This window comes from Woodsholea maritima DSM 17123 (genome assembly GCF_000382325.1).
Taxonomy (GTDB): Bacteria; Pseudomonadota; Alphaproteobacteria; order Caulobacterales; family Maricaulaceae; genus Woodsholea; species Woodsholea maritima.
Map to the genome: position 1 here is coordinate 406,436 of NZ_KB908057.1, position 112,206 is coordinate 518,641.

Genomic DNA, 112,206 nt, shown 5'->3' on the forward strand with positions numbered 1-112,206 from the left:
AGGGCTGGGTCTTATCGCGATAGGCCGCTTCACCGGCGCGCTGGGTTTCAAGGGAAATCGGACCGATCTGGGCGGCGTTGAAATAGGCGATATCGGCGGGGATATCGAACCTCTCACGATAAGATTGCGTCATGACGGATCGTCCTGGGCTGGCGGGGTTTGGGGCTGGCGGTTCGGCTCTAAAACATCTCCGGCGTTGAGTTTGGCATAGATCTCAGCGCGTGTGGCGTCCATCAGCACTAATCGACGCGGGGATGTGGGATGCGTGGCCCCTTTTAACAGGGTCTCAGGCATTTGCGCGCCCAGGCGTCGCCAGAAATCGCGCGCCGTATCCAGATTAAATCCCGCGCGGGCGGCATAATACAAGCCGACATAATCGGCTTCTTCTTCGAACTCTTGGGAATAGGCTTCGGCCCCTGTGGCATAGCCGGTTTCGGTAAATAGCCCTCCGGTGTTTAAGCCGCTGGCCAATAAAGCCCCATCCAGGGCAAAGCCCGCCAAAGTGCCTGCCCAGCGGTTTAATCGTTTGGCATCAATATGGCCTTCACTACCATGAGCCATTTCATGGCCCAGGACGAAGGCCAGGTCTTCATCGTTGCGCGCAAACATCATCATGCCTTGGGTGATATGAAGGGTTTGGCCATCGGTGAAGGCCCCGATTTCCATGCTGGGGTGAATTCTAAAGTCTTGATCGCAAACTGCATCTAGGGGGATGGAGCGCGCTATGCTTTCCCCATCGCGTTCCATGAGGAGATCGAGGCGCCCTGCACGCGATGCGCGCGCCAGGGCTAGATGGATCTGGCGATCAAGACGAATACGCCCGGTGTCGACATAATGGCCATTGATGGCGACGAAACGATCGCCAGGGCGCAGATCTGCGTGCGCTGCGGGGCTATCTGCAAAGACCGCCAGAATGCGCGGATTTTGATCGACATTGAATAAGGTATAGGCCGAACCGCGCAACGCGCTGGGCCAGTCTGTACGTGTGGAGACCATCCAACCGGCTTCAAACCGGGTATGCGCACACAGCGGCGCGTTGGCCAGGCTCAGCTGCCACCCCAGATACTGTAAGCGATATTGGGTCTCAAACAGGTGTTGCGTGGCCAGTTCAGCTTGAAACTCAGCTTCATTATTTTCCGCATCTAAGTCGTATGAAGGACGATGGGTATTGGGACTGGCGCACGCGCCTAGCCCGAGCGCGCAGGCCAAAAAGCCGATCTGAATGCTTTCGCGAAATCCCCTCATGGGTGAATGCATAGCGCTAAAGCGCGAATTTAGCGAGAGAAAAGGGGGGTGTTAGACAAAGGTAGAAATTGTCTAGACACAGACAAAGGTTTAAGCCCAAGATGAGCGTCACTTCGCACCTGCACACAAAAAATGAGGGGAACAACCATGAGCTTGAAACCTGTTATGCGTCCGGCCGATGGGCGTTTTTCTTGTGGTCCGACCAAAAAACGCCCGGGCTGGAGTTGGGAGGCGTTGGCCGGTGCCCCTTTAGGGCGCACCCATCGCGGGGGTATCCCCAAAATTCGCTTGGCCCAAGCGATCGAGCAAACCGGCGCTTTGTTGGAAATTCCTGATGATTATAAGGTTTTCATCACCCCGGCTTCTGATACCGGGGCCATGGAAGGTGCGATGTGGTCGATGCTGGGCGGGCGCCCAGTCGATGTGTTCGCGACCGATGAATTTGGTCGGCGCTGGCTGATTGATGCGGTTGAGGAATTAAAGCCCCAGGGGCTGCGCACGTTTGATGCGCCCTATGGTTCGGCACCCGATTATAGTCAGGTTAATTTTGATCATGATGTCATCTTCACCTGGAATGCGACCGCGTCGGGGGTCAAAATCGCCAATGGGGATTGGATCGCGGATGATCGTGAAGGCTTAACCTTCTGCGACGCCACCTCAGCGGCCTTCGCGATGGATTTGCCGTGGTCAAAGCTCGATATCACCACCTTCTCTTGGCAGAAATGCATGGGCGGCGAAGCCCAGCACGGCATTGCCATACTTTCGCCGCGCGCGCGCCAACGTCTACGTGAGTTTCGCCCCAGCTGGCCTGTGCCGCGCATTCTACAATGGTTTGAAGCTGGCGATGAGACGGCGAAAATCTATGAAGGTTCCACCATCAATACCCCGTCCTTGATGTGTACCGAGGATTATATTGATGCGCTCAATTGGGGCGCGCGCGAGGGCGGGGTTTCGGCCCTGATTGCGCGGACAAAGGCCAATGCTGCTGCGCTGGATGCCTGGGTGCAAAAAACCGATTGGATCGAGTATCTGGCGCATGATCCGGCAACGCGTTCTGAAACCTCAGTCACTTTGAAATATGCCGCTCATGCGGTTGAGGGTTTGGATCAAGCCGCGCAATGGGAGTTGTCGCGTAAAATCGCGCACGTGTTAGAACGTGAAGAGGCCGCTTATGATATCATCCCTCACCCTAAAGCGCCCGCCGGGTTTCGCATCTGGTGCGGTCCGACGGTTGATGCCGATGATTTGACCGCCCTGGGGCCGTGGCTCGATTGGGCGTTTGAGGAGATGAAGGCCAACGCGGTGTAAATTAATATTGCAGATAATACTGGTTAAACGAACAAATCTTCGTACATTGGATTTCGTGTTAACCTTAGGGGCGTGCAATGAAAGTGTTTTGGGGTGTTAGCCTGCTGGCCATCAGCTTGGGCGCGAGCTCGGCGTGGGCTGAGAGCGGCTTGGAAGAGTTTCGTGTTGGCGTTGCAGCTCATGATCTCAGCGATCATAGTGAAGATGGACCCCAGATCACTTTAGAGGGTTTGTTCGCCAGTCCTGATGTCTTGAAATGGGCTTATAGCCCGCGTCCATATCTACAGGCTTCGATCTCAACCCAGGGCAATACCAATTGGTTGGCGTCTGGTTTGGCGTGGAATTGGGGCGTCAGTGAGCGTCTGGATCTGGAGGCCAGCTTTGGCTTGTCCATCCATGATGGGTATTTGAATATTCCTGATGATGATCCCCAGCGTGCGATTTATCTGAAGGAGAACCGAGCCTTGTTGGGCTCACGCGTTCTGTTCCGCACCAGTCTGGGCGCGGATTATGCTTTGAATGATCAATGGCGGGTGGGTGTGTTCTGGGAACACCATTCCCATGGTCAAATCCTCGCCTCTGGCCGAAATCAAGGCTTTGATGAGCTGGGCTTACGGCTCGGCTATCGGTTCGGTCGTTAAGTCCGCCGGTTTCACTGGATAAGGTAGCAAATGTGGCAAGGCGGTGATCACTAGATCGCCGCCTTTGTCATTGAGGTGATAGGCATCATAGAAAAGCGGCTGGCCTTGATTTGCGCCTAGGCAATGCGTATCAGGACAAAAAGTGTCCAAGGGATCATCAACCGCAATCAAGCCTTCTTGGGCCAGATTTTCAAACAGCGGCACATATTGGCTACGCTTTAGGATTTGGTCATCGCGGCTGATCCAGGCGGGCGCAGGCAGCCAAGGCCAAATGGCTTGGAATGAGACGGCCTCAGGCACCGAAAAATCATGGGTCGGGACATCCAGTAAGACATGAATTTGGGTAGAGGCAGATACGGTGCGGATGGCGCTTTCCATCGTGCGGCCAAAATCATCGGTCGCGATCTGCGCAGGGATTGCGCTGGTCAGTTGGCTAGGGCTTTTGCGGAATTTGCCCGGTTTCATATCGGGACGACGGGCATAAACATCCCAATGGCCGACCATCAAAGTTGTTCGCGGTTGCCACAACGTGATCAGACGCGCGGCGTTATCATTATGGCGCGCGCAGGCGTGCAGGCTTTGGGGCGATAATCCGGACCAGCCTCCGCCCAGAACCGGCGGGCAGGCCCCCAGGGTGAGGGAAGCCCCGAAGATCGCTCGCCGATGCGCTTCGGCCAGGATCGCTCCTTCTAAGGCCCCAGCATGGCTATCACCCCATAGGATGAAATCCAGTGCTTGGTCATGATCGCGCCCCAGGGCGCAGACCTCCATCTGGGCGAGATCACCTTGAGGGCGAGGAAGGTTGTGACGGATAGAAAAGTCACCGGCGCTGAGGCAGATTTTGTCCGCGCCGCGTGGGTCCGGCCCGGTGGCAAGCGCGTCTCTGGCCTCAACCGGGATGCGCTGAGGAAGGCCTTGGCCTTCAATTACCATCAAGCTTAAGCCCAGAAAAAGAGATGTTGTTACGGCCGCGCTGACCAGAAGGTGGACTTGATCGGCAAGAATGCGGCGTAGGCGAATGGGCTGCTCCACACCGTGGAAGGCCGCGCAGGCCAGGGCAAAGGATAGGATTACCGCGATCAGGATTTCGGTGTCTGTCGGATCATAAATCAGACTGCCCAGCATCACCAAAATCGGCCAATGCCACAGATACCAGCTATAGGAGACCCGTCCGATATAACGCGCCGGGGAAGGTAAACAGGTTAGGTTTAGAACGAGGCTTTTAGTGTTCCAGAGGTGGAAAAGCTCACCCGCGATCAAAACCAGTCCACATCCCAGAACCGGCAGCACCGCGCCATAACCGGGAAAGCGCATCTGTTCATTATAGGCAAAGCTGGAGACCACAATGAGCATGAGCCCGACCCCGGCCAAGCTGTTGAGGATCAAGCCTTGAAACAGGGGATGGTCTTTGAAATTGGCAAAAGCGCGCGCGATTAAGCCGCGATGGGCTGCAAGGCCCAGTAGTGCGCCGCTTAACAGCTCCCACGCGCGTAAATGCGTGGCAAAGAACGAGCCTTCGAAATGGCCCGCCAGCGCATCATAAAGGCTCAAACTCAGTGAGAGGAGCCACACCGCCGCTAAGCTTAGCCCTAAAGGCCATTTCAGGCGCGCCACCCCCACAATCACCAGGGGGTAAAACAGATAGAACTGCTCCTCCACCCCCAATGACCAGGTGTGCAGCAGTAAATGATTATGCAGCTGAGGATTAAAGTAATCGCTGGTGGCGAAGAAATACCAGTTCGAGGAGAGGCCAAAGGCGCTGACCAGGGCCAAAATCTGATCCATCAGGCGCGCCGGCGAATAGGCAATCCAGGCAAAGGCCGTAGTGACAAAGGCAATCAGCGCAAAGCTGGCCCACAAACGGCGTACCCGCTTGGTCAGAAAAGACCAATAGGAAAGCCTTCCTTGATCGGCTTGTTTTAACAGGATCTGAGTAATCAGAAAGCCTGAAATAACAAAGAAGACATCAACGCCAATAAAACCGCCGGATACATAATCAGGAAAGGCGTGAAATAACACCACAGGGACAATCGCCCACGCGCGCAGGCCATCTAAATACGCGCGATGGTCCAGTGTAGGCAGATTAGGATTGGGCGTTGGGTGCGTCATATTCGGCCTGAAGCGCTAAAAAACAAGCCTGTGCCAAGATTGCAAAGGGCTGTCTAGTCCTAGTAGGTTTTTGAATCGGTTCAAAAATCAACTGCTTTCCATGGTTTTACTGACACACAATTTTCATGAAGGCTGTGGATGGCTGGCGCATTATCTTGCCCCAACGCCCAAGGAGCGCTAATCCAGTCGCAGATTTCTAAGGCGATACGGAGCAATACCATGGCCAATGTGGTGGTTGTCGGGGCCCAGTGGGGCGATGAAGGCAAAGGTAAGATTGTGGACTGGCTGTCCAATCGCGCCGATGTCGTTGCGCGCTTTCAAGGCGGTCATAATGCGGGCCATACCCTGGTCGTGGATGGGGTGACGTATAAGCTTTCCTTGATGCCATCCGGCGTCGTGCAGGGTAAGCTGTCGGTTATCGGTAATGGCGTGGTGGTTGATCCCTGGGCCTTCATCGAAGAGATCGAGAAAGTCCGCGCTCAGGGCGTGAACATTACCTCCGATCTGGTCAAGGTTGCCGAAAGCGCGACCTTGATCCTGCCGGTGCACCGTGATCTGGATGCGCTGCGCGAAAACCGTGATGACGGCATGAAGATCGGCACCACGCGGCGCGGTATTGGCCCAGCTTATGAAGATAAGGTCGGGCGGCGTGCGGTGCGCGTGATTGATCTGGCGGACGAAGCGGCACTGCGCGCGCGGGTTCAAGATCTGCTCCATCACCATAATGCGCTGCGTCGTGGCTATGGTCAGGACGAATATCAGGCCGAAGACTTGGTTCAGGCCTTGTTAGAGATCGCGCCGAAAATTCTGCCCTATGCCGATCCGGTTTGGCGCACCCTTGATCGCGCCATGAAGGCGGGCAAGCATATCCTGTTTGAAGGGGCCCAGGGCACTATGCTGGATGTCGATCATGGCACCTATCCCTTCGTCACCTCCTCCAACACCGTCGCGGGCCAAGCCTCTGCCGGTACGGGCGTTGGTCCGGGCAAGGTCGGCTATTCGCTGGGCATCGTAAAGGCCTATACTACACGCGTGGGGGAAGGGCCTTTCCCGACCGAGCTGCATGATGCGATGGGTCAGCGCCTGGGTGAGCGCGGCCATGAATTTGGCGTCGTCACAGGACGTAAGCGCCGGTGTGGCTGGTTTGATGCGGTTCTGGTGCGCCAATCTGTACGCGTCAACGGCTTGGACGGCATCGCACTGACCAAGCTCGACGTGCTTGACGGTTTTCCTGAGCTGAAAGTCTGTGTGGGCTATAAGCTGGATGGGGAGCGTTTACAGCGCCTTCCCGCCGGTAAAGAGGCGCAAGCCAAGATCGAGCCGATCTATGAAATCATGGAAGGCTGGGAGGCTTCAACCCAGGGCGCACGCTCTTGGGCCGATCTGCCTGCCGCGGCCGTCAAATATGTGCGCCGGATCGAGGAATTGATCGAAGCGCCCGTCGCCATGCTCTCCACCTCGCCTGAGCGTGATGACGTGATCTTGATGCAAGATCCCTTCCGTCCGTAAGGGGCTTTGCCCTCCCCTGCGAAGCGGGGGAGGTGGTCCGTCAGGACCGGAGGGGGCGTTTGTGAGAAAGTGTAGCGCTTGCCCCCTCAGTCAGCTGCGCTGACAGCTCCCCCGCACGCAGGGGAGCACAGGTCCTCAATAGGCGATAGGACATTCGGCCCAACGGGCCGCAAGCGCAAATGCGCGCCCGCAGCGTGAGCGAGGAAGCTTCAATTTAAAAGCTGTCATCCCGGACAAGCGTGAGCGCGATCCGGGATCTATGACCCTTGCCATTTGCCTCAACAGATCCCGGCTTAGCGCCGGGATGACAGGGTGAGTAAAACTCCGGCTTTTTTATTGCTCGGGAAAGTGCTTCCCAATTTCCAGCTCACCCTTGGGGGTGACATCAAGGATGCGGCTATCGCGGCGCTGGCGCAGCCAGGCGTGATCCTTCATATGGGTTAGCAGGCCCGCACCCAGGCCACCGGCCAGGTGAAAGCGGCGCTCACTCCAATCCAGACACGATCGGCACAGCGCGCGGCGCTGAGTGCTCAGCTGGGTGATATTCAGGCCCAGCGCGGTGAAAAAGTCCGCCCCCTCTGGGGTTAGGCTCAGCTCACCATCGCGTGCAAGGCTGAGAAAGCCGCGCTGTACACAGCTTTCCATCACACACACCCCGCGCGCGCCCGCCAGATGATCATAGCAAATGCGCGCATGGCGCAAATGGGGATCTTTAGGTCCAGGCCGGGTGCGGGTATGGCCCAGCGTATAGGCGAGGGCGAGCAGGCGCTCCAACGTTTCGCCCACCTCATCATGGGCCAGCCGGGCATAGCGATGGCGGCCCTGTTTAACGATGGTGATGAGATGGGCCGCTTCGAGCTGTTTTAAATGACTGGTTGCGGTCTGGCGGGTAATCCCGGCCTCTTCGGCCAATTCACTGGCGCTTAAAGCCATACCGCTCATCAAGGCGCTGAGCATATTGGCGCGGGCGGGATCCCCGATCAGGCTGGCGATCCGGGCGATATCAGGGCCAAGGCGCATAATACGATCCCTATCGAAGCATAAGGGCCGGTGAGGGCCTAAACGTGGGTTCACTCAAAATTTGGAGAGACCATAGTGACGATTATATGCCGTATAGACTACCAGATTGATCCGTTCCAGATCGAAGCGTTTCGGGCCTATGCCCAGCATTGGCTGAAGATTATTCCGGTCTGCGGGGGGGATTTGCTGGGCTATTTCCTGCCTCATGAGGGGAGCAATGATGGTGCGATGGGGCTGATCAGGTTTGAGAGCCTGGCCGCGTATGAAGCCTATCGCGCGCGCTTGAAGCGCGATGCGGCGGGCGCGGAGAATTTTGCCTTTGCCCAGGATAAGCGCTTTATCCTGCGCGAGACGCGTACATTCTTAAGCGAGGTGGAGGCGTAAATGTTGGCGGTGATTTTTGAGTTGGAACCGCGTGAGGGTAAAGTCGAGGACTATTTGGCCATCGCGCAGAGCCTGAAGGCCGAGCTGGAAACGATAGAGGGCTTTATCTCGATCGAGCGCTTTGAAAGCTTGGCCCGGCCGGGGCGTTATCTGTCGCTATCGTTTTGGCGCGATGAAGCGTCGGTAGAGCGCTGGCGCAATCTATCGCCTCACCGCGCGGCGCAGAACCGGGGCCGCGCTGAGATCTTTACCGATTATCGCCTGCGAGTGGCTCAGGTCGTGCGCGATTATGGCATGAGTGCGCGCGAGGAAGCCCCGCGCGACAGCCAAGCCCATCACGGTTGAGCGGAATAAACCGGCGCGCGGGTCGGGGCGTTGGGCTGTAACGTTTCACCCTGGCGCGCACGCTTGGGTGTCACCCAGGCCATCAGGCCCATGGCGGGTTTTTCGATCGTAACGCGCAGGATCCAGCCGGTGATCAGGGCGCTGGCCCACATTTGCGCGAATAGAACCGGCCAGCTGAGATCGGGCTGCAGGCTCAATAGTACATGGCCCAGCGGGAAGTGCAGGATATAAAGCCCGTAGGAGACATCCTCGACCTCGCGCAGCTGATGGCCGAAGGTGCCCGGCAGGCGCACATAACCGGCGATTAACAGGACGAAGGCGATGGCGATCTGGCTGGTGATCATACCGGCCTGGGTGGGGGCCAGGATAAAGGCGATACACAGCGCGATCAGCGCCCATAAGGGGCTGAGGCGGATATGATCTTTGAACGCATAAAAGGCTGCGCCCACCATGAAGGCTCCGCCAAAGCGGGTGGCGGCGAAAATCGTGCCTGCGCCGGGGCCTTGATACCCTTCATGAGAATTGAGGAGCGAGAGCGCGACCGCGCCCAGTGCCATCACACCCACGCCCCATTTGGCCCGGAACAGCCCCAGGCTCGCCGCAATACCGGCGATCAAATAGCATAAAAGCTCATAGCGGATGGTCCAAAGTGAACCATTGGCGGCGGGCACAGTACTGTCTTGGAAGACACCGGGCAGGGCGGCCAGCGGATCAATCTGGCCCAGGATCACGGCCGGAAAGGTCCAAAATCCGTCCTCAGACATCAGACCCAACAGTCCTTGCGGGTGGAAAACCGGGGCGATGACCAGCCACATGAGGATGATTGCGGCGATCAGGCCGGGGAAGATCCGTAAAATCCGCGCCCCCGCATAGCGCTTCATATCGGTGGAGCGCATCAAGCTGGCACAGAGCATATAGCCTGACAGAATGAAAAAGCCATCGAGCGCCCATTGCACAATCGTGTCAATCGCAACCGGGATTGTGCCGCGATAGGGATAGCCCATGACCAGCAAGACCGCGTGGGCAAGCACGACCCAACTGGCCAATCCAATCCGGATCGCAGTAAAATTATTGCTGCGATCAAACAGAGTTCCGCGAACTGGAGTGAACCAAAATGACATGGCCATGCGCCCCTTCTAAGGTGATTGCGCGCGGCGTTGCAGGATTTGGGCCGCTCTGCGCTTCCCCCTTTGGTGAAGCGCAGAGCATCAGCCTTTAGCGGCCATAGATCATGTATTCGTCGATTTGAGCGCCGTCTTCGGTCACGGTGAAGCTGTTGTGCGCAAAACTTGGCGCAGAGCGCAGGCCCGCCCCGCCAATCATCGCCCAACCATCCAGCGGCATGCCATAATCGCCGCGATCAAAGACGCCGTTTTCATTGTCATCATGCCAGACCGACAGGGCATAGCGGCCCGGGGCCAGATCAAAATCGAAATGGGCCACATCGCCTTCAACCTGTTCATGGCACGCCCCGGCGATAGCATCGCGGGTCATGAATTGTTCTTCAGTTTGAATTTGCACGCATAATTGCCCTGGGCGATCTTTCACGCCGTAAAGATCCAAGCTGACATTGGCCGGGCTATTGATCATCGCACCCAGACCCAAAACCGCGCTTGCCGCCATTGCCAAATGTAAACCAACCATGTCTCTCTCCTTTTTGCAAGGTAATTGCTTCCGACAAGAACTTTATAATTTAAAGTAACTGAGAAAAGCAAGTTGAAAATTGCAGATCCACAAAGCTTTTTGCGATGTGAATGGCTTGTGCATTGAAAAACCTGAAGAATTATACGTGCTTGCCAAGGTGTGTAGGCTCCTTACACTGCGTAACCCTATAACACGGGAGGGAGGCCCCATGTCTATTTTACTGATGACGGCCAGTGCGGCGCTCATGATGATCAGCGCGCAGACTGCGGCTCTGGATGGGGCGATCAGCCCTGAAGTGCGCGCCCTGCATGAGCGGGTTTTGACCCTGGATACCCATGTCGATATTGGGCGCAATTATGCGACCTATGTGCTCGATCCCGGCCAGATGACCTCGGCCCAGGTTGATTTACCGAAAATGCGCGCCGGTGGCTTGGATGCGGCGTTTTTCATTATTTATACCGGGCAAGGTCCGCTGGATGCGGACGGTCTTGCCCAAGCGCGCGCCCATGCGGAGGCGAGCTATCAGGCGATTGATCGCATGATCCGATCCTATCCCGATCAAATCGCCCTGGCACGCACGGCTGATGAGATTGAGGCGATCCATGCCACGGGCCGTAAAGTGGCGCTGATCGGGATTGAAAACCCTTATCCGCTGGGCTTAAGCGTTGATGATGTGCCGATGTGGGCGGCGCGCGGCGTGCGCTATATCTCCATGACGCATTTCGGCAATAACCAGTTTGGCGGCAGCTCTAACCCCAATCTCGCCGCCGGGGATGAGCCCGAAGATCCAGGCCTTACCGATCTGGGCCGCGAACTGGTCCGTGCGCTGAATGATTATGGCATTATGGTTGATGTTTCCCACGGCGGCCCCTTGACCATGCGCCAGGCCGCTGAGCTGTCGCGTGCGCCGATTATCGCGTCGCATTCTGGCGTCAAAGCGGTCCTCGATCATCCGCGTAATCTTTCCGATGAACAATTAGAGATTATTCGCGATGTCAATGGCGTCGCGCAAATGGTGGCGCTGCGCAGCTATGTGAAGGCCAACCATCCCGAACTGGCCAGTGCGCAAGAGGCGGTTTTGGCGGAGATGGGTCTGGAAACGCGCGAGGCGCGCGCCGCAATCACTGATCAGCAACGCTTTGCCTTGACGACCCGTATGGAGGCGCTGCACGCGCAATATGGCTCGGCTACGATTTCAGACTTTGTCGACCATATCGACCATGCCGTGCAAGTCGCCGGGATCGACCATGTCGGCATCGCCTCGGACTTTGATGGCGGCGGCGGGATCGGCGGCTGGATGAATGCGGCCGAAACCCCTGCGGTGACGGCCGAGTTGGTCCGCCGGGGTTATTCCGAAGTCGATATTGCCAAAATCTGGGGCGGTAATCTGATGCGCGTCTTGCGCGAGGTTGAAGTCGCCGCGCGGGATTAAAGGTGACATGGTGAGCGTTATCCTCCCCTGCGAAGCGGGGGAGGTGGCCGGTACGGCCGGAGGGGGCGGTTTTGAATAGAATGGCCGCTGTCATCCCGGGCAAACGAAGTGCGACCCGGGATCTATAAGCCTTGCCAGATAACACAACAGATCCCGGCTCAGGGCCGGGATGACAATATACGCTTTGTTATCTCCGACGCGGCACGCGTCTGAGGATTTAAACCTTAATTCATGGATGCCCAGATGAGCTGTGCTCATCGGGCATGACGAGTATGGAGGGCGATCGCATCCCCTTTCGTCATTGCCGATGCGGCACGCATCTGGCAATCCACGATTTGTCATCCCTGACGCTTAAGGCATCTGACGACAAGAAAAGCTTTTCTCTGTTCACGTCCTGACCTATCCTCGCCCCATGACCCAAGATGAGTATAACGCCTTCTGTCAAAGCTTGCCTCACGCCACACATGTGGTGCAATGGGGCGATGCGGATGTTTGGAAGATCGGCGGTAAACTGTTCGCCATTGGCGGTTGGGATCGTGATGTTGCCCCCGGCCGCATGGCGGTGACATTTAAAGTCTCCGATATGGGCTATGAGATCTTGCGCGACGCTCCGGGCTGTCGGCCTGCGCCCTATCTCGCCTCGCGCGGGATGAAGTGGATTCAATGTTTTAGCGATGAGACTTTGTCCGATGAGGACTTAAAGTCCTACATCCGCGATAGCTATCATCTGGTCGCGGCGGGTTTGACGAAAAAGCTACAACGCGAGCTGGGCTTTTAGACGCCTGAAGCGCGCGCATCTTGCCCGATTGACGGCGCACACAAATCCACTAAGGTCGCCCTATCCGAGGGGCGCGTTTCGCAAGCGCTGAGATTGGATTGTCGCGATTCAAGCACCCTTTGAACCTGATCCGGTTTGCGCCGGCGTAGGGACGGACGAGCTTGCGGGTGCTTTCGCTCTATCTCCCCCTATGGCTGGCGTGAACCTTGACCTGACCTGGTAAGGGGCTGTGCGCTATGAATAAACCTGCTGATCAATCCGCCTTTGAAACCCCAAAAGTGACCACGGGGTCCTTGCCGGGCTCCACCAAGATTTATACCCATCCCGCATCGGCCCCCGATCTGGCTGTGCCGCATCGCGAGATTGAGCTGCACCCGAGCGCCATGGAACCCCCGGTGCGGGTTTATGATTGCTCTGGTCCTTATTCTGATCCTCAGGCCAGCATTGATGTTGAGCAAGGCTTGGCGCGCCCGCGTACGGCCTGGGTTATGGAACGCGGCGGGGTGGAAGAGTATGAGGGCCGGCCGTTAAGTCCTCTCGATAATGGCGGGGCGACGGGTAAATATCTGGCGCGTGAATTTGGCAATACGCCCAAGCCGATGCGCGGTGTGGGTTCGGCGCCCGTGACCCAATATGAATTTGCCAAGGCTGGCATCATCACCAAGGAAATGATCTATGTCGCCGAGCGCGAAAATCTGGGCCGCGCCCAGGCTTTGCGCGGGGCGAAAGAGCGCCATGCCGATGGCGAGCGCTTTGGCGCTGAAGTACCCGAATTCGTCACGCCTGAATTTGTCCGCGATGAAATCGCGCGCGGGCGCGCCATCATTCCGGCCAATATCAACCATGGCGAATTGGAGCCGATGATTATCGGGCGCAATTTCCTGGTTAAAATCAATGCCAATATCGGCAATTCCGCCGTGGCCTCATCCGTGGAGGAAGAGGTCGATAAAATGGTCTGGGCGATCCGCTGGGGGGCGGATACGGTGATGGACCTCTCCACGGGGAAGAATATTCACAACACCCGCGAATGGATTTTACGCAACAGCCCCGTGCCGATCGGGACGGTACCGATTTACCAAGCGCTGGAAAAAGTGGGCGGTATTGCCGAAGACCTGAATTGGGACGTGTTCCGCGACACCCTGATTGAACAGGCCGAGCAGGGTGTGGATTATTTCACGATCCATGCCGGTGTGCGCCTGGCCTATGTGCCGCTGAGTGCGAACCGCGTGACCGGCATTGTCTCGCGCGGTGGCTCCATCATGGCGAAATGGTGCTTGGCGCACCATAAAGAGAGCTTCCTTTATGAGCATTTCGAAGAAATTTGCGACATTATGCGCGCCTATGATGTTTCTTTCTCGTTGGGCGATGGCCTGCGTCCAGGCTCCATCGCGGATGCCAATGACCGCGCGCAATTTGCGGAGCTGGAAACCCTGGGTGAGCTGACGCAAGTCGCCTGGAAGAAGGGCTGTCAGGTCATGATCGAAGGGCCCGGCCATGTGCCGATGCACAAGATCAAAGAAAATATGGATAAGCAGCTACGCGAATGTGGTGAGGCGCCCTTCTATACGCTGGGGCCGCTGACCACGGATATCGCGCCGGGCTATGACCATATCACCTCTGGGATTGGTGCGGCGATGATCGGCTGGTTTGGCTGTGCCATGCTGTGCTATGTCACCCCGAAAGAGCATTTGGGCCTTCCAGACCGTGATGATGTGAAGACCGGCGTTATCACCTATAAAATCGCGGCCCATGCGGCCGATCTCGCCAAGGGGCACCCGGCGGCCAAGCTGCGTGATGATGCGCTCAGCCGGGCGCGCTTTGAATTCCGCTGGGAAGACCAGTTCAATCTGGGCCTTGATCCAGAAACGGCGCGCGATTTCCACGACCAGACCTTGCCGAAAGACGCCCATAAGGTGGCGCATTTCTGCTCGATGTGTGGACCGAAATTCTGCTCGATGAAAATCACTCAGGATATTCGCGATGAATTTGGCTCGGCGCGCGCGCCGAACCAGGTCGCTCTGGATGAAGGCCTGTCTGAGGCCGATGCTCAAGCGGGGATGGCGGAAAAAGCGGCCGAGTTTAAGGCCCTGGGCTCAGAGATTTATCTCTCTGAAAGCGGTGAAAAACGCGACCCGATTGATTAGGGCAAAGGCATGAGGTGGATAGGTTGTCTTATCCACCTTCGTCATCCCCGACGCTGAAGGCGTCTGGGGATCTATTGACGAGAGCGATATGGAAGAGCGCGTCATTGCCGTTTATATGCTGGCGAGTAAGCCCTTTGGCACGCTCTATATTGGTGTGACGAGCCATCTTCTTCAAAGAATATGGCAGCATAAAAACAATGTTTATCCGGGGTTTGCGCAACGCTATGATTGTAAAACCTTGGTCTGGTATGAAACCCATTGCGAGATCACACATGCGATTGCGCGTGAGAAATCTCTGAAAAGTTATCGCCGTCAAAACAAAATCAATTTGATTGAAACTATGAATCCGCGCTGGTGCGATTTATCCGAAGACTTTATGCGCTAAATCATTGGATCCCCGATGACCAAAGGGCATCTGGGGATCTATGCGCCATAAAAGGCAATCGCAACAGATCCCGGGTCGCATATTTTAGTGCGCTATCGCCTATCGGCGACTTGAGCGCGACGCTTGCCCGGGATGACAGCCCTCGTGTTATCCTCCCCTGCTTGCGGGGGAGGTGGCCGGTACGGCCGGAGGGGGCGGTTTTGGACCCCGGATCAAGTCCGGGGCCGCGCATTGTGAGTGTTCCTCGCTTCGCTGCGGGTGCGCCTTCGCGCTTGCGGGCCAGAGGCCCGATTAAACACTCTTCGCGGTCCCGGCCAAGCGAAGCGCAGAGCCGGGATCCATGCCGGTTTTCTTTGCGTTACCGGCTATGGCCTGTTTGAGCGCGAAACGCTGGCGAGCTCGCCCCCTCAGTTAGCTATGCGGACAGCTCCCCCGCAAGCAGGCGGCACAGGTGGATTTGTCATCCCCGACGCCGTAGGTGTTTGAGGCTATATACAGTGTCATCCCCGACATGATCGGGGATCTATGGGCCTTGACGGCAAGCTCAATAGATCCCGGTTCAGCGCTATACAGTGCGCTACCGCCTATCGGCTATTTGAGCGCTAACGCTTGGCCGGGATGATACATCGTTCAGGGGTTCTCCGCCATGCCCCCAAATCCAGTGTGGGTGACAGCTTGAGTATGACATTGCGGCTCGCCCAAGACAACAGGGGCCAGCGAACATTTAAGACACCGCACCCTTGCCTGCGCTTTGCGCGGCCCTATATCTGATATCAACATCAACAATCGAAAGGAGGTGGTCCGATGATCAGTGGTTTTAAAGCTTTGGTTCTGGGGTCAAAGGCGGGTTTAGGTGCGAAGGCAGCCCTGAACGCTTAACCTGTTTTGAAGCCTCCTTGGTGGGTTTTGGGCTCTTACGCTCTAATCTCAGGCCAAGTTAAAAATCGCGAAAAGCCGTCAGGATCGCCTGGCGGCTTTTTACTTGGCACAGTGTTTCTTTTCATCTTAGAGTGGCGCTTAAAGAAGGGGAGAGCGTAAATGCATATCTATAAATCATTAATTTCATTGTGTATTGCGGCAGGGATGACGCTGTGTGGCGTGGCCGGTTGGGCGCAAAGTCCAGCGCTGGTCACCAAAGGCCCGATTGTGATCGGTGATCAGTTTGAGATCGCCTCAACCCACATGAATGAGGCCCGCGCGGTCAATGTCTATCTACCCGCCGGTTATGGTGAGGGCGATGCGCGCTATCCTGTGATCTATCTGCTGGATGGCGGGGTCAACATGCAGGACTTCCATCAGATCACCGGGATTGCTGAGTTGGGTGCGCTGTCTGCCCAGATCCAGCAAGCCATTGTGGTTGGGGTGGAAAGCAAGACCCGGATTTATGAACTGACCGGTCCGGTAACAGAGAATATTGAGTTTTATAATGGTCGTTTTCCGGGCAATGGCGGTTCGGCGGTCTTTCGCGCCTATTTGACCGAAGAGGTGATCCCGGCGATCGAAGCAAACTATCGCACGAATGGCCAGCGGATCTTGATGGGTGAGAGCCTGGCTGGGCTCTTCACTGTGGAAACGGCGCTTCTCCAACCCGAAGCCTTCACCGATTATCTGGCGGTCAGCCCGTCTTTGTGGTGGAGCGATATGGCGCTGGCCAAACGCGCCGATGAGATCTTGGGTGATAACTATCCTGAAGGGCGCTCGATCTATCTCACCATCGCGGATGAGGGCGGTAATATGCGCATTGGGATGGCGTATCTGGTTTCAGCGCTGCAAGACCATGAAGACGCGGTAACCTATTGGTTTGAGCCGCGCCTGGATGAGACCCATGCCACGATTTATCACCCGGCGGCCTTAACGGGCTTACGTAAGCTTATCCCGCCGGCCCCGGCTGAGGAATAAAGCAAGGCCTGGGCGGTGAAGGCTTGTGATAAGGATCACGCCATTTTGGCAGATTCTTTACGATCCTTGGTTAAGGGTGCAAGATATGAAATATCTTGCCCTGTGCCTTTCGATTATATCTGCTTTTTTCCTCAACGCCTGTAATGAGGATGATGTCTCACGTCGGGTGGTTAATAGCCATTTCGTGACTGAGGCTTCCGCGAGCGATATTATTGATCTGCAACTCAATAATGCCCGCGAACGTGGGGTAAATGCGGTGTTGGTGTTTGGCGCGGCCTGGTGTCATGACAGCCGTGGGCTGGAAAATATGATGCATAATGATGCCCGCATCAGCACGCTTTTGACCGATGATTTCACGGTGGCCTATATTGATGTGGGTCAGCATGATACGAATTTGGATCAATTGGCGCGCTTTGGCGTGCATAGTCTATATGGTACGCCCACGGTCGTGATTGTTGACCCCGTAACGATGCAGGTGGTGAACCCAAACAGCGTGCATGACTGGCGTATGGCGTTTAAGGCGGCCCCCAGTGATGTCTATGCGTATTTTGCGCGCTATAAGCATGATCGCACGCGCGCTGTGGACATCGCGCCGGAGGTTTTCGGTCGGCCTCTGGCTCATATCACAATCGAGCCCTTATTGGCGCAATGGCCAGCCTATAATCAGGCCCTCTTGACGGTGGAGCATGACCCCTCTTTGACCGAGGACCAACGCCAAGCCGCCTTGGCCTTTATTCGCGCCAGTGGGCGGGCCTTTGCCCGCGCGGCGATGGGCGATTATTGGCAAGCCAGCGGTGAGCCGATTACCGATGCGTCTTTGATCCATAACCATACGGCGGACCTTGATCGCAATGGCCGGGTTCTGACCTATTTGAAGGCCTATGACGCTAATCTGCAGCCGCCGACGCATATTTATGAAGTTGGTCATAGCTTTTAGCGCTTCGCGCTCTTAACTCTGGTCCTCATCACAAGGAGTAGAGCTATGGATGCGTTGTCTCACCTGATCGATGAGCGTATTGAGGCGCTTGAAGCCCCCTATCAAGGCGATGTCCATACTCTAGATCATTGGCAGCGCGCGCGCCAAGCCAGTGCTTTATCGGGTCGGCCCACCTTGGTGATTTGCGGGGCCAATTGGTGCCCGGATGCGCGGATGTTGGCCAGCATGGTGGCTGATCCACGCTTGAGCGATGCACTGGCGGCGCGTTTTGAAGTGGCTTTGGTCGATGTTGGTGATTATGAGCGCGCCCAAGGCGTTCACGCCCATTATGGCCATGAGGTTTTAGAAGGCTTGCCGGCCGTCTTCGTTGTCTCGCCTGACGGGGCGGTGATCAATACCGACACGATTTATAGCTGGCGTAATGCGCGCACCCGTCATTTGGGGGAGCTGGTTGAGTGGCTGTTTCCTCTTGCGGAGCCTAGCGCGGCGCAGGTCTTTGAATATTTCGAAGTTCACGCCTTCTGTGATGGGGATCGCCCTTTCACAGGTAATCCCGCAGGTGTCTGCCTGTTGGAGCGCGATCTCCCTGATGGGCTCTTATTGGGGATCGCCAAGAATAATAACCTCTCTGAAACGGCTTATCTGAAGGCTATCGAAGGGCGTGACGATACGTGGGCGCTGCGTTGGTTTACCCCGGGCTGTGAGGTGGATTTGTGCGGTCACGCCACCTTGGGCGCGGCGGCGACACTCTTCCATACACGCCAGGTCAGGGGCGATGTGGCCCATTTTGAGACCCGCTCGGGTCTTTTAAAAGTGCGCCAAACTGCGCCCGGTCACTATCAAATGGACTTCCCTGTGGTGGGCTTTGCACCGGCACCCGCGCGCAAGGGCGTCGTGGCCGCCATGGGTGCGGGTGAACCGCACGCGGTGTTTGAGATCGAGCCGATCCACGGCGCACCTTATCAAATGCTGGTCTATGGCAATGAAAGCGTGATCGCCAATCTCGCGATAGATCACTCAGCCCTCGCAAAGACCGGGGTCAATGTGGTCGCGACGGCCAAGGGTGATAAAGTGGATTTCGTCTCGCGCTTCTTTGCGCCCGCAGTGGGCTTGGTGGAGGAAGATCCGGTGACGGGCTCGGCCCATTGTACGCTCGCGCCCTATTGGGCCGAGCAATTGGGCAAAACCGATATGAGCGCGCGTCAGATCGGCCCGCGCCCCGGCGCTGTTGATGTCAGCACCGAGGCGAAAGGCCGGGTTCATTTATCCGGGGCCGCGAAGGTCTATCTTCAAGGCCTGATCCGGATTTAATCGCGTTTACCAGCGATAATGGCCATGACGGTCGCGTCCGCGGTCGTGGCCGCGATGATGACCCCTCCCGTGGCCACGGCTGCGTTCGATTTGAACGGGAACATCGCCCCAACGGGTTTCAGTATAATAACGCCCCGTGCGACGGTCGAGATAGGCGATTGTCGGGCGTAGGCGGTCACCATCACGGCCCATGCGGCGCTCATTCCGGCTGGGAACATAATCCCAAGCATTGGCTGGGCAATCAATCACGCGCCGGTCGCGGCGATCCTCGCGCCGGTCACGGCGGCCATGATCATGGCGCGCATCACGGCGATCTTCGCGCAGATCCGGGCAGGCGCGTTCATAAACCACGAAATAGCCTTCAGGGCCATTCCAGCCCCGACCCCGGCCCCGCCCGCGATCATGATGACCGCGATCATCGTGGTGGCGTTCGGCATGGTGACCACGCGGTTGGCCATCGGCTAGGGCGACAGGAGCCGCAATGGCGGTCCCGATCAAGGCTACAGCAGCGAGTGCAGAGAACTTTAACATCTTGGGCTCCTTAATTGGGGTGATGGGCAAGCCATCGATGAAACCCACCCTAGAGGGGCCTATCTGAACGTGTTCTGGAACGAAGGTTCAGACTGCGTTCACCATTAAGGCAGAGCAAGACTTCACTGCGCCCTGGCCAGCGCGCGAAAAGCTTTGTTATAATTCATCATCAAAACCATGGGGACGCATATGGGTATCAAGGCGGGTTTAGGCGCGATTGCTGTGATGATGACCATCGTTGGCGTGATGCCAGCACTGGCGCAAGATGACCGCCTGAGCGTGCGCGAGATTGAGCGCTATCTGCAAAGCTATACCCACGCGCAAAAACCCAAACCCGCTGGCAAGCCCGGCGCGGATCAACGCGGTGATGATAGCTGCCAATACGCCAATGATATGGAGTGCGATGAACATGGTCTGGGCACGGGTGCGTGTGCGGCAGGAACGGATTATTCAGATTGCTGGCGCTTGATTGAGGGCGTTGAGGACGATAGCTGCGAATGGGCCAATGATGGTGAATGCGATGAAATTCACTATGGCACCGGGGCTTGTACTCAGGCCACGGATCGCACCGATTGCGGGATCGTCGCCGCCCTGCGTGGACGCACCGATAGCTGTGATCTCGCCTTTAATGGCGTGTGTGATGAGGGTGAAGGCGGGGCGTGTGCGCCGCGCACCGACCGGGCCGATTGTGTCACCCGTGAACGCCCCATGACGATCCAAGAACATTATTTTGGTCATGATGACCGTGAATTGCTGCCCACTGATCAATTTCCCTGGTCGGTGATTGGTCAAATTCATATGGGCGACGGCGAATGCACGGCGACCTTGATTGCGCGTGATATCCTGATCACGGCTGCCCATTGTATCATGGATGATGAGGGGCATGCCCGTGCGGTGGGCGAGTTTGTGACGGGCATGGCGCTACGCAAAGGCGGGTATCGCGCCGAAATTACCGATTATCTGCTGGCCGAGCGCTGGGACAATGATCGCTTTGAGAACTCTCAGCGCATTGATGGGCTTGATTGGGCCTTGTTGAAAATTGATCAGCCCCTGGGCGATGAGCTGGGCTTTGTGACGCCTTTGGCCTTGGTGGAAGATCGCGGTCGGCGCCGCGCGCGCCAGGTCACCTTGTATCAGGCGGGCTATTCCTGGGATACAGAGCCCAATTTATCCGGGCATCAGGGATGTTCAATCGCCCGGATCAACCGCGACAATACCATGGCCCATGAATGCGATACCACGCGCGGGGATTCGGGTTCACCCTTCTTGATCCAGGACAATGATCAATGGTTCGTGGTGGCCACCGATTCAAATTTCCGTCCCCATTCGGGCCGCGCGGCGGAATATATCGCCGCCTTGGCGGATGATTGGATTGATCAGGTGGGGCCGTTTGCGCGCGGTGAACGGCGCGGCGGCGGGCAATTACCCGCCCCGGTTAAACCTGGAAAGCCTGGTGTGAAGCCTTAAAACTCCCGCACCAGGGCGAAGTCAGCGCGCGAATCGCCTTCTTTATAGCCGGGCTTGGGCTCAAACTCGTGGCGATAGCGATATTTGATCTCTAGCGCCCATAGCGCACCCAGATCCGTGGTCAGGGTAAAGGTTTGATCGGCGCGGGATTTATCCGCGACCAAAAGCGTACTTTCAGACGTGACATCCACGCGTTCAGATAAACGCCAGCGCGCATCAGAGCCCAGATCGAGTGCCACTTGGCGCGCGGTTGTGCCGTCTTGTCCATTCAAGACCCGCATACCCGGTGCGCCGCGCACGGTCCATTGTACCGCCTCGCCGGTCAAAATACGATAACCCGCACCCACGCCTAAGAAGGCCGTCCAGTCATAGCTGGTCCGGCTGTCGCGTTCATAATCGGTGGCGGTAAAGAAGGTCCATTTCTCACCGGCCTCACGCTCACCGCGCAATTGCACGCGAAATTCATCGCGGCCTATGACATTATTGATTTCAGAATGGGTGTAGTTGATCTTGCCATCAAAGCCCCAATCCATCAGTTCGCGTTGAATTTCCAGAGCGATGGTGGAATCCTGGCGGGTATTATTGCCATTATCAAAGCGGAAGCCGAATTTGATCCGACCATTCCAATTCTCTGATTGGCCATTCATGATGGTATTGCCCAGCCAATAGGCTTGGTTCAGCAAGGGGCCATGATCGAGCGGCGGCGCGCTGGGCTCTTGAGGTGTTTGCGCCGGTCCATCCAAACAGGGCAGACGTTGGGGCTCAACAGGGGTTGCCGGGGTCGGCGTCGTTGGTGCTTCAGCCAGGGTCACGCGCGGTGTGGGCGCATCGGTGTCGCGGATATTGACTTCGGTACGATGGGGAAGGCCTGGTCCGGGCTGGGTGAGGCTCGGCACGCCCAAACCCTGTTCAATCTCATCGCGCCGCTCGGGCGCAAAGTTTAGGGCCGCGCGCTCGACATCGCGGGCATTATAGCTCAAAGATAAGAGGCGAACCGCATCAATCAGGTCTTCATCATCGCCGGAATAGGCGGCGGTGCGTAACAGGTCTAAAATGGGTTCGGGCAGGGGAGCGGCTTCGGTTTGAACGGTCAGCGCGGTTGAAACGGCCATGGCCCAGAACAAACTCATAAATCACTCCCATGCTGCGAAAGAGGCGTATACTTGAGAACAAGGCTTAACGTAATCTTGACAGAGCTGGCAATGTGGAGGGGTGAATGACACAAACAACAACGCGTTTAAGTGTGCCAAGCTGGGCCCCCAAGGCCTATTTGGTGTCTTCAATTGTTGCCGCCAGCCTTTATCTCCTCATTGATCAAATGTTCGTACCAACTCCGGGCGGCGCACTCCTGAAAGCATCGGGCATTCTCTTTCTGGCGCTTTATGCGCTTTTGAAAGGTCATGCTCGCTTAAGCGTCGCGCTGGGCTTATCCGCCTGCGGGGATTATGCCTTAGCGTTGGGGCCCAGTGGGATGACCGCGGGGATTGCCTTTTTTGCCTGTGCGCATCTGTTTTATCTCTCGATCTTTGTCGGTCAGATTTTGGGCAAAGGTTGGGCAAAGGATGGATTAGTTTTAGCCTTCGTCTTATTTGCCTATGGCGCGGCGATGTTATGGTGGCTGCGCCCGGATATGGGATCGCTGGCACTGCCCGCCACGATATATAATGGCATCATTTTATTGATGGCGATGTGTGCGGCCGTCTCTGGAACCACCCGCTTGGCCCTCATCGGCGCATTGTGTTTTGTGGTCTCCGATTCCATCCTGGCCGCGCGCATGTTTAAAGGTGTTGCGATCTGGGATTATGGCTGGGATTGGGGCGGCATGGCCGTTTGGATCACCTATTTTATGGCGCAGATCTATTTGACTTTAGGTCTGACGGATGAGGCGCATAAGTCATAAAAAAAGGCCCCTTGCGGGGCCTTTTAAATCAAGAGGCTTCAGGTCTAACCCGTGATGTCTTCCGGGGTTAGGCCGCGTTCGACTGCCAGGCGCTTCATGGCCTTTTGCAGCTTGTCAAAGGCGCGCACTTCGATCTGACGGATGCGTTCGCGGCTGACGCCATATTCGCTGGCCAGATCTTCCAAGGTCTTGGGCTCATCGGTCAGGCGACGTTCCTGGATGATATTGCGCTCACGCTCATTCAGGTCAGCCATCGCCTCTTGCAGAAGTGTCATGCGTGCGCCGAATTCCTGGTCATTGGCCAATTGATCTTCGGTATTGGCGTGCTCGTCATCGGTCAGCCAGTCCTGCCATTCTGATTCAGAATCAGAGCGTAAAGGCGCGTTCAAGCTGGCATCCGGACCCGACAGGCGCCGGTTCATGTTGATCACTTCGTCTTCAGAAACGCCCAGCTTGGTGGCAATATGATCCACTTGCTCTGGGCGCAGATCACCCTCTTCCAGGGCTTGCATCTGGCTTTTCATGCGGCGCAGATTGAAGAAGAGCTTCTTCTGCGCGGCGGTTGTGCCCATCTTCACCAGCGACCAAGAGCGTAGGATATATTCCTGGATCGAGGCGCGGATCCACCACATCGCATAGGTGGCCAGGCGGAAGCCCTTATCGGGATCGAATTTCTTAACTGCTTGCATCAGGCCGACATTGCCTTCAGAAATCACTTCGGCAATCGGCAGGCCATAGCCGCGATAGCCCATCGCGATCTTGGCCACCAGGCGCAGGTGAGAGGTGACCAGCTTGTGCGCGGCCTGGGTATCCCCATGCTCGCTCCAGCTTTTGGCCAGCATAAATTCCTCATCCTTTTCCAACATTGGAAATTTTCGGATTTCGGACAAATACCGCGAGAGGCTTGCCTCGGGGGTAATGCTGAGTGTCGGCGCTTGAGCCATGATCGTCCCCTTACACTTTCACCTTAGGGTCTGAAGTCCAGCCTGTGTGGAAATGTCCTAAGGCCTTATAACGTCTGCTTCCCCATTTAGGTTGCAAAATGCAAATATGCGAGGGGTCGGCCTGAGAAATATCTTTTTCCCAGGGGTCACAAATGAGTGAGCTGGAAAAAAGGGACATCACCATAAAGGCATTATTCCCTTTTATCACAGGCGATCATGCGGGGGGAAGATCCCCGTAGATTACAGTAAATTTAAAACAGATTTGATGCGCACGATAGACCCGCACTTAACGAGAAGCCCGCGATTTCGCGTTCTTGCTCTTGGGTCATGTTTCCAGCGGCTTTTTCCTGCTCTCGCCGGCTCGTGTCAGGGTCCATGCTCATGGCAATAATGCGGCGTGCCTCGCGCGATAAATTTTGTTCGTCGGCATGGTTGTCCATACATGTGCAGAAGGCTTCATTGCCAGACCCGCTGTCCATACAGGCCTGTTTGATCGATTTGGTGGGTCCGCCACACGCACTTACAGTCAACGCACATAAGATGAGACCAGACAGTACCAGGAGTTGTTTCATTTTTGCCCCCAAAGGAATTCAACTTAAAACGAGTGGGCAGGCAAAGCGTTCCCGCAATCTTTGCAAAAATTTGGAATGCCGGTAAGCTGCACGATAAGTGCTGTTGTCGAACTTAATGAAAGGCCTGCCCCATGACGCTTTCGATCCGTTTGTGTGAAGCCGGTGATGAACACGCCCTGAACGCGGTGGGGATTGCGACCTTTTTAGAGACGTTTTCGGGTGTCATTGATGGCGCGGCTTTGATCAATCATTGCCGCGAGAAACACGCCGCAGAGGTCTACGCCAGCGCGCTTGCCAACCCCGATCATCGTTTATGGCTGGTGGGGATGGAGCCCAATGGCGCACCTGTGGGCTATTTGCATATGACCTTACCGGATCTGCCGGTGGCCTATGATCATCGTCATGTGGAGATCAAGCGCATTTATCTATTGGGTAAAACCCAAGGCACGGGCATTGGTCGGCGCTTGATGGAAACCGCCTTTAGGGATGCGCACGCACGCGGTTTTGAAGAAGTTCTGCTGGGCGTTTACAGCAAAAATCCCTCGATCGGCTTTTATGAAAAGCTGGGCTTTCGCCAGGTCGGCACGCGCCAGTTTGATGTCGGCGGCACGCTTTATGATGACTATATTCTCGGGCGGTCCCTGGTGGCTGAAACGGCTTAAAGCTTTTCCAGAAAGCCTTGCAGGCGCTGCATATCCGCTGGCAGAGGCGTGGAAAAATGTAAGTGCTCCTCGCGGGTCGGGTGGATGAAGCCCAGCTCATAGGCGTGCAGAGCTTGGCGATTGAACGCGCGAAAGTCCTGCTCCTCATCCAGGCGCGCCAACAAGGTGGAGCGCCCGCGACCATAGACCGGATCGCCCAGCAAGGGACAGCCAATATGGCTCATATGCACACGGATTTGATGGGTGCGTCCGGTCTCTAAACGGCATTCAACCAGGGCGGCCATGGACTTACCCAGGCGCGCCTTGGGGTCGCGGCCATAGGTGGCCAAGGTTTCGTAATTGGTGATGGCGTGCTTTCCCGCTTCGCTGCTCTGCGCCAGGACCGCCATCTTCTTGCGATCTTGGGGTGAACGCCCAAGGCGCGTCTCAATCCGGCCCGCCCGCGGATCGGGTGAGGAGCGCACAAAGGCGCGATAGGCGCGCAGCACGCTGTGGGCGGCAAATTGCGCACTTAAATGCTGGTGCGCCGCGTCGGTCTTGGCCACGACCATGACGCCGGAAGTGTCTTTATCTAGGCGATGGACAATGCCGGGACGTTCAACCCCGCCAATGCCCGATAGGCTGCCTTTGCAATGATAAAGCAGGCCATGCACCAAAGTCCCGCTCCAATTGCCCGCTGCCGGGTGAACCGCCATGCCCGCGGCTTTATTCACCACGATCAACTGATCGTCTTCATAAAGAATATCGAGCGGCAGATCCTCGCCCACAGGGATCGCGCTTTCAGGGGCGGGCACCCACACTTCATAAAGGCTGTGGGCTTTGATTTTCGCCGACGGATTGGTCAGCACTTCCCCATCGCAGCGCACAAAACCCTCCTCGATCAAGCTCTTGCACCGCGCCCGCGACAACGCACTCCAGGTTTGGCTCATCCAGCGGTCCAGGCGCTCGCCCTTGGCCGTGTCAAGGGCGGTTTCGCTCAAAGTGTCTTGGATGGGGCGTTCGGTCATCATGTGGCTTTTTGTGAGGGTGTGTGTCTTTGTGGTTATTTTGCAACGTTTGTCAAAGCGCTGCGGTGCGTTAAAAATCTGTTACGCGCTTGTAGTCGACTTGTCACGGCTTAGCTGTACCAGCGCCCTAACGATGCCGTCATTATGGCCGATGGCATTCAAGGGGGAAATACCACGATGATCAAAGCTCAGTTATTCGCCGGTGTTGCTGTTTTGGCTCTGGGTGCGGCTAGTGCTGCACAGGCTCAACAACAGCCGAGCGAGGTTAATGGTGCCGTCGTTGATGCCTATGTTGGCGAACAGATCACGGATGTGATCACGGTGACCACGCAGAAGCGCGAACAGTCTTTGGCTGATGTTCCGATCAATCTGACCGCTTATGATGCGCGCCGGATGGAGATTTTGGACATTTCTCAGTTTGACGAGTTGTCTGATTTCGTGCCTGGCTTGGAAATTCAAGAGCAATCGCCCAACAACCCTGGCTTTGTGATCCGCGGCATCACCTCTGATGATGGCGGCGCAGCGGTTGAACCACGCGTTGCGGTCTTCCAAGACGGTGTTTCAATTTCTAAATCGCGCGGCTCTTATGTTGAGTTGTTCGATATGGAACGTGTTGAGATCGCCAAAGGCCCTCAGCCGACCCTGTTTGGTCGCGGTGCCTTGATCGGGGGTATCAACCTCATCCAGAATAAAGCCGATATGGATGGTTTCGCCGCAAATATCGAAGCCGGTATCGGCGATTATGATCGCTATGAAATCCAAGGCATGGTCAATTATGCCCTCAGCGATACGATGGCTTTCCGTCTGGCTGGCATCCATAAAGAGCGTGATGGCTATATCGACAACACGCTGGGCGGGACGCTGAATTCTGAAGACGTGTCTGCGGTTCGCGCGGTCTTCAGCTGGGAGCCTATGGCCGCCCTGCACATCGACGTCATCGGCAATTATCAAGAAGATAAGCCGGAAGGCACCTCCTTCAAATCAGGCACTTTCGCGCCTTTGGGGGGCCAGATTGAACCTTGGGAGCCTGCCGCCCTCAACACCTTTGGTGGGTTCGAAGGCGGCCGCGATCTGGGTCTGGACCGTAAAGTCTATGGCATCACGGTTCTGGCTGATTATGACTTGAATGACGCCTGGTCGGTCAGCTCGATCACCGGTTGGCGCGCCTTTGAATCGCTCGAAGTGTTCGATCCAGACGGGTTCGATGCTGAATTGTTGGTCGCCGGTGAAGATGCGACGGGCGATCAGTGGAGCCAGGAAGTGCGCTTCAACTATGACGCCGGTGGGCCTTTGAAAGCCTTCTTGGGCGGCAGCTATTTCTATGAAAGCGGTAATCAGCGTATTCCGCTGGCGACCAATCCGCGCGTAGCCCAGGCGATCAATGCCGGTCGTATTGCCGGTCTGGCCAGCCAGGCTCTGGGTCAAACCATCACCGTTGATCAGATCGAGCAATTGATGATGGTCGCGCAAATTCCAGGCGCGCAAAATTTTGACAACCCTTACAATCCTCTTGGCATCTTCGTGCCGTCAATCTTGCCACAACTGGGCCAAGTTTATGGCGCGATCCAGCTGGGCCGTCCTGACCTGATCCCGGGCATTGTGGGCACGATGAACCCGGTCATGCTGGACGAGTTCTATCTGGAAGAGACCGCAAACTTCGCCGATACGACCGCTTGGGATATCTTTGGCGAGGTGAGCTATTCTGTCACTGACCGTCTGGAGCTGACCGCGGGTCTGCGCTGGACCAAGGAAGAGAAAAACGCCTCTGTCTATGGCCGTCCGGTCAGCCCTGTATCTCCCTTGGCCGCTCTGACCCCAGGTACGCCCACCGTCTTTATTCCAGCCACCCCAGGCGGTGCGCAGATCGAAAGCGGCGAGAAATCATTCGATGATTTCACCTGGCGTTTGGCTGCCAATTACGCGCTGAGCGATACGGCGAATATCTGGGCCTCTTATGCGCGCGGTCGTCGCCCTGACGTGATCTCTTACTCTGCCGGTAAATTCGTGATCGTGGATGCGGAAATCGTCGACTCGTATGAAGTGGGTATGTTCCGCACCTGGGACAACACCACCTTCCAAGGCTCGATCTTTTATTCTCAGTATGAGAACTTCCAGTCTTCAAGCTTCATTCCAGGCCAGGCGACTTACGTCACCACCAATGCCGGGAATGCGACCCAGTACGGCCTTGAAGGCCAGTTCGACCATCAGTTCAATGAAATCCTGACCTTGTTTGCGACCTATGCGTATAACTTCGCTGAGTTCGATGACAAAGACAGCGATGGCAATAAGCAGCAATATGCGGGCAATATGTTCCGCCTGTCGCCCGAACACGCCTTCTCATTGGGCCTTAACGCTGAATTCCCATTGGGCAATGGCGGCACGTTGAGCCTGATCCCAACCTATAGCTGGCAGTCGAAAGTCTTCTTCGATAACGCCAACGATCTGGACGATGCCAAGCAGGACGAAGTTCAAGGCGATTACGGCATCTGGAATGCCCGTATGCGCTATGAAGCGCCTGAGCAGCGTTACTATGCTGAAGTTTACGTCAAAAACCTGGCCGATGAAAAATATATCATCGACGCGGGCAATACCGGCGACAATTTCGGCATTCCAACTTTCATCGCGGGCGCACCGCGCATGATCGGTCTGCGGGTGGGGGCAAACTTCTAAGTTTGTGATCATCTGACATAGGTACCGTCCGGGGGGACGGCGCTGAGGGCGGCCGAAATGTTCAATGAGGGGGGCATTTCGGCCGTTCGCGTTTTTGACTGGACGGGGAAGAGGGCGGCCCTTAACAAGGGTCGCAATCGGGCACACTTATCGGGCGAGGGACGATTATGAGCTTGGCAGATATTACACGGCGCGGCGCATTGATGGGCGCAGCAGGGTTAAGCTTGGCGGCCTGTGGTCAGCGCCATTATGATCCCATTCCTGAAGCCGAAGGCCCCTTCAAACATGGTGTCGCCAGTGGCGATCCAGATCAGACGAGCTTTGTGGTCTGGACGGCGGTCACCGCGCCTGCGCAAAGTGTCATCCTGGAAGTTGCCGAAGATCTGAACTTTAACGAGATCATCTTGACCGAACCGGTTGAGGGCTTGGGCCGCGGCGTTGATAATGCCTTTCCGCATAAGACGTTGGTGACGGGCTTACAGCCGGGTCTGACCTATTTTTATCGCTTCAAAATGGGCGATGCGATCTCGCCTATCGGTCAGGCCAAAACCTTGCCCCAGGGCCGGGTGGATCAATTCCAGATCCATGCTTTCTCGTGCGCGAATTATCCTGCAGGCTTCTTTAATGCCTACCGCGCGTCGGCCGATGCCGGGGACGCCGATCTGGTGCTGCATCTGGGCGATTACCTGTATGAGTATGGCATGGGCAGCTATGCCACGGATAATGCCGAGCGCTATCACCGCGTGCCAGATCCGACCCATGAATTGCTGGTCTATGAAGACTATGCGCGCCGTCATGCGCAATATTCCAAGGATCCCGATCTGCAAGCGGCCAAGGCGGCCACGTCTTGGATTTTGATCTGGGATGATCATGAAACCGCGAATAACGCCTTCGCTCATGGGGCTGAAAACCATAATGAGGGGGAAGGTGAGTGGGAGGTCCGCCGCGACCAAGCCTTGCGTGCGTATCAAGACTGGCTGCCCGTACGCGAAGCCGATCCAGCGTATGCGCGCTATGGCGCGGTGCAGATCGGGGATCTGGCGACCTTGATCTATCTGGAAACGCGCCTGGCCGCGCGCTCAGAAGAAATCCGCATGGAAGATATCCCGGTTAGCCCCGATACCGATCCCAATGATCCAGAGGCGCGCGCGCTGGTGGATAATTGGTTGACGCAGGTGGTTGGCGATCCTAGCCGGGAAATCCTGGGTCAGGCACAGCTTGATTATGTCGGTCAGGCCTTGCGCACTTCGGTTGAGGCCGGACAGCCTTGGCGGATCTTTGCCAATCAGGTGCTCATGGGCTCTATCACCTGTCCGAACTACATCACCCAGACACCCGCTTGGTTGAAATTCGTATTATCGCGTAAAGGCGGCATGGTCTGGGACTTTGCGCGTCTGACCCAGTTTGATGTGCCAATGATGCTCGATGCCTGGGATGGCTTTCCGGCGGAGCGGGCGCGCTTGTTTGCGATGGCCAAAGAGGCCGGGGCTGATTTCATCACCCTTACTGGGGATACCCATAATTTCTGGGCCTTGGACCTGAAAGATCAAGACGGCTGGCGGGTCGGCAGTGAATTTGGTGTCACCTCCGTGACCAGCCCTTCCGATTTTGAATTCGTCACCGCGCCGGGTGTTGATTTCGCGCAAATGGCCATTGATGCCAATGAAGGCCGCGTGGTGCATAACAATGTCTATGCCAAGGGCTTTATTCGCCTGACCCTGACGCCAGAGGCCGCCGATGTCGAAATGGTCGAGGTCAGCCGCATTGATCAGCGTGACTTCACCGTGAAGACGGAATCGCGCTGGCGGGTTAATCGCGCCATTGACGGCGTCGCCCAACCTGCTGTGCGCATGGGGTAGGTGAGGATCTAACATCCAACACTGTCATGCCAGACTTGATCTGGCATCCATGCCGTGAGCTTGCATCACATTCTGGTCAATCAGAACCAAGCTCAGCCCGTCCGGCATGGCCCCCAAATCAAGTTTGGGGTGACAGGTGTGAGATATATCTTCCCCCGCGATAGCGGGGGAGGTGGTCCGTAGGACCGGAGGGGGCGGTTTTGTGAGGTATCCTCGCTTTACGGCGGGCGGACGTTTCTTCTTTGTCCTACCGCCTCTCGGCTATTTGAGGACCTTCGCCCTAGCGAATCCTATGGCTTCGATCTTGGACCCCGGATCAAGTCCGGGGCCGCGTTGAGGTAAATCTCTCTACCGGGTTCCCGGCCCAGCGAAGCGCAGAGCCGGGATCCATTGAACTTGCTATCTAGATTTATAGATCCCGGATCTCACTTAGGTTCGTCCGGGATGACAGGTCTTTATAATTCCTCGCTGCGCTGCGGGCGGACATTCGTCTTTGCGACCCTTCGGGTCGAACGTGTCATGCCAGACTTGATCTGGCATCCAGGGTGCAAGCTTGCGTCCTATTCTGCTCGTGCAGAACCGAGCTCATCACGTCCGGCATGGCCCCCAAAACAAGTTTGGGGTGACAGGGGGAATGAACTCTGCGGTCATCTCCAATGGCTAAGCCCTAAAACAAAAAACCCCGATCCATTGGACCGGGGTTTTATTGCTCAGCGCAGTTAAGATTAGCGTTTATTCTGTTCGCACAGGCGCATAAAGCGTTCGCGCAGCTCTGAATTGGCGCGGAATTCACCGGTAAAGCGCGTGGTGATGGTCGACACATTGGGGTGATGGACCCCGCGTGTGGTCATGCATTGGTGCTTGGCATCGACGAAGACCGCAACGCCGCGCGGCTGCATGGCGTTTTCAATGGCGTCAGCGATTTGCGCCGTCATGGTTTCTTGGGTTTGCAAGCGTTTGGAGAAGATTTCCACGACCTTGGCGATTTTGGAAATCCCCACGACGGCCTTATCCGGCATGTAAGCAACACAGGCCGTGCCCAAAATGGGGGCGAGATGGTGTTCGCAATGGCTTTCAACGTCGATATTGGTGAGCATCACCATATCGTCATAGCCTTCGACCTCTTCAAAGACGCGGCCTAGCTCAGCGGCCGGGTCCAGCTCATAGCCTTTGAACCATTCGCGGAAGGCTTTGGCCACGCGCTTGGGGGTGTCGATCAGGCCTTCGCGTTGCGGGTTATCCCCCGCCCAGGCGATTAAGGTGCGTACGGCCGCTTCGGCCTCTTCGCGGGACGGACGAGCAATCTGGGTCAAGGCGCGCTCTTGGCTTTCTGTCAGAAGATTAGTTTTATCGACGATGGCATCCATCGTGAGATCCTTTCGTTGTCGGGTCACGCGGGGCTGTTAAGGCCTATACGTGTAGTGCCGGTTTCCGGATCAAGCGCGATGGACAAAAAAGGCAGTGCCGTTAAGCCCGAAGCGCCGGATAAGGTGAAAATTCCGGGTGCGTTTGTGATGCACTCCAGTCTACATAGGATGTGCGTAAGCAAAGTCCACTTAACGCGTCGTTTCGCATGCAGACTGATCCTTATATTCGAGATTGAAGGGGGCTTGTCAAAGCCCCATCATCAGTCAGCGATGAGGTTTCGGCAGTGCGGCTTTGATATGTTGTTTTAATCGCTCGATGTTCGTCGCCTCAAAAATTCAAAGATTGATCCCATGACCTCGCTCCACCTTTACGATACCGCCTCACGTCAAAAGCGCGTGTTTGAACCGCAAAATCCAAAGCGTGTGACGATGTATGTCTGTGGCCCGACGGTCTATGGCCCCGCCCATATTGGCAATATGCGCCCGCCGGTGGTCTTTGATGTTTTGTTTCGGGTTCTGCGTGGTCTTTATGGCGAAGATCATGTGCTCTATGCGCGCAATTTCACCGATGTCGATGACAAGATTAACGCCGCCGCGATCAAGGAAGGCGTTGATATATCCGTTATCACTGATCGCTTCACCAAGGTGTATATGGACGATACCGGCGCGCTTAATGTCTTGGTTCCGACCCATCAGCCGACCGCAACCGGGCATATGGACGATATGATCGCCATGATCGAGACCCTGATCGCCAAGAAGGTGGCGTATGCGGCTGAAGGTCATGTCCTCTTCAGTGTGTCCGCCTATGAGGCCTATGGTGCGTTTTCCAATCGCAGCCTGGATGACATGATCGCCGGGGCCCGTGTTGAGGTCGCCCCCTATAAGAAAGATCCTGCGGATTTTGTGCTGTGGAAGCCCTCCAAACCCGGTGAGCCGGAATGGAAAGCGCCTTTCGGGGCGGGGCGTCCAGGCTGGCATATCGAATGCTCGGCCATGATCAAGACAACTTTGGGTGAGACGATTGATATTCATGGCGGCGGGATTGATCTGGTCTTTCCTCACCATGAAAATGAAATCGCGCAATCGGTGTGTGCCCATGATGGCAAGCCCTTGGCCAATTATTGGATGCATAATGGCTTTTTGAGCCTGAATGCAGAGAAGATGTCGAAATCTCTGGGCAATGTCATTCGCCCGAATGAGCTGCTGGCTAAGGGCTTCTCCGGTGAAGTGCTGCGCTATGCCTTGATGACGGCGCATTACCGCGCGCCGCTTGATTGGACGGATGATCTGGTGGATCGGGCGCGGAAATCACTCGACCGGCTCTATGGAGTGCTGCGTCGTCTGACCCCGATTGATGTGGCGCCAGGCATGGGTGCCCCCGAGGCCGTGTGGACGGCGTTGAAAGACGATCTTAATACGCCCAAAGCCTTGGCGGCGTTGTTTGAAATTGCCGGGCGGGCCAATAAGGCCGAAACCGAAGATGAGCAGAGCCAGGCCAAGGGTGAATTATTGGCCAGCGCCAAGCTGTTAGGCCTGTTGGAGCAGGATCCCGAAGCCTGGTTCGGTCTAAGCGATCTTGACCCGGGCGAGAAAGCCCGCATTGATAGTCTGATTAGTGAGCGTGCCCAGGCCCGTGCGAATAAGGATTGGGCCAAGGCCGATGAATTGCGCGATACGCTGGGCGCTTTAAATGTCCTTGTGGAGGACAGCCCCGAAGGGGCCAATTGGCGATTGAAAGGATAATCCTATGACCCTCCATGGTTATTTGGTCACTCTGGTGGCCGAGGATGGCGTGGGCGAATGCCTGATTGCCTTTGGTGTCGCCGCTGAAGATAAGCGCCAGGCCAGCCAATTGGCGCTGGGCGCGGCCCAGGCTGCGGGCTTCTGGTCGCTCGAAGTCGATGAGATTGACGCGCCTGATGATGTTGATGAAAGTGCGCTGGGCTCCACCCCCCATGTCATCGCCCAGGGTGAGCCGATCTATCTCGATGAAGAGAGTGCAGGTTTTGGCGATGATGACGATGAGTATGATGATGAAGATGAGGACTATGACGAGGATGAAGACGCCTATGTCGAAGATGACAAGGCGTGGGATTAAGCGCGCTTAGGTTCTTGCCGGTTAGGGGCGAAAGGCCCATCTCTTGCTCATGAGTGCTGATCCCTATACCTCCGAGGTCTTAAAGCTCGCCGCGACGATTGAGCATCTCGAGCCTCTCAGCGATCCTGACGGCGTGGCGCGCAAAACCTCGCGCCTGTGCGGGTCTATGATTGAGGCCCAGGTCAAGCTCGACGGTGAGATCGTTTCTGATCTGGGCTTGGTTGTAGAGGCGTGCGCGCTGGGCCAGGCCGCCGCCAGTATCTTGTCCCATCATGCCATTGGGGCCAGCGTAGCGGAGATTAAAGCCGCGCGCGATGTGCTGCACGCTATGTTGAAACAGGATGGCCCCGATCCCGACGGGCGCTTTGGTGATCTTAAACTGCTGCGTGCAGCGAAGGATTATCCCATGCGCCATGGCTCGCTTATGCTGGCGTTTGAGGCGGCCTTGGAAGCCTCTGAGGCGGCTCTGGCGCGCGCGGCATCATGATGTGTACCGATTGCCCGTCCGATCCTGGCGTGAAGGGGCGTGTTGGCCTGGTTGAGCGCGCGGCCCTTCTTCTTTTATGGCTCTATAAGTATTCCCTCTCACCTTTATTCTATGCGCTGGGGGTGCGCTGCCGTCACGAGCCGTCTTGTTCGGCCTACAGCATGGATGCGATCCGCGCTCAGGGCTTTTGGCGCGGTGGCTGGCTGACCTTGGGGCGCTTATTGCGTTGTCGTCCGGGCGGCACGCAGGGCTATGATCCTGCCCCTAAAATGCCGACCCCCGTGGCCTGGTGGAAGGTTTGGGCCTTTCGCGCGAACCCCAAATAAGGCTTCGCCTTATAACTGCATGTGTGCAGGCTCTTGCCCTTGCAAAATCCGGGCGTTCACGACAAGAAGAGGCAAGGGGCATTGAGGCGACATGATCAAAACTTCCATCAGTGTGGTGATGGTCAGTTGGCACACTGGCCCGGTCTTGTTTCGAGCGATAGACGCATGCCGTGTGGCCGAAGATGTCGATGAGATCATTCTTGTCGATCATGAAAACCCGGATATAACGCGGGCCAAATTAGATCAATTAGCCCGCGAAGGCGTGATCCAACTGGTACGGACCGATAAAAATCTGGGCTTCGCCAAGGGGTGTAATATCGGGGCCAAGGCCGCGAGCCGTGATGTCTTATTGTTTTTGAACCCGGATACGGTGATTGCGCCCGATGCGCCGCGTCGCATGGCGCTAAGTTTATTGAATGCTGAAACGGCCGCTTCACCCGGCACGCCGATCCTGATCGGGGGGCGGATCCTACATATGAACGGCCAGGAACAACGCGGCGGGCGGCGGGGCGAATTAACGCCGTGGAGTGCCACGGTTGGCTTCTTTGGCTTGCACAGATTGGCCTTTATCCACCCCATCTTTAAAGACATCCATAAAGAGTTTGAGCCCTTGCCCTCTGGACCGGCCGACATTCCTGTCGTGTCTGGTGCAGTGATGATGATGTCCAAGGGGGGCTATCGCGCTGTTCAGGGCTTTGATGAGCGCTATTTCCTGCATGTCGAAGACATCGATATTTGTCGGCGGGTGCGCGAAGCCGGGGGCCGCGTGATTTTTGAGCCGCGCGCTTTGGTGCCCCATCATGGCTCGACCAGTGATGTCGGGCGTTATGTGGTGGAACACCATAAAGCCAAAGGCCTGGTCAAATACTTCTGGCGCTTTTACCCGGCGCTCTGGCAGCGTGCGCTGACGCTATTGGCGGCACCGGGTATTTATACCGCGATGATGGTGCGTCTTACCGTCTTGAAAATGATCGTAGCTTTTCGCGGCGATTAGGTATTAGACCCAGGAAAGCCACCGGCCTTGGCCAGCATGGACTGAATGGGATGCTTAAGCGCCGTCTCTTCAAGCCAGAGCGCTGTCTTGATCATCGCATCGAGATCAATCCCCGTCGCGTATCCCGCCCGCTCCAGCATATAAACAACGTCTTCCGTGGCGACATTGCCTGTGGCCTTGGGCGCAAAGGGGCAGCCGCCAATCCCACCGGCAGAGGCATCGATCACATCGACGCCCGCTTCAATCGCGGCATAAACATTGGCAAGAGCGGTGTTGCGAGTATTGTGAAAATGCATGCGTAGGCGCGCTTTGGGTGCGGCGTCGCGTACGGCGGCGATGCGCGCGGTAACATCCCAGGGATTGGCCACGCCGATTGTGTCACCCAGGGCGATTTCACACGCGCCAGCCGCTTGCGCGCGCGCCGCCAGCATGGTCAGATTCTCAACCGGGACTTCACCCTCAAAGGGATCGCCAAAGGCCACGGAAATCGTTGCAGATAAAGGAATGCCCGCATCATGGGCCAAGATGGCAATACGCTCGAGTAAGTCAGCGGTGTCCTCTGGCGTCGCGTTCTGGTTCTTCAAGCCGAAGCCTGCCGAGGCGACCATAACGAAATTGATCTCATCGCATTGTTCATCAATGGCCCGGCGCAGCCCGCGTTCATTCAAGGCCAGGCCGATATATGTCACGCCCTTATTGCGCGGTACGCTTTGCATCACCGCATCACTATCGGCCATGGCCGGGACTAGCTTGGGATGAACAAAGCTGGCTGCTTCCATACGCTTGACCCCGGCTGCGATCAGGCGCTCGATAAACTCAACCTTCACGCTGGTTTCCAGCAAAGTTGGATCATTCTGCAAACCATCGCGCGGACCAACTTCGACGATTTCGATAGGGCGGGGCATGATGTAGTCCTTGTTTAGCGCTGGGGGTAGGGGTGCAGGGTTAGCCGGGTGATGTCACCGCGTGAATAATTAAACCCGACGCCTTCCCCACAGGAAGGGCCGAGCTGCATTTCTATGGCATCCCCGCCATCGCGGCTATGATCGACGACGAACACCACAGTTTCATCCGGCGCGGCGCTTAAGAGGTTGGCGTTATCGGCAAAAATCACCTGACCATGGCGCAGAAAGGCAAAGCTGGGCTCGCTATAGCTCGACACAATGGTGCGTCCTTCAGCGTTACACATATCATTGAGCGCCTGATCGGCTTGGCGCGATAAATCAAGATCATGCAAATGCGGTACGGCAAGGGTGCGAAAGGCGATATGCCAGCTTAAGCCCGTCACCAAAGCCGCCAGGACAATAAACCTTGCTTTGGGGTGGAGGGCGCTGAACAGACATACAAGGCTGGTGAGGGTCAGCAGGGCGAAGGCCAGGCCTGTCCAAACCCAATCGCCACTAAATTGGTTCTGCCCCACGATCAGAGCTGTCAGGAAAAGCCCGGCCCCAAGGATGAAGAGCACCGTCCCGATAGCTTTGACCCATATGGGCGTTTCGCGCCAATGGGCAAGTCCCCATCCGGCAATTAGCGCCAATCCGGGATAGGCGGGCAGGGCATAGTGAGCAAGCTTGGTCGGAAGAAATTCAAACACGACAAGACCCGGCACGCTGACACTGATCAAGATCAGGGCGGCTTTGAAGGCCTCGTTTTGGTCTTTGATGGCGCGCCATAGCCTGTAAAAGCCTGCTGGCAGCGCTAGAGTGGCCGGGAAAAACAAAAGGATGAGCAACAGGCTATGGGTGCCGGGCCATCCGCCATGGCCTTCATGACCAGAGACGACTTTAGGGCCGAGATCCTGGCCCAAGGCTTCGCGCAAAAAACCACCCTGCGTGGCGATCTGGATCGAAATCAGCCAGGGGAGAATAATCGCCAAGCCTAAAACCGGCCCCGGCCAATAGAAAAAGGGGATCAACCAGCGCCATTGGCGGGTTGATCCAAGCAGAGCCAGTCCTGAGAGGATCACGATCAGGGGCGTGACAGGGCCTTTGATCAATGCCCCAGCGCCCAATGCGCCCCAGGTCACGATGGCCCAGATTCTGGCCTTTTGGGGGGCGTCTGCATGGAGATAAACCCGTGTCAGGCCCAGTAAAGCCAGGGTGGTAAAGCCCACCATCAAGGCATCGGTTTTGGCGATCCCGCCTTCAGCGCCGGCCAGAACACTCACCGCCAACAGGCTGGCCCCGATGGCGCTGGCATGGCGGCCCAACCAAGGTGCCCCGAGATAAAAGGCGCTTAAAACCATTAAGATCAGTCCCGCGACAGAGGGCAAACGATAGGCCCAGATCTGACGCGCTTCAGGTGAAGACAGGGCCTTCACACTCAAAACTTGCGCCCAATGAATGCCCACGGGTTTTTTATGGCGTGCCGTATCAAGAAAAGAGATGCGGATAAAATCCCCGCTTTCCATCATTTGTGCGCTGGCTTGGGCGAAGCGGGCCTCATCGCGGTCTAGAACAGGCAGGGTGAATACCCCTAAAAGGGCAATCAGGCTGGCCAAGGCGGCAAGAACCCAAGGTAAATGACGTGAGGCAATATGTTGAAAAACAGCCATGAGGCGTTTTGACCTTAATTTGGCGCGATTTCTGCAAAAAATACGGACGTTCTACGGTGAACCAGCTATGTAGCGCGTGCAAGCCAACTCGCAATGAAATCTTTTAAGTACTATTGAGCGTGATCATGTCCTTGATGTCTCCTGCCATTTCTGTCGTTGTCCCGGTTTATAACGAAGCGGGCAATGCCGCAGCTTTGGCCCGCGAAATTGGTGAAGCATTATCTGGGCGCGATTTCGAAGTGATCTTTGTCAACGATTGTTCAACGGATGCTACACTGGACGAGCTGATGGCTTTGAAAACGCGCATGCCGCAATTGCGGGTCTTGTCGCATAACCACAATGCCGGTCAGTCCCGCTCGGTGCGCACCGGGGCGTTGGCCGCGAAGGCCCCCGTGGTGTGCGTTTTAGATGGTGATGGTCAAAATCCGCCCCAAGATTTGCCCAAGCTGGTGGATCAATTGATGCGCGCCGATGCGCCAGCCGATCTCATGATGGTTGGGGGGCGCCGGGTGGGCCGCCAAGATTCTGATTGGAAGAAATTGGCCTCTCGCATTGGCAATGGCGTGCGCAAGAGCCTTCTTAATGACAATGCCGATGATACGGGCTGTGGGTTAAAAGCCTTTAAAAAAGAAGCCTATGTCCTGCTGCCTTACTTCGATCACCAGCACCGCTTCATGCCTGCCTTGATGCTGCGTGAGGGCTTTAAGGTTGAGTTCTGTGATGTGGGGCATCGGCCACGCACAGTGGGAAAATCGAAATATACTAACTTTGGACGTCTTTTCGCCTCGTTAACTGATATGCTAGGTGTAATGTGGCTCAACACCCGCGCGCGTCAAACTGGCGGGTTCGTTGAACACGACTAGAGGGGCGGGGGGCAGCGCTTTCCCGCAATTTTGAACCTAAGGCCTTTGAGCGCGTTTCAAAGGAGAGTGGGTGCGGGAGAAAATCTATGGCTGACATACCACCCAGCACTGACATGGCGTCCGCGGTCCATGCCCGGCGCGGCTTATCGCAATCTGAGCGCACGACGGGGGGCGCAAACATGTTCAATCTATTTCCTAAAATGATCATTCCTGTGATCATCTATGCCATTGTCGCCTTCATGTTCGGCTTTGGCGATAGTCATGACAATTTCACCGGCAATCTTCACACTCTGTCTGAGGGGGCTTGCGTCAGCGTGATCGATGGCGCTGAAACGGTTGTCGATTGTAAGCAAGGCGTTCTCAATTCTGGCCTGTTCTCGGTCAACATGGCCGGTGGCTCACAATGGGTCATTTCCAGCTCTGATATCTTGATCGTGCTGGGCCTGCTCTTCTTGTTTATTGAAATGCTCAAAGCGCCCAGCACCGGCAATTCCACCCTGGTCAACAATCTGTTGTCGACCATGGTATTTGTCGTTGCGCTGTTGGCCTTCGTGCTGCACCCGCTGTTTGCAACATCGACCTTCTTCATCCTGATGCTGATGACTTTGGTGGATACGATGGCCGGTTGGTTCATCACCGCTATCTCAGCACGTCGCGACTGGGGCACTGGCGCGTAAGCGCACCGACCCTTTAAGGCGACATAGATTAAAGGCCGCATCCATAAAGGGTGCGGCCTTGTTTTTAGATCAAAAAGAAAAAGACGCTGAGGGCCAGCGCGCCATCAAGCATGATCATCCAGCTGCGCTTGCCCATCAGGCCACCTTTGAGATTAAGGGGGGATGGGGGCGGGCGGGCTTGGCCGCGTCTTGATAGGTGCGCACATAGCGCTGGCGCTCATCACGGTCCGCGCGCAGACCGCGCCCTGCGCCCTGGCGGGTTAGCTGGAGATGAACGGGATGCACCCGGCCTTGAGGCAGAGCTTGACGCTGTTGTGAGGGTTCAGACGATGAAGCCAGCCCCGCAGGCTCTGGCGCGGGTAAGGCGCGGGCCTGCGGGCTGGATTGACGCTCACGCGCGACCGGCGCCACAGGGGTTACGCGCTTAGACCGCGAAGAGGCCCTGTGGGTGGTCGGGACAAGATATGTGCCGGTGCGTGTGATCATAGCTGGTTTATCGCAAGAGCGATGCCAGCTTTAACCTCTCATTAACCCTCTATTTTAGGGTCTTATTAAGACATGATGGCTGTGTTTATCGTTGTTTTTGGGCGCGATGCGCCATTTTGACACAAAATTCTAAGTTTAGGCCTTGGTGAGCTTGTCGAGCTTGGCTTGCATCGCGTCCAGCTGTGCACGCATCGCCGCCACATCTTCACCGCCCTGGGCACTGGCATCGGGCGCACCACTTTGGCCGGTGCCCTCATGACCTTTGAAGGGGGAGAACATGCTCATGGCTTGCTCAAACATCGCCATATTGCGCTTGGTCTGTTCTTCCATCAAGGCCATGGCCGTACGCGGAGACCCCATGGCGTCTTGCATTTTGGCGCGGATGGCTTCTTGTTGCTTCATAAAGCCTTCCATGGACAACCGCAGGTAATCAGGCACAAAGGCTTGCATGGAATCGCCATAGATGCCGATCAACTGGCGCAAGAATTCCACAGGCAGTAAATTGGCCCCCTTGGATTCTTCTTCAAAGATGATCTGGGCCAGTACGCCGCGGGTTAGATCATCACCGGATTTGGCGTCCACAACCTTGAAATCAGTGTTGGATTTGACCAGTTCGCGCAAATGGTCCAGCGTGACATACCGGCTAGCCGATGTGTCATACAGGCGCCGGTTGGCATACTTCTTTATAATGATGGGTGCGTTTGGATCTGTCTGGCTCATACATTACTCCTCCCAGCCTATTTACTTTATTCGGCTTTGAAATTTTTTTCGCCTGTGGCGAAAGAACGGGTCGACATTGGCGCTTAACCCGTTCATTAAGTTATCGTGCAACGCGGACATTTGCTGCACCTTTTTTGGGTCAAACGCAGTGCAGCATAAACGGTCTTTTACAAACTGGACAGGGGAGAATGAAAAATGGCGCGCACGGCATTAGTAACGGGGGGGACACGGGGCATTGGACGCGCGATTTGCGAGGCGCTCAAAGCCGAGGGCTATACGGTTGCGGCCAATTATGCCGGCAATGTTGAGGTTGCGACTCAATTTACAGACGAAACTGGCATTCCCTCTTATAAGTGGAGTGTGGCCGATTATGAGGCGTGTAAAGACGGGATTGGCGAGGTCGAAGCCGCTCATGGCCCGGTTGAAATTCTGGTCAATAATGCCGGGATTACCCGCGATGCGCCCTTCCATAAGATGACCCAAATCCAGTGGCGCGAAGTGGTGGAGACCAATCTGTCGGGTCTGTTCAACATGACGCATCCTTTATGGCCGGCGATGCGTGATCGCGGCTTTGGCCGGGTCATCAATATTTCTTCGATTAATGGCCTGAAAGGCCAATTTGGCCAGGCCAATTATTCTGCCGCTAAGGCTGGGGATTTGGGCTTTACCCGCTCACTGGCCATGGAAGGTGCGCGTAAGGGTATTACGGTCAATGCGATCTGCCCGGGCTATATCGCCACGGATATGGTGATGGCCGTGCCTGAAGAGATCCGCAATCAGATCATTGCCGGTATTCCGGTGGGGCGTCTGGGTGAGACGATGGATGTCGCGCGTTGCGTAACGTTCCTGGCCAGCGATCAGGCCAGTTTTATTACCGGTGCGACCTTGTCTGTAAACGGTGGTCAATATATGTCGGGTTAAGCAGGCTTGCTGAGGTGTGATAAAAAGGGCACGTTAAACGCTGAGTTTGAATATGCCCTTTTCGTGCCTCAAATCTGCCGCTTTGATTGGACATATTGCTACGTATGAAAATTACACCTGTCCTCCTCTTTGTTGGTTTGATCAGCGCGAGCTATGGTTTTTCTGCACCGTCCCAGGCGCAGTTCAACCCCTTCTCGCGTCTGGTTAGTGAGCATGGCGATATGCGTGAGCCTGACGCCAGTGCGCTATGGTTTGAACGCGCCGACGGTGAGGGGCGTTTTGTCTTCGATCAATCCTACATGCCGGGCCTGATCTGGGATGAACGCGCGCAGGAAATCTGGATCGTTACCCCGCGTCGCGCCTCGGGCGGCGGGATGGTGTGGGTAACCGATACCGGCGAAGTTCGCCTGCAATTTACCCATATTGGCGGGGCGACCTATTTCCCGGAAGATACCCCAGATGGGATTATGGTTGAAGAGGTTGGCCGGGCCCATACCCTGGCCGCTGATCCCATGGACAATGACGATTTGGGTGAAGTTGCTCAAGCGCTGGCCAATGGCTTAAGTGCTCATGTGGGCGAGGCCTTGACCCTTCGCGTTGAACCGCGCGGCAGTCTGGATAATGGTTATGTCGCCGAATGTCTGCACGTCATTGATCATGCAGCCCATCAATTAAGCGCGGCTGATCTGGCTGATCTTGAAGCCATTGAAGTGCTTTATGATCTTGAACCCGGCGTGGTGTTTGAAGAGGGCGTTTTGCGCGTCACCATGGTGCCGGAAATGGGCTATGGCGGGCGTCCTTCGTCTGAGAAGATTGTGCGCGCCTTGCAGCGCCGCCCGATCTAAGTCGCCCTAACATCGCAAGTGTTTATGCGCCGGGCTGCCAGTCCTTGGCGGCCAGTTTAAAGCCAGAAAACTCAAACCCCGGTGCCACCACACAACTGACCAGTGTCCAGTCGCCCTGACTGATGGCGCTTTGCCAAACGCCTTTGGGCACAAGGCCTTGCAGGGTATGGCCCGCCGTGAGCTTGTCGCTTAGCGTTTGACGCTCCACATTTTGACCCTCGCGATAGGTCTCAAGGCTTAAAGGTGCGCCCGCATGCCAGAGCCAAATTTCATGGGCATCGACCGTATGCCAGGTGGAGCGTTGGCCGCCCTCTAACAGGAAATAAATCATCGTGACATCGGCGCGCTGGCCCGCTTCGCCCTCGCGGCAGGTTTCGCGATACCAGCCCCCTTCGGGGTGTGCGCTAAGATCAAGCTGGGCGATCATGTCTTGAGCCGTGGTCTGAGCGGGGGTCATTGCGCGTTCCTTCCATATTCGCCTTTTGTCTTAAAAGATGGACTACATGCGTTCAAGTTGAATGTGCGGGTGCAAAAGACCTTATTGAGGTAGAGCTAAGTTTTACAGTTTTGCGAAATGCCTCAATTTTATAAGGTATTGTTGGTGCAAACCAAGCGCATTTATTGATTAACCAAGATCAGAAACAGATTCACTTGGTTTCAATCTTTATAGCCTTTAATTGTCTTCGTGTAATTGGGTGGCGGAGTGAATGAAACACGAAGGTGGACGTCTCGCCCTCCTCAAAAAAGGGGGGTCTACGGCGCGGGTCATTGACCTGTGTAGCCTGGTGGAGAGCCATGGCCATCTGCCGGAATATATGATGCGGCCTATGTTCTTTGATCGCCGTCTCAACACCTCATTTCTGGTCAAACATACCTTGCGACCTTGGGAGAGGGATGAGTTTGGCGGCGCGCGACGCACCGTCACCAAGGTGATTTTTCCGATGTGCGCCCAGGATCTGGATCTGGGCGGGATGAGCGTCTTTATCGAATCGCGTACGATGGAAAATGCGTTGATGGATTTTCTGGGTGGCAGTCCAGAATCAGAGCGCTTTCAAAGCGATCTGGAGCGCTTACGCTCGCTCTCAAAGTTGCCTTCGTTTGATCCCTATCTGCTGTATGAGCATTTCCGCCGGCGCGGGGATAAAATCGCACGGTGCTACTTTCAGGTCAGCCCAGATGTCGTCACTCAGATGTCGGAATATGTCGCCGAACAGATCGACATACTTGTGAAGGCCGCCTTCGGCGGTGCGGCGGTAAATTCGCGTGCGAAATCGCGCCGCCTGGCGGAGATTATGTTTGAAAATCAAAATTCAGAAGAATTGTCAGCTTTACGCCAAGCGCTACGTATGACCGAAGACGAATATAATGGCGGTATTTATGGCTGGAAAGGCATTCTTTATTATGCTTGGTCCGTACAGGATGCCTATACGCTTTTGTTGAATTTTCTTAAAGATGTTCGGCATATAGATATTATTGGCACCACGACGGCCGAACAAGCGTATCTCAATAAAGTCACAGGCCGGATCATGCAGTTGTCTGGTGAACGCTGGGCGCGCCTGAAATCTGTTATTGAGAATTATAATGATCAGTTCCAGACCTTCGTGGAACAAGGCGATCCCCTAGCTCTTAAAAACTTCCTGTTACGCGCGCCGGGTCTGTTTTTTGAGATGGGCCAGGACTTGGGCAGCCTTCAGCATGTCGCCTCTTATTGGCGGTTCTGGAAGGGTGGGCGCGGTGCGGGCCCCTTGCCAGCCTCTGAAGCGCTGGAATTAATGCCTGGTTTTGCCGCGGAGTTGGCCGTCACCCATAGTGATATGGAAGGCATCCATGATCCGGTCATCGTTAAACCGGAAACGATTGATGGCATGAAGAGTGAGAAGTCCAAGAAAACGACGGGCACGTGGTGATCAGTCTTTAAACGTATCCTTGCCCTTGCGCAGATGGCCGAAGACATCTCCATCGCTGAGATCGCGCGACAGATCAAGCTGGGCGCGTAAACGCTCATCATCCCAGCGTAGAAATGGATTGGTGCGTTTTTCCCAGCCCAGGGGGAAGGGCACTGTGGGCTGGTTGAGTGCCCGCTTGGATATAATCTCACTTTGATAGGCTTTCAGCGCCTCATTGTCGGGATCGACATGGCGGGCATAGCGCGCATTCGCGGCGCTATATTCATGGGCGCAATAGATCAGGGTCTCATCAGGCAGGGCGCGTAGGCGCGCCAGACCGGCCTGCATCTGATCGGGTGTGCCTTCAAACATCCGCCCACAGCCCAGGGCAAACAAGCTATCACCGACAAAGGCCACGCCTTCATCTTTGAAATAAAAGGCGATATGGCCCTTTGTGTGCCCGCCGACATCGATAATCGCGGCCCTATGCTGGCCCAGGCTTAGCACCTGGCCGGGCGTGATCACCTGATCAACCCCGCCGACGACGCGTACCACTTCCTCGGGCGCAAAGACTTTGGCCCCCGTCGCGCCGACCACGCCGGGATTGTCATGGGCATGATCCCAGTGATGATGGGTGTTCCAAATCGCATCGAGATGCCAGCCGATGCGCGCCAATTCATCCAAAACCTGGCGGTCATTGGGCACGTCCAGGGCCACGGTATAGCCGGTTTCACCACAGCGTAGAAAATAGCCGTAATTGTCCTCAAGGGCTGGGAATTGGTGGATGATTAAGGCCATACTGATACCTTGCGACGAGGGTGAATGCCCATACATAAGCGATTTCGGATAAAAAGACAGATTTGAGGATGTGATGCGAACGGATGCCGTGGAATTGGCGCGATTTTATCGGCGCAAGGCGGGTCAAAGTGCCCGGGCCATGATTGCGCGCCGGTTACAGGCGCTGTGGCCGCATACCCATCAGCTCGATCTGTTGGGCTTTGGCTTTGCTGGACCGTATCTGGATCTGTATCGGGGCGAGGCGCGCCGGGCCTTGGCCTTTATGCCTGGATCGCAAGGGGCGGTGCATTGGCCTGATGACGCTTTGAACGCGAGCTGTTTGGGTGATGAGCTGCACCTGCCATTTAAAGAGGCGCAATTCGATCGCATTATTGTCGCCCATGGCCTGGAAGAGGCCCACGCCCCGCGCCGGTTATTGCGCGAGCTGTGGCGGGTTCTGGCCCCCGAAGGACGCATGGTGGTGATCACCGCGCACCGTGCCGGGCTATGGTCGCAAACCGATGGCACGCCTTTGGGCGCGGGCAGGCCCTATTCCAAAGGTCAGTTGTCGGAATTGTTTGACGATACTCTGTTTGAACCGCTGGCCTGGTCGCGCGCGCTTTATGTCCCGCCGGTCAATTGGCTGCTCGGTCCTAGGACAAGCGAGATTTTTGAACATTTGGGAGAGCGGGTGTATCCGGGCTTTGGCGGAATTTTGATGGCCGAAGTTATAAAACATATTGGCGCAGTACGGCCAAAAGGGACCCTCCAGCGGCGTACAGGCCTTGAAGGATTGCGTCCGGGCGCGCTATCTCCTGTGCCAAGCGCTAACGCGCATCACAAAGCCTCTAGGAGATCGCATCATGATGCTGACCCCGCGTCCTGGCCTGATGGACATCCACCCCTATAAACCGGGCGCTGCGGCACCGGCAGGGGCCGTCAAACTGTCATCCAATGAGAACCCGTTGGGGTGCAGCCCGAAGGCGGCTGAGGCCTTTAAGGCGGCGTCGAACCATCTGCACATCTATCCCGATGGCGGGGCGTTGAGCCTGCGCCAGGCGATTGGTGAGGTTGAGGGCATTGATCCGGAATTGATCGTGTGCGGATCAGGTTCTGATGAGCTGTTACAATTGCTCGGCCGGGCCTATCTGGGCCCAGACGATAGCATTGTTCAATCGCAATATGGCTTCTTGGTCTATCGTCTGGTGGCGATGCAGTCCGGCGCTCAGGTGCGTGTTGCGCCAGAAACGCATTATCGCGGTGATGTCGATGCGATTTTGGAAGCGGCCGGGGATGATGCGAAAATCGTGTTCGTCGCCAATCCGAACAACCCCACCGGCACCTATCTGACCAAGGACGAGATTTATCGTCTGGCCGATGGCTTGCCTGAAACCACATTATTGGTGCTCGATTGTGCCTATACCGAATATCTTGATGGCGTCAGCGATTATGATAGCGGCATGGACTTGGTTAAAGCGCGCAACAATGTCGTGGTGACGCGTACCTTCTCTAAAATCTATGGCCTGGCGGGTTTGCGTCTCGGCTGGGCTTATGGTCCTAAACATGTCGTGGACGTCCTGCACCGTGTGCGTGGTCCTTTCAATGTGAATTTGCCTGCGATTGAGGCCGGGATTGCCGCGGTGAAAGACCGTGAATTCGTCAAAAAATCTGCTGCGCACAATACGCAATGGGTTCAATATCTCAGCCAGCAGATCGGTGGCCTGGGCTTTGACGTCACGCCATCCGTGGGCAATTTCGTGCTGGTTCATTTCAGCCAGGAACCGGGTAAAACCGCCAGTGATGCGGATAAATTCCTGCAAAGCAAAGGCTTGGTCGTGCGCCCATTACAGCCCTATGGTCTTAGTGATGCTTTGCGTATCTCAATCGGCCTAGACGATGATAATCGGCGCGTTGTCGAAGCCTTGAAGGAATTCAGCGCTTAATAGCGCCTTTGTTTCAAGATAAAGCCAGCCTCTCGCCTGAGGGGCTGGCTTTTTTGTGATGGCGATGAGCCTGGGATGACGAAGAGATAAGCTGTCATCCCGGACGAACCTTGGTGAGATCCGGGATCTATTGAGTTGGCCCTTCAAGGCATATAGATCCCCGATCAAGTCGGGGATGACTGTTTTCATTGAATAGATCACAAACACGCCTCCTCCGGTCCTGGCGGACCACCTCCCCCGCTTCGCAGGGGAGGACATCGGGCGATCAGCCCGCGAGCACGACCGTGCGCCCGCAGCGTAGCGAGGATACTTCACAAAAGAACTGTCACCCCAAACTTGATTTGGGGTCCATGCCGGACGGGAAGAGCTGGGTTCTAGTCGATCAGAATAATCGTCAAACACACGGCATGGATGCCAGATCAAGTCTGGCAGGACAGGGTGTGTGAAACCCCAACCCGCCTCAATACAAAGGATCAACGTCACCCAGGCGGGCAGGGCCTAAGAACAGCGCCCCATTTTGCAAGCGGAAGGGCAGGGCAATCCCGCCTTCGCGGCGCGGGGCCATCAGAGCAGCCAGGCGCAAGGCATCGCCTTGATCGCGGCTCAACATGCGCGCTTCCACCAGCGCATCCGTGATGGCATTGGGATCTTCGATGAGTACGGAGAGGCGCCCCTCTGGGCGCGCGGTGTCATCCAAGGCCAGATCACCTTGGGCACCAAAGCGTACATTGCCCCACTCTACTTGCAATAGCGCCAGATTGAGACGGCCTTCATGCGCACGCCAGCTTTCTGGATTGGCCTCGTCCAGCAGATATTGGCTGTGGGTGATACGGCTATCAAAGCGTGCCATTTCGATACGCTCGCCCAGGCTGGTGATCAGGCTGGGGTCGTTTTGGCCTTGAAGGGTTAAGCCCTGCAAGGCCAAGCGCGTTTGCAGCCCGTCTTCGTTATCGACTGCGCTGGTCAGTTCAAACTGCTCCAGCGCTTTAATCGGAAAATTTGCGTTTTCAGAGGGGGTGATGTGAAGATCAATCAGCTCTACGCCCAGTTCATGAAACCGGCCTTTGCGTGAAATGAAGGACAGGCGCGCGCGCTCTGCGGCCAAGCCTAATTGATGCTCGCTTGTGCGCACTTCACCTTCGCCAATGAAGGCCAAGATCCAGTGATTGAAATTATAGGGCATGGCCGTCGCTGAGAGGCGATCATAGCGTGCGCTCCAGCCGCCTTCGGCTTGCGGCGCGGTGATGGACGGCGCTTCGGCGATCAAATTCAGACGGAAAGGATAGCCCCCGACCGTGAGCTTATCGTGGGTGATGGTATAACCATACCCTTCTTGCTCCACGATCCAGGCGCGGGCCTCGGCCTTCACCTCACTGGCGGCATAGAACCAGTAAACCGTGTAGAGAAGGACCAGAACCGCAAACCCGATAAAGGGCGCATACAGCTTCCAGCGTTGCGGGGGCTTGGCATTTTGCGCCGCATAATAGGGATGGGTCATGGTTAGGCGCGCTCCGTTTTGAAGCTTTCAGGTAAAAGGGCGTCCGAGGCGGTCTCGATACGTGTCTCAAGTTCGGACATGAAAGCTTCTTTTTCCATGCCTGGTGGAATGGGAGGCAAGAATTCGACCACAATTTTACCCGGCTTGCGGATCAGGCCTTTGCCCGGCCAATAGAGCCCCGAATTGAGCGCGACCGGTACGCACGGCACTTTCATGGCGTTATAAAGCCCGATCACGCCGGGCTTATAGCTTTCCGCTTCACCCGGCTTGGTGCGCGTGCCTTGGGGGAAGATAACGATCTGGCGACCCTCCTGGGCGCGTTCGCGGGCATCTTTGAGCATTTGGCGAAGGGCCTTGGCCCCGCCGGAGCGATCCACTTCGATATTCTTCAGCTTCATGGCGTATTGGCCAAAGGCGGGTAGCTTTTTAAGCTCTTTTTTCAAGATGATGGCGGGATCGTCCAAGATGACCCAGAACGCAATCGTCTCCCACATGCTTTGGTGTTTAGACGCGATCAGCGCCCCGCCCTGGGGCAGGTTTTCCTTGCCGCGCACTTCATAGGTAATACCGCATAGCAGCTTTAAGGCCCCTAAGGTCAAATGGATCCAGGTGCGCACGCAGGCCCGTGCCCAGCTGCGCGGCCCCAATAAAGCGGGAATGCAGATAATCCCCATCGTGATCATCAGGGTATACATCCACACCACAAAAAGAAGAGAGCCGATAAAAGCCATGACTATGCCTTGTGTCTGTGTCTTGTGTTTAAGCGCGCTGGGCCAGTTTGCGAGTGGTTTCGCGCCCATAGACCGCGATATATTTGAGATATTCTTGCAGCCAGCGCTTGGCCGTGCGCCCATCGCGCCAAGGGGGCGGACCTGCGACGCCATAGGCGATCAGCTCAATCTGGGGCAGGGTACGCTGCATCTCTAACAGGGCACGCGGCATGTGGTAATTTGAGGTCACAACGATGAGGCTGTGAAAGTCATGACTTTCAACCCACTTAGCGGTTTCTTCGGCATTGCCAAGGGTATCAGCAGCCTGAAGGCCCAGATCCACGCAGCAGCTTAAAATATCCGCGCGCGCATTGGTGGCATCGCGAATGGCCTCGCGTGAGGTATCGGGATGCACGCCCGAGATTAAAAGGCGCTGGGCCTTACCTTGTTCCATCAGGGTAATCGCGGTGGAGACCCGGCCTTCACCGCCGGTCAAAACCACAATGCCATCGGCGGAAAGCTGACCATTATGGCTATAGCTTTGGGTGAGATGGGCGAAATGAATAAAGCCCAATCCCCCTGCCAGAACAAGGATAAAGGCACAAATACGCGCAAAGTCAAAAATGCGAGCCATCATGAATGCGACTTTAAACCTTATGCCGGGATCTGCCTATATCAAGCTTAGGGTTATCCCCCATTTCGGACAGGATTATGTCAGTGCTGCCATCCCTTTGGGTTAGGACCAGCGTTTATGAAGCGCATCACTGACGGCCAGACGCGCAGACAGCGCCGCAATGAAGCCTGAGGCCAGAGCCGCGATCGGTAAAATGATAAGCCCCATCCAGCCCAGACTTAAGGTCGGTAGAAAGAATAACGCCCCTGCCGTGCCGCCCGCATAGGCAAGGCCCGCCCCGGCGAGCCCGGCACCCAGGGCCCCCAGGGTGCCCGCTTTCAGCCCGAGTAAGAAAAAGCGCTGTTGGAACAGAGTGGCGATAAAGGTATCGGGCGCCCCGACAATGTGCAGGGCATCGGCGACATCCCAGCGTGCGGCCAGGCTGGCGCGCGCGGCAAAGGCCACCACCGCAGAAGCGGCGAGCGAGAGGAGAACCACGAGCACCAGGGCGAAATAGCGCACCGCCTGGCTGGCGCGCGCGACGGCTTCGGCCCAATTGCCATGATCATCCAGCGCCGCGCGATAGGGCTTATCAGCCAGCGCCGCTTCCAGACTGCCCGCAAGAGGTCGATTGGTGGGGTCCAGCTCCACCGCGATCAGGCGCGGTACGGGTAAGTCTTCGGGTAAACCGCCTGAGCCCAGCCAAGGCTCCAGCAAGGCTTCGGATTGCGCGCGTGAGCGTACATCTACGCCGCGCACCCCGGCGATGGCGCGCAAGGCTTCGGCGCCATCGCGCGCATCGGCGTCGGCATCGCGCCCCTCGGTGGGCAGGATCTGGACCGTGACCTCATTGGTCAGCTGATTGGTCCAATCGTCCGCTGCGCGCCAGGCCCCAACCCCGCCTAATCCGGCAAGGCCCGCCAGGAAGACCAAGATCGCCGCGACGGCGAAGAGGGGGGTGTCACGGCCCGCATCAGGGGGCAGAAGGGGGGCGGATTTCAAACCCTGATCGCTCATGATACGGCCTCCCCATGAATGAGCGTGCCGTTTTTCAGCTCCATCACCGGGGCGTCCATGGCGCGTATCAGCGAATGATCGTGGGTCGCAATCAGAACCGCCGCACCCAGCTTATTAAGCTCCACAAACAGGCGTAGCAGGCGATGGGCCATGGCCGGATCGACATTGCCTGTGGGCTCATCGGCGATAATCAGATCGGGTTTGGCGACCACGGCGCGCGCAATCGCGGCGCGTTGCTGCTCCCCGCCTGAAAGGGTGGGGGGATAAGAATGGGTATGCTCACCCAGACCGACCCAGTTGATTAGCTCCATAACATCTTCGCTGTAGGATTTGCGCGCTTGACCGGCCACGCGCAGCGGCAGGGCGATGTTTTCAAACACGGTGAGGTGATTGAGCAGGCGAAAATCCTGGAAAATGACCCCGATGCGCCGGCGCATATCGGGTAATTCCTCGCGGCCCAACAGGGCGGTATTGCGTCCAAACAAGCTGATTGTGCCGCTGGAGCAACGCTTAGCCAGATAAATCAGGCGCATCAGTGAACTTTTTCCAGCTCCAGACGCGCCGGTGAGGAATTGGAAACCCCCTTGAGGTAAATCAAAGGTAACGTTGTGCAGAATTTCGGGACCTTGATCATAGCGCATGCCCACTGTGTCAAAGCGAACTGCCGGATGGGATCCGGTCGTCGGGGCGATGCTGGGTGTGCTAACCATGAAGAAGGGCTCCGGTGAGTGATTCGCTGCGCAATACCCTGAAATGACCTTTTAAGGACGCAAGAGGCCTACGTCCATGATCGTAACGTGTCCCAGCTGTGATGCAAAATATCGCGCCAGCGAGGAAGCCCTAAATGCCAGCGGGCGTAAAGTGCGTTGCGCGGCCTGTGCGCATGTCTGGATCGCAGACGAAGAACCGCTACCTTTGAACGATCCCATTGCCGAGGCAACCTTTACCGAAGACCCTCATGAGCATGATCAGGCCGCTGAGCTGGAAAAGCCGGTCAAGCCGCATCAGAAAATCCGTGAACGCGCCAAGGCCAAGGAACGCCAGGCTTTCCAGATCAAGGAAATATCCGCCTGGGGCGGCGTCGCGGCCAGCTTTATCATCGCGCTGACGGCGGCCTGGGTCTTTAAAATGGACATCGTTGCGGCCCTGCCGCGCACGGCCAGCGCCTATGCGCTGTTTGGGGCCGATGTGAACCCGCATGGCTTAGAGGTGCAAGACCTGGTCGTCGGTATGGATGAGCATGGCGGGCTTCAGGTCGAAGGCGTCCTAAAAAATATCACCGACCGGGCGCAGGAAACCCTGCCCTTGCGCGCGCGGGTGCTGGATGCGAATGGGGCCTGGCTCGCCGAATGGGTCATTGTGCTCGATCAAGCCGCCTTGCCCCGTGACGGCAGCGCCCATTTTACCACCTATTATGCAGATCCCCCCGCGGCGGCGGCAGAGGTTGAAGTCCTGCTCGCGCCAGATTTGCGCGGTGAAGTGGCGCAAAGCGGGATGGATGTCTCCCAAGGTCATATCAGCGCGCATGAATCTCAAGATGGCGGCCATGACTTGCCAGCCGATCTTCATGGGGATGATCAGGGTGACGCTATGGACGTGGATGCGCATCCAACGCCCTCCGCACACGGGGATGGCCATGGTGATACCCATGGGGCGGGCGGTCATGGGGCGTCGACACCCGCGGATAGCCATGAACCCGCACATGAACCAGATCAGGCCGAATCCTCTCACGAGGACGCTCATGGCGCGGATACCCACGCCGATCCCCATCATTAAATGAAAGTGTCACCCCAAACTTGAATTGGGGTCCATGCCGGACGGGTTGAGCTTGGTTCTGGTCGATCAGAATTTAGGCCCAAGGTTGCGGAATGGATGCCAGATCAGGTCTGGCATGACAGGGTCGACCCGAAGGGTCGCAAGCGCGAAAGCCCACAAGTAGCCGACAGGCGATAGGACAAATAAAAATTGCGCGCCCACAGCGCAGCGAGGATATGTCTAAAAAACTGTCATCCCGGAGAAGCGAAGCGCACATCCGGGATCTGTTGAGGTAAATGGCAAGCTTGATAGGTCCCGGATCTCACTGAAGTTCGTCCGGGATGACAGCGTCTTAACGACTATCGCTTATTTAAGCGCGACGTTTGCCCGGGAATGCGCTGACGCTCAACACTCTCGCGGCCCCGAATTTGATCCAGGGGCCATTGTTATAAACGCCCCCTCCGGTCCTATCGGACCACCTCCCCCGCTTTGCAGGGGAGGACAGATTATATTCTTGTCATCCCGGCCTTGAGCCGGGATCTATGTACTTTGATGGCAACCACAATAGATCCCGGGTCGCCCTGCGTTTGCCCGGGATGACAAAGTATGGTTGGCCCTAAGTTTCTTCGCTTCGCTGCGGGCGTGTGTTCGCTTGTGGCCCAAAGGTGTGCCCCTCGGGAATGTCGCTGCGAAGGGGGCCGACTTAAAACCGCAGCCCCCCTAAAACTGCTCTAGCAAGCGGTCGAGATAGTCGAGTTCTTCGCGGGGGCGGTCAGGTTCGGAGCGTCGCCGGCGCAATTCCTCTAAAATATCGCGCGCGCGTTGGCGTTGCGCTTCGGAAGGAACGCGCGTGTCCGAGCCATCGCCATTGATGGGCCGTCCCGCCGGATCATATTGCTGGCCTTGGCCGTCTTCCTGATCGCCGGATTCTTCCAATAAGCGCTGAGCCGTGCGCGCTGCCCCGCGCCGAAGGGCGCTAAGGGCCTCATCTTGCGCCTCAAGCGCGCGATCAAAATCGCCCTCGCTTAACGCCCGGGCGGCGTCATCCATCGCGTCTTGCGCTGCGCCCAGGGCGTCTTCAGCGGCCTCATCATCAAGGCCCCCGCCCAAGCCTTCCAGCGCCTCTTCCAACAGGGCTTGGCGTTCGGCCAGATCCTCGGCCGGGGTGCGGTTCAAGCCGTCTTCGCCTTCGCCGTCGGGATTGATGCCGTCTTGCTGTTCGCGGCGTGGCCCGATATCGTCCTCGCCATTGGCATTGTCTTCGCGCTCGCGTTCGTCCTGGCGGTTGAACGTATCATTCATGACGCCGCGCTGTTGGCCGATCATATCGCCCAACTCTTCAAGCGCTTCACGAAGGGCGCGCTCCATCTCGCTTTCTTCCCCGCCTTGGCCCTGACCCAGGGTCACTTGCATATTGCGCAACATCTCCGAAAGCGCCTGTAAGGCCCGGCGGGCATTGGGGGTATCACCCAGTTCTGCGGAATCGCGCAGCGCATCGAGCATTTGCTGCAAAGCATCACTGCCCATATTGGCGGAGCCTTGCCCGCCTTCGCCCTGTTGGGCTTCACGCGCCAGAGCGGCGATATAGCGGCTCATCGCGCGCTCATAGGCATCAAAGAGGGCCGACAACTCCATCGCATCGGCCCCGCGCGCAAAGGCATCGAGCAGGGCCTGCTCGGCTTGGCGCAAGGCCGCCTCAGCATCGGCGAGCGAGCCCAGCTCCGCGCGCAAGGCCATCTGCCAGAAATCTTCCTCCAGCGGGGCGAGGGTGTCGCGCTCACGCGCGCGCTGAATTTGGCGCAGGCTCGTGCGTAGGCCCATGTAAAGAATGGGGTCTTGGTAATAGCGCGAGGGCGAATCGGTGATGGCCTCCAGCGCGAGGGCGATGTGCTGGATGTCGTGCGGGGCGCGCTCGATGCGCCGTTCGGGCTCATCATCCAGATAGGTGACGGCCTGAAGATCATGGACACTCAAAGCTTCGCGCTCTTCCAGGGGGGCATAATCGGTTTTGACCCCCATCAGGGTCCGGCGCTGTTCGGCGATGGCTTTGGCCAGTCCGACCAGAAAAACCCGCTCCGGGAGGACAATGGTCAAAGGCGGGGTGATGCCGGTCTGATCGGCTCCATCGGTGCCCGCCAGACGAATGTCCACCCGCTCACCGGCCAGGAAATGACGCGACACATCAATGCGGGCGCGATAGCCCTCTTCACCGCGGCTGGTGACACTGCCCGGGGCGATCTCAATCTTATCCCAATCCTGAGAGGGTTTATCAGCGGTGTTCGCCGGGCGCAGATGAAGATGATAATGCTCAATCGCGTAATCATCCTCAGCGCGAAAATCGAGGATCAGCACACCTTCGCTATCACTATCAGGTTCCGCCACCAGGGTCAGGTGCGGATTTTCATCCTCAATCATGCTGACGGGCAGGGATTGGCGTAGCGATCCGGCGCGAATATCCAGATCCCCGCCCTGATCCAAACGGGCATAGGCTTGCCAGACATCGCCCTCTAAAGGCTCTGCCGATAAGCGTTGACCGCGAAAGCGCACATCAGGCTGGCGGCTATAGCCGGCAATGCGCACGGCAATGCGAGAGCCTTCCGGCGCATTGAGATCGGAGCCGCGGGCATAAATCGGCGCGCGGCGGGTATAGGTTGGCGGCTCTGCCCAGATATCGAGGCTGGGCCGGACGCCGCCACTATCCAAGACCCGCAAGGCAAACGCATCTTCCAGACGCAGGCGCGCCAGATCACCCGCGCTGATAAAGGCGAAAACCAAGAGGATTGCCGCGCAAAGGCGAAGGCCATAATGATCCAAACGCGCCCAGGCGGCCTTGGGCCGGTGGGCGGTGGCGGTTTTCAGCCTCGCGGCCATGCGTTGGCGGTGGCGGGAAAACAGGGCCTCATCGCCGCTGGCGACTACATCGCGCACCGCTTCGAAGGGGCGATCGGTAAAGCCGGAATCTTCCTCGATACGCGCTTCAATATCACGCGCGCTGGGCCAGTGAAAATGCTTGGCTTGCCAGCGTGCCAGCATGCCCGCGACCAGGAGCAGGGCCATCGCGCTGAGTGCGCGGGCCGGATCGCCCAAGGCTTCAAACACGCCAAAGAGCGCCAACGCACAATAGAGCGCCAGCACGGCCGCAGGGCCGATCAATACCGGCGCACTTCGCTCCCATATCAGGGCAAGGCGGGCTTTATGCCAGGTCGTGTATCGCATCGCCGCCTAGGCTAAAGGAGAAGGGGTTCTGTGACACCTCCCCGCTTACACATGAGGGCTCACTTCGATGTGAGATTATTGGCCTTGCGCGTCTTCTTGTGCGCGCTCTTCGCGGGCCTCGCCCTTATGCTCATAGGCGCGTTCAGCTTCGGTGCGATTATCCGGACCCCAAAGTGGGCCGGGACGTTCCAAATCACCGCGAACGCCGCAGGCGCTGAGGCCTAAGAGCGCCAGACTTAATAGAGCCAGTTTTTTCATCATCATCCCCTTATGCGCCGAGCGCTTCACGCCAGCGCTGAACCTGAACCCGCACCTGGCTGGGCGCTGTGCCGCCATAACTTACCCGACTTTCCATCGAGGCGCGCGCAGAAAGCACCGAATAAATGCGATCATCAATGCGCGGCTCCACCGATTGGAAAACCTCTAGCGGTAATTGGGCTAAAGCAAGGCCGCGCGCTTCGGCAGCTTTGACCAGGCTGCCCGCAACATGGTGGGCATCGCGGAAGGGAAGACCCAGCTCGCGCACCGTCCAATCGGCCAAATCCGTGGCATCGGAATAGGCCTCGCCCGCAGCGGCCTCCAAGGCGGCCTTGTTGAAGGTTAAATCCCCGGCCATGCCGATCATGGCATTGAGCGCCAGATCAAGATCATCCAGCGCAGTAAAGACGATCACCTTATCTTCCTGCATGTCTTTGGAATAGGCCAGCGGCAGTCCCTTCATCACGATCAGAAGGCTTTGTAAGGCTCCACAAATCTTGCCGGGTTTTGCGCGCACCAACTCGGCAGCATCGGGATTGCGCTTTTGCGGCATGATCGAAGAGCCGGTGGAGAAAGCATCGCTGAGGCTGGCAAAGCCAAAACGGCGCGAGGACCACAGGACTATTTCCTCAGCGAAGCGTGACAGATTGACCGCACAGATCGCGGCGGCGGAGAGGACTTCGAGCGCGAAATCGCGCGAAGATACCCCGTCGAGCGAATTGGCCATGGGCCGGTCAAAGCCCAAGGCCTGTGCCGTGTGGTGGCGATCAATGCCAAAGGCGGTCCCGGCCAGCGCCGCTGAGCCGAGCGGGCTTTCATTCAGGCGCTTGGCGGCGTCTTCAAACCGGCCCAGATCGCGCTCAGCATGTTCAACCCAGCATAATAAATGATGGCCCAGGCTGATCGGTTGAGCGGTTTGTAAATGGGTAAAGCCCGGCATTACCCAGTCGGCATGAGCTTCGGCTTGGGCCAGCAATGCCTTTTGATAGTCGCGCAGCAGGGATGTCATCCGCGCACAGGCCCCGCGCATCCATAAGCGAAAATCGGTCGCCACTTGATCATTGCGCGAGCGCGCGGTGTGCAAACGCCCTGCCGGTGCGCCAATACGCGCCTTCAAGGCCGCTTCGATATTCATATGCACATCTTCCAGTTCGGGCTTCCATTCAAAGCGCCCGGCGCGAATATCCTCGCGAATGGCGATCAGGCCCTCATGGATGGCGGCTTTATCGTCCTGCGAAATAATGGCGCAGGCCGCGAGCATGTCACTATGGGCGAGCGAGCCTAGAATATCTTCCTCGGCCAGGCGTTGATCAACATCCACACAGGTGTTGATGGCTTGCATCACATCGCTGGGCCGGGTCGTAAAGCGCCCGCCCCACATCTGGTGACTTGACGCGGCGGCTTTTGGATCTGAGGAAGAAGACATATATAAGGCTCCCAAGTGAGAACAGACGGGAAAAGGGGTATAGATGAAACCGGCTCAGCTCAAGATCGCGATACTGATCGCCGTGATATTCGGTGTGGTAGGCTTTGGATATATCCTGGTTTCGGCCCTGGGTGACAAGGTGATGGGACCGCTCGACAGTTATGCTGTCGGTGAAATGGCCGATTTCAAAACCCCTGATTCGCCGCCCGCCCAACCCACGAGTGAAATTTTGACCGGCGAAGGCGAAACAATCACACTCGCGGACAAGCAGGGCAAAGTCATTTTGGTGAATTTCTGGGCCACCTGGTGTGCGCCCTGTCTGACGGAAATGCCCGCCCTGGATGCTCTGCAAGCCGATCTGGGCTCAGACCGGTTTGAAGTCGTGGCCGTGTCCATGGATCGCACCATTGATGCGGCGCGTGAGTTTTATGCCCAAAACAACCTGACGCATTTGGCGCTTTATCATGACCAATCCTTTCAAGCGGCTTTGTCTGCGGGCGGGCGCGGTTTGCCGCTGACCATTCTTTATGATCCCTATGGCGGTGAGATTGGCCGACTGGAAGGGCCAGCCGAATGGCATAGCGAAGAGGCGATCGCTTTGATCGAGGCGGCCCTGGCGCGGTTTTAATCTCTCATCTCAAACCTTGGTCGCAATTGACTTGGCGATGACGCGCCCTTGGCTCATGCTTGGCGCTTTATGCCAAGAGAGTAAGCCAAGAAACCAAGAAGAGGGAGGGGTAAATGATCCGTTATCTGATGGCAGCGGGTGCAGCGCTGATGGTTATGACCTCGGCGCAGGCGCAGGATTTAAGCGATGAAGCCGCGATCGGCGCGCTGGTCGAGCGGGTTTATAGCGTGATTTCCGGCGATGTTGGTGAGCAGCGCGATTGGGATGCTTTTCGCGATCTTTATACCGATAATGCCATTATGGGCCAGGTTTCGCCCGGACCTGAAGGCCATGGCCGCGCGGTGTTTCTAACGCCAGAAGATTATATCGCCCGCAGCGGGCCGGTCTTGATGGAGATCGGTTTTCATGAGGTCGAGACCCATCGCGAGGTCAATATTTATGGCGAGCTGGCCCATGTGCGCACCGGCTATGAAGGCTTTCGCGCCGATCAGGACGGGCCCTATGTGGCGGGCATCAACTTCCTGACGGTGATGAAAATCGAAGGTCAGTGGAAAATCGCCGCGATTATTTGGCGTCCGCAAAGCGAGGATTGGCCGGTTGCCGCGCAGTTTGAGGGCGAAGCAGACTAGATCTTCTCGCCCAGCATAGGTTACGAACCTCATTTATCACTTTGAATGCAAGTGTTCAGGTTAAATGAGGCCCGCTATGACGGATGGTTTGATGATGATTTCTGAGGACATGCGCGGCCTCATCCCGCTTAAATTGACCCAGCTGGAAGTCGCAGAGGGCGGGCGCCTCTTCGGCTATCCCGCGATGAGCGCCCGCGCGCGTTCCATCGGCACCTATGAAGATCTGGTGCGTGAGCGCTATGAGCGGGACTGGGCCGCCGCCCCTCCCGCGCAAGACTTTAAGATCTGTTGCGGCCCATCCCGGCCTTACCGCGGTCATTATCCTGACCCAGAATGAACCGACCGCCGTCACTTAGCCGGTCTTGCGTGAACGGTCTGTCAGCAGAAAGACACTTAAAATGTCTCCAAATGGTGTAATTTTTTTTCTGATAAAGCTTACGCTTTCGATCTTTGTTTACACAATACTCACGTTGTACTTTATTTTTTACAATAGCGGCCTAGATTCATTGCTGTCTGGCGGTGATGTAATAAGATGTCCAAATATTTATAATGTTGTTGGTTGGTTTTTGATTTTGCTTTCAGTGTCCATATTTATATCGCCAGCAATAATATTTATAAAAGCTGCAAGAGTTTATTATTATATTTTTCTAGCTACATCTTCCGCTTTCGCATTGTTTCTATCAATTATTGCGTATAATGTTGAGACTTATTCAGGGCCGTCGATATACAGGGAGGAGCGAGTATTTATAAACGCCCTACTGCTCGTAATATTTTCATGTTCTGCATTACGTAATTTTCTTAATAGGCGGGGGTGATTATGAATTCTGATATTGTTCGCGATTCAGTATATTTTGGGATTTTATATAATTCTCTTCGTATAATAAGTGAATACTTGGCGGTCAGTGAAATGACGGCGTCGCAATTGCCCGAGGGCAAGTTGGTCCAGCAGATGTTTATCGCCATCTACTCAGAGCGGGATTGGGCCGCCGCCCCGCGCAAGACTTCAAGATCCGTTGCGGCCCACCTCGGCCTCACCGCGGTCATTATCTTGACCCAAGATGAACCGACCCGCCGCCAGCCTCTGTTCGTCGCTGACCATTCTTTATGATCCCTATGGCGGTGAGATTGGCCGACTGGAAGGGCCGGCCGAATGGCATAGCGAAGAGGCGATCACTTTGATCGAGGCGGCCTTGGCGCGGTTTTAAGTAGGACCAGAACTTGTCTGTCTTAGCCCTTCCGCTTTTAGACAAATAGTTGAATAATTATGTTTTTAATGTCTGCGGAGGGTATGATGAAGTTTATGGTAACGGCGGCGCTGGCTGCGCATTTGATGGTGAGCGGATCTGTTTTTGCGCAAACGGACGATGAAGGCGCCATCGCAAGCGTTGTTGACGGACTATATGCGTCGATCTCTGGCGGCATTGGCGAGGTCCGCGACTGGGGGACGTTCTTCGATTCCTTTACCGATAATGCGCGTATGGGCCATGCGAGCCCGGATGGCGTAACGTATACGACACCAGCTGGCTATGTTGAAAATAATGGGTCTGTCTTGATGCAGATCGGGTTTGAAGAGATCGAAACCGAGCACGCGGTCAATGTCTATGGCGAAGTCGCCCATGTGCGCAGCGGCTATGAAGCGTACCGCGGCGATCAGGAGGGAATATTTTTCTCGGGTGTGAATTTCATGACCTTGGTCAAAGTCGAAGGCGAATGGAAAATTTTAACCATTGTTTGGCGGCACGAGACGGCTGACCTGCCAGTTTATGAATTGTTTATTGAGGAGTAAACACAGAAAAACCCCGCAAGCCTGGGGCTCGCGGGGTTTTTAAACGCATAGGTTTGAGCGCTTAGCCTTTTAAGGCAGCCTCAAACTCAGGCACGGCTGTGAAGAGGTCGGCGACCAGGCCATAATCGGCAACGGAGAAGATCGGTGCTTCTTCGTCTTTATTGATGGCGACGATGACTTTGGAATCCTTCATCCCGGCCAGGTGCTGGATCGCGCCGGAAATCCCAATCGCGATATAAAGATCTGGCGCAACGACTTTACCGGTCTGACCGACCTGATAATCGTTGGGCACATAGCCCGCATCCACAGCCGCACGCGAGGCGCCGACGGCAGCCCCGATCGTATCGGCCAAGCTTTCGATGATGGCGAAGTTTTCCGCTGATCCCACACCGCGACCGCCAGAGACGACGATCTTGGCGGAGGCCAGCTCTGGGCGGTCTGATTTCGACAATTCTTCACCGACAAAGCGGCTGGCCGCAGCCGGTGTGCCTGCATCGACGGTTTCAATCGCGCATGCGCCTTGATCGCCGGCCTTTTCAAAGGTCGTCGGACGCACGGTGATGACTTTCTTGGCGTCGCTGGATTTGACGGTCTGCAAGGCATTGCCGGCATAAACGGGACGCACAAAGGTGTCCGGCGCTTCAACCGCAATGATGTCAGAGATTTGCATGACATCCAGCTTGGCCGCGATGCGCGGCATGAAGTTTTTACCCGAGGTGCTGGCCGGGGTCAAAAGGGCGTCATACCCCTCGGCCAGGCTTAGAACCACGCCTTCCATGGCTTCGGCCAAGCGCTTGTCCAGCGCTTCACTATCGGCATGAAGGACTTTGGCAACGCCGTCGATTTGCGCGGCGCCCTGGGCGACAGCGCCCGCATTATGACCAGCCACCAGGATGTGAATATCACCGCCCAGAGCCTTGGCCGCGGTGACGGCGGCGCGCGTGGCGTCATTCAAATGGGCATTATCGTGTTCAGCAATGACGAGGACAGACATGTTAGAGAACCCCCGCTTCGTTTTTCAGCTTGTCGACCAATTGGGTGACATTTTCAACCTTGATCCCGGCTTCACGCTTGGCAGGCTCGCTGACTTTGAGAACCTGCAGACGCGGCGTGATGTCCTCACCGAAATCGTCCGGGGTCTTGGTGTCGATCGGCTTCTTCTTGGCTTTCATAATGTTCGGCAAAGAGGCATAGCGCGGCTCGTTCAAGCGCAGATCGGTGGTCACGATGGCCGGTAGAGACATAGCAAGGGTCTGAAGACCGCCATCAATCTCGCGCGTAACCTCCAGGGCTTCGCCGTCCAGCTTAACCTCAGAGGCAAAGGTCGCCTGCGGCCAACCCAACAGGGCGGCCAGCATCTGACCGGTTTGGTTGGCGTCATCATCAATGGCTTGCTTACCTAAGATGACCAGGCTCGGGCCTTCGGCCTCAACGACTTTGGCCAGGATTTTCGCCACGGCCAAAGGCTCAGTCGTTTGATCGGTCTGAACCAAAATGCCGCGATCTGCGCCCATCGCCAAAGCGGTGCGCAAGGTTTCCTGGGCCTGGGCCGGGCCGATGGATACGGTGATAATCTCTTCGGCTAAACCCTTTTCTTTCAGGCGGATCGCTTCTTCGACTGCGATCTCACAGAAAGGGTTCATGGACATTTTGACATTGGCCAAGTCCACATCGCTCTGATCAGGTTTGACCCGAACTTTCACATTGTAGTCGACTACCCGTTTAACGGGGACGAGAATCTTCATCGACGGCTCCGGTTATGAATTGAGTGAAGGGAACTCTGTGGCCAGAGCGCCCCCTTCAAAAGGACACGATCTAGATAGGGCTTGGACCCTGCATGGCCAAGCGGCGGAAGTCAATGCGTTGAAGTTTACGTTCGCGTAAACTTGCATAGGATTTAACACAAAAAAAGCCGCCCCAACAAGGGGCGGCTTTGATGTTTTGCGCAAAAATGCGGCGATCTTACTCGCTTACGACATTCAGCTCGGTGTTGATTTCCAAGGTGATCTCATCAGAGACACGGGGGGCGGCATAGCCCAGGCCCCATTCAGACCGGGTCAGCGTACCGGTGGCGGTAAAACCTGCGGTTTCTACCTGGCTCATCGGATTGGGGGCATGTTTATTCAGTGTGACATTCAAGGTCACAGGATGAGTTTGACCGAGCAAAGTCAGATCGCCGGTCATTGTACCGGTTTGACCGTCTTCAGTGGCAAATTCGCTCGCGACAAAGCGCGCGGTTGGAAACTCAGATGTGTTGAACAGATCAGGCGAGTTCAAATGGCCTTCAAAACGCTCTTGATTAACGCCGGTCCATAGACCGCCGGCCAGATTGAATGTCACATCAATGGTGGAGTTTTGTGGCTCTTCGAAGTCGAGCAACAATACCCCATCATAATCGGTGAGGTAGAGCGACTGGGTTGAAAAGCCCAAATGGGTCCAGCTGGCGCGGATCGCGGTATGGCTTTTATCAAACTGATATTCGACCGGATCAGCCAGAGCCGGTGCGGTCAAAAAGGCGGCAAGTGAGGCGGCAGCATAAGCCAATTTCATCGGTTTACCCTCTCTGTCATGTGCATCACGGCACAGATCAAATCCCATGGGGCGCAGCTGTCGTCCCCTGTCAGAGGAACATTTAGGCATGCTCGGCGGCAGAAGCTAGGGGGCTAAACAAGAAACACTTATGACATTTTGGAAAAAATGATCGCGAAATCGTGAGTTTGGCTCGGGTTTGTTTAGCGGCTGGCCCCGGGCACCCATTTCACATCATCTTGCCCCGCATTATTGGCGATACGCGCCGCGACGAAGAGAAAATCTGACAGGCGGTTGAGATATTTGATCACTTCAGGATTGAGCGTGTCTATCTGACGGCTCAAAGTGATCGTGCGCCGTTCAGCGCGCCGCGTCACGGTGCGCGCCAGATGCAGACGGGTGGCCGCCTCACTCCCGCCGGGCAGAATAAAGCTATCCAAGGGCGAGAGATTGGCATTGAAGCGATCAATATCGCTCTCCAACCGCTCAACTTGTTTGGCGATGACCCTTAGGGGCGTCCATTCCAGCGGCTCCTGACTTTCCGGCACGCATAAATCGGCCCCGACATCAAACATGTCGTTTTGAATGCGTAACAGCGGCTCCTTCAAGGGGCTCTCACCGGGCAGGGCGCAAATCGCCAGGCCAATCGTTGAATTGGCTTCATCCACCGCGCCATAGGCCTCCACGCGCGCATCATCCTTATCGGTCTCACTCATATCGCCCAGGCGCGTGCGCCCTCCATCACCGTTGCGGGTATAAATGCGCGATAAGCGGACCATGGCGGGGCTCCTTGAAGGGTAAAAGGTTTTACCAGCATAGACGCGCTGCCTGGGTTCAGGTCAAGCGACAGCCGCGTGTCAAATGACATGGTTTTATACGCGAAGTTTTGCCGCGCCACAGTCTCACATTGACCCTAGTCACCGGTGATGCTTGGTTGTGTTCAGTCAAAAGGGGGGCGATCCCATGAAATTTAGATCAAGCGCATTGGGTTTGGTGCTGGCCATGTCTGGCATGGGGACGGTTATTGCGCAAAGCGCGACTTTACAGACCCAGGTTGAGGAGATGGTCGCCGCCTGCGGCGCGCCGGGAGGCGTGCTCGCATTTTGGGATGGCGAGGGCGCTGATGTTGAGGTGCGCGTCGCGGGTTTGCGCAGCGTTAACAATGACGATCTGATCACAGGGGAAGATCTTTGGCATATTGGCTCGAATACAAAGGCTATGACCGCAACTTTAGCGGCACGCTTGGTCGAGCGAGGTGTCGTGCGCTGGGAGGATACGATCGAGGAGGTCCTAGGGGAAGGTCATGATTTCGCGATCAACCCTGCCTATCTCGACGTGACACTAGAAGACTTGCTCAATCACACCAGCGGCATGTCTGCGAATGTCTCGATGTTTCAGTTTATCCGCTTCGTTGGTGCGGATGAAGAGCGTGACGAAGAGCTTGATCGTGTTGAGTATACCCGTGTTGCTTTGGCTGAAAAACCTGGCGGCTCTCGCGGCGCGTTTATCTATTCAAATACGGGATTTGTCATTGCTGGACTAATGCTCGAAACGCGCGCGGGTGAGCCTTATGAAGTTTTGATGCAGCGCGAAGTCTTCGATCCTTTAGGGATGGATAGTGCGGGCTGGGGACCGCCCTTAGGCGAAGATCAGCCTGAAGGACATGTGCCAGGTCTTTTCAGAGGGCCAAGGGCTGTGGGAACGCGAGATAATCCGCCTGCACTTAATTCGGCCGGGCGTGTGCATATTTCAGCACGCGATCATATGAAATTTCTTATCGCTCATGTGCGTGAAGCGTCCGGACCCTCGGCGGATTATCTCAGTCAAGCCAGCTGGGATAAGCTGCACACCCCCCTACCGGATCACGATTATGTGATGGGCTGGGGACTATATCGTGGTCTTTTGGCTCACGCGGGCTCAAATACCGCGTGGATTGAACAGATTGCCTTTGATCCTAAGGGCCAAAAGGCCGCTTTGGCAGGTGTAAATTATGGACATCAAGGTAAATGCATGCCCGCCACAGGGGAAGTTTTAATGAAATTGTTAGCAATTGATCCGGAATAATGAATGCGGGCACCCAATTAATGGGTGCCCTTCAACCAAAACAAAACAACAATCAGAACGATAGCGACAAACTGAAACACAACGCGCGCGCGCATAAGTTTATTCGACCAGGACCGTGAAAAATCGCCGCCCCGGAACAAAGAATAAATGCCGAAACAAAGCGTTGCGAACACAACGACGAGAGCCAAGATCAATGCGTAGTCGAGAATCTGAGACATGGACTAGACCTAGCGCACTAAGAATATTGCGGCAAGAGCGGGGATGACGTTTGCGTCATGTTTTAATATATGACTTGTACGCTGAACGCGTTTCAGGCGATAAAGGATCTGCAAACGAATCGCGGGACGGCGGTTCTTAACTCGGGCTTGGCGCATCGCGGACGGGCGATGGCGGCAGGCATTTGTCAATAGGCGTATGGGGGCCAGCGGCTTTATTGGGAAAGCCGTAAAGTTGAGGGAGTAGTATTTATATGGCGATACAAGACAACACTGCCCGCCGCATTACACGTCGCGATCAGCGTCGTGAAGCGACCAAGGTCAATGTCATTGAAGCCGCGCGTAAAGTTTTTCTAGAGCGTGGGTATGAAGGCGCGACGATTAAGGCGATTGCGGATGAAGCTGGCGTCTCACCGGGTACGGTGCTGAACGCTGCGCCTTCGAAGGCGAGCCTTCTCGTTGAAATTCTTAAAGAAGAATATCAAGCGATCTTGGATTCATCCGAGCTGTTGGATGCTGCGCTGTCTGGCGCGGTGATTGATAAGCTGGTGGCTCTGCTACAGGTTAGTTTTGAGGCGCAAAGCCGCCATCCCGAGCTCTTCGCGGCCGCTGTGGGCCATAGCTGGCTGTGGACTGATCCGGCTTATGATGAATCTTATAAGCAAATGGATCTGTCGTGGGAGCCGATCACCCGCACCATTCGCCGCGGTGTTGATAGCGGTGAATTGCGTCAGGACCTCGATATCGAGGAAGTGCGTGCCATGTTGCAAGACATCTATTTGGGTGTGTTCCGCCGTGCCAATCGTCAGGAGCTGGGCTCCAACGAGGTCAGCCGGATCATGCGCACTCGTCTGCAAATCTTCTTCAACGGTCTGACCGCGAAGTAAGATTTTCAACGCATCATGAAAAAAAGGGCGGGTCGATGGCCCGCCCTTTTTATGCAATGTTATTATGTCCTATGACGTATAGCGCTTTTTTGGCGTAATTCTAGGTGCGCCAGCGTAAAACCGCAGGTTTAATTGGGTTATCAAAATCACGTTGATCTTCGCGCGCGCGGACCCATTCGCGTTTTAAGCGCTTATACCAAACCATCAAAGTGTCGGCGTCCGGGATCTGCATCAAAGTCGGATTGTATTGCGCATATTCACCCTGCCAGCGCATCACGCGGGCATCTTGTTGAAGGAAAGTATGGGTGAAAGGGCGGGCAATCAGGCTTAGCGCGTCGAGCACGGGCGTATCCCAATACATGATCTGGGTGATCTCGCTGAGATCTTTATGGATCGGTGTCACCGCCGCCAGGCCCAGATAGCCATGCTTTTCATTGCGAATGGATTCAGCGCGCAGGCCCGGTAGGATGAATTGGATCTCCACCTTAATTGAGCCGCCAATAATGTTGTAAAGCGGGGAATTGACCGGCTTATGCGAGAGCATGGTGAAGCCCAGCTCGGTGGGCGCAAAATGCTTTTCCTTGGGCTTTAAGCCCTTGGAGGAGCGCCAAAGTGGGCTTTGGTGGACATAGGGCGTATGGGCGGGATCTAATAGGCCGATCACGCCATTATCCTGGTGGCATTCCAGCTGCGCGCGCTCGATATATTTGACGCGGCCTTCGCTTTGGCCCGGTTTCAGCACCATATTGGCAAAGCGTGGTGGGCGCGCCATCGACAAGGTTTCATCGCTGGGATCTGCCGGGAAATAAACCCAGATCAGGCCGTCTTGTTCGTACACCGGGTATCGACGCACTTTGATTGTCGTAAGGTCGAAATTCTGCCCTTCGACCAGGGAAGGAATGGTGACGCATTGGCCGGAATGCGCATTGAACCGCCAGCCATGATAGGGGCAGGCGACGCTGGTCTGGCCATCCTCTTCGGTCCACATCTGTCCTTTAGACAGCGGCACGGCGCGGTGCGGACAGATATCACGCAGCGCAAAGGCACGTCCCTCAGGGTCGCGGCCCAGCAAAACCGGCTCACCTAAATATTGCTTTTGCAACATCTTGCCCGGCTTTAATTCCTTTGCCGTTACGGTGACATACCACATATCGCGCAGGAAGCCGTCGTCTTCGCGCGTCATCTCTGGGGCGGGGTTTTGGATCAAAGTCGTCATGATGTGAGCTTTAGCGAAAAGCCCCTAATCCGTCGAGGGTTTAAGCGTGTTCGCGGCGGCTTTGCGTGATTTGGTCGCGGGCGTTTAGCGCCAATAGGCGCGTACGTCCTGCGCGCTGGCCCCGCCCTCGCGCAGGGATCGCAAGGTGAGGGAGCGCTCGCGCTTGGCAAAGCGCTTGCCGTCCTTATCCAGCAGCAGGCGGTGATGGTGATAGATCGGCTGATCCCAGCCCATCAGGGTTTGGAGGAGGCGATGGAGCCCGGTGGCGAAGAACAGATCGCGCCCGCGCACTATATGGCTGATGGCCTGGTGGTGATCATCATGGGTACAGGCCAGGTGATAGCTGGTCCCGACATCTTTGCGCCCTAGGATGACATCGCCCAGCTGATCGGCCCTGGCGGGCAGGGTGCCGATCTCGCCCTCAGGTCCGCCGCCGGTTTCTTCAAAGCTTAAGGCGTCAAACGCAGTGCCCAGATAGTCGCGCGCCGCCCGCATGGAAAGTCGCCAGGCAAAGGCTTCGCCCTGAGCCAGGCGCTCAGCCTCCTCTTCTTTGCTGATTGGCGTTGTTGGGCCGGGATAGATGGTGCCTTCGGGGCCTTCGCCGGGATGATGGGGGGCGCGGGCAATATCCTCGGCAATGTCTTTGCGAGTTTTGAAGCAGCGATAAACCAGGCCCTTGGCAGCCAGGGCCTCCAAGCTTTGATGGTAAACATCGAAATGCGCACTCTGGCGGCGGATCTCGCCATCCCAGGTAAAGCCGATCCAGCGAAGATCTTCGATCAGGGCCGCATCAAACTCGGGCAGACACCGCACCGTGTCGATATTCTCGATCCGTAACAGGCATTGCGCACCCAAGCGCGTGGCGGTTTGGCGTACCTGATCGGCGGCAAAGCTGTGTCCGATATGGAGATATCCCGTAGGTGAGGGGGCAAAGCGGGTGCGAAGTGGGCTCATACCCCCAGCGCTAGCATGGGATGATTTAGGCTCACAAGCCCCCCTTTCGCTTTTGATCGCTTGGGCTAGTATGCGCGCAGTCTTTTTTAAGTGTCCTTCTTGTTTTATTGAGTTGTCCCATGATCTTGCTTGATGGCCCGCGTATCGCTCCTGCTTCTGGTGTCACGAAAAAACTGGTCATCTTGTTTCATGGCTATGGCTCGAATGGGGATGATCTGATCGGTTTGGCTCAACATTGGGCGAAGGACTTCCCCGATACCGCCTGGGTTTCGCCCAATGCCCCCGATGGTGTGCCGGGCTATCCGGGCGGCTATCAATGGTTTCCCATTTCGCGCCTGGATCCAGAGGCGATGGAAACCGGGGTGCGCATGGCCGGTCCCTCAGCGAACACCTTTATTGATAGTGAGCTACGCCGCCATAACCTGACCAGCCAGGACGTGGCGATTGTCGGCTTTTCCCAGGGCACGATGATGGCCCTGCATGTCGGTTTGCGCCGGGCGGAGCCGCTGGCCGGGATTTTGGGCTTCTCGGGCGCTTTGGCGGGCGGGGAAAGCTTAAAGGATGAAATGACATCACCTGCGCCTATCCTTCTTAGCCATGGGGACCGCGATGATGTCCTGCCCGTGGGCCTGACTTTGCTGGCTGCGGCGCAATTGTGTGAAGCCGGCGCGTCAGCGCAATTTCACATCTCGCCGGGCCTTCCCCACTCCATCGGGCCGGATGGGTTGGAGCTGGGCGGGGCCTTCTTGAAGGGCGCTTTGGCGGGGCGTTATCGCACAGCACGCTGACACATTCGAAAACATGACGTAAAGCTGTCATAGCGCTGTCATGCAAAAGCCTGTAAATTAGGCCTAGCCGAATACTTGAGTGTGTGATTCGTTGTGTAATCAGGCCCTGTAAAGTTTAGGGAGGCGCGTCTTCTGGACGTTTAGTTCACATACGCCCCGGTTGCGAAGGCCTTGTTTGCCTTTGTTATCTATGGGAGGTCCCCATGCTTGTTAGCACGCAAGCCCCTGATGACCTTCGCTGTCTGGTTTTAAACGCAGACTATCAGCCGCTTTCCTATTACCCGCTTTCGACCTGGCCCTGGCAAGAAGCCGTAAAAGCCGTATTTTTAGAACGCGTTGACGTCATTTCACAATATGACCGTCCGATCCGTTCTCCCAGTTTTGAAATGCCCGCGCCCTCGGTCGTTGCGCTGCGCGATTTTGTCGCCCAAGACCGCCCCCCCGCTTTTACCCGCTTCAATGTCTTTCTGCGCGATGGCTTCCAATGTCAGTATTGCGGCGCGGATGATCTACATGCTTTGACCTTTGACCATGTGATCCCGCGCTCTAAAGGCGGCTTGACCTCTTGGGATAATATCGTGGCGGCCTGTTCGCCGTGTAATCTCAAAAAAGGGGGGCGCAATCCGCGCGAAGCTAAAATGCCATTGATCACCGGCATGCCGCAGCGGCCCTCAATCCACAAGCTACAGGCCGAAGGGCGACGCTTCCCGCCGAAATATCTCCACAAATCCTGGATCGACTATCTTTACTGGGATATCGAGCTGGAAAGCTGATATCATCGTGAGGCTTTGGTGGGGGGCGACATGAGCGATATCGTGTGTGATCCAAAGGCTGTGCCGGTACGCGGCGGGATGAAATTGACCTTACGCCTTGAAGGGCTGGGCGTTTTGGCGCTGTCGATCGCCATGTTCGCGCAGTTTGATTGGCCGTGGTGGATTTATATCGCGGCCTTTGTACTGCCAGATTTGTCCTTTTTGGGTTATTTTGCGGGGGCTCGGATCGGCGCAATCGCCTATAATGCTGCCCACAGCTATATCGGCCCGATCCTTTTGGCTGCGATGGGTATGGGGCTATATCCGCAGGTTTTGCCTGCGGTCTTGATTTGGGCGGGCCATATCGGATTTGATCGTATGCTGGGCTATGGTCTTAAATCCATTGCGGGATTTCGCTATACTCATTTGGGCCTGATCGGGCGCAACAAAGCCCCCGCCGACCCGGCCTAAATCCTCGTCTTGATGAAGATGCGAAGCGTTGAAGGTCTTTGCAGCGCTTTGGGCTTTTGGCGTGCATGGCAAATCACGCTTAACTAAGGCCTACCTTGACTCATACAAACTAGTTGGTATGTTTTGAGCGATCAGGAGAGCCCTTATGTCGTCACGTCCAACATCCAAGCCTGCGCGCGGAACGGCGCGCGATGCTCTGCTTGACGCAGCTTTGGCGGTGTTTCGCGAAAAGGGCTATAGCGCGACCAGCGTGGATGATGTGTGCGCGCGCGCGGGTGTCACCAAGGGCGCTTTCTTCCATCATTTCAAATCGAAGGAAGAGCTGGGCCAAGCTGCGGCGGAGTTTTGGGGCACTATGACGGGGGAGGTGTTTCGCACTGCACCCTATCACGATCCGGCCGATCCGTTAGAGCGGGTTTTGGCCTATATCGATTTCCGCAAAGCCTTGTTACAGGGCGAAATCGCAGAAATCACCTGCGTCGCGGGCACGATGGTTCAAGAAACTTACCAGACCAGCCCGGCCATTCGTGCGGCCTGTGAAAAGACGATTTATGGCCATGTCGAGACTTTGGTGGCCGATATAGAGGCCGCGCGCGAGGCCTATGCGATCACGGATACACGCTGGAGCGCCCAGGGTTTGGCCGCGCACACCCAAACCGTTCTGCAAGGGGCCTTCATCATGGCCAAGGCGCGCAATGATGTCGCCATCGCGCAAGACAGCGTTGATCATTTGCGCCGCTATGTGGAGATGCTGTTTAAGCGTGCTTAGACCTTGCTGGTGACCGCGATGGCGATTTTGCACCCGGTTTTGATAAGGGCGCTGAGGAGGGGATAACCCACAGCCTGCTGGGCGCCTTCATCAATGGCCAGCTCTTTATGGGCGGTTTCTTCGGCCTGGAAGGTGGCAAATTGTTCGGCCAGCTCGCTCTCGCCATAGAGTTTCAAGCGCTCGACCTGTTCGCCATAATGGCCTTCGATCACGCTTTCGACGGCCTCGGTGCAGGCGTGGGCGGCTTTCTCACCCATCAGTGCCGTGCCCGCGCCCAAGAGAAAGCCCGCCATATTGCACAAGGGGGCCAGAGCCGTCGGGCGGCTGTCCCGCGCAAAAATCAAGCGATCAAAGGCTTCTAAATGGTGCTGCTCATCGGCTTCCATATGGGTCAGCTGCGCGGCGATCCGCGCCTTGTGCGCCAGGCGGCCAAAAATGGCGCGCTGGCCGCGATAGATCTGCACCGCGCCATATTCCCCGGCATGATCAACGCGGATCATGGCCTTTACATCATCATTTGGTCGGCGCGAGCCGGGACGTTTGATGATCTTGCGAGCGGGGTGAGCGGTGGTCATGGCGAAGCCTTATTTCGTGGAGCGATTGCGCCAGCCTATATAAGCACTCATCACGCTTAGGCCCAAGGACACAAGTGCATTATATCCGGCCATGGAAACGCCAAACATCACCCAAGCGGCTTCATCGCATAACGGAATATGCTGGGCGCGGTCTAAGGACGCACTGAGGTCTTCAAGTGATAAAGTCCCGACATTGCCGCCGGTACAGGATGCCGGTCCGGCCCACCATTTATACTCAATCCCCGCATGGCGCGTGGCATAGAGAAACCCGGCCAGGAAGATCAGAGCCAAAATGAAACACGCCGCCGGGCCATGGCGCTTAAGATCGGTTTTGATCTGGCTGAGGCCATAATAACCCAGCCCCAAGACCAGGCTGGCGACATGGATCCAACGATGAGCATAACACATCGGGCAGGGCAGATACCCCCCAATATATTCAAAGCCAAAGGCGCTTAACAGAACCAATCCCGAGGCGAGACCGGCAAACAGCGGCCAATCTTGCGCGCTGAAGATATCAAAACGATGTTTCATCATGGCTTGGACTTTATCCTGACTTTATGGCGCGATGCGAGGGTTATGACGCAGACCTCGCGCGCTTGTGATGGGCTTAGCCCATGCCCAGCAAGCCTTTGATGAAGTCTTTGAGGATATCGACAAAAGCTGGGCCTAAAATGACAAATCCACCGACCAGGAGAACGATCCAGATGAGGCCCAGCATCACACCCAAAAAGATCAAAATGCCGTCACGGGTGATCAAGCCCAAGGCGGCAATCGCCAAACCAATGCCCGGCGTTGAATTGGTAAGGGGCAGGGGCACCAGGATAGAGGCGCAAAAGAGTGTAAAGATACCGCCCAGAACCCGCTCCATCGTTGGGCCGGAGAGGAAAAGAAAGCGCGGCCGGGCCAAAGCCTCTAGCCAGCCAAACCATTTGCGCGCGCCCGAGGCCATGCGCTCCAGCCCGGCTTTATCGAGTGTGCGGGTTTTAAACTTTTCCGGCATCCAGGGCTCGGATTTCCCCAGCATCATCTGAACGGACAGGGCCATCATCGGCAGAGCGACAATCTGGGGGATGCCATAAAGAAAAGGAATACACACCGGAATAGCCAGCGCGAACAGGACAACACCAAAGGCGCGCTCACCCAGGGCTTGGGTAAATTGACCCAAGCTGAGGCCGGTTTCAGGGGCAGTCTGGGCGACCGTTTCCAAAGTGGCGATCAATCCGCCGGTTGAGCCTTCGTTCGACATAAATCCCCCTCTCAAAGTGTGCGTGACCATACGCTTAAGGCCTTCAAGAGGTCTAGCGACATTGTTGAGGCAATTCGTTTTTACGCAGTTCGAGCGATGAGGCCTCATCGTATGGAGGCGCGCTTCATAAAGGCGTCACAGCCATTAGGTAGAGCCTATTATTTTTGGGGGCGATAAATTTATGACAACAGATCGTCACGCTTTATCTCAGGCTAATATTGTGGGTTATGCGTCGGGCAATTTCGGGAAGAATATTCTCTGGAATACGCTGGAAATTTTTCTAATTTTTTATTTAACCGATATTTTAGGGGTTAATCCGGCCAAAGCGGGGCTGATCGTTTTATTGAGCGTGATCTGGGATGCGTTGCTTGATCCCCTTGTCGCGGTGTCGGCAGATAAGACCCAAAGCCGGTGGGGCAAATATGGGCCCTACATCATGATAGGGGCTCCACTGGCGAGTTTAAGCTTTATGGCCATTTTTCTGATGGGCCATTGGGGGTTATCTATGCCCTTTTTTGTGGTCGTGGCCATGATCATGGTGTTCCGCATGGCATACACCATTATTGATCTTCCCCATAATGCGTTGATTGCGCGTGTTACACGTGACGGCCATGTCCGATCACGCATTGCCATTACGCGTTTCATGTTTAGTGCAACGGGAAGTTTCACCCTGTCTATAGCCTCAATTGCTATTTTTTCAGCGCCCACCCCGCAAGGCCAGGCTGAGAATTTTCTGATCTTTGCCTATATCGCTGCCCTTTTATCCTTGGGCGCGATGTGGGTGTCATGGTTCAGTGTGCGCCGCTTTGATATTGAGGGGCCAGCGGGACAGATTAATCTTGTCGATATACCGCGCGCTTTGGGGGTGGTTCTACGTCATCGCAATGGCTTGATTGTCTTATCCCTGGCTTTTATCAGTGGAATGTCTTTGCCCATATTTGGCCGTATGCTGAGTTATTATTCAAAATACTACCTGGATGATTTTAACTATCAATGGGCGGTTTGGCCCAGCATGATTGATCTAGACGTAGTGATCAGCACCCAAAACTGTGTCGGCTATGCCTTAGCCGCCTTGATGATGGGGCAGTTTCTTTTCTCATTCGTTTTATTGCGGGGGGCAAAATATTTGACTAAAGCCCAAATTTTGCGGCTTTCTCATGGAATTATTGTGATGGCGATGATTATATTTGCGGTTTGGCCACCTCATCGATTGTGGGGACTGGTCAGTATTGCATTTATTGTGGGATTGGGGTCCGCCGGAATTTGGTCGGTGATCTGGGGTATGGCCCCGGACATTGTCGATCAGATTGAAAGCCAGTACGGATTTCGTCCCGAAGGTATGTTCATCGGGTGTACGATTGTCTTTATGAAACTCGCCAATGGCTTGGGTAATGGCCTGATGGGGGCCAGCTTGGATGCTCTGGGCTATGTTGCCAATGCTGTGCAGAGCCCCCTGACCCTAAAGGGCCTACATATCATCAGTTGGGGTTGGCCGATATTGGGCAGTGTGGCCTGTATCGGCCTGTTACAGATCTATCGCGAAGGGCGTTAGACCTTATTTGACTTGAGTTTAAGCCCTCACCAGGACGCGACTGCAAAACACTGGAAAATTTGCGCAGTGCGCCGTTGACTTTCAAAGGGCTTCAGGGCAATTTCCCGGCCTTCTTGGGGCGCACCCCAAGCCTCTGTGGCGGAATTGGTAGACGCGCCGGATTCAAAATCCGGTTCCTTCGGGAGTGACAGTTCGAGTCTGTCCAGAGGCACCATTATTTTCTTTAAAAATAATCGTTATCTCGTTTCGCTACCTGTTTTCGGCGGATTGCGCGCTGTCATGTTTAAAGCGGCCTGTGTCAATCTTGACATCATTTAGATGATTAGCTAAGTATCTAGGTATGAGCCGTGTTTTTAAAGCCCTTTCTGATCCGACCCGACGACGGGTGTTGGAGCTATTGCGAGAAGGTCCGCTGAGCGCAGGGGAGTTGGCCGAGCACTTTAACGTCTCCAAGCCCACCATGTCGGCGCATTTCGCGGTTCTGCGTGAGGCAGATTTGATCACCAGTGAGAAGCGCGGCAAATCCGTGCTCTATCATCTCAACATGTCGGTGCTGGAAGAGGCTTTGATGGGGTTCGCTGAAGTCTTCGGCTTGGATGTGAGCGTCAAAACGCGCATCGGCGCAGCACATCGCGATGGAGCATCGTCATGATTTTTCTGATCTTTCCCGTCTTTTTTATCCTCTTTAAGATGCTAGCTTCATTCTTGGTGTCGTGCCAGGGGGCTTATGATTTTAAGACTATGGATGTCTTGGGCGTAATCGGGGTGGCTTTGGTGTTCATGGCGTTACTGGTCGGGGAAATCCGTGCGCGAGCCCACACGCCTTCGCCGCGGGGCGGACTTCACAGTCTGCGAAGCTCTGCCATGGGCGCGATGATCATTCTGGGTTGTGCGCTGGGCGCATCCTTGTTCAAGGATTTGGGGCTTTGGGACGGTGAGCAGGTGACGCGCAGCGCCGGTATTGTTTTGGGCTTTGTTTTGATGGTGACGGGTAATTATCTACCGAAAGCCCCCGTTAAAGCTTGCACACAAGCCCAAAGCCGGCTGGCTTTACGCGCCCAACGCCGGGTGGGGCAGATTTTTCTGGCCGTCGGGGCTGTCTCTATCGTGATTTGGGTGGCCATGCCTTTGGCTTATGCGCCCAAAGTCACTTCAGGGTTGGGCCTGGTCACATTTGCACTGGCGATGATCTATGGCGTGCAATGTTGGCACGTTGAACGCCGTGGCGCTTAATCAAAACAGAAGGACACACACATCATGACTGCACGAGGCTTGATCCTTTTTCAAATCATCTTTGCCCTGGTGTGGGCGTTTGCGCTGATTATGGTCGCACAATTTTTCAGTTCGGATGTCGTGAACTGGCTGCTGGTCGGCTACGTGCTGACGAATGGTCTGGGCACAGCCTTTTTTGCGCGCCAGCAGAGTGAAGCGAAAGCGTGCGAAGACGCTTAGCGCTGTGGAGCGATATAAAGCGTATTGAGATCGCCCCACGCGCCGGGCTCGAGGTCAAGAGCGGGCGTAATCCGGGTGCGCGTCCAGCCCCAGCCCAGTAACACCTCATCGGCTTTGGGATTATTCTCCAAAAGAATATAGGGCTTATGGGTTTTGAGGGTGGCTTCGCCGCCCAGAAGCGCTTGAGCCTCGAAACCTTGAACATCAATTTTGATAAAGCTAGGCGCGAGATTGAAGCTATCCAAGGTGCGGATCTCACACACGGTTTCGCGGATGGCGAGCGCTTGGGGGTCAAAATTGGCGAGGGTCTCAGCGTTCAACCACGTGCTGGCTTCCTCGCGGGAAAAAGACGCTAAACCATCATAGACATAGCCGCGATAGGTCGGGGTGAAGAGGGGGATGTCGCGCGCCGCCTCGCCTAAGCCCACATTGTGAAGGTGCAGGCCGGGGGTGTTCCTATGGCGGCGTTCCAGTGCCGCAAACAAAGTCGGGTCGGGCTCAAAACTATGAAGCGGCGCGTGCGTGTTGAAAAGACGGATCGCATCAATGCTTTGGCCGCGATTAGCGCCGATGTCCACAATATCGCTGGCCGCCGGTAGGGTGAGTTGGGGCAGGATGGCAAAGTCACGCTCAAACGGGATTTTCAAGGTCTGGCGCACCGCGCGTTGCAGATCGGCCTTAGCGTTGGCGAGCGCGGGAAAGCGGCTTTGCAGGGCGCGGATATGGCGGGCAATCGACATGAGGTCATCCAAGGTTTGAAATATAGTGAAGCTCTAGCGGGTGAATGTTAATAAAGCACTGTTTTTTAAAAGATATAATTCAGTTTTCCGTAAAGTATTACGTAAGTGCTTTGCGCTATAAGGCTTTAAAAGTGTAGGGCGCAGTGGGATAAGTTTATGATCAAAACTGGCGTATTGGGGGCGTGTGCGGTGCTGATGCTCGCTAGCCTCAGCCCAGCCCAGGTCTTTCGCCTGGATGGCGATCAGGATTTACGCTGTAACGGCGCGAATGCCCGCAATGCGCTGTGCCAAAGCGTGGCCCAAAATCACGGCCCACAGGCACCATTTCAAAGCTGCATCAATCTGGGCGGGGCGCTGGAGGCGAATTTCGAAGGCGAATGGGGCTATCGCATTGAAGATGCTCACCTGCGCGAGATCGCAGCGGCGGGCTTCGAGGCGATCCGGGTGCCGATCCGCTGGAGTGCGCACGCCGGTGAAAGCGCGCCTTACACCATCGCGCCGGAGTTTTTCGCCCGCATAGACCATATTATCGAGACGGCGCTGGGTGAGGGCCTTCACGTCATCATCAATATCCATCATTTTGAAGCCTTTATGGCCGATCCTGAAGGGCAAGCGGCGCGCCTGGCCGCGTTCTGGACCCAAATCGCCCAGCATTATCGCGACCAGGATGATCGGGTGATCTTTGAGATTTTGAACGAGCCCTATGGCGCGGTGGATTATGACCGGGTCAATCAGATCAATGCCGATATGTTGGCGCTGATCCGGCGTGAAAACCCAACCCGCTGGGTGATTTTAAGCGCGGGCCATTGGAGCCATCTTGAGGGGCTGGAGGCGGTCATTCCACCGCGTGATGATCGTATTATGGCGACTTTCCACTATTATGACCCCTTCGAGTTTACCCATCAGGGCGCGCCCTGGACCAATGTGACACGCACAGGGGTGTGGTGGGGCGATGAGGATGATCGCGCGGCCATTCGCGCGGATATGGACCGCGCGGCCCAGTATGCGCGCCGCCACCAGGTCCCTGTTTTGATGGGCGAATTTGGTGTTTATAGGGGTGTTCCGCTGGGCCAGCGCGCGCAATGGACCAAGTTTGTGCGTCAATCGAGTGAGGCTGAAGGCCTCGCCTGGTGTCATTGGGATTTTGCCACGACCTTCCCAATTTATAATCAGGATGCGGATAGCTGGATCGTGCCCATGCGCGATAGCTTATTCGATTAAACGCCCGTCTTTCATAGTCAAAACCCGTTGCGCGCGCGTCAGCAAGGCTTTGCGGTGGGTGATCATCAGGCAGGACCGGCGTGGATCGGTGCTCAGCCATTGATCGAGCGCGATCATGAAATCGGCTTCGGTCTGGGGGTCCAGGCCCTCCGTCGGCTCATCGAGCAACAAGATTGGGGCATCCTTTAAGAAGGCGCGCGCCAGTGCCAGGCGCCGGCCTTGACCGCCAGACACCAGACGGCCCTGTTCGCCAATCCAGGTGGCGAGCCCATCGGGCATGGCGCGCACAAAATCGGCGGCGCGCGCCAACTCCAAGGCTTGCCATAGCTCGTCCTCGCTGGCGTCAGCTTTGGCGAGGCGTAGATTGGCCCGCACGGTTGTGGAGAGCAATTCTGCGCGCTGATCGACCAGGGCAAAACGATCGCGCCGATCGGTCAGGCTTAGGGCGCTTAAGGGCGTCCCACCCAGGGTCATCGTTCCACCTTCAGGGGCGTAAAACCCCATCAAAGCTTTGATGAGGCTGGACTTTCCAGATCCAGACTCGCCGATGATCGCGACGCGCTCGCCTTCCTTCAGGCTCAGGCTCACACCGTTAAGCGCGCGCAGGGATGTGCCCGGATAGGTGAGGCTCAAATTCTCGATATCCAGATCCCAATGCGCAGGCACAGAAGCAGGCCTTTGCGGATCTTCTACGGCGGGCGCGGTGATGGCGAGGGCGTTGAGGCGCTTTGCGGCGCTTTGAGTTTTGCCTAACACCTCCCCGGCGAGCACCAGGGGGGCGGCGGTTTCGAAGAGGCCAAAGGCGATAAATCCCGCCATGGCGGCCAGGGGCGCACTGGCCCCGCCCAAAGTCGCAAGCGCAATCCCGGCGCAGAAGGCCAGCGGGCTGGCAAAGCCTAACAGCGCGGCATTGATCAGGCCAAGATGGGCCATGCGGCGCTGGGCGTTGATCCATTGATCTGAGACGGTGGTGAGGCGCGCGAGCTGGCGTTCGGCTGCGCCATAGGCTTTTAACTCGGCCAGACCCGCGACCAGATCTTGAGCCTCGGCGCGGGTGGCTGCCGCGCTTGTGACATTGGCTTCGCCCAGATCGCGGCCAAAATGCGCCGCCAGCCGAGGCAGGATCACCGCGCAGAGGAGAAAGACGCCAATGACACCCGGCAGGGCCAGGGGGGCAAAAACGGCGAGCAAAATAGAGGCGACAAGCGCCGCAGCGCTGGCCGCGATGACCGGCGTGATCAAGCGCAGATAGAGCGTATCGAGCGCATCGACATCCTGCATGACGCGCGAGAGCATATCCCCGGCGCGCAGGCGGCTGATATGGGCCGGGGCCAGGGGTGCGGCGATGTCAAACACCCATAGGCGCAGGCGCGCGAGGATGCGGAAAGTGGCTTCATGGGTGGCGATCCGCTCGCCATAGCGTAGCGCCGTGCGGCCCATGGCAAAGCCGCGCACTCCGCCAGAGGCAAAGAAGAAGTTGAACGCCGCGCCAGCCCCAGCAAGGCCCGCCACACCGGCCGCCGTGATGAACCAGCCAGACAGCGCCATCAGACCTAAGCCGCTTAACACTGTAAGGGCGGCCAGTGCCGCGCCCAGGCGCAACCACCAGCGATCCGGGTGGGCCATCTTTAAGAAGGGCCAAAGATCCTTCATCCGTGGATCTCCCTTGAGGGGGCATGGGTCAGGGCGGTGAAATCAATGACCTGATCAGCCATCTCTCGAACGGCTTGCGAATGGGTGGCGATCAGAACTGTGCGCCCGGCCATAGCCGGTTTTAGCGCGGCTAAGAAGCGCGCTTCGCTATCACTATCCAAATGCGCGGTGGGCTCATCCAACAAGACCAGTTTTTTATCCAGCGCAATCGCGCGCGCCAGGGCGATGCGCTGGCCTTGGCCGCCGGAAAGGCCGCTTCCCTGTTCGCCCAAGGCGGTTTCGAACCCGGCTTCTAGCTGGGGCAGGAAATCCATAACGCCCGCAATGCGTGCGGCCTCATCGCGGCGCTGTGCGTTAAGGCCGGGATCAAACAGCGCGATATTGTCCTCAAGGCTGCCATGAAAAAGGCGCGGGCGCTGACCCATCCAGGCGGCCTGGCCCACTAAAGTCCCGTTCAGCCTTTGACCGTCAATTTCGATCACGCCTTCGCTTAAGGGGGCATAGCCTAAGAGCAGTTTAAGCGCGGTGGATTTGCCCACCCCCGATGGACCCCAGAGCGCGGTGATCGAGCCAGCGGGCACATCAAAGCTCAAATTGTCTAAACCCCGACGCCCATCTGAATAGACGCTGCCGACGCTATGAAAGCGCAAGGAGGGCGCGGTATGAAGGGTGAGGGGGGTATGGGGGGCGCCGCGCTCTTCAGCCTCGTCTTGCGCGAAGAGCGGATACAGCACGCTCGCGGCGGCTTCGGCATCGGCGCGGTCATGATAGGCGGCGGAAAACCGGCGCAGCGGCATAAAGAATTCTGGCGCGATGATAAGAAGGAATGCCCCCTTGGCCAGGGTCATGCCTTCGCCCCCGGTTCCAGCGGCCAGTGGCCATTCGCCCAGCAGGGAAAAGCCGACATAAACGGCGGTCGCGGCAACGCTGAGCGCGGCGAAAAACTCTAAAATCGCCGAGGACAGAAAGGCGAGGCGCAGGACTTTCATGGTGCGCAGGCGAAAATCTTCTGCCCCCTGGGCCAGGCCCTCGCGCTCGCGCGCAGCGGCGTTAAAGGCGTTGAGGGTTTCTAACGCGCCCAAGCGGTCTTGGAAGCGCCCGGCCAGACGCTGCAGCACATGCATCTGGTCTTTGCTGGCCTTGGCCGCGCTGATCCCGACCAGCGCCATAAACAGCGGTAACAGCGGCAGGCTGATCAACAGCACCAGACCGGCAATCCAGCTAGTGGCAAAGACGGGGATTAAAAGGACGATGGGCGCACCCATAATGACCGGCATTAAAGGTTTATAGCGCCCGAAATACCCGTCCAGCTTTTCCACCCCTTCCATCAAGGCACTCGAGAGTGCCCCGCTATCATGGCGCTCAGCAAAGCTGGGGCCTTTGGCGATCAAAGCCTTTGCGGCGCGCTGGCGCACATCGGCTTTGATCCGCAAGGCGGCTTCTTGTCCCGCACGCACTTCACCGGCCTGAAGGCCTGCACGAAGGAGCGCTAAGCCCAATGCGCTCGCCAGGGCGATCCAGGGCGATTGCCCGGTGATCAGGGCGTTGAGGGCTTGGGCGGCACAGGCGGCAAAGCCGGCAAAGGCGGCGTATTGTAAAATGCCCAGTAAGGAGCCCAGCCGCGACAGATTTGCGCCCGCGCGCGTCCAATCGCGCATCAGGGCTTTAATCTCGGCCTTGGTCGGGGCCTGGTCTTGGGTCTTTGGCGAAGCGGTCATTGGCCTTTGAATACACTTCCCTTGGGCCTTTGGCCTGCGGCGTGGTGCCTCATGTGACGAGACGGAGACTCTACAAAGCCTTGCGATAGGGCGATAAGGGGGCAACTGCAATGCTAAAGGGCACCTTGCGCTTTTATAGGCCAGGGGTGCGCGCTTTTCAAAAAGGGTATGGCATGATTGACATGGAATTGGTGGAGCTATCGCGTTGGCAATTTGCGCTGACGGCTCTCTACCACTTTTTATTCGTTCCCTTGACCTTGGGGCTTTCGGTCCTGCTGGCCATTATGGAAACGGTGTATGTGATGACCGGGCGCCAGGTCTGGCGCGACATGGTCAAATTCTGGGGCCTGCTCTTCGGGATCAATTTCGCCCTGGGGGTCTCCACCGGGATCACCATGGAATTCCAGTTCGGCATGAATTGGGCCTATTATTCGCACTATGTGGGCGATGTTTTTGGCGCACCGCTGGCCATTGAGGGCCTGATGGCCTTTTTCCTAGAGGCCACTTTGGTGGGCCTCTTCTTCTTCGGGTGGGATAGGATGAGTAAGGTCGGCCACTGGGCCGCGACCTGTTTCATGGCGATCGGGACCAATCTGTCGGCCCTGTGGATTTTGGTCGCCAATGGCTGGATGCAAAACCCGGTCGGGTCTGAATTCAATATCGACACCATGCGTATGGAGGTGACGGACTTTGCCGCGGTGATCTTCAATCCGGTCGCACAGGCAAAATTCGTCCATACCGTTTCGGCGGGCTATGTCATGGGCTCGGTCTTTGTGTTGGCGATTTCCGCGTTCTATCTTCTTAATCGGCGCCATCGCGGATTTGCGCGCCGCTCGATGACGGTGGCGTGTTCTTTCGGTCTGGCCTCGGCGCTCTCTGTGGTCGTGCTGGGTGATGAAAGCGGTTATGCGCTGACGGATAACCAGAAAATGAAGCTCGCCGCGCTTGAAGCGATGTGGGAAACCCATGATGCGCCTGCGCCTTTGACCCTGGTGGGCTTTCCCGACCGGGAAAATCATGAAACCCGCTTTGCGCTGGAAGTGCCCTGGGCGCTGGGCCTTATTTCAACCCGCTCCTTGGACGGGGAAGTCATCGGAATCTTGCCGCTGGTCGAGCATGCCGAGGAACGCATACGCTCCGGCCAGATTGCCATTGCCGCGATGGATGAGGTGCGCGCTGATCCGCAAAACCAAGCCGCGCGTGACCGCTTCGAAGCACATAAGCAAGACATGGGCTATGGCTTCTTGTTAAAGCGCTATATGACAGACGTTAGCCAAGCCACAGAGGCCGACATCGAAAAGGCCGCCTTTGATACCGTGCCCAATGTGGCGGTGATGTTCTGGAGTTTCCGGGTCATGGCCGGGATTGGCTTTTACTTTATCGCACTGTTTGCCACGGGTTTTGTGCTCTCCACCCTTCGCAAGCATGATACGCGCTGGTTCCTGCGCATTGCGCTCTTCTCCCTGCCGCTGCCTTGGCTCGCGGCGGAGCTGGGCTGGATCCTCGCCGAATATGGTCGCCAGCCTTGGTTGATCGAAGGCACTCTGCCGACCTTCCTGGGTGTTTCGGCGCTTAAGGCCAGCCAGGTCTGGATGACGATTGCGGGCTTTACCGCACTGTATGGCACGCTTGTCGTGGTTGAAGTGATGCTGATGGTGCGCCAGATCCGCAAAGGCCCCTATGAGCGTAAGCCTGTCTCTGACCTCTTGCCCGGTGATGACACCGTGGCTCCATTACCCGCTGAATAAGGAGGCGATCTGATGGAAATCCCGTTTTCTTATGAAACTTTGCGTGTGATGTGGTGGGCCTTGATGGGGATTATCCTCATCGGATTTGCCATCACGGATGGCTTTGATATGGGCGTTGCGGGGCTGCTGCCCTTCGTGGCCAAGACCGATGCAGAACGGCGCGTGGCGATCAATACCATCGGCCCGGTCTGGGAAGGCAATCAGGTGTGGTTGATCCTGGGCGGCGGTGCGATTTTTGCCGCCTGGCCGTTGGTTTATGCGACTGCGTTCTCAGCCTTGTATCTCGCGATGTTTGTGATTCTCGCCTCCTTGATCCTGCGCCCGGTGGGGTTCAAATATCGCTCCAAACGTGAGGATAAGCGCTGGCGCGCGTTCTGGGATTGGGCGCTGTTTACCGGCGGCTTTGTTCCGGTCCTTCTCTTCGGGGTGGCAGTAGGTAATGTCCTGCAAGGACTTCCCTTCCGCCTGGATGCGGATATGCGTGTTCATTGGGAAGGCTTCTTCTTTGGCTTGCTTAACCCCTTCGCGCTTTTATGTGGTCTCTTATCGGTCTCGATGTTGTTCCTGCATGGGGCAGCCTGGCTGGGTCTAAAAGTGGAGGCGGGACCATTGAGAGAACGCGCGCGCACCTATGGTCAGGTCTTCGCCATCCTCTCGCTCATCTTATTCGCGATTGGCGGGGTCTGGGCGAGCCGTTTGGGCTATGTCGCCGTGACGCCCGACATTGCCGGGCCGTCTAATCCCTTGATGACCAGCGCAGAGGCCGTACCCGGCGGCTGGTTTGCCAATTATGGGCGCTATCCTTGGATGGCCTTGGCCCCCATTCTGGGCTTTGTCGGGGCTGCGATCGCTTTTGTCGGGCTAAGAGTGCGCAGTGACGCGCTGGCCTTTACGGGCTCTAAAATGTCGGCCGTGGGGATTATCGCGACCGTGGGGGTTTCGATGTTCCCCTTCATCATTCCCAGCTCTATTGATCCTAGCTCCAGCCTGACGGCGTGGAATGCGTCATCAAGCCATTTGACCTTGTTTATCATGCTGGTGGTGACGGTGGTGCTGCTGCCCATCGTGCTGGCTTATACCGCCTGGGCTTTCAAGGTGATGTGGGGGCGGGTCGGCGAAGATGATATTCACCAACCTGGGGCCTATTAGGAGGATAGAATGTGGTATTTTACCTGGATTTTGGGCCTGGGTCTGGCCGCCAGTTTCGCGATTCTCAACGCCATGTGGCATGAGCTATCTTTGAGTGACCAAGGCGATCGCGGCCACTCTGTTGATGCGGCCGAGTAAAAACATCCGGTCAAAGAGGGGGTAAAGCAAAGCTTTTCCTCCTCTTTTTGCGAAAAGTCTTTGAATTTTCTTATGTGAAGGGTCTTTACCCGCAAGGCCCGCTTGACCCCAACCGCCAGCCTTTTACTGTCATCCCCGATAACAAGGTGATCATGAAATCACTGGGGAGGAAAACCGTATGGGCCTGTTTCAAGCGATTAAGCGTGAGTGGTTTTATACCACCGAGTTTTTGCGCATTCTGCGTACCTTAAAAACCATCAAGCCCGACGGGGACTTTCTAACCCCTGATCTTCTGGAACGCACGGTCGATAAATTCGCCGCGCGCCCTGCCTTTATCGGTGAAGAGGGCGAGGTGAGCTATCGCGACTTCGATGCGCGCGCCAATCAGATCGCCCATTGGGCGCTGGCCCAGGGCCTGAAACCCGGTGATACGGTCGCGCTCTATATGGGTAATCGCTGGGACTATATTGCGTGCTGGTTTGGCCTCTCAAAAGTGGGGGTCGTGGCTGCGCTGATCAATACTCATGTCACCAGCAAGCCTTTGGCCCATTGTCTGAATATCTCAGATGCTCACCATGTCATTATGGATGGCACGATGGTGGGGGCCTATGCCACGGCGTGCGAGCTGATCGATTGCCATCTCACCCCTTGGGTGCTGGATGGGGCGCATCAGGCGCTGCCAGGGGGGCAGAATTTTAACGCAGCTTTGGACGCGCAATCAAGTGAACGTCCAGACCGCGCTCATCGTAAAGGCCTCACCGCCAAAGCGCCCTGTCTTAAAATGTATACTTCGGGCACCACGGGCCTGCCTAAAGCTGCGATTATGGCCCATACCCGTGCGATGTATTATCTGATGGCGCACTCGACCTCTGCCGGGGCCAAGCCCAGTGACCGTATGATCATGGTCTTGCCCCTTTACCACGCCACGGGGGGCCTGTGTGGGGTGGGCTGTGCGCTCGCCTATGGCGGGGCGTTGATTATTCGGCCGAAATTTTCCGCCTCGCGCTTCTGGGATGAGGCCATTGAGTATGGCGCGACCATGTTCATGTATGTGGGTGAGCTATGCCGCTTTCTGGTCAGCGCAGAAGAAAAACCTCAAGAGCGCCAGCATAAAATCCGTGTTGCCATCGGCAATGGCTTGCGCCCGGATGTCTGGACCCGCTTTGTCGAGCGCACGGGTATCCCACGGATTATGGAATTTTATGGCGCAACCGAAGGCAATGTCGGCCTGGTTAATCTCGATTCAAAACCCGGTGCGATTGGCCGCATCCCGCCCTATTTGAAATTCCGTTTCAATCTGGATCTGGTGAAGTTTGATGTCGCCACCGAAGAGCCCATTCGCGACAAGCATGGGCGCTGTATCCCATGTGGTCCCGATGAAGTGGGTGAGGGCGTCGGCAAGATTGATCCCAAAGATCCCCGTTTCCGCTTTGATGGCTATGGCGATAAAAAAGCGACGGAAAAGAAGATCCTGCATGATGTGTTCAAGCCTGGTGATCTTTATTTCCGCACCGGCGATCTGATGCGCCGCGATAAGCTGGGCTATTATTATTTCATGGACCGGGTGGGCGACACCTTCCGCTGGAAATCAGAAAATGTCGCGACGTCAGAAGTGGCTGAAGCCATTGGCATTTTTCCCGGCGTAGAACAGGTCGTCGTCTATGGGGTAGAGATTGCGGATAATCCGGGTAAAGCCGGTATGGCTGCGCTGGTGATCAATGATAAATTCGATCTCAACGCGCTTCATGCCCATGTCCATAAAGAGCTGCCCCCCTTTGCGCGTCCGCTCTTTTTACGCATTAAAACCAAGGGTATGGACGAGCATACCACGGGTACCTTCAAGGCGCGCAAGGTGGAGCTGGTCCAAGAGGGCTACGACCCCGCCAAGATTGACGAACCGGTCTATTTCGACGATTGCTCAGGCGAGCCGGGCCAGTATGTGGTGCTGACCCCAGAGCTAAAAGCCGATATTGAAAGCGGAAAGGTGCGAATCTGATGTCTATGCTCACGCCTGATGATTGCCTTGATTTTTGGTTTGAAACCGGACGCGGGCGCTGGTTTGCTCAAGACCGCGCCTTTGATGCCCGCATTCGCCGGTGCTTTGGCAGCCTTGTGCGTGATCTGGAGCGGATGGACGATGTTTTCGCCCATCCCTGGATGATCAGCGCGGAAGGGGCTCTGGCCCTGATCCTGGCGCTGGATCAATTCCCGCGCAATATTTATCGCGGCACGGCCAAGGCGTTTGAGCTGGATTATAAAGCCCTCGACGTGGCCCATTCTGCCCTGGCGCAAGGGGCCGATTGGCCTTTCGTGGATGAGGCGCGCTCCTTTTTCTATATGCCTTTCATGCATGACGAGACCTTGTCTTCGCAAGATTATTGCGTGTCCTTGTGTGTAGAGCGTTTGGGTATTGATCACCCCACGACCCAACATGCGCGCGCCCACCGGGATGTGATTGTGCGCTTTGGTCGTTTCCCGCATCGCAATGGCGTTCTGGGCCGGACGTCGAGCCCGGAAGAGCTAAAATTCCTGGCCGAAGGCGGCTATGCCCCAGATCGCAGCGCAACGGCAAAAATCGCCTAACAGGCAGGCTTTGCCGGGAAAATCGCGCGCAGATCATCGCTAAAGATCTATAAATTCCTAGTCTTATCAGGGGCGCGGCTTTGGCCGCGCCTTTGCACTCTCTTCACTCAAAACATCCCTGCGGCGGTCTTTGCCGATTATAGCTTTTGAGTGATTTTTGATGTCGCATATCTCGCGCCGCTTTGTCCGGACCCATATTACCCCTGAAGATTTTCGTCAGATCGCCTGGACTTTGGTCGATCGCCATGGCGCGCGGGCCTTGGGCTATGCGGAAATGGCGGTGGATGAGTTGGAAGAAAAGGGCGAATGGGCCTCGGCCGAGGCTTGGCGCGTCCTGCATTCTGAGATCCAGGATGCTTTGATCGCCCCGACGGGGGAATTTGCGCCCATCGTTGTGAATTAATCCTTCTAGGATTTCGCCGCGTTTTCTTTTAAGCTTTGTGCAGCGCACAAGGTGGGTGGTGTGCCTGAGTTTTATCAAACAAAGGTCGAGGGATATGAGCCAGGATCTTGCGCCGCCATCGTTTTTTATTGATCTGATTTCAAAGTCGGGCCTGTCGGATCAATTCGGTCCGCATAAGACCGTGCCGCAATTGCGCGAAAGCCTGCGCAGTTTCACCAAATATGTTGAGCTGGATGCCCCCGCGGTTGAGCGGGTTGAGGATATAGAGATTGCCGGCGGGGATGGCCCGCGCCCGGCGCGGATCTATATTCCGCTCAGCGTGCCGAGCTTTGGCCCGATCTTGATCTTTTTCCATGGCGGCGGCTTCATGCTGGGCGATCTGGAAACCTATGATCCTTTATGCCGCCGCTTGGCGGCGGCTTCCGGCATTCGCGTGATCTCCGTCGATTATCGTCTGTGCCCAGAGCATCCCTTTCCGGCCGGGGTTGAGGATGCCATGGCGGCCTTTGAAAGCATTCGCGATGGGGCCTTGATTGCCTATGGCGTTGATCCCAAGCGTCTGGCGGTTGGCGGCGATTCTGCCGGGGGCAATTTGGCCGCCGTGTTGGGTCAGCATTATCGCGATCAGATCAGCTTTCAAATGCTGCTCTATCCGGTCATGCAATTGGTGCAGACGAAGAAATCCAAGGCGCGTTTTAGCGATATTCCGGTTCTGGCCATCGAGACCCTGGCCCAGATCCGCCATAATTATTTGACCGATCCCGACCAAGCCTTTGATACGCGGGTCTCGCCCTTGTTTAATGACGACCTCAAAGCCATGCCAGCGACTTATCTGATGGCGGCGGAATTTGATCCCTTGTGTGATGAGATCGAAGCCTATGGCGATAAATTAGAAGCCATGGGCAATCGGGTGGAGCGCAAGGACTGGCCCGCCCATCCCCATGGGTTTTTGAGCCTGACCCGGGTCTTCCCCAAAGGTAAGGACGCGTTGGAGCATGCCGCCAAGGCGCTGCAAAACGCTTTTGCACCTCAAGCCACTTGTCAGCCTGCTTAAACGACCTTAGCTGCTAGGCATGGTCATGCTGACATCTGCCTATAGCTCCCATCCGGTCTTTGCCGCGCTGGGGGATGAGTATTCGGACCGGGTTGAACCGGCTGATTTTCCTATGGCGAATTTGCGCTATTGGAATGGCGATTGGGCCCACGCGGTGGGTTTGGGCGCGTTGAGCGATGCGGATAAAGCGCGCTTTTTCCATCGTTTTGAAGCCCTGCCGGATAATCAGGATGGCCCGCGGGCGCTGCGCTATCACGGTCATCAATTTCGCGTTTATAATCCGCAGATTGGTGATGGTCGTGGCTTTCTTTATGCCCAACTTAAAGACGAAGTCGGACGGCTGTTGGATCTGGGCACGAAAGGTTCAGGCCAGACCCCCTATTCGCGTCAGGGTGATGGGCGCCTGACCTTAAAAGGGGCGGTGCGTGAAATTCTCGCCACTGAAATGCTCGAAGCGCTGGGCGTTTACACCTCAAAGACCTTTGCGGTGTTTGAAACCGGTGAGGCGCTGCATCGCGGTGATGAGCCTTCGCCCACGCGATCAGCGGTTTTGACCCGTCTGCAACACTCTCATGTGCGCTTTGGCATGTTTCAACGCCATGCTTATTTTGATCGCCCGGATCTGATTGAAGGCCTGATGAACTATGCCATCGCGCATTTTTATCCTGAGATCACGGTGGAAGGCCCCGCGCGCGCGTGTGCATTTTTAGAGCGCGTGTGCGCCGCCTCGGCCCGCTTGGCCGCGCAATGGATGGCAGCGGGCTTTGTTCATGGCGTGCTTAACACTGATAATCTGGTGGTGACGGGTGAAAGTTTTGACTATGGCCCCTGGCGCTTCCTACCCCATTTTGAGCCGGGTTTTACAGCCGCTTACTTTGATGAGAGCGGGCTTTATGCCTATGCCCGCCAACCCGAAGCGGTGTTTTGGGCCCTGCAACAGCTTGCGGGCGCTTTAAGCCTGATCGGCGCGCGCGAGGGCCTGATCGGTGCGCTGCAAACTTACCCTGAGATGTATAAGCGTGAGGTTGCCCAGGCCTTCCATACGCGCTTAGGCGTGAACCCCTTGGGCGATGCCAGCGATAGCGCGCTGGTCAGTCATATGCTGGACTTTATGCGCGAAAGTCAGATTCCCTTCGAAGCGATGTTTTTTGATTGGTTTGGCGGAGCGCTGAGCCAAGCCCGCGCTATGGCGGGCCCGCGTGCGGGGCTTTATCAGGGCGAAGCGTTTGAGGCCTTTCATGAAGCGTTGTTGGCGCGCGACAGCGAACGCCCGGCGCGCTTGGACCATAGCTATTTCCAGCGAGAAAACCCTGTGGCCATGACAATTGATGTCGTTGAGGGGCTGTGGGCCCCCATCCATGAGCGTGATGATTGGTCGGCTTATGAGGGCGTGCTGCATGCGATCGCCCAGGCGCGTGCGGGCTATGATCTGGGGTCCGGGCGCGTTGGCTTTCGGGGTGAAGGATGAGCGCTTTACATCTGATCGAAACGCCCGATTGGGCCGATTTACCGATCCGTCATGGGTTTACCACGCGCCTGGGCGGGGTCAGTCTGGGGCCTTATCAGGGGCTCAATCTCTCCTGGTCGCGCGGCGATGATAAGGCCCATATCACCGAGAACCGCGCGCGTGTCACCCGCGCTTTGGGGGTGGAGCGTCTGGTCTTTGCCAATCAGATCCATTCGGCCACGGTGCTCAAGGTCGATCATGCACCCACGGATGTCTGGTCGGTGGGCGAGGGTGATGCCCTGATTACTGATCGTCCCGGCCTGGGCCTGTGCGCGCAGACCGCCGATTGCGTGCCGATCTTGCTTTATGACCATAAAAACCATGCCTGTGCGGCGATCCATTCGGGCTGGCGCGGGACGGTCGCGAATATTATCGCCGCGACAATTACCGCGATGGGCGCGGCCTATGGTACGCGTGCGGCGGGGCTTCACGCGAGCATCGGACCGGCCATTACCAAAGCTCATTACCGGGTCGGGCCAGAGGTTTTAGAGCAGTTTGAAGCGCTATTTGGTTCCTTAGATGACACTCTGATCGGAGCCAAGGACGAGGCGGGCGGCGCGGGCCTGGCGGTGAGTGAAGCCTGTCGGCGTCAACTGATCGAAGCGGGTATCTGTGCGGACAAGCTCCACCATCATGATTTATGTACTTATGCGCGCGGGGATTGGTTTTTCTCGTGTCGGCGCGCGGGCGCACACGGCCATCCCGGTCAATTTGGCGGGCAATGCGCTATAATAGCTCTTGATAAACGATGAGAAGCCGTTTCCTATAAGACTTGAGTGCGGATTGTATACACTTAAGGCCGCCTTATCGTGCGGGGTTTCTCCCCACCTGTTCTCGCACGCTGTGTTCACGCCCCTAAAGGGAGGCCTTCGCCATGAAGCCTGAAGGGACGACAGATCCGAATGAGCATTATCTCAAGACCGAGTTCTATGAGACCTTTACACGTGATTTCGAAGTCATTGAATTTTTAAAGGCGGGCTGTCTGGATGGGGTCTGGTATTGGGATTTAGAAAACCCCGATCAGGAATGGATGAGCCCCAAATTCTGGTCTACCCTGGGTTATGATTATCGCGATAAAGCCCATTCGCCTGAAGCTTGGCAGGGTTTGATCCATCCCGATGATCTTAAAGTGGCCCTGGATAATTTCCATCAACACTGCGCCGATCCCAACTATCCTTATGATCAAATTGTACGCTATCGCCATTCCAACGGATCCACGGTGTGGGTCAGGTGCCGTGGCATCGCCATTCGTAAACCCGATGGCACGCCGGTCCGCTTGTTGGGTGTGCATACCGATGTCACCGCGCTGAAAGAGGCGGAAATAGAACTTCAGACCAAGAATGATGAGCTTGCTGCGACGGCGCGCACTCTGGCTCAGCGTGAAGGCGATCTCCAGCTGATCATTGATAATATGCCGACGATGATTTGGTATAAGGATGAGCATAACACGATCCTGCGCGCCAATAAGGCGGTCGCAGACTCGCTCGGCTTAACCACCCAGGATCTTGAAAACGCTGATACCTATGCGCTGCATCCCGAAATGGCGAAGACATATCATGACGATGATCTGGCGGTTTTAAGCGCCGGTAAAGCGCGCCATGGCATGGTTGAAGTCTATGAGGGCGAAGATGGTCAGCGCCATTGGGTTTCGACCGATAAAATTCCTCTCACTACCACGCGCGGTGAACGCACCTTATTGGTGATTGCGCGTGATGTCAGTGATCTGAAACAACGCGAAGAGCGTTTGGATAAGAGCCTGCGCGATTTTACTTTTGCAGCTTCGCATGATCTGCAAGAGCCTTTGCGCCGGGCCATGTTACTGGCGGATACAATTCGCAAAGACTTAAATGAAACAGGGTCTGTGACCAGCCAAGTCGCGCTTAATCAATTATTGTCTGGCCTGTCGCACATGCGGGTGTTGGTGAAAAATCTGTTCGTCTTGGCAAGTTTGAATACTGAAACTTTGAACAAAACCTCTGTCGATCTCAATCACGTGCTCGACGAGGCTCTGACGCGCCATAAAGATCTTTTGGCGGATAATAAAGCGGAGATTGATCGACCGAATTTACCGACGATCTCTGGTGAGCGCGATCTGTTGGTTCAAGTTTTCTCCAATTTGATTTCTAACGCGTGTCTTTATCGTTCCAGTGCGCCGTTAAAGATTGCCCTTGAAGTCGAACTGTGTCCTGAAACCCATGACGTGAGCATCATCTTCAGTGATAATGGCGCAGGGATAGCCCCAGAGCTTCAGGAAAAAGTGTTTGAGCCCTTCAGACGCCTTCATCACGCCCATGAGCGCGAAGGTATTGGTTTAGGTCTTGCGATTGCACGACAAATTGTTCACCTTCATGAGGGTGAAATAAAACTGGATCCAAACTATCGTGACGGATCACGATTTTTAATAACACTTCGCGGATGAAAGAGGGGCGTATGAGCTATCGTATTTTGATTGTGGAGGATGATCCCCTGGATAGTCATCTGATCACCAAGGCCCTGCAATCTGCTCAGCCTGATGCTGTCCTTGACTATGCCCAGGATGGCGAAGAGGCGCTGGAGCATCTGTCTAAATCGCCTTTACCGTCTTTGATCGTTCTCGATCTCAATATGCCACGCATGGATGGCCAGACATTTTTAGCGCGGGTTAAGGGCGATGAGACGTTGCGTAAAATTCCCACGCTGGTCTTATCGACCTCAGATAGTAAGCGTGAAATTGATGAGTGTTATAAGCGCCACGCCAACGCCTATTTGGTAAAACCCGACTCGCTCGATGGCTATAATCGGATCGCAGGGCGGGTGCGCGATTTCTGGATGGAAGAAGTTCGCCTCGCAGTGTAAAACGCCATTAATTAATGGGTTTATGCAATCTTGAGCCGTAGAGGGCGTTGATAGAAAGGCGGACATTGCCCAGTATATGCGTATCATGCAAAGAGTGGTGCAATAATGCAACTTGCCGCATGTGGCGCTATTGCTTTTTGGCAACGCATTGAAGAGGCTCGATTATTTTTGCGAGAAATGTCCGTGCACCCAAGATGTGAGGGGGCATTCGCTCTAACAATCTGAAAGTTTAACCTTTCTGGATATGAAATTTCACAAAACTGTAGTGGAATTTCGCAGCCGCACAAATATGGTCCGCCCGCTTTATACCCATATGGTTCAGGGGGACTTCCATGCCATTCTTCAAATCAGGCCTGTTGGCCGGTGCTGCGATCATCGCGCTGGCCGGTGTTGCTCAGGCACAAGAGACTGCCCGTTTGGAAACGATCGTTGTGACCGCTCAAAAGCGTGAGCAGGACCAACGCGAGGTTCCATTTTCAATTGCGACCCTGTCGGGTGAGCAATATGACACGATTTTTGCCGCTGGCGGTGACATCATCGAGCTGGGTGCGCGTATCCCTAGCGTTTATGCTGAAACCTCTAACGGTCGTTATGCGCCGCGTTTCTATATCCGTGGCTTTGGTAATGTTGACTTTGACTTTACCGCATCTCAGCCTGTTTCAGTCGTTCAAGACGAAGTGGTTCTGGAAAGCGTTTACCTCAAAGGCTTTCCTATGTTCGACGTCAAGCAGATCGAAGTTCTGCGTGGCCCACAAGGGACGTTGTTCGGTCGCAACACTCCTGCCGGTGTGATCAAAATCGACACGGTTAAGCCAGGTGATGCGTTCGAAGCGAATTTCACCGCTGCTTATGGCTCTTTTGATACCGCGCGTGTCGAAGGCGGCGTCACCTATCCTGTCATGGATAACCTGTCTGTACGTGTGGCGGGTTTGGTCAATTCACGCAATGATTGGATCGACAACGCCAACCAAAACACCAATTTCGCCAGCAATGAAGGCGATGATTTGGGTGGGTATAAAGATGTTGCCGTTCGCGCGCACATCGCATGGGAGCCGATTGAAGGCCTCTCAACTTTGACCACTTTGCAATACCGCGAGCTGGATGGCACCTCGACCTTGTTCCGTGCCAACATCCTCAACAAAGGCTCTAACAAGCTGAATGATCGTTTTGATCGTGACACGGTCTTCTTCGATGGCGGTCGTAACCACTTCCAATATCAAGAGACTTATTCTGCGTCTTTCCGCGCTGATTATGATCTGGGCTTTGCGGATCTGACCTCTATCACGGCGTATTATGAAGGTGATAGCGCGGGCAATGGCGATATCGATGGTGGTTTGGTGGGCAATACCTCACAAACCGGTTTTGTGCCTTTCCCATCTGAATCCGGTACGCTTGACAGCGATCTGCAACAATACACCCAAGAAATCCGTCTTTCTAACCATGAAGGGCGTTTGGGTTGGCAGGTCGGTGCTTTCTTCTTCAAAGAAGACATCCGTTTGATCAGCGCCTCTTTCAATGGTTTTGGTGCGCCAGCACCAACCATCGTGACCGATCTGAAGCAAACCAGCACCGCTTGGGCGATCTTCGGTCAAGGCGAGTATGCGGTGAATGACCAGCTGACCATCACGGCGGGCTTGCGCTACACCGACGATGATCGTGATTTTGCCGGTTACCGTACTTTCCCCGCCACGCGTTTGTTGGCTGTCTCTGATGAAGCTTCAGACGAGCAGATCAGCTGGGATCTGAGTGCGCTTTATGCTTACAACGATGATGTCAACCTGTATGCACGTGTTGCGCGTGGTTACCGCGGGCCTTCTATCCAGGGTCGTATTAACTTTGCCGATACCGTGACCAAAGCTGATTCTGAGACCGTAACGTCTTTCGAAGTCGGTATGAAATCAGAGCTCATGGATGATCGTCTGCAGTTTAACGCGGCCGCTTTCCGTTACATCGTGAAGGACCAACAATTCACCGCGATCGGTGGTGATGGTAACTTCAACCGCTTGATTAATGCTGATGAAGGCTTGGGCTATGGCGTCGAGCTGGAAACCATTTACGCTGTAACCGACAATTTCACTCTGACCGGTGGTTTCAGTTGGAATAAAACCGAAATCCGTGATGATAATCTGCGCGTTGCCTATTGCGGCGGCGGTTGTACGGTAACGGATCCAACCGTGGTTGTAGGTGGCAAATCTGTTGCTGAAATCAACGGCAACCCATTCCCGCAAGCTCCAGATATCATTGCGAACATTACTGCTCGCTATGCGATCCCTGCAGGCAATGGTGAGTTTTACGCCCTAGGTGATTGGAATTACCAAGGTCGGACCAATTTCTTCCTGTATGAATCAAAAGAGTTCAACTCGAAAGGTAATCATGAAGGCGGTCTGCGTTTGGGTTATGTCAAAGATGATGGCTCTTGGGACTTCTCTGTTTTCGCGCGTAACATCACGAACGAGAAAAATCTCTTGGGTGCGATCGACTTTAACAACCTGACGGGCTTCGTGAACGAGCCTCGTACTTTGGGTGTTGAGTTGAAAGCGCGTTTCAACTAAGACGCACTTTCAAGTAGAGATTGAGGGCTGTCCTAATTCTAGGGCAGCCCTTTTTTCTGGCCATTTTAAATATTCATAGTAATATATGCTTTACATAGCGCTTACATGTTTATTAATAATATGTGATATAAATTATAAGTATCTGATTTTCCATATTTCATTTGATTTCTTTGGCGCGATACTAATGCGCGGTAGCCTTTTTTCTATTGTCTATATTTTTATCACCTTGGACATCTGGCCCCTCTATTATTGTTTTTTATGAGTAGAGTGGAGCTCAAATGGAAAGTGAATGGGCAGGGCGTTTACGCCAAATTCGTCGTCAACATCGGCTTACGCAAGAGGCCTTGGCCAGTGAGCTGGAAGTGAGCCAGGCGTTGATCTCGCGCCGGGAGAGCGGTGAGATTGTACCCGGGCGCAGTAATCGTGAAAAACTCACGCGTTATTTAGAAGATCCGCGCCATGTATCACCCTATCGCCGCTTGCGATTGATGACCCAGTTGAATCCGAGTTTTAGCGCTATTTTAGAGCGTCGGGCAATAAATAGCCTGGTACTGGCTGAGGTTAGTCAGGGTCTGCGAGACAATTCCCTGACAATGCACGCTATGGTGAGTTGGACGGGCAGTAGCCTTGTGCGGTTTGATCAACCCGTAAACGGATAACCGAGTTTGGCTGGGGGGCTAAATGGCTCGGATTTTGACGGCTGTTTGTAAAATTGAGCAAACAATGAGTAGCGCTGCGCTATAATCTTCTAAAGACTGAGGTTTTCTGACCAAAGAAGCGACATTATTAAAGGCGCTTGAGGCTATACGCATGCGTTCAGGATTACCGGAAAAGACAATGACCGGAATAGTGTCAAGGCTTTGATCGTTAAGCAGGCCTTGCAAAACCCAAATTCCATCCTCGCCTTTAAGTTTGAGATCCAGGACGATGCAGTCCGGCTGATCAAGCTCGTTATTTTTTAGTATTTCCAGCGCCTCGCCGCCCTGGGTGGCGCGTACAAGGCGTGCGCGCGGTGATTGATCGCGCAATACCCGTTCAAATAACAGGGCATCTTGATCATCGTCCTCAACTAAGAGAACCAATGGCGAAAGTGGCATCTGTTTCATGAATCACCCCAGAAAATTGAACGCGCTCAGATTACACGGCTTGGCTTTATAGCCAAGCCGTGAAGTAAGCTGGGGTGGTTTAAAGCTGTTAATGCTCTCTTTCTACACGGAAAAAGCGACTTTGATTGTTCAGGCGCATATAATATGCGCCAAGACTGCGTCGTTCAATCTCGGCGGTCTCGTATTCACCAATGACGCGAACATAGGTGTTGTCTTTTTGTTGCCAGATCTGACCGTTGGTGAGGTGAATTTCAAGCTTACCGCGTGCGCCTTCTCGAACATGATCAACCTGAAGGCCTGTTAAGCCCCGTATTTCGCCATCGTTGTCGCGATCAACGCTAACGCCATCTGCGTCCACTTCTGGCCCTTGGGCTGATGGGGAAGGGGGGGGGGAGGTTGCATCAAGCGCGCTACGTTGCGCAAAAATCGAATTGGTAAGTCGCGATAGGCCTGACAGATTGAGGCCAAAGCCGTCGCGTTGCGCTTCAGCAACCTGAGCGCGTTCGACTATGGCGATTTGTCCGCCTTGATAAGCTTGGCCGAGTGCTGCAATGGCAGTGTCCTGACAGGCCAAACGCGCTTGTGGGTCAGTGTGACTTTGACAAGCCAAGACGGCTTCGATGCTTTTTGAGCCAAGCTCTTGGGCGAAGCTCGCCGAAGGCAAGAGGCCTAAACTCAATGTTATAGCTATTATTATACGCGTCATTGCCATTTCCTCTCAGGTCCCAACCCCAGTGTTTCGATCTGTGTTTAGCTTAATTCAGGGCTAGCAGAAAGCGCGAGCTTAATTGTCATCTTGACCTAAAGTCAGCGCGTACGCAGTTCGCCATTCTGCAAGTTCTTGATGTATAAAGAAAACATGGCGCACGCAAAATAGGTTAAAAATTCAAGTCTAACTTTCCTTTTATCGCCTATTAGATATGAACAACCAATAGGGGAGGGGTGTATGCGCGTCTATTCAAATCGGACTTGAGTTTTGCGCTACGCTTCATCGCCTTTGGTGTAAATTTGACGTGTTAAGGCGTGCGGGCAGGGTTCAGGCCCTGCCTTACCGGCCTCAAGACAAGGGGCGTTTGAGCCTCTCACTTTTTTAACACGCGGGCTGAATCTTTAGAGGTGGCGTGATCTTGCCACACGGTGTGTTAACCGAATGGGCCCATGTGAGTTCAGGTGGAGATGAACGGTTCTGACATCGAAGAAGATGAATTTGCGATTCCTAAGGGTGGGGTTGAAGTCTACATCCCGGCAATAGTTCGCGGTGTAATGTGAAGGCTGTATGTAATCTTGCGCAAAGACCCAGCGTTGTTGAGTTGATCACGAAAAACGTTCATTTCAGTTGGTAAGGCTGAATATAGCCGGATCATTTTATGCGTTAAGGAAACGATTTTCGACTGGCGTAAAAAGCATAGATGCCTAAGAATGCGCCATCATCGAAGGATGTGAGGACAAAACTATGAATATGATCGCGCCCCATCAACCCCGTCGGGTTTGTGCTTTGATCCCGGCTCAGGCTCATATGTTTGAGCTGTCGATTTGCGCGGAAATCTTTGGCTTGGATCGCCGTGAAGATGTGGGCCGACGTCTTTATGAATTCTCTTTGGTCAGCGCGGAGCCTCAAGTTACGTGTAGTATCACGGGTATTCAGCTCAGCGGGCTAAAGCCGCTTTCGACCCTGGATGGCGCGGATCTCATTCTCATTCCATCCTGGTCGCGCAAAGGCGATACTGCGCCCGCGATTTTAAACGCGCTCATTCGTGCCCATCAGCGCGGTGCGGTCGTGGCCTCGATCTGTTCGGGGGCGTTTTTACTGGCGGAGGCGAGCTTGCTGAAGGGTCGCCGTGCCACAACTCATTGGAAATTTTTAGATGATTTGACCCTGGCCGATCCACGCACCCGTATTGAGCCCAATGTGCTGTATGTCGATGAGGGGGATATTCTGACCTCTGCGGGCTCTGCGGCCGGTTTGGATTTGTGCCTACATCTGGTGCGCCGTGATTATGGGCCAGATATTGCCAATATGATTGCCCAACGCTTGGTCTTGCCTGCGCACCGTGAAGGCGGCCAGGCGCAATATGTACCGCGCCCCGTGTCGAGCCGTTTGGACGGTGATATCGCGCCGATTTTGGAGCGTATCCGCACCAAGCTCAATGAAGATTGGCCCGTGTCGCGCATGGCGCGTGAGGCGGCGATGAGTGAGCGGACTTTCGTGCGCCGCTTCCGCGAGACCACTGCGCAAAGCCCGCTGGTCTGGTTGATTGGCGAACGGATCACCTATGCGCGTGACTTGTTGGAGACCAAGCCGTTTAGCGTCGATGTCGTCGCACAACGCGCTGGTTTTGGTTCTTCAGAAAGCTTTCGGGTGCATTTCCGCCGCCGCCTCGGCGTTTCGCCCAGCACCTATCGCCGCTCATTCTCCTGGAAAGAGCCTGTGCAAGCATAGGGCTTAGAAGCCAAGGCGAAAGGCCTAAGCTTTCAATCGCCTTGTTCCCCGTCCTTTGCTATGCCATCTTCAACCTTAGAGGGAACAGGCGAGGGGGAAGTTATGGCGCGCTGGAATCATCAACTGGCGGGGGATTTAACCCTGGCCGAACATAGTTTCCTGGCTGCCTTTCGCGCTGGCGACGTCTGGACGCCGCAGGTGTTTCAAACTTGGTGCCGCGCGCATCCCGATCTGATCGCGCAAACACCGATGCAGACGCTGCCCACCGGGCCGCTCTTACTGCGCGGAACGTTTTTACGCGCACTCATAATTGTCGATGGCGCTCTGGTGCGCGGGATCACCCCACCGGCGGCCCAGGTGCAATGGTTGGATCGCCATGGCATTGACCCGGCTGGGCTTTCCAATGTGCGCGGGATTGAAGTGGATTGGCCCGGGGCAGAGATGCGCCCGGTTGTGGTCTGTACCGATGGGCCAGAGGATAGCCCCTATTTGGATTTGCGCGCGGTCGCCTATCCCAAAGGGATCGATCTACGGGGCTGTTCCTTTCAGGATACGGACGGCCAAGATGCCGATCTGAATTTAGAGAAAGCGCATATTCGGGCGCTGGATCTCTCTTTTACAAAATTCAGATGTCTTCACGGGATAGGTCTGACCCTCGATTATGATTTTGAAGGGTTAGATCTGAGGGCTCACCTTATCAACATGGTGAAAGCCCATATTAAAGGCGGCCTTTATCTCAGTGGGACCCGGTTGAAGGGGCAGGAGGGTATTGCTCTAAGCTGTGATGTGGCAACCATTGGCGGCAGTGTTCATTTAAGAGAGGGATTTAAGGCCCAGGGCGAAGTCAATTTTGTAGGCGCGCAGATTGACGGGGCTTTCGAGTGTGATGCCGGTGAATTCACCGCCGGGGACAACGGACTGGCCCTTCACTGTAATGGGGCCAAAATTGGTGGCCATGTGTTCTTAAGAGCGGAGTTTAAGGCGCTGGGCGCGGTTAACTTTGTCACCGCGCAGATTGGCGGTCAGCTTTCGTGTGAAGACGGTGAATTTACCGCCGGAAAGAGTGGGCTGGCCCTTGTCTGTAATGGGGCCAAGATTGGCAAAAGTGTTTTTTTAAGGGAGAGGTTTCAGGCCCAGGGCGAGGTCAATTTCGGGGGCGCGCAGATTGGCGGTCAGCTCGTGTGTTCAGGCGGCCAATTCACCGCCGGGGACAATGGGACGGCCCTTCAGTGTAATGGGGCCACGATTGGCGATAGCGTTTTCTTAGTAAAGGACTTTAAGGCCCAGGGCGAGGTTAATTTCGGGAGCGCGCAAATTGGCGGAATGTTCGAGTGTGATGGCGGTGAATTCACCGCCGGAAAGAGTGGGCTGGCCCTTGTCTGTAATGGGGCCAAGATTGGCAAAAGTGTTTTTTTAAGGAAGAGGTTTCAGGCCCAGGGCGGGGTTGATTTCGGGGGCGCGCAGATTGGCGACCAGCTCGACTGTAGTGTCGGTCAATTCACCGCCGGGGGCAATGGGTTGGCCCTTGACTGTAATGGGGCCAATATTGACCACAGTGTTTTCTTAAGTGAGGGCTTTAAGGCGCAAGGCGAGGTTAATTTTGTCAACGCGCAGATTGGCGGCCAGCTCAACTGTAGGGCTGGTGAATTCACCTCCATTAAGCGTGGGCTGGCCCTTAACTGCAATGGGGCCACGATTGGCGATAGCGTTTTCTTAACAAGGGTCTTTAAGGCCCAGGGCGAAGTTAATTTTGTGGGTGCACAGATTGGCGGCCAGCTCATCTGTTGGGGTGGTCAATTCACCGCCGGATATAGTTTTGTAGCCCTTCAGTGCTATGGTGCCAAGATTGGGGACAGCGTTTTCCTCTCCCACGTTTTTCTGGCCCAGGGCGGGGTCAATTTTCGGAGTGCGCGAATTGGCGGGGCTTTGTTTATTGAGGACGGCTTGATCACTGCGCCCCCTCAGGCGGCGCACGATACAGAGCCTCCCAAACACCGATGGCTTCTCGATCTCTCGCAGGCCTCATGTGAGGTATTTCATGATGCCCAGCTGGCCCAGTCTATCACGGAGTGCTGGTTAGGGGGATATCTCCGCCTGGATGGCTTTCGCTATCAACGCTTGGGTGAAAATGCACCAAAAACAGCCAAAAATCGCTTAAAATGGCTAAAACGGCAAATCCCTGCCGATGCCCAGGGGCGCGAGTTTAAGCCCCAGCCCTATGAGCAATTGTCCAAGGTTTTAAGGGAGATGGGCCATACCTCCGATGCCCGGACGATTGCTTTGTCTAAGCAATACCGCATGCATCGCAGTGGAAATCTTAGCTGGCCGGATGGGCTGTTCCGGTGGTTGGTTTTATGGCCGACGGGCTATGGATATCGCCCGCAATATCCCTTCTTTTTTGGGGTTGTGATGATGGTGCTAAGCCTGGGAATTTTTGAGGCGGCGTACCGGGCCGGTTATATGGCCCCCGCCCAGCCCCATGCCGCCATTTCAGAAATTTTACAGGGGGTTGATTATATCGGGCAGGGCGGGGGCACCGCGCCCGCCACAGCCTGCGCTCTGATTGAACAGGCCGATATTGTACCGCCCTTTAACAGTGTCGCCTATGTCATCGACACCTTTATCCCGCTGATAGATTTGGATCAGGAAAGTTCGTGGAAGCCCACGGACCAAAATCGCTTCGCCACCGCCTCTGGGGCTAGTCTTGATCCGTGCCAGGATGAATTGGCCGCGCTTAATCCCCCACCGCCTTGGTGGTCTATCCCCCTCGTCAAAGGCCCCGCGCACTATGTGGCCACGTCTTGGGGTCCGGCGGGCGGGCTCTACTGGCTCAAATGGGCGTTGATGAGTATGGGCTTTGCCATTTCGGCGGTGATTGCGGCCTCGCTCTCGGGCCTGATGCGCAAGGATTAATCGGGCGGGGCGGTGATGTCCTTGATCTTCCCCGTCCACAGAAGGGCAATAAAAAGCCCTTTAACGCGCGGTAAAACCAGTAAAACCAAGGCGATTCCCAGGGTGAATAAAATCGCCATGGAGATCCAGACCGGCAGGGCGCTCCACATGATGAGCGCGAAAACGACCGGCACCAGCATGGGGCCAATGACAAGGATGGTCAGCCAGGCCGGGCCATCATCAGCGCGGATATGACCAAGTGGTTCGCCGCAGGCTTCACACGTCGCTATCGGTGTCAGATAGCGCGCAAATAAAGGCCCATCCCCACACGCCGGACAGCGCCCCATCAGACCGCGCAGGGCGATCCGGCTGATCGGCTCATCGGGTATTGTGTCCTGATCACTCATCGCGAATCCCTTTGAAAGGGTGGTGACCCCGACTGGATTCGAACCAGTGGCCCCAAGATTAGGAATCTTGTGCTCTATCCACCTGAGCTACGAGGTCATCATGTCTTTGGTACGCCAGCTTGAGGGCTCTGCCAAGGCTGGGCCATCATCTGGATGTGGACGCGATGGAATTGTTCGGACTGGTGCAAGCTATCGCGTCTTGCGGGTCTGTGTTTTATGTACAGCGCAGCAAGCATACTGAGTAAATGGGTCTTGGCCAGGATGAAGTCGCAAAATACGAAGTCTCACACGGCCATTGCTTTTGCCGATTTGGCCTTAGTCGCGGTGTTGATGGTGGCCACGGTGGTCGGGCTGGCCGGGGTGGATCTCATCCTGCCGGCCATTCCCGATTTCCCTGCGCTTTTTGGTTCAACGCCTGAAATGGGTCAGGGCGTCATCGCGGCCTTTGTCGGGGGCTATGCGGGGGGGCTGTTTGTGTTTGGCCTCTTATCCGATGTGGCGACGCGCAAGCTTTTGCTGGGGCTGGCGTTTTTAGGCTTCGCGCTGACCAGTGTCGCTCTGGTCTTTATAGATCAGCCCGCGTTGATCTTGGTCTTTCGCATCTTGCAAGGGGCGTGCGCGGCGGCCCCGGCGGTGTTTACCCCCTCAATCTTGAAAGCCATTTTTCCCGAACACGCCGCGATCAAGGCCCTGGGTGTATTAAGTAGTGTGGAGGCGCTGGCCCCGGCCGGGGCCCCGGTGATCGGCTTTGCGCTTTATGCCGCCTGGGGGTGGAGCGCGAGCTTCGTCGCGCTGGCCGGATTGGGTGTGGTTACCCTCATTTTGTTTGCGCTTTATGGCAAAGCCTTGCCAGAACGCCAGCTTAGCCCAGGTGCGAAGGCCCGCACCGCCAGCTATGCGCGCTTGATGCGCAATAGGGGGTTCCTAGGTCATGGGCTGAGCCAGGCTGCGGCAATGGGCGGGCTTTTGATCTTCGTTTTCTCCGCTCCGGTCTTGATCCACACCCATTTAGGCGGAACTGCGAGTGATTTTATATTGATGCAGATTATCGGGATTGCCGGGTTTATTCTGGCCGCCAATGCGTCGAGCGCCTTGGGTCAACGCATCGGCATGCGTGCGCTGATCCATCTGGGTACGGGCTTATGCGCGGTGTCGGGGCTGGGGCTGGTGATCTTCGGCGCGCTGAGCCACGGCCCTGCGGCTTGGCTTATCGTGTTGTTTTTCCCGTTTAATGTCGGTTTGGGGCTGCGTGGGCCCAGCGCGTTTTTATGGGCGTTGAAAGCTAGCAATGGCGCAGATGACCGCGCCTCTTCCCTGATTATTCTGGCGGCGATGGGCTTGGCGTCTGTGGGCACGGCCTTGATTGCCCCGCTTTTGCCCTTAGGGGCGTGGATCGCGCCCCTGGTCGCGAGCGGTGTGATGGCACTGTCTTGGGGTTTATTTGCGATAACACCCAGCCCAGGCGAAGGCCCGGCTCAAAGCTGAAGAAGATGTAATGTTATAGCCCGACGGAGGGGAGTGTTCTGGGGCGTTATAGACGTGACCCCCTAAGAGAGAGGGTCGCCCTTGTCTTACGCTTCATCGTTAGGTGTCCGGCTACGCGAAGCGTTTGACGTCCGAGTGTCACCCGCACGCCAGTCCCATTCCCCTGGTTCTGGCGTATTGTCCCAGATCATGGCGTGCGGGCTGACAGATTTACAGTGTCATAAGAGCGATTTAGCGACGCTTGTGGCCCTTGAAGGCGGGGTGAGTCAGGACTTGCGCGCTGGTTTGTGGTTCACGGGCGAGGGCGGTATCCTTGGCGCTGCGTTTGGCGGCGAGCGCCAGCCAGGGGCCTAAATGCGCAACACCCATCAGGGCATACATCAACCACATGCTGAGCAGGGCCTGCGTAATCGCGCTGGGCACGTGCCAAGGGCCGATCATCAAGGGCGGGCCGACCAAATGCGACATGAAGCTGGCGTGCGAGGCTGCACTGGGTTGGGCATTGACCCAAGCCAGAAAGAAAAACACCGGGCTAATCCCAAAGCGAATACTCTGTGAAAGGCGCGCCAGCATAGCATCCCCGCAAATTCGGCGAAAATATCCCTTATCCCATTAGGGATATTCACTTTATCGCGTGTCCGCCAGAACAATACAACAGGTCGCATTGCCACACCCCTGGGCTTTGAGGTAATAGCGCACGATGCGATGGGGATTATCCATATTTAGACGCGCGCTGATCGGCGTAGTGGCGTTTGCGCTGATGCTGGGGGCGGTGGCCGGATTTGGCGCAGGTCAGCCCTTCGCGGCCCAGCGCTTTTTCTGCGCGCGCTTCGTCCCGAACGCTGAGGCGCAGGCCCAGGTCCAAGCGCTTGCTCGCTTGATTGACCCCAGCCTTATAGGGGCAGGAGCGCAGAATAAGTCTGATCCTGATCTCAGTCATGATCCGTGTGCCTGGTGCCTATGGGCGCATATCGTATTGGCCTTACCGGTGGATGAGGGCTCATCACCGGCGCACGGGCCTAGAGCACCGGCCTTTGGCGCGTTCACGCCCTATGCCTGGCCGATGCAGGCCGGACCGCCGATCGGTTCACGTGCTCCGCCTCACGCCTTTCTTTGAGACAGTCTGGGTGACCTTCAAAGATTAAACCGGGCCGCGACAGCGCATGGCCCGAAGATGCGTGAGTCTTAACATGAAAAACTTATCCTTTTTATCGGCGTCCGTGCTGGCGCTATGTGTATCTGTTCCCAGCCTTGCCCAAAACGATCCCTGGGTTGAGGTGATCACCATCACCGCGCCACGTATGGCACCGGATGTACAAGATGTTGATATTGATCACAGTCCTGTCATGGGCGCTGATGCGGCGGGGCTGGTTTCGCGCCTACCGGGCGCAGCATTGGTGAAAAATGGCGCATTGACGGGGCAGGTGCAGGTGCGCGGCCTGTTTGGTCCACGCATTGCGATCCGTTTGGATGGGCAGGGCTTTGCCTCGGGTGGACCCAATTTGATGGACCCGCCGCTATCTTATGCCCCCTTGGCTCTGGTGGAGCGATTGGAAGTGACCCGCGGTGCAGCGCCCGTATCCCAGGGCCCCGGCCTGGGTGCAGGGGTCAATGCCGTGTTTAAGCGCGTGGCGTTCAGCCCAGATGAAACCTTCATCCCGACCCACGATGTCAGTGCCAGTTATCGCAGTGTGGATGACAGCTGGAGTGTGGGCACCCTAGCCGGTATCGCAAATGACCGTCACCGGGTGGGCGCGCTTTATAGTTATGAAACCGGGGGCGATTTGAGCACTCCCTATGGGGATCTCAAGGGGCTTGATCATCATCGCCTGAGCTATGGTCTGGAGTATGGCGTGAAACTCAACGCTCTAAGCGAGCTGGGCCTGAGTGTGCGCCGCCAAGAGGTGGATGATACCGCGACCCCGGCCCTGGGCATGGATATTCGCTATATTGATACCACGATGAGCCGCTTTAACGCCAAGACTGAGCTTGAAGGCTGGCAAATCGCGGCCCATGTCGGTCACACCCGCGTTGATCATGGTATGAATAATTTTGACCAGCGTCCGGCCCCAATGGCGATGATGTGGCGTGAGACTTTGGCCAGCGCCGAGACCTGGAGCGCGCGCCTGGATGGACGCCATAGCCTGGCCGGGGGTGAGCTGAGTGTGGGAATGGATTATGAACAGGCCCGCCATTCGGCAACGGTTCTCAATCCCAACAATCCCGGCTTTTTGGTGACGCCCTTTACCGACATCGAAATGACCCGCCACGGACTTTATGCCCAATGGCAGGGCGAAGCCGCGCAATGGCAAATCTCTGCCGGGGCGCGTCTGGATGCCCATAAGGCTGAGGCAGGTTCGCCTTTGATCGGGCCGGCCTTGCCCATGGGACCGCGCATGCTGAAAATGGCCTATGATAGAGCCGATCGCACGCACACTGATATGACCTTTGATGGGGTGGTACGCGGGCTTTATGCTGTGCGTGATGACATGGATTTGCGCTTGATCGTTCATCGCAAAAGCCGCGTTGCTAGCTATGTTGAGCGCTTTGCTTGGTTGCCGATGGCCGCCAGCGGCGGGCTTGCGGATGGTAACACCTATGTCGGTGATCTCAATCTTGATCCAGAGGTCTCTACGGGCCTGGAAGTGGGCTTGGATTGGCAGACACAGCGCGCTTATCTGCGCCCCAGCGTGCATTATACCTTTGTCGACAATTACATTCAGGGGGTGGCCTTTGATGACACCCCCGCGGTGGTGAACACGCCCACGGAAATGGTCTCCGCGATGAATGGGGATGCCACACCCTTGCGCTTTGCCAATGTCGATGCGCGTCTTTATGGCATAGACGGCGATTTCGGGGTGCGGTTGTCTCCAAGCTGGCGCGTGGACGGCACAGTGAGTTTTATCCGCGGTGAGCGTGCGGATATCTCTGATGATCTCTACCGCCTTGCCCCGGCCAATCTGCGCGTCGGGCTGAGCTATGATCAGGCGCGCTGGTCTGCCACGCTGGAAGCCTTCGCTGTGGCCAAGCAGGATAAAGTCTCCAAGACCAATTCAGAGGCTGAGACCCCCGGCTATGTCGTGATCAACACCTTTGGGCAATGGCAGCTCAACGATCATGTCCAAATCAGCGCGGGTATCGAGAATTTGCTCGATCAGCGCTATCGCGAGCATTTGGCGGGGTATAATCGCAATGCGGGTTTGGGCGTTGGCGTGGGTCAGCGTCTTCCCGGTGCCGGACGGGGGGCGTGGCTGCGCCTTCACAGCGCATTTTAAACACAAAAGAGCCGGGCAAAATGCCCGGCTCTTTCATTTTAGCCATGGGCGAGACCTTTAGTGCGCGTCGCCAGCCTGATCACTGTCTTGCGCGCTGAGGGCCGTTTTAATGGCGCGAAGATCGACCAGCTTGAAATTCTGACCGCCTTGATTGTCCTCGTCATCCTGGGCCAGGAAGACCCCTTCAGGATAATCAGGGCCCAGCGGGTGGGCGAACACTTCGATACCATCAGTGTAAGAGGTTGCATCCACCACGCCTTCGGTGACGCGGAAGCGGTCGATGAAGGCCCCGGTTTCCAGGTCAAACACCGCATAGGCGTCATCGCCTTGGGAAGACACAAACAACCAGCCCCCGGTTTCACCGGTTTCCATGATGGCCACACCTTCAATATCCGCCGTCAAATGCTGCCCATCGGTCGGCGCGATCAAGATGCGGTCTTCATTGGCCTCAGGCGCGGCGCTATAGCGCCAAAGCCCAACTTCTTCTTCAGCGATGTAAAGCAGGCCCGTGCGATCATCCACGGCGCAGCCTTCGCTTTTCGAGCCGACATTGATCCGGCGTATTTCTTGGCCTTGCATGGTTTCGCCATCAAAGCTCAAACGGGTTTGGATGAAGACGCCCGCATCGCTGTCCGAGGTGAAGGCGTAAAACGCGTCATGGGCCTGATCATGATAGAGGCAGAAGCCATAAGGATCTTCGACATTGGTGAAGGGCAAAACCCCGCCCGGGGCTTGGCTGATCTCACGGCTTTGTGCGTCGATGAAGAAGGTGGCAATCGCGATATTGGTGCGATCAGAGGCGGCGGCTAAGGCCACTTCGCGCTCACCCGCCATAAAGCCGGTACGCACATCGACATTGTTGACGCGGCCAACGGGCAAGAAGGCGTGCACGCTGCCATCGAGATTATAGGCATAAAGACCGTTCGTCTTATCGGTGCCCAGGATCAGGCTGTCTTGAGGATTGGGCGCGAGCCACACGGCCGGGTCATCGGCGGCATCACCTGTGCCCGCGACATTGACAGTTTCGATACTGGCTTGAACGGATTTGGTGGGAAGGCCTGTGGCTCCCTGTTGCGAACACGCACCAGTCAAAATCAGTAAACTTACCCCAGCGCAATACGCTAATGCTTTCATTTTGATCCCCTTTTTCACCGCTATATCCCCGTCAGCGAATACAATAATACGCCTCACCCGTGTGAGTCCCCTAACGCGCGCGACCCTATAGGCGGTTTTGAAATGTGGCTAGAGCTTTCATGCGGTGTCACTTTATAGGCACACTTGGTCTGGACATTCGGCTTGATACAGGACTGTCACACTCTCCACATGAAGGTGTCATGGATCATGGGATAAGCGCGGTTCCCAGTGATTAAGGTCACGTTAAACCGTCTAAGGGGGACCACCTATGAAACGTTTTGCGATGATGTTGGGTTCAGCATCGGCTCTGGCGCTGGCTTGTGGCGCATTGGCTCATGCCGGTGTCATTCAAGGCCGCGTAACCGAGGCCAGTGGCACTGTGGGTTTGGAAGGCGCGCTGATCCGCGTTGTCGAAACCGGCCAAAGTGTTGTTGCGGGCCGCGATGGCTCATTCCGCCTGCCAAACGTTCCTGCTGGGACCTATACCCTCAGCTTCACCTATTCGGGTGCTGAAACCCAAACCCAAACTGTGACCCTGGCCTCTGCCAGCGATGTCGCCTCCGCTGAAGTGCGTTTGGGCTCTGACGTTCAGGTGATGGATAACATCTTGGTGATCGGTCAGCGCGGGGCCTTCAACTCAGCTTTGTCTCGCCAGCGCGCCGCTGATGGTGTTGAAACCATCCTGTCTGCCGACGCTGTGGGCCAATTGCCAGACGAAAACGTGGCTGAAGCCGTTCGCCGCGTACCGGGCGTCAATATCCAGAACGACCAGGGCGAAGGCCGTTTCGTGTCGATCCGCGGTATTTCGCCAAACCAGGTTGCGACCTCAGTCAATGGCGTGCGCTTGACCTCACCAGAGGCCGGTTCGCGCGCTGTCGGTCTTGACGTGATTGATGCGGACATTCTGGCCGGTATCGTGATCAACAAAACCTTGTCTGCGGACATGGACGCCGACACCTTGGGTGGCCGCGTGGATATCGAGACCCTGTCTGGCCTCGATCAAGACGATCGCCTGTTCCGCGTTAAAGTAGACGGCATTTATTCTGAATTGGCTGAAGACTATGGTCATCGTGGCTCAGTTGTCTTCGCCGACAACTTCCTGGATGGGCGTTTGGGCGTTGCCTTGTCGGCCTCTTACCAGAAGCGTGAATTTGGCTCTGACAATGTTGAAGTCGACGGTCCAGAATATGAAAACGAAGATGGCGTCATCTTCCCCTCTGAGTTGGAGTTGCGCGATTACGTCATCACCCGTGAGCGCACCTCGGTATCTTTGAACTTGGATTACCAGCTTAGCGAAAACACGCGTCTGTTCTTGAATTCTATGTATTCCGATTTCTCAGATCAGGAATACCGCAACCGGATCGAGAACAAATTCGGTAAGGGTGAGTATAACGAAGATCAGTCATCAACCTCACGCGCGGTTGTCGAAGGGACATCCGATGACGAGTTTGAAGTTGATCGCGACATGAAAGATCGTCTTGAAACCCAAGAGATGTACACAATTGCGACCGGTTTTGAGACCTTCGCGGGCAATTGGACTTTGGACGGGACGTTGAGCTTCGTTCACGCAGAAGAAGCTGAACCTAACCGGATTGATACCGGTTTCCGTGCTAAGCACGAAACAGGCTTCTACGGCGTTGATATGAGTGACCCAATGCGTCCGCGCATGGCGATCACCGATGCAACGGGTCGTGATAACTATTTCGATCTCAGCAATTACGAGTTTGATGACCTGGAATTCTTGAACGGTCTGTCTGAAGATGATGAGTTGGCCGCACAATTCAATGTTCGCTATGACCTGAATTTTGGTGTGCATCCTGGCTATATTCAGTCTGGTGCGCGTTACCGTCAGCGCGAGAAGTCATACAATGCCACTGTGCAAGTGTTTGATGGTTATGATGGTGCGGATCTGACCGCCGACCAGTTCTCTGGCCGTGTTGACTTCCCGCTGGATGATTTTGGTCTGGGCCTGAACCCTCGTTCGATCCGCGATCACTTCTTCGCCAATCGTGCCAATTATGAAGAAGCTGAAATTGACAGCCTTGTTGCTTCAAATTCAGCTGACTATAGCTTTGATGAAGATGTGTTCGCCGGTTACATCATGGCTGGTGTTGACATTGACAATCTGCACCTGGTTGGTGGTCTTCGTTTCGAGAAAACCGAATATGATGCGTCTGCTAAAGGCGTGTTCCTGGCCGAAGAAGACGCCACTGTTGGCGGCGTCGTTCTGGGTGAAGACACTGTCTTGGTGACCGACATTGTTGCTAAAAACGACTATAGTGATGTTCTGCCGAGCGTCTCAGCCAAGCTTGATTTGAGCGAAGATGTTGTTCTGCGCGCGGGTTACTACGCCTCTTTCGGTCGCCCGGAAGCTGAACAAGTGGCTCCGCGCGTTTACATCGAACAAAACGATGAAGACGAGATCGAAGCCGAATTTGGTAACCCACTCCTTGATCGCCAAAAAGCCCATAACTTTGACGTCATGGGTGAATGGTACTTCGCCGATGAAGCGGTCTTCTCTGTCGGCTTCTTCCATAAGCGCATTGACGACTATATCGCCAAGATCTCTGTCAGCGATGTTGAAGTCAATGGTGTGACCATTGAAGATGGTACAACCTACACCAACCTGGCCCGTGCGGATCTGACCGGTTTTGAGTTTAACTACCAACAGGCGCTGAACTTCCTGCCGGGCGCTTTGGATGGGATCATCGTGGGTGTGAACTATACCTATGTGAACTCAACCTCGTCTGTTGAAGACAGCAAAGGCAATCGTCGTTCCATCACCATCCCGGGTCAATCTGACCACGTCGCCAACGCGATTGTGGGCTATGACAAGGGCCCGTTCGATATCCGTTTGGCTGCGGCATACCGTTCTGATTATCTTGATGAAATCGGGGCTGGTGAAATCGGCAAATCTAAAGGCATGGATCGTATGATCGATGATCACTTGCAGCTGGATTTCTCTGCTAAATACAAAATCACCGATAACTTCCGCGTGCGTTTGGAAGTGAAAAACATCACGGATGAGCCTTATCAGGCTTACATCAAGCATGATGGTGTACGCTACAACTCTCAATATGAAGAGTATGGCCGCTCTGTTGTGTTTGGTCTGCAATACAGATATTAAGGGCTCGTGAAATCCGGATTTGGGTTTCATTGATCCACAAACTTTTAAACCCCAGAGCTATGCTCTGGGGTTTTTTCTTTTGACTTAGCTAGCACTGAGTGTGGTGATTTAAAAATATCGCGCATAGCTTGAATTTGGCTTGATCGGAGGCGCAATATCGCGCATAGAGGGGAGTTGTAATCTATTACATTCTTGCGGGGGGAAGAATGCGGGAGGCAGGCTTGCTGGTCATGGCGTTGATGATGTCTGGTTGTGGGGCCGCGCAGTCTCAAGGCGCTGAAGCCAATGAGCCGCGCCCTGACGGTTCTGAGGAGGAACTGGCTCCTGGTGAAATTCTCGTCACCTCGGGTGATAGCTTTACGTGGAATATGCCCCCAGAAGGTCCT

110 protein-coding genes, 2 tRNA genes and 1 riboswitch (2 of these 113 only partly in view) are annotated in these 112,206 nt (G+C 55.9%); of the genes, 67 read left to right on the forward strand and 45 right to left on the reverse strand.

Features of this window, described 5'->3' with window-relative positions; genetic code table 11:
• Together H151_RS0107460 and H151_RS0107465 are read right to left on the reverse strand one after the other, a co-directional pair.
• Window positions 1-133: the 5' end (the start) of an aminotransferase class V-fold PLP-dependent enzyme gene (locus H151_RS0107460; RefSeq protein WP_019961028.1), read on the reverse strand. Its footprint begins 1,004 nt before the window's first position; 133 of the gene's 1,137 nt are visible here — the first part of the coding sequence; it begins with the start codon at window positions 131-133; the stop codon falls past the left edge of the window.
• Window positions 130-1,245 (reverse strand): M48 family metallopeptidase, encoded by a 1,116-nt coding sequence (locus H151_RS0107465; protein WP_019961029.1) that lies wholly within the window; start codon window positions 1,243-1,245, stop codon window positions 130-132. The genes H151_RS0107460 and H151_RS0107465 overlap by 4 nt, the downstream gene beginning before the upstream one ends.
• 147 nt (window positions 1,246-1,392) lie before the next feature.
• On the opposite strand from H151_RS0107465, the gene H151_RS0107470 reads away from it, so the two are divergent.
• Both H151_RS0107470 and H151_RS0107475 read left to right on the forward strand, forming a co-directional pair.
• On the forward strand, window positions 1,393-2,553 hold the full coding sequence (locus tag H151_RS0107470; RefSeq protein WP_019961030.1) for a phosphoserine transaminase: 1,161 nt from the start codon (window positions 1,393-1,395) through the stop codon (window positions 2,551-2,553).
• A 77-nt stretch (window positions 2,554-2,630) separates the two neighbouring features.
• Window positions 2,631-3,194, forward strand: coding sequence for an acyloxyacyl hydrolase (locus H151_RS0107475; protein ID WP_019961031.1), 564 nt, complete (start codon window positions 2,631-2,633; stop codon window positions 3,192-3,194).
• On the opposite strand, the gene H151_RS0107480 is transcribed toward H151_RS0107475, so the two are convergent.
• A complete protein-coding gene (locus H151_RS0107480; RefSeq protein ID WP_019961032.1) occupies window positions 3,165-5,303 on the reverse strand; it encodes an acyltransferase family protein in 2,139 nt (712 codons plus the stop codon). The two genes, H151_RS0107475 and H151_RS0107480, sit on opposite strands and share 30 nt — an antisense overlap.
• Before the next feature lie 219 nt (window positions 5,304-5,522).
• Between H151_RS0107480 and H151_RS0107485 the strand changes: the two genes are divergently transcribed.
• Window positions 5,523-6,812, forward strand: coding sequence for an adenylosuccinate synthase (locus H151_RS0107485; protein WP_019961033.1), 1,290 nt, complete (start codon window positions 5,523-5,525; stop codon window positions 6,810-6,812).
• 333 nt (window positions 6,813-7,145) lie between these two features.
• On the opposite strand, the gene H151_RS0107490 is transcribed toward H151_RS0107485, so the two are convergent.
• Window positions 7,146-7,832 (reverse strand): ArsR/SmtB family transcription factor, encoded by a 687-nt coding sequence (locus tag H151_RS0107490; protein ID WP_019961034.1) that lies wholly within the window; start codon window positions 7,830-7,832, stop codon window positions 7,146-7,148.
• A gap of 75 nt (window positions 7,833-7,907) precedes the next feature.
• Between H151_RS0107490 and H151_RS0107495 the strand changes: the two genes are divergently transcribed.
• Entirely contained in the window at window positions 7,908-8,216 is a 309-nt protein-coding gene (locus H151_RS0107495) for an NIPSNAP family protein (RefSeq protein ID WP_019961035.1), read from the forward strand.
• Complete coding sequence (locus H151_RS0107500) at window positions 8,217-8,561, forward strand: antibiotic biosynthesis monooxygenase family protein (RefSeq protein ID WP_019961036.1); 345 nt, start codon at window positions 8,217-8,219, stop codon at window positions 8,559-8,561.
• On the opposite strand, the gene H151_RS0107505 is transcribed toward H151_RS0107500, so the two are convergent.
• Both H151_RS0107505 and H151_RS0107510 read right to left on the reverse strand, forming a co-directional pair.
• The gene (locus H151_RS0107505) at window positions 8,552-9,688 is read right to left on the reverse strand and encodes an acyltransferase family protein (RefSeq protein ID WP_019961037.1); all 1,137 of its coding nucleotides are present in this window, start codon (window positions 9,686-9,688) and stop codon (window positions 8,552-8,554) included. The genes H151_RS0107500 and H151_RS0107505 overlap by 10 nt on opposite strands.
• A gap of 88 nt (window positions 9,689-9,776) precedes the next feature.
• Complete coding sequence (locus tag H151_RS0107510; protein WP_019961038.1) at window positions 9,777-10,205, reverse strand: DUF2141 domain-containing protein; 429 nt, start codon at window positions 10,203-10,205, stop codon at window positions 9,777-9,779.
• Between the two features lie 208 nt (window positions 10,206-10,413).
• On the opposite strand from H151_RS0107510, the gene H151_RS0107515 reads away from it, so the two are divergent.
• From H151_RS0107515 to H151_RS15845, 7 genes are all read left to right on the forward strand, one after another.
• Window positions 10,414-11,637, forward strand: a complete 1,224-nt coding sequence (locus tag H151_RS0107515) for a dipeptidase (protein WP_019961039.1) — start codon at window positions 10,414-10,416, stop codon at window positions 11,635-11,637.
• A 412-nt stretch (window positions 11,638-12,049) separates the two neighbouring features.
• Complete coding sequence (locus tag H151_RS0107520; protein ID WP_019961040.1) at window positions 12,050-12,415, forward strand: MmcQ/YjbR family DNA-binding protein; 366 nt, start codon at window positions 12,050-12,052, stop codon at window positions 12,413-12,415.
• A gap of 57 nt (window positions 12,416-12,472) precedes the next feature.
• Window positions 12,473-12,584, forward strand: a riboswitch (TPP riboswitch).
• Window positions 12,585-12,651: 67 nt separating this feature from the next.
• Window positions 12,652-14,559 carry a phosphomethylpyrimidine synthase ThiC gene (thiC, locus tag H151_RS0107525; protein ID WP_019961041.1) on the forward strand — a complete coding sequence of 636 codons (1,908 nt, stop codon included), beginning with the start codon at window positions 12,652-12,654 and terminating at the stop codon, window positions 14,557-14,559.
• Window positions 14,560-14,647: 88 nt separating this feature from the next.
• Window positions 14,648-14,944: a GIY-YIG nuclease family protein gene (locus tag H151_RS0107530; RefSeq protein ID WP_019961042.1), complete on the forward strand. Its 297-nt coding sequence runs from the start codon at window positions 14,648-14,650 to the stop codon at window positions 14,942-14,944.
• Between the two features lie 1,038 nt (window positions 14,945-15,982).
• Window positions 15,983-16,843, forward strand: coding sequence for an alpha/beta hydrolase (locus tag H151_RS0107535; protein ID WP_019961043.1), 861 nt, complete (start codon window positions 15,983-15,985; stop codon window positions 16,841-16,843).
• A gap of 85 nt (window positions 16,844-16,928) precedes the next feature.
• Window positions 16,929-17,780, forward strand: coding sequence for a thioredoxin family protein (locus tag H151_RS17010; RefSeq protein ID WP_019961044.1), 852 nt, complete (start codon window positions 16,929-16,931; stop codon window positions 17,778-17,780).
• A 45-nt stretch (window positions 17,781-17,825) separates the two neighbouring features.
• A complete protein-coding gene (locus H151_RS15845; RefSeq protein WP_019961045.1) occupies window positions 17,826-19,091 on the forward strand; it encodes a PhzF family phenazine biosynthesis isomerase in 1,266 nt (421 codons plus the stop codon).
• A 6-nt stretch (window positions 19,092-19,097) separates the two neighbouring features.
• Here H151_RS15845 and H151_RS0107550 read toward each other — a convergent pair whose 3' ends face one another.
• A complete protein-coding gene (locus H151_RS0107550; protein WP_019961046.1) occupies window positions 19,098-19,622 on the reverse strand; it encodes a hypothetical protein in 525 nt (174 codons plus the stop codon).
• A gap of 189 nt (window positions 19,623-19,811) precedes the next feature.
• Here H151_RS0107550 and H151_RS0107555 point away from each other — a divergent pair, with 189 nt between their 5' ends.
• Window positions 19,812-21,089, forward strand: a complete 1,278-nt coding sequence (locus H151_RS0107555) for a trypsin-like serine peptidase (RefSeq protein WP_019961047.1) — start codon at window positions 19,812-19,814, stop codon at window positions 21,087-21,089.
• Here H151_RS0107555 and H151_RS0107560 read toward each other — a convergent pair.
• Window positions 21,086-22,219 (reverse strand): DUF481 domain-containing protein, encoded by a 1,134-nt coding sequence (locus H151_RS0107560; RefSeq protein ID WP_019961048.1) that lies wholly within the window; start codon window positions 22,217-22,219, stop codon window positions 21,086-21,088. The two genes, H151_RS0107555 and H151_RS0107560, sit on opposite strands and share 4 nt — an antisense overlap.
• Before the next feature lie 86 nt (window positions 22,220-22,305).
• Between H151_RS0107560 and H151_RS17015 the strand changes: the two genes are divergently transcribed.
• The gene (locus H151_RS17015) at window positions 22,306-22,989 is read left to right on the forward strand and encodes a lysoplasmalogenase (protein WP_019961049.1); all 684 of its coding nucleotides are present in this window, start codon (window positions 22,306-22,308) and stop codon (window positions 22,987-22,989) included.
• A gap of 44 nt (window positions 22,990-23,033) precedes the next feature.
• On the opposite strand, the gene rpoH is transcribed toward H151_RS17015, so the two are convergent.
• Together rpoH and H151_RS17525 are read right to left on the reverse strand one after the other, a co-directional pair.
• Window positions 23,034-23,933 (reverse strand): RNA polymerase sigma factor RpoH, encoded by a 900-nt coding sequence (gene rpoH / locus H151_RS0107570; protein WP_019961050.1) that lies wholly within the window; start codon window positions 23,931-23,933, stop codon window positions 23,034-23,036.
• 251 nt (window positions 23,934-24,184) lie between these two features.
• A complete protein-coding gene (locus H151_RS17525; RefSeq protein WP_156823415.1) occupies window positions 24,185-24,505 on the reverse strand; it encodes a hypothetical protein in 321 nt (106 codons plus the stop codon).
• Window positions 24,506-24,636: 131 nt separating this feature from the next.
• Between H151_RS17525 and H151_RS0107580 the strand changes: the two genes are divergently transcribed.
• Window positions 24,637-25,167, forward strand: coding sequence for a GNAT family N-acetyltransferase (locus H151_RS0107580; RefSeq protein WP_019961052.1), 531 nt, complete (start codon window positions 24,637-24,639; stop codon window positions 25,165-25,167).
• Here H151_RS0107580 and H151_RS0107585 read toward each other — a convergent pair.
• Complete coding sequence (locus H151_RS0107585) at window positions 25,164-26,174, reverse strand: RluA family pseudouridine synthase (protein WP_019961053.1); 1,011 nt, start codon at window positions 26,172-26,174, stop codon at window positions 25,164-25,166. The two genes, H151_RS0107580 and H151_RS0107585, sit on opposite strands and share 4 nt — an antisense overlap.
• Window positions 26,175-26,318: 144 nt before the next feature.
• On the opposite strand from H151_RS0107585, the gene H151_RS0107590 reads away from it, so the two are divergent.
• Both H151_RS0107590 and H151_RS0107595 read left to right on the forward strand, forming a co-directional pair.
• On the forward strand, window positions 26,319-28,844 hold the full coding sequence (locus H151_RS0107590) for a TonB-dependent receptor (protein ID WP_019961054.1): 2,526 nt from the start codon (window positions 26,319-26,321) through the stop codon (window positions 28,842-28,844).
• Window positions 28,845-29,011: 167 nt separating this feature from the next.
• The gene (locus H151_RS0107595; RefSeq protein ID WP_019961055.1) at window positions 29,012-30,703 is read left to right on the forward strand and encodes an alkaline phosphatase D family protein; all 1,692 of its coding nucleotides are present in this window, start codon (window positions 29,012-29,014) and stop codon (window positions 30,701-30,703) included.
• 725 nt (window positions 30,704-31,428) lie between these two features.
• Here H151_RS0107595 and folE read toward each other — a convergent pair.
• The gene (gene folE, locus H151_RS0107600) at window positions 31,429-32,070 is read right to left on the reverse strand and encodes a GTP cyclohydrolase I FolE (protein WP_019961056.1); all 642 of its coding nucleotides are present in this window, start codon (window positions 32,068-32,070) and stop codon (window positions 31,429-31,431) included.
• A gap of 351 nt (window positions 32,071-32,421) precedes the next feature.
• Between folE and cysS the strand changes: the two genes are divergently transcribed.
• From cysS to H151_RS15855, 5 genes are all read left to right on the forward strand, one after another.
• Complete coding sequence (gene cysS, locus H151_RS0107610) at window positions 32,422-33,813, forward strand: cysteine--tRNA ligase (protein ID WP_019961058.1); 1,392 nt, start codon at window positions 32,422-32,424, stop codon at window positions 33,811-33,813.
• A 4-nt stretch (window positions 33,814-33,817) separates the two neighbouring features.
• Window positions 33,818-34,168, forward strand: a complete 351-nt coding sequence (locus H151_RS0107615) for a hypothetical protein (RefSeq protein ID WP_019961059.1) — start codon at window positions 33,818-33,820, stop codon at window positions 34,166-34,168.
• Between the two features lie 49 nt (window positions 34,169-34,217).
• Window positions 34,218-34,655: an iron-sulfur cluster assembly scaffold protein gene (locus H151_RS0107620; protein WP_019961060.1), complete on the forward strand. Its 438-nt coding sequence runs from the start codon at window positions 34,218-34,220 to the stop codon at window positions 34,653-34,655.
• On the forward strand, window positions 34,652-34,981 hold the full coding sequence (yidD, locus tag H151_RS0107625; protein WP_233354544.1) for a membrane protein insertion efficiency factor YidD: 330 nt from the start codon (window positions 34,652-34,654) through the stop codon (window positions 34,979-34,981). The genes H151_RS0107620 and yidD overlap by 4 nt, the downstream gene beginning before the upstream one ends.
• A 91-nt stretch (window positions 34,982-35,072) precedes the next feature.
• Entirely contained in the window at window positions 35,073-35,975 is a 903-nt protein-coding gene (locus tag H151_RS15855) for a glycosyltransferase (RefSeq protein ID WP_019961062.1), read from the forward strand.
• Here the strand turns inward: H151_RS15855 and H151_RS0107635 are convergent.
• The gene (locus H151_RS0107635; protein ID WP_019961063.1) at window positions 35,972-36,880 is read right to left on the reverse strand and encodes a hydroxymethylglutaryl-CoA lyase; all 909 of its coding nucleotides are present in this window, start codon (window positions 36,878-36,880) and stop codon (window positions 35,972-35,974) included. The genes H151_RS15855 and H151_RS0107635 overlap by 4 nt on opposite strands.
• A 14-nt stretch (window positions 36,881-36,894) precedes the next feature.
• Window positions 36,895-38,529 (reverse strand): ArnT family glycosyltransferase, encoded by a 1,635-nt coding sequence (locus tag H151_RS15860; RefSeq protein WP_019961064.1) that lies wholly within the window; start codon window positions 38,527-38,529, stop codon window positions 36,895-36,897.
• Between the two features lie 125 nt (window positions 38,530-38,654).
• Here H151_RS15860 and H151_RS0107645 point away from each other — a divergent pair, with 125 nt between their 5' ends.
• Complete coding sequence (locus H151_RS0107645; RefSeq protein ID WP_019961065.1) at window positions 38,655-39,392, forward strand: glycosyltransferase family 2 protein; 738 nt, start codon at window positions 38,655-38,657, stop codon at window positions 39,390-39,392.
• Between the two features lie 86 nt (window positions 39,393-39,478).
• Window positions 39,479-40,069: a hypothetical protein gene (locus tag H151_RS0107650; protein WP_019961066.1), complete on the forward strand. Its 591-nt coding sequence runs from the start codon at window positions 39,479-39,481 to the stop codon at window positions 40,067-40,069.
• A 135-nt stretch (window positions 40,070-40,204) separates the two neighbouring features.
• Here the strand turns inward: H151_RS0107650 and H151_RS0107655 are convergent, their stop codons facing one another.
• On the reverse strand, window positions 40,205-40,480 hold the full coding sequence (locus tag H151_RS0107655) for a hypothetical protein (RefSeq protein ID WP_156823416.1): 276 nt from the start codon (window positions 40,478-40,480) through the stop codon (window positions 40,205-40,207).
• A 210-nt stretch (window positions 40,481-40,690) separates the two neighbouring features.
• Complete coding sequence (gene phaR, locus H151_RS0107660; RefSeq protein WP_019961068.1) at window positions 40,691-41,275, reverse strand: polyhydroxyalkanoate synthesis repressor PhaR; 585 nt, start codon at window positions 41,273-41,275, stop codon at window positions 40,691-40,693.
• Between the two features lie 195 nt (window positions 41,276-41,470).
• Here phaR and phbB point away from each other — a divergent pair, with 195 nt between their 5' ends.
• Both phbB and H151_RS0107670 read left to right on the forward strand, forming a co-directional pair.
• Window positions 41,471-42,196 carry an acetoacetyl-CoA reductase gene (gene phbB, locus H151_RS0107665; RefSeq protein WP_019961069.1) on the forward strand — a complete coding sequence of 242 codons (726 nt, stop codon included), beginning with the start codon at window positions 41,471-41,473 and terminating at the stop codon, window positions 42,194-42,196.
• Window positions 42,197-42,300: 104 nt separating this feature from the next.
• Window positions 42,301-43,041, forward strand: coding sequence for a DUF4908 domain-containing protein (locus tag H151_RS0107670; protein ID WP_019961070.1), 741 nt, complete (start codon window positions 42,301-42,303; stop codon window positions 43,039-43,041).
• A 22-nt stretch (window positions 43,042-43,063) separates the two neighbouring features.
• Here the strand turns inward: H151_RS0107670 and H151_RS0107675 are convergent, their stop codons facing one another.
• Window positions 43,064-43,498, reverse strand: coding sequence for a cupin domain-containing protein (locus H151_RS0107675; RefSeq protein WP_019961071.1), 435 nt, complete (start codon window positions 43,496-43,498; stop codon window positions 43,064-43,066).
• Between the two features lie 250 nt (window positions 43,499-43,748).
• Here H151_RS0107675 and H151_RS0107680 point away from each other — a divergent pair, with 250 nt between their 5' ends.
• A complete protein-coding gene (locus H151_RS0107680) occupies window positions 43,749-44,948 on the forward strand; it encodes a hypothetical protein (protein WP_019961072.1) in 1,200 nt (399 codons plus the stop codon).
• Here the strand turns inward: H151_RS0107680 and gloB are convergent, their stop codons facing one another.
• Window positions 44,949-45,725, reverse strand: a complete 777-nt coding sequence (gene gloB, locus H151_RS0107685; RefSeq protein ID WP_019961073.1) for a hydroxyacylglutathione hydrolase — start codon at window positions 45,723-45,725, stop codon at window positions 44,949-44,951.
• Between the two features lie 73 nt (window positions 45,726-45,798).
• On the opposite strand from gloB, the gene H151_RS0107690 reads away from it, so the two are divergent.
• The gene (locus H151_RS0107690; RefSeq protein WP_019961074.1) at window positions 45,799-46,614 is read left to right on the forward strand and encodes a class I SAM-dependent methyltransferase; all 816 of its coding nucleotides are present in this window, start codon (window positions 45,799-45,801) and stop codon (window positions 46,612-46,614) included.
• Window positions 46,568-47,647, forward strand: coding sequence for a histidinol-phosphate transaminase (gene hisC, locus H151_RS0107695; protein WP_019961075.1), 1,080 nt, complete (start codon window positions 46,568-46,570; stop codon window positions 47,645-47,647). Before H151_RS0107690 ends, hisC begins: the two co-directional genes overlap by 47 nt.
• A gap of 460 nt (window positions 47,648-48,107) precedes the next feature.
• Here hisC and H151_RS0107700 read toward each other — a convergent pair whose 3' ends face one another.
• From H151_RS0107700 to ftsE, 5 genes are all read right to left on the reverse strand, one after another.
• Complete coding sequence (locus tag H151_RS0107700) at window positions 48,108-49,145, reverse strand: DUF2125 domain-containing protein (RefSeq protein ID WP_019961076.1); 1,038 nt, start codon at window positions 49,143-49,145, stop codon at window positions 48,108-48,110.
• A gap of 2 nt (window positions 49,146-49,147) precedes the next feature.
• Window positions 49,148-49,876, reverse strand: a complete 729-nt coding sequence (locus tag H151_RS0107705; RefSeq protein WP_019961077.1) for a lysophospholipid acyltransferase family protein — start codon at window positions 49,874-49,876, stop codon at window positions 49,148-49,150.
• Window positions 49,877-49,904: 28 nt separating this feature from the next.
• Window positions 49,905-50,492 carry a YdcF family protein gene (locus H151_RS0107710; RefSeq protein WP_019961078.1) on the reverse strand — a complete coding sequence of 196 codons (588 nt, stop codon included), beginning with the start codon at window positions 50,490-50,492 and terminating at the stop codon, window positions 49,905-49,907.
• 99 nt (window positions 50,493-50,591) lie between these two features.
• On the reverse strand, window positions 50,592-51,485 hold the full coding sequence (locus H151_RS0107715; RefSeq protein ID WP_019961079.1) for a cell division protein FtsX: 894 nt from the start codon (window positions 51,483-51,485) through the stop codon (window positions 50,592-50,594).
• A complete protein-coding gene (gene ftsE / locus H151_RS0107720; protein WP_051088958.1) occupies window positions 51,482-52,195 on the reverse strand; it encodes a cell division ATP-binding protein FtsE in 714 nt (237 codons plus the stop codon). Before ftsE ends, H151_RS0107715 begins: the two co-directional genes overlap by 4 nt.
• Window positions 52,196-52,271: 76 nt before the next feature.
• Between ftsE and H151_RS0107725 the strand changes: the two genes are divergently transcribed.
• Complete coding sequence (locus H151_RS0107725) at window positions 52,272-53,261, forward strand: zinc-ribbon domain-containing protein (RefSeq protein WP_019961081.1); 990 nt, start codon at window positions 52,272-52,274, stop codon at window positions 53,259-53,261.
• 699 nt (window positions 53,262-53,960) lie between these two features.
• On the opposite strand, the gene H151_RS0107730 is transcribed toward H151_RS0107725, so the two are convergent.
• The 3 genes from H151_RS0107730 to argH form a co-directional block, all read right to left on the reverse strand.
• The gene (locus H151_RS0107730; protein ID WP_019961082.1) at window positions 53,961-56,456 is read right to left on the reverse strand and encodes a DUF4175 domain-containing protein; all 2,496 of its coding nucleotides are present in this window, start codon (window positions 56,454-56,456) and stop codon (window positions 53,961-53,963) included.
• A gap of 75 nt (window positions 56,457-56,531) precedes the next feature.
• Window positions 56,532-56,714 (reverse strand): LPS translocon maturation chaperone LptM, encoded by a 183-nt coding sequence (gene lptM / locus H151_RS0107735; protein ID WP_019961083.1) that lies wholly within the window; start codon window positions 56,712-56,714, stop codon window positions 56,532-56,534.
• A 10-nt stretch (window positions 56,715-56,724) separates the two neighbouring features.
• A complete protein-coding gene (argH, locus tag H151_RS0107740) occupies window positions 56,725-58,140 on the reverse strand; it encodes an argininosuccinate lyase (RefSeq protein ID WP_019961084.1) in 1,416 nt (471 codons plus the stop codon).
• Window positions 58,141-58,183: 43 nt separating this feature from the next.
• Between argH and H151_RS15865 the strand changes: the two genes are divergently transcribed.
• The 5 genes from H151_RS15865 (at window position 58,184) to H151_RS0107770 (ending at window position 61,183) form a co-directional block, all read left to right on the forward strand.
• A complete protein-coding gene (locus tag H151_RS15865) occupies window positions 58,184-58,768 on the forward strand; it encodes a TlpA family protein disulfide reductase (protein WP_019961085.1) in 585 nt (194 codons plus the stop codon).
• 113 nt (window positions 58,769-58,881) lie between these two features.
• Window positions 58,882-59,397, forward strand: a complete 516-nt coding sequence (locus H151_RS0107750) for a Cif family virulence factor (protein ID WP_019961086.1) — start codon at window positions 58,882-58,884, stop codon at window positions 59,395-59,397.
• A 76-nt stretch (window positions 59,398-59,473) separates the two neighbouring features.
• A complete protein-coding gene (locus tag H151_RS0107755; protein WP_019961087.1) occupies window positions 59,474-59,734 on the forward strand; it encodes a hypothetical protein in 261 nt (86 codons plus the stop codon).
• 721 nt (window positions 59,735-60,455) lie between these two features.
• Entirely contained in the window at window positions 60,456-60,602 is a 147-nt protein-coding gene (locus H151_RS17530) for a hypothetical protein (protein ID WP_199285690.1), read from the forward strand.
• Window positions 60,603-60,688: 86 nt separating this feature from the next.
• On the forward strand, window positions 60,689-61,183 hold the full coding sequence (locus H151_RS0107770) for a hypothetical protein (protein ID WP_156823417.1): 495 nt from the start codon (window positions 60,689-60,691) through the stop codon (window positions 61,181-61,183).
• Between the two features lie 61 nt (window positions 61,184-61,244).
• Here the strand turns inward: H151_RS0107770 and H151_RS0107775 are convergent, their stop codons facing one another.
• From H151_RS0107775 to H151_RS0107790, 4 genes are all read right to left on the reverse strand, one after another.
• The gene (locus H151_RS0107775; RefSeq protein WP_019961091.1) at window positions 61,245-62,177 is read right to left on the reverse strand and encodes an electron transfer flavoprotein subunit alpha/FixB family protein; all 933 of its coding nucleotides are present in this window, start codon (window positions 62,175-62,177) and stop codon (window positions 61,245-61,247) included.
• 1 nt (window position 62,178) lies between these two features.
• A complete protein-coding gene (locus H151_RS0107780; protein ID WP_026353898.1) occupies window positions 62,179-62,928 on the reverse strand; it encodes an electron transfer flavoprotein subunit beta/FixA family protein in 750 nt (249 codons plus the stop codon).
• Between the two features lie 217 nt (window positions 62,929-63,145).
• Window positions 63,146-63,733 (reverse strand): YceI family protein, encoded by a 588-nt coding sequence (locus H151_RS0107785; protein WP_019961093.1) that lies wholly within the window; start codon window positions 63,731-63,733, stop codon window positions 63,146-63,148.
• Window positions 63,734-63,915: 182 nt separating this feature from the next.
• Window positions 63,916-64,491 (reverse strand): cob(I)yrinic acid a,c-diamide adenosyltransferase, encoded by a 576-nt coding sequence (locus H151_RS0107790; protein WP_019961094.1) that lies wholly within the window; start codon window positions 64,489-64,491, stop codon window positions 63,916-63,918.
• 184 nt (window positions 64,492-64,675) lie between these two features.
• Between H151_RS0107790 and H151_RS15870 the strand changes: the two genes are divergently transcribed.
• Window positions 64,676-65,776, forward strand: coding sequence for a serine hydrolase domain-containing protein (locus H151_RS15870; RefSeq protein ID WP_019961095.1), 1,101 nt, complete (start codon window positions 64,676-64,678; stop codon window positions 65,774-65,776).
• 17 nt (window positions 65,777-65,793) lie between these two features.
• Here H151_RS15870 and H151_RS0107800 read toward each other — a convergent pair whose 3' ends face one another.
• Window positions 65,794-65,994 carry a twin transmembrane helix small protein gene (locus H151_RS0107800; protein WP_019961096.1) on the reverse strand — a complete coding sequence of 67 codons (201 nt, stop codon included), beginning with the start codon at window positions 65,992-65,994 and terminating at the stop codon, window positions 65,794-65,796.
• A 251-nt stretch (window positions 65,995-66,245) separates the two neighbouring features.
• Here H151_RS0107800 and H151_RS0107805 point away from each other — a divergent pair, with 251 nt between their 5' ends.
• Window positions 66,246-66,878, forward strand: a complete 633-nt coding sequence (locus tag H151_RS0107805) for a TetR/AcrR family transcriptional regulator (RefSeq protein WP_019961097.1) — start codon at window positions 66,246-66,248, stop codon at window positions 66,876-66,878.
• A 100-nt stretch (window positions 66,879-66,978) separates the two neighbouring features.
• Here H151_RS0107805 and H151_RS0107810 read toward each other — a convergent pair whose 3' ends face one another.
• Window positions 66,979-68,094: an aromatic ring-hydroxylating oxygenase subunit alpha gene (locus H151_RS0107810; RefSeq protein WP_019961098.1), complete on the reverse strand. Its 1,116-nt coding sequence runs from the start codon at window positions 68,092-68,094 to the stop codon at window positions 66,979-66,981.
• Between the two features lie 84 nt (window positions 68,095-68,178).
• Entirely contained in the window at window positions 68,179-69,048 is an 870-nt protein-coding gene (gene gluQRS, locus H151_RS0107815) for a tRNA glutamyl-Q(34) synthetase GluQRS (RefSeq protein WP_019961099.1), read from the reverse strand.
• A gap of 119 nt (window positions 69,049-69,167) precedes the next feature.
• Here gluQRS and H151_RS0107820 point away from each other — a divergent pair, with 119 nt between their 5' ends.
• The 4 genes from H151_RS0107820 (at window position 69,168) to H151_RS0107835 (ending at window position 71,828) form a co-directional block, all read left to right on the forward strand.
• A complete protein-coding gene (locus tag H151_RS0107820; protein ID WP_019961100.1) occupies window positions 69,168-69,836 on the forward strand; it encodes an alpha/beta hydrolase in 669 nt (222 codons plus the stop codon).
• A gap of 203 nt (window positions 69,837-70,039) precedes the next feature.
• The gene (locus H151_RS0107825; protein WP_019961101.1) at window positions 70,040-70,609 is read left to right on the forward strand and encodes an HNH endonuclease; all 570 of its coding nucleotides are present in this window, start codon (window positions 70,040-70,042) and stop codon (window positions 70,607-70,609) included.
• 30 nt (window positions 70,610-70,639) lie between these two features.
• The gene (locus H151_RS0107830) at window positions 70,640-71,059 is read left to right on the forward strand and encodes a DUF4260 domain-containing protein (protein WP_019961102.1); all 420 of its coding nucleotides are present in this window, start codon (window positions 70,640-70,642) and stop codon (window positions 71,057-71,059) included.
• A 145-nt stretch (window positions 71,060-71,204) separates the two neighbouring features.
• A complete protein-coding gene (locus H151_RS0107835; RefSeq protein ID WP_019961103.1) occupies window positions 71,205-71,828 on the forward strand; it encodes a TetR/AcrR family transcriptional regulator in 624 nt (207 codons plus the stop codon).
• On the opposite strand, the gene H151_RS0107840 is transcribed toward H151_RS0107835, so the two are convergent.
• The 3 genes from H151_RS0107840 to H151_RS0107850 form a co-directional block, all read right to left on the reverse strand.
• The gene (locus tag H151_RS0107840; RefSeq protein ID WP_019961104.1) at window positions 71,825-72,403 is read right to left on the reverse strand and encodes a demethoxyubiquinone hydroxylase family protein; all 579 of its coding nucleotides are present in this window, start codon (window positions 72,401-72,403) and stop codon (window positions 71,825-71,827) included. The two genes, H151_RS0107835 and H151_RS0107840, sit on opposite strands and share 4 nt — an antisense overlap.
• Before the next feature lie 9 nt (window positions 72,404-72,412).
• Window positions 72,413-72,937: a disulfide bond formation protein B gene (locus tag H151_RS0107845; protein ID WP_019961105.1), complete on the reverse strand. Its 525-nt coding sequence runs from the start codon at window positions 72,935-72,937 to the stop codon at window positions 72,413-72,415.
• A gap of 73 nt (window positions 72,938-73,010) precedes the next feature.
• On the reverse strand, window positions 73,011-73,649 hold the full coding sequence (locus H151_RS0107850) for an exopolysaccharide biosynthesis protein (RefSeq protein WP_019961106.1): 639 nt from the start codon (window positions 73,647-73,649) through the stop codon (window positions 73,011-73,013).
• 181 nt (window positions 73,650-73,830) lie between these two features.
• Between H151_RS0107850 and H151_RS0107855 the strand changes: the two genes are divergently transcribed.
• From H151_RS0107855 to H151_RS0107880, 5 genes are all read left to right on the forward strand, one after another.
• Complete coding sequence (locus tag H151_RS0107855) at window positions 73,831-75,201, forward strand: MFS transporter (RefSeq protein ID WP_019961107.1); 1,371 nt, start codon at window positions 73,831-73,833, stop codon at window positions 75,199-75,201.
• A 129-nt stretch (window positions 75,202-75,330) separates the two neighbouring features.
• Window positions 75,331-75,415: transfer RNA gene (locus H151_RS0107860), tRNA-Leu, on the forward strand.
• Window positions 75,416-75,541: 126 nt separating this feature from the next.
• A complete protein-coding gene (locus H151_RS15875; protein ID WP_051088959.1) occupies window positions 75,542-75,853 on the forward strand; it encodes an autorepressor SdpR family transcription factor in 312 nt (103 codons plus the stop codon).
• 89 nt (window positions 75,854-75,942) lie between these two features.
• Window positions 75,943-76,434: a hypothetical protein gene (locus tag H151_RS17020; RefSeq protein ID WP_156823418.1), complete on the forward strand. Its 492-nt coding sequence runs from the start codon at window positions 75,943-75,945 to the stop codon at window positions 76,432-76,434.
• Between the two features lie 24 nt (window positions 76,435-76,458).
• Window positions 76,459-76,653, forward strand: coding sequence for a hypothetical protein (locus tag H151_RS0107880; RefSeq protein WP_019961110.1), 195 nt, complete (start codon window positions 76,459-76,461; stop codon window positions 76,651-76,653).
• Here the strand turns inward: H151_RS0107880 and H151_RS0107885 are convergent.
• Window positions 76,650-77,393: an FkbM family methyltransferase gene (locus H151_RS0107885; RefSeq protein WP_019961111.1), complete on the reverse strand. Its 744-nt coding sequence runs from the start codon at window positions 77,391-77,393 to the stop codon at window positions 76,650-76,652. The genes H151_RS0107880 and H151_RS0107885 overlap by 4 nt on opposite strands.
• Before the next feature lie 156 nt (window positions 77,394-77,549).
• On the opposite strand from H151_RS0107885, the gene H151_RS15880 reads away from it, so the two are divergent.
• Window positions 77,550-78,614 carry a glycoside hydrolase family 5 protein gene (locus H151_RS15880; RefSeq protein WP_019961112.1) on the forward strand — a complete coding sequence of 355 codons (1,065 nt, stop codon included), beginning with the start codon at window positions 77,550-77,552 and terminating at the stop codon, window positions 78,612-78,614.
• Here the strand turns inward: H151_RS15880 and cydC are convergent.
• Window positions 78,603-80,267, reverse strand: coding sequence for a thiol reductant ABC exporter subunit CydC (cydC, locus tag H151_RS0107895; protein WP_019961113.1), 1,665 nt, complete (start codon window positions 80,265-80,267; stop codon window positions 78,603-78,605). The genes H151_RS15880 and cydC overlap by 12 nt on opposite strands.
• Window positions 80,264-81,985 carry a thiol reductant ABC exporter subunit CydD gene (gene cydD, locus H151_RS0107900; protein WP_019961114.1) on the reverse strand — a complete coding sequence of 574 codons (1,722 nt, stop codon included), beginning with the start codon at window positions 81,983-81,985 and terminating at the stop codon, window positions 80,264-80,266. Before cydD ends, cydC begins: the two co-directional genes overlap by 4 nt.
• 173 nt (window positions 81,986-82,158) lie before the next feature.
• On the opposite strand from cydD, the gene H151_RS15885 reads away from it, so the two are divergent.
• The 13 genes from H151_RS15885 (at window position 82,159) to H151_RS0107970 (ending at window position 96,613) form a co-directional block, all read left to right on the forward strand.
• Entirely contained in the window at window positions 82,159-83,733 is a 1,575-nt protein-coding gene (locus H151_RS15885; RefSeq protein WP_156823419.1) for a cytochrome ubiquinol oxidase subunit I, read from the forward strand.
• 12 nt (window positions 83,734-83,745) lie between these two features.
• Complete coding sequence (gene cydB / locus H151_RS0107910) at window positions 83,746-84,882, forward strand: cytochrome d ubiquinol oxidase subunit II (RefSeq protein WP_019961116.1); 1,137 nt, start codon at window positions 83,746-83,748, stop codon at window positions 84,880-84,882.
• 9 nt (window positions 84,883-84,891) lie between these two features.
• Complete coding sequence (cydX, locus tag H151_RS0107915) at window positions 84,892-85,020, forward strand: cytochrome bd-I oxidase subunit CydX (RefSeq protein ID WP_019961117.1); 129 nt, start codon at window positions 84,892-84,894, stop codon at window positions 85,018-85,020.
• A 178-nt stretch (window positions 85,021-85,198) separates the two neighbouring features.
• Window positions 85,199-87,016: a long-chain-acyl-CoA synthetase gene (locus tag H151_RS0107920; protein WP_019961118.1), complete on the forward strand. Its 1,818-nt coding sequence runs from the start codon at window positions 85,199-85,201 to the stop codon at window positions 87,014-87,016.
• Window positions 87,016-87,603 carry a DUF924 family protein gene (locus H151_RS15890; protein ID WP_019961119.1) on the forward strand — a complete coding sequence of 196 codons (588 nt, stop codon included), beginning with the start codon at window positions 87,016-87,018 and terminating at the stop codon, window positions 87,601-87,603. Before H151_RS0107920 ends, H151_RS15890 begins: the two co-directional genes overlap by 1 nt.
• Before the next feature lie 160 nt (window positions 87,604-87,763).
• Complete coding sequence (locus H151_RS0107930) at window positions 87,764-88,006, forward strand: hypothetical protein (protein WP_019961120.1); 243 nt, start codon at window positions 87,764-87,766, stop codon at window positions 88,004-88,006.
• A gap of 94 nt (window positions 88,007-88,100) precedes the next feature.
• The gene (locus tag H151_RS0107935) at window positions 88,101-89,060 is read left to right on the forward strand and encodes an alpha/beta hydrolase (protein WP_019961121.1); all 960 of its coding nucleotides are present in this window, start codon (window positions 88,101-88,103) and stop codon (window positions 89,058-89,060) included.
• Between the two features lie 19 nt (window positions 89,061-89,079).
• A complete protein-coding gene (locus H151_RS15895) occupies window positions 89,080-90,528 on the forward strand; it encodes a protein adenylyltransferase SelO family protein (protein WP_019961122.1) in 1,449 nt (482 codons plus the stop codon).
• The gene (gene pgeF, locus H151_RS0107945) at window positions 90,525-91,319 is read left to right on the forward strand and encodes a peptidoglycan editing factor PgeF (protein ID WP_019961123.1); all 795 of its coding nucleotides are present in this window, start codon (window positions 90,525-90,527) and stop codon (window positions 91,317-91,319) included. The genes H151_RS15895 and pgeF overlap by 4 nt, the downstream gene beginning before the upstream one ends.
• Window positions 91,320-91,441: 122 nt before the next feature.
• A complete protein-coding gene (locus tag H151_RS17025) occupies window positions 91,442-92,986 on the forward strand; it encodes a PAS domain-containing sensor histidine kinase (RefSeq protein ID WP_019961124.1) in 1,545 nt (514 codons plus the stop codon).
• Window positions 92,987-92,997: 11 nt separating this feature from the next.
• Window positions 92,998-93,402 carry a response regulator gene (locus H151_RS0107955; RefSeq protein ID WP_233354546.1) on the forward strand — a complete coding sequence of 135 codons (405 nt, stop codon included), beginning with the start codon at window positions 92,998-93,000 and terminating at the stop codon, window positions 93,400-93,402.
• A 332-nt stretch (window positions 93,403-93,734) separates the two neighbouring features.
• Window positions 93,735-95,954, forward strand: coding sequence for a TonB-dependent receptor (locus H151_RS0107965; protein WP_019961127.1), 2,220 nt, complete (start codon window positions 93,735-93,737; stop codon window positions 95,952-95,954).
• A 278-nt stretch (window positions 95,955-96,232) separates the two neighbouring features.
• Window positions 96,233-96,613, forward strand: coding sequence for a helix-turn-helix domain-containing protein (locus H151_RS0107970; RefSeq protein WP_019961128.1), 381 nt, complete (start codon window positions 96,233-96,235; stop codon window positions 96,611-96,613).
• A gap of 18 nt (window positions 96,614-96,631) precedes the next feature.
• Here H151_RS0107970 and H151_RS0107975 read toward each other — a convergent pair whose 3' ends face one another.
• Both H151_RS0107975 and H151_RS0107980 read right to left on the reverse strand, forming a co-directional pair.
• Window positions 96,632-97,060 (reverse strand): response regulator, encoded by a 429-nt coding sequence (locus tag H151_RS0107975; RefSeq protein ID WP_019961129.1) that lies wholly within the window; start codon window positions 97,058-97,060, stop codon window positions 96,632-96,634.
• 88 nt (window positions 97,061-97,148) lie between these two features.
• Window positions 97,149-97,766 (reverse strand): hypothetical protein, encoded by a 618-nt coding sequence (locus H151_RS0107980; RefSeq protein ID WP_156823420.1) that lies wholly within the window; start codon window positions 97,764-97,766, stop codon window positions 97,149-97,151.
• A 747-nt stretch (window positions 97,767-98,513) separates the two neighbouring features.
• Here H151_RS0107980 and H151_RS0107985 point away from each other — a divergent pair.
• Complete coding sequence (locus H151_RS0107985; RefSeq protein ID WP_019961131.1) at window positions 98,514-99,500, forward strand: helix-turn-helix domain-containing protein; 987 nt, start codon at window positions 98,514-98,516, stop codon at window positions 99,498-99,500.
• Window positions 99,501-99,602: 102 nt separating this feature from the next.
• Window positions 99,603-102,413 (forward strand): hypothetical protein, encoded by a 2,811-nt coding sequence (locus H151_RS0107990; RefSeq protein WP_019961132.1) that lies wholly within the window; start codon window positions 99,603-99,605, stop codon window positions 102,411-102,413.
• Here the strand turns inward: H151_RS0107990 and H151_RS0107995 are convergent.
• Both H151_RS0107995 and H151_RS0108000 read right to left on the reverse strand, forming a co-directional pair.
• Window positions 102,410-102,799, reverse strand: a complete 390-nt coding sequence (locus tag H151_RS0107995) for a DUF983 domain-containing protein (protein WP_019961133.1) — start codon at window positions 102,797-102,799, stop codon at window positions 102,410-102,412. The genes H151_RS0107990 and H151_RS0107995 overlap by 4 nt on opposite strands.
• A 20-nt stretch (window positions 102,800-102,819) precedes the next feature.
• A tRNA-Arg gene (locus H151_RS0108000) sits at window positions 102,820-102,896 on the reverse strand.
• Window positions 102,897-103,060: 164 nt separating this feature from the next.
• Here H151_RS0108000 and H151_RS15905 point away from each other — a divergent pair.
• A complete protein-coding gene (locus H151_RS15905) occupies window positions 103,061-104,284 on the forward strand; it encodes an MFS transporter (RefSeq protein WP_019961134.1) in 1,224 nt (407 codons plus the stop codon).
• 231 nt (window positions 104,285-104,515) lie between these two features.
• Here H151_RS15905 and H151_RS0108010 read toward each other — a convergent pair whose 3' ends face one another.
• Entirely contained in the window at window positions 104,516-104,857 is a 342-nt protein-coding gene (locus tag H151_RS0108010) for a hypothetical protein (protein WP_019961135.1), read from the reverse strand.
• A gap of 127 nt (window positions 104,858-104,984) precedes the next feature.
• Here H151_RS0108010 and H151_RS17535 point away from each other — a divergent pair, with 127 nt between their 5' ends.
• Together H151_RS17535 and H151_RS0108020 are read left to right on the forward strand one after the other, a co-directional pair.
• Complete coding sequence (locus tag H151_RS17535; protein ID WP_169336727.1) at window positions 104,985-105,401, forward strand: hypothetical protein; 417 nt, start codon at window positions 104,985-104,987, stop codon at window positions 105,399-105,401.
• Between the two features lie 73 nt (window positions 105,402-105,474).
• Window positions 105,475-107,559, forward strand: a complete 2,085-nt coding sequence (locus H151_RS0108020) for a TonB-dependent receptor (RefSeq protein ID WP_019961137.1) — start codon at window positions 105,475-105,477, stop codon at window positions 107,557-107,559.
• A gap of 57 nt (window positions 107,560-107,616) precedes the next feature.
• On the opposite strand, the gene H151_RS0108025 is transcribed toward H151_RS0108020, so the two are convergent.
• Window positions 107,617-108,693: a phytase gene (locus H151_RS0108025; protein WP_019961138.1), complete on the reverse strand. Its 1,077-nt coding sequence runs from the start codon at window positions 108,691-108,693 to the stop codon at window positions 107,617-107,619.
• Window positions 108,694-108,961: 268 nt separating this feature from the next.
• On the opposite strand from H151_RS0108025, the gene H151_RS0108030 reads away from it, so the two are divergent.
• Both H151_RS0108030 and H151_RS15910 read left to right on the forward strand, forming a co-directional pair.
• The gene (locus H151_RS0108030; RefSeq protein ID WP_019961139.1) at window positions 108,962-111,820 is read left to right on the forward strand and encodes a TonB-dependent receptor; all 2,859 of its coding nucleotides are present in this window, start codon (window positions 108,962-108,964) and stop codon (window positions 111,818-111,820) included.
• 206 nt (window positions 111,821-112,026) lie between these two features.
• Window positions 112,027-112,206: the start of a thermonuclease family protein gene (locus tag H151_RS15910; RefSeq protein ID WP_019961140.1), read on the forward strand. Its footprint extends 678 nt past the window's final position; 180 of the gene's 858 nt are visible here — the first part of the coding sequence; the start codon lies at window positions 112,027-112,029; the stop codon falls past the right edge of the window.

What these genes read in the sequence shown, in the direction of transcription:
- H151_RS0107465 (WP_019961029.1), bottom strand. Translation starts at nt 1,245, where the DNA reads ATGAGGGGATTTCGCGAAAGCATTCAGATCGGCTTTTTGGCCTGCGCG.
- H151_RS0107470 (WP_019961030.1), top strand. Translation starts at nt 1,393, where the DNA reads ATGAGCTTGAAACCTGTTATGCGTCCGGCCGATGGGCGTTTTTCTTGT.
- H151_RS0107475 (WP_019961031.1), top strand. Translation starts at nt 2,631, where the DNA reads ATGAAAGTGTTTTGGGGTGTTAGCCTGCTGGCCATCAGCTTGGGCGCG.
- H151_RS0107480 (WP_019961032.1), bottom strand. Translation starts at nt 5,303, where the DNA reads ATGACGCACCCAACGCCCAATCCTAATCTGCCTACACTGGACCATCGC.
- H151_RS0107485 (WP_019961033.1), top strand. Translation starts at nt 5,523, where the DNA reads ATGGCCAATGTGGTGGTTGTCGGGGCCCAGTGGGGCGATGAAGGCAAA.
- H151_RS0107490 (WP_019961034.1), bottom strand. Translation starts at nt 7,832, where the DNA reads ATGCGCCTTGGCCCTGATATCGCCCGGATCGCCAGCCTGATCGGGGAT.
- H151_RS0107500 (WP_019961036.1), top strand. Translation starts at nt 8,217, where the DNA reads ATGTTGGCGGTGATTTTTGAGTTGGAACCGCGTGAGGGTAAAGTCGAG.
- H151_RS0107505 (WP_019961037.1), bottom strand. Translation starts at nt 9,688, where the DNA reads ATGGCCATGTCATTTTGGTTCACTCCAGTTCGCGGAACTCTGTTTGAT.
- H151_RS0107510 (WP_019961038.1), bottom strand. Translation starts at nt 10,205, where the DNA reads ATGGTTGGTTTACATTTGGCAATGGCGGCAAGCGCGGTTTTGGGTCTG.
- H151_RS0107515 (WP_019961039.1), top strand. Translation starts at nt 10,414, where the DNA reads ATGTCTATTTTACTGATGACGGCCAGTGCGGCGCTCATGATGATCAGC.
- H151_RS0107520 (WP_019961040.1), top strand. Translation starts at nt 12,050, where the DNA reads ATGACCCAAGATGAGTATAACGCCTTCTGTCAAAGCTTGCCTCACGCC.
- thiC (WP_019961041.1), top strand. Translation starts at nt 12,652, where the DNA reads ATGAATAAACCTGCTGATCAATCCGCCTTTGAAACCCCAAAAGTGACC.
- H151_RS0107530 (WP_019961042.1), top strand. Translation starts at nt 14,648, where the DNA reads ATGGAAGAGCGCGTCATTGCCGTTTATATGCTGGCGAGTAAGCCCTTT.
- H151_RS0107535 (WP_019961043.1), top strand. Translation starts at nt 15,983, where the DNA reads ATGCATATCTATAAATCATTAATTTCATTGTGTATTGCGGCAGGGATG.
- H151_RS17010 (WP_019961044.1), top strand. Translation starts at nt 16,929, where the DNA reads ATGAAATATCTTGCCCTGTGCCTTTCGATTATATCTGCTTTTTTCCTC.
- H151_RS15845 (WP_019961045.1), top strand. Translation starts at nt 17,826, where the DNA reads ATGGATGCGTTGTCTCACCTGATCGATGAGCGTATTGAGGCGCTTGAA.
- H151_RS0107550 (WP_019961046.1), bottom strand. Translation starts at nt 19,622, where the DNA reads ATGTTAAAGTTCTCTGCACTCGCTGCTGTAGCCTTGATCGGGACCGCC.
- H151_RS0107555 (WP_019961047.1), top strand. Translation starts at nt 19,812, where the DNA reads ATGGGTATCAAGGCGGGTTTAGGCGCGATTGCTGTGATGATGACCATC.
- H151_RS0107560 (WP_019961048.1), bottom strand. Translation starts at nt 22,219, where the DNA reads ATGAGTTTGTTCTGGGCCATGGCCGTTTCAACCGCGCTGACCGTTCAA.
- H151_RS17015 (WP_019961049.1), top strand. Translation starts at nt 22,306, where the DNA reads ATGACACAAACAACAACGCGTTTAAGTGTGCCAAGCTGGGCCCCCAAG.
- rpoH (WP_019961050.1), bottom strand. Translation starts at nt 23,933, where the DNA reads ATGGCTCAAGCGCCGACACTCAGCATTACCCCCGAGGCAAGCCTCTCG.
- H151_RS17525 (WP_156823415.1), bottom strand. Translation starts at nt 24,505, where the DNA reads ATGAAACAACTCCTGGTACTGTCTGGTCTCATCTTATGTGCGTTGACT.
- H151_RS0107580 (WP_019961052.1), top strand. Translation starts at nt 24,637, where the DNA reads ATGACGCTTTCGATCCGTTTGTGTGAAGCCGGTGATGAACACGCCCTG.
- H151_RS0107585 (WP_019961053.1), bottom strand. Translation starts at nt 26,174, where the DNA reads ATGACCGAACGCCCCATCCAAGACACTTTGAGCGAAACCGCCCTTGAC.
- H151_RS0107590 (WP_019961054.1), top strand. Translation starts at nt 26,319, where the DNA reads ATGGCCGATGGCATTCAAGGGGGAAATACCACGATGATCAAAGCTCAG.
- H151_RS0107595 (WP_019961055.1), top strand. Translation starts at nt 29,012, where the DNA reads ATGAGCTTGGCAGATATTACACGGCGCGGCGCATTGATGGGCGCAGCA.
- folE (WP_019961056.1), bottom strand. Translation starts at nt 32,070, where the DNA reads ATGGATGCCATCGTCGATAAAACTAATCTTCTGACAGAAAGCCAAGAG.
- cysS (WP_019961058.1), top strand. Translation starts at nt 32,422, where the DNA reads ATGACCTCGCTCCACCTTTACGATACCGCCTCACGTCAAAAGCGCGTG.
- H151_RS0107615 (WP_019961059.1), top strand. Translation starts at nt 33,818, where the DNA reads ATGACCCTCCATGGTTATTTGGTCACTCTGGTGGCCGAGGATGGCGTG.
- H151_RS0107620 (WP_019961060.1), top strand. Translation starts at nt 34,218, where the DNA reads ATGAGTGCTGATCCCTATACCTCCGAGGTCTTAAAGCTCGCCGCGACG.
- yidD (WP_233354544.1), top strand. Translation starts at nt 34,652, where the DNA reads ATGATGTGTACCGATTGCCCGTCCGATCCTGGCGTGAAGGGGCGTGTT.
- H151_RS15855 (WP_019961062.1), top strand. Translation starts at nt 35,073, where the DNA reads ATGATCAAAACTTCCATCAGTGTGGTGATGGTCAGTTGGCACACTGGC.
- H151_RS0107635 (WP_019961063.1), bottom strand. Translation starts at nt 36,880, where the DNA reads ATGCCCCGCCCTATCGAAATCGTCGAAGTTGGTCCGCGCGATGGTTTG.
- H151_RS15860 (WP_019961064.1), bottom strand. Translation starts at nt 38,529, where the DNA reads ATGGCTGTTTTTCAACATATTGCCTCACGTCATTTACCTTGGGTTCTT.
- H151_RS0107645 (WP_019961065.1), top strand. Translation starts at nt 38,655, where the DNA reads ATGTCCTTGATGTCTCCTGCCATTTCTGTCGTTGTCCCGGTTTATAAC.
- H151_RS0107650 (WP_019961066.1), top strand. Translation starts at nt 39,479, where the DNA reads ATGGCTGACATACCACCCAGCACTGACATGGCGTCCGCGGTCCATGCC.
- phaR (WP_019961068.1), bottom strand. Translation starts at nt 41,275, where the DNA reads ATGAGCCAGACAGATCCAAACGCACCCATCATTATAAAGAAGTATGCC.
- phbB (WP_019961069.1), top strand. Translation starts at nt 41,471, where the DNA reads ATGGCGCGCACGGCATTAGTAACGGGGGGGACACGGGGCATTGGACGC.
- H151_RS0107670 (WP_019961070.1), top strand. Translation starts at nt 42,301, where the DNA reads ATGAAAATTACACCTGTCCTCCTCTTTGTTGGTTTGATCAGCGCGAGC.
- H151_RS0107675 (WP_019961071.1), bottom strand. Translation starts at nt 43,498, where the DNA reads ATGACCCCCGCTCAGACCACGGCTCAAGACATGATCGCCCAGCTTGAT.
- H151_RS0107680 (WP_019961072.1), top strand. Translation starts at nt 43,749, where the DNA reads ATGAAACACGAAGGTGGACGTCTCGCCCTCCTCAAAAAAGGGGGGTCT.
- gloB (WP_019961073.1), bottom strand. Translation starts at nt 45,725, where the DNA reads ATGGCCTTAATCATCCACCAATTCCCAGCCCTTGAGGACAATTACGGC.
- H151_RS0107690 (WP_019961074.1), top strand. Translation starts at nt 45,799, where the DNA reads ATGCGAACGGATGCCGTGGAATTGGCGCGATTTTATCGGCGCAAGGCG.
- hisC (WP_019961075.1), top strand. Translation starts at nt 46,568, where the DNA reads ATGATGCTGACCCCGCGTCCTGGCCTGATGGACATCCACCCCTATAAA.
- H151_RS0107700 (WP_019961076.1), bottom strand. Translation starts at nt 49,145, where the DNA reads ATGACCCATCCCTATTATGCGGCGCAAAATGCCAAGCCCCCGCAACGC.
- H151_RS0107705 (WP_019961077.1), bottom strand. Translation starts at nt 49,876, where the DNA reads ATGGCTTTTATCGGCTCTCTTCTTTTTGTGGTGTGGATGTATACCCTG.
- H151_RS0107710 (WP_019961078.1), bottom strand. Translation starts at nt 50,492, where the DNA reads ATGATGGCTCGCATTTTTGACTTTGCGCGTATTTGTGCCTTTATCCTT.
- H151_RS0107715 (WP_019961079.1), bottom strand. Translation starts at nt 51,485, where the DNA reads ATGAGCGATCAGGGTTTGAAATCCGCCCCCCTTCTGCCCCCTGATGCG.
- ftsE (WP_051088958.1), bottom strand. Translation starts at nt 52,195, where the DNA reads ATGGTTAGCACACCCAGCATCGCCCCGACGACCGGATCCCATCCGGCA.
- H151_RS0107725 (WP_019961081.1), top strand. Translation starts at nt 52,272, where the DNA reads ATGATCGTAACGTGTCCCAGCTGTGATGCAAAATATCGCGCCAGCGAG.
- H151_RS0107730 (WP_019961082.1), bottom strand. Translation starts at nt 56,456, where the DNA reads ATGCGATACACGACCTGGCATAAAGCCCGCCTTGCCCTGATATGGGAG.
- lptM (WP_019961083.1), bottom strand. Translation starts at nt 56,714, where the DNA reads ATGAAAAAACTGGCTCTATTAAGTCTGGCGCTCTTAGGCCTCAGCGCC.
- argH (WP_019961084.1), bottom strand. Translation starts at nt 58,140, where the DNA reads ATGTCTTCTTCCTCAGATCCAAAAGCCGCCGCGTCAAGTCACCAGATG.
- H151_RS15865 (WP_019961085.1), top strand. Translation starts at nt 58,184, where the DNA reads ATGAAACCGGCTCAGCTCAAGATCGCGATACTGATCGCCGTGATATTC.
- H151_RS0107750 (WP_019961086.1), top strand. Translation starts at nt 58,882, where the DNA reads ATGATCCGTTATCTGATGGCAGCGGGTGCAGCGCTGATGGTTATGACC.
- H151_RS0107755 (WP_019961087.1), top strand. Translation starts at nt 59,474, where the DNA reads ATGACGGATGGTTTGATGATGATTTCTGAGGACATGCGCGGCCTCATC.
- H151_RS17530 (WP_199285690.1), top strand. Translation starts at nt 60,456, where the DNA reads ATGAACCGACCCGCCGCCAGCCTCTGTTCGTCGCTGACCATTCTTTAT.
- H151_RS0107770 (WP_156823417.1), top strand. Translation starts at nt 60,689, where the DNA reads ATGAAGTTTATGGTAACGGCGGCGCTGGCTGCGCATTTGATGGTGAGC.
- H151_RS0107775 (WP_019961091.1), bottom strand. Translation starts at nt 62,177, where the DNA reads ATGTCTGTCCTCGTCATTGCTGAACACGATAATGCCCATTTGAATGAC.
- H151_RS0107780 (WP_026353898.1), bottom strand. Translation starts at nt 62,928, where the DNA reads ATGAAGATTCTCGTCCCCGTTAAACGGGTAGTCGACTACAATGTGAAA.
- H151_RS0107785 (WP_019961093.1), bottom strand. Translation starts at nt 63,733, where the DNA reads ATGAAATTGGCTTATGCTGCCGCCTCACTTGCCGCCTTTTTGACCGCA.
- H151_RS0107790 (WP_019961094.1), bottom strand. Translation starts at nt 64,491, where the DNA reads ATGGTCCGCTTATCGCGCATTTATACCCGCAACGGTGATGGAGGGCGC.
- H151_RS15870 (WP_019961095.1), top strand. Translation starts at nt 64,676, where the DNA reads ATGAAATTTAGATCAAGCGCATTGGGTTTGGTGCTGGCCATGTCTGGC.
- H151_RS0107800 (WP_019961096.1), bottom strand. Translation starts at nt 65,994, where the DNA reads ATGTCTCAGATTCTCGACTACGCATTGATCTTGGCTCTCGTCGTTGTG.
- H151_RS0107805 (WP_019961097.1), top strand. Translation starts at nt 66,246, where the DNA reads ATGGCGATACAAGACAACACTGCCCGCCGCATTACACGTCGCGATCAG.
- H151_RS0107810 (WP_019961098.1), bottom strand. Translation starts at nt 68,094, where the DNA reads ATGACGACTTTGATCCAAAACCCCGCCCCAGAGATGACGCGCGAAGAC.
- gluQRS (WP_019961099.1), bottom strand. Translation starts at nt 69,048, where the DNA reads ATGAGCCCACTTCGCACCCGCTTTGCCCCCTCACCTACGGGATATCTC.
- H151_RS0107820 (WP_019961100.1), top strand. Translation starts at nt 69,168, where the DNA reads ATGATCTTGCTTGATGGCCCGCGTATCGCTCCTGCTTCTGGTGTCACG.
- H151_RS0107825 (WP_019961101.1), top strand. Translation starts at nt 70,040, where the DNA reads ATGCTTGTTAGCACGCAAGCCCCTGATGACCTTCGCTGTCTGGTTTTA.
- H151_RS0107830 (WP_019961102.1), top strand. Translation starts at nt 70,640, where the DNA reads ATGAGCGATATCGTGTGTGATCCAAAGGCTGTGCCGGTACGCGGCGGG.
- H151_RS0107835 (WP_019961103.1), top strand. Translation starts at nt 71,205, where the DNA reads ATGTCGTCACGTCCAACATCCAAGCCTGCGCGCGGAACGGCGCGCGAT.
- H151_RS0107840 (WP_019961104.1), bottom strand. Translation starts at nt 72,403, where the DNA reads ATGACCACCGCTCACCCCGCTCGCAAGATCATCAAACGTCCCGGCTCG.
- H151_RS0107845 (WP_019961105.1), bottom strand. Translation starts at nt 72,937, where the DNA reads ATGATGAAACATCGTTTTGATATCTTCAGCGCGCAAGATTGGCCGCTG.
- H151_RS0107850 (WP_019961106.1), bottom strand. Translation starts at nt 73,649, where the DNA reads ATGTCGAACGAAGGCTCAACCGGCGGATTGATCGCCACTTTGGAAACG.
- H151_RS0107855 (WP_019961107.1), top strand. Translation starts at nt 73,831, where the DNA reads ATGACAACAGATCGTCACGCTTTATCTCAGGCTAATATTGTGGGTTAT.
- H151_RS15875 (WP_051088959.1), top strand. Translation starts at nt 75,542, where the DNA reads ATGAGCCGTGTTTTTAAAGCCCTTTCTGATCCGACCCGACGACGGGTG.
- H151_RS17020 (WP_156823418.1), top strand. Translation starts at nt 75,943, where the DNA reads ATGGATGTCTTGGGCGTAATCGGGGTGGCTTTGGTGTTCATGGCGTTA.
- H151_RS0107880 (WP_019961110.1), top strand. Translation starts at nt 76,459, where the DNA reads ATGACTGCACGAGGCTTGATCCTTTTTCAAATCATCTTTGCCCTGGTG.
- H151_RS0107885 (WP_019961111.1), bottom strand. Translation starts at nt 77,393, where the DNA reads ATGTCGATTGCCCGCCATATCCGCGCCCTGCAAAGCCGCTTTCCCGCG.
- H151_RS15880 (WP_019961112.1), top strand. Translation starts at nt 77,550, where the DNA reads ATGATCAAAACTGGCGTATTGGGGGCGTGTGCGGTGCTGATGCTCGCT.
- cydC (WP_019961113.1), bottom strand. Translation starts at nt 80,267, where the DNA reads ATGAAGGATCTTTGGCCCTTCTTAAAGATGGCCCACCCGGATCGCTGG.
- cydD (WP_019961114.1), bottom strand. Translation starts at nt 81,985, where the DNA reads ATGACCGCTTCGCCAAAGACCCAAGACCAGGCCCCGACCAAGGCCGAG.
- H151_RS15885 (WP_156823419.1), top strand. Translation starts at nt 82,159, where the DNA reads ATGATTGACATGGAATTGGTGGAGCTATCGCGTTGGCAATTTGCGCTG.
- cydB (WP_019961116.1), top strand. Translation starts at nt 83,746, where the DNA reads ATGGAAATCCCGTTTTCTTATGAAACTTTGCGTGTGATGTGGTGGGCC.
- cydX (WP_019961117.1), top strand. Translation starts at nt 84,892, where the DNA reads ATGTGGTATTTTACCTGGATTTTGGGCCTGGGTCTGGCCGCCAGTTTC.
- H151_RS0107920 (WP_019961118.1), top strand. Translation starts at nt 85,199, where the DNA reads ATGGGCCTGTTTCAAGCGATTAAGCGTGAGTGGTTTTATACCACCGAG.
- H151_RS15890 (WP_019961119.1), top strand. Translation starts at nt 87,016, where the DNA reads ATGTCTATGCTCACGCCTGATGATTGCCTTGATTTTTGGTTTGAAACC.
- H151_RS0107930 (WP_019961120.1), top strand. Translation starts at nt 87,764, where the DNA reads ATGTCGCATATCTCGCGCCGCTTTGTCCGGACCCATATTACCCCTGAA.
- H151_RS0107935 (WP_019961121.1), top strand. Translation starts at nt 88,101, where the DNA reads ATGAGCCAGGATCTTGCGCCGCCATCGTTTTTTATTGATCTGATTTCA.
- H151_RS15895 (WP_019961122.1), top strand. Translation starts at nt 89,080, where the DNA reads ATGGTCATGCTGACATCTGCCTATAGCTCCCATCCGGTCTTTGCCGCG.
- pgeF (WP_019961123.1), top strand. Translation starts at nt 90,525, where the DNA reads ATGAGCGCTTTACATCTGATCGAAACGCCCGATTGGGCCGATTTACCG.
- H151_RS17025 (WP_019961124.1), top strand. Translation starts at nt 91,442, where the DNA reads ATGAAGCCTGAAGGGACGACAGATCCGAATGAGCATTATCTCAAGACC.
- H151_RS0107955 (WP_233354546.1), top strand. Translation starts at nt 92,998, where the DNA reads ATGAGCTATCGTATTTTGATTGTGGAGGATGATCCCCTGGATAGTCAT.
- H151_RS0107965 (WP_019961127.1), top strand. Translation starts at nt 93,735, where the DNA reads ATGCCATTCTTCAAATCAGGCCTGTTGGCCGGTGCTGCGATCATCGCG.
- H151_RS0107970 (WP_019961128.1), top strand. Translation starts at nt 96,233, where the DNA reads ATGGAAAGTGAATGGGCAGGGCGTTTACGCCAAATTCGTCGTCAACAT.
- H151_RS0107975 (WP_019961129.1), bottom strand. Translation starts at nt 97,060, where the DNA reads ATGAAACAGATGCCACTTTCGCCATTGGTTCTCTTAGTTGAGGACGAT.
- H151_RS0107980 (WP_156823420.1), bottom strand. Translation starts at nt 97,766, where the DNA reads ATGACGCGTATAATAATAGCTATAACATTGAGTTTAGGCCTCTTGCCT.
- H151_RS0107985 (WP_019961131.1), top strand. Translation starts at nt 98,514, where the DNA reads ATGAATATGATCGCGCCCCATCAACCCCGTCGGGTTTGTGCTTTGATC.
- H151_RS0107990 (WP_019961132.1), top strand. Translation starts at nt 99,603, where the DNA reads ATGGCGCGCTGGAATCATCAACTGGCGGGGGATTTAACCCTGGCCGAA.
- H151_RS0107995 (WP_019961133.1), bottom strand. Translation starts at nt 102,799, where the DNA reads ATGAGTGATCAGGACACAATACCCGATGAGCCGATCAGCCGGATCGCC.
- H151_RS15905 (WP_019961134.1), top strand. Translation starts at nt 103,061, where the DNA reads ATGAAGTCGCAAAATACGAAGTCTCACACGGCCATTGCTTTTGCCGAT.
- H151_RS0108010 (WP_019961135.1), bottom strand. Translation starts at nt 104,857, where the DNA reads ATGCTGGCGCGCCTTTCACAGAGTATTCGCTTTGGGATTAGCCCGGTG.
- H151_RS17535 (WP_169336727.1), top strand. Translation starts at nt 104,985, where the DNA reads ATGCGATGGGGATTATCCATATTTAGACGCGCGCTGATCGGCGTAGTG.
- H151_RS0108020 (WP_019961137.1), top strand. Translation starts at nt 105,475, where the DNA reads ATGAAAAACTTATCCTTTTTATCGGCGTCCGTGCTGGCGCTATGTGTA.
- H151_RS0108025 (WP_019961138.1), bottom strand. Translation starts at nt 108,693, where the DNA reads ATGAAAGCATTAGCGTATTGCGCTGGGGTAAGTTTACTGATTTTGACT.
- H151_RS0108030 (WP_019961139.1), top strand. Translation starts at nt 108,962, where the DNA reads ATGAAACGTTTTGCGATGATGTTGGGTTCAGCATCGGCTCTGGCGCTG.